The organism is Pseudomonas sp. FW305-3-2-15-C-LB1 (assembly GCF_058787615.1).
Window position 1 is genome coordinate 1 of record NZ_JBYSZX010000005.1, and the last position, 111,726, is coordinate 111,726.

Annotated in this window: 112 protein-coding genes, 1 tRNA gene and 5 pseudogenes (1 of these 118 only partly in view); 39 read left to right on the plus strand and 79 right to left on the minus strand. The window is 57.7% G+C overall.

Annotated elements, in window-relative coordinates; genetic code table 11:
* Positions 1 to 2,559 (plus strand): autotransporter outer membrane beta-barrel domain-containing protein (locus AC3WP7_RS11550; RefSeq protein WP_146015332.1); only part of this gene is annotated, 2,559 nt, incomplete at its 5' end.
* A gap of 485 nt (positions 2,560 to 3,044) precedes the next feature.
* Complete coding sequence (locus tag AC3WP7_RS11555) at positions 3,045 to 3,500, plus strand: PAAR domain-containing protein (protein ID WP_256579988.1); 456 nt, start codon at positions 3,045 to 3,047, stop codon at positions 3,498 to 3,500.
* 443 nt (positions 3,501 to 3,943) lie between these two features.
* Here AC3WP7_RS11555 and AC3WP7_RS11560 read toward each other — a convergent pair.
* The 6 genes and pseudogenes from AC3WP7_RS11560 to AC3WP7_RS11585 form a co-directional block, all read right to left on the minus strand.
* Positions 3,944 to 4,269: pseudogene (locus tag AC3WP7_RS11560) on the minus strand (IS66 family transposase); the annotation flags it as partial.
* Between the two features lie 212 nt (positions 4,270 to 4,481).
* On the minus strand, positions 4,482 to 6,152 hold the full coding sequence (locus tag AC3WP7_RS11565) for a two-partner secretion domain-containing protein (RefSeq protein ID WP_158243796.1): 1,671 nt from the start codon (positions 6,150 to 6,152) through the stop codon (positions 4,482 to 4,484).
* A 357-nt stretch (positions 6,153 to 6,509) separates the two neighbouring features.
* Positions 6,510 to 8,981, minus strand: coding sequence for a fimbria/pilus outer membrane usher protein (locus tag AC3WP7_RS11570; RefSeq protein WP_102593243.1), 2,472 nt, complete (start codon positions 8,979 to 8,981; stop codon positions 6,510 to 6,512).
* Between the two features lie 69 nt (positions 8,982 to 9,050).
* The gene (locus AC3WP7_RS11575; RefSeq protein WP_102593242.1) at positions 9,051 to 9,713 is read right to left on the minus strand and encodes a fimbrial biogenesis chaperone; all 663 of its coding nucleotides are present in this window, start codon (positions 9,711 to 9,713) and stop codon (positions 9,051 to 9,053) included.
* Between the two features lie 164 nt (positions 9,714 to 9,877).
* Positions 9,878 to 10,480 carry a hypothetical protein gene (locus tag AC3WP7_RS11580; protein ID WP_102593241.1) on the minus strand — a complete coding sequence of 201 codons (603 nt, stop codon included), beginning with the start codon at positions 10,478 to 10,480 and terminating at the stop codon, positions 9,878 to 9,880.
* A gap of 142 nt (positions 10,481 to 10,622) precedes the next feature.
* Positions 10,623 to 11,237: a hypothetical protein gene (locus AC3WP7_RS11585; RefSeq protein WP_102593240.1), complete on the minus strand. Its 615-nt coding sequence runs from the start codon at positions 11,235 to 11,237 to the stop codon at positions 10,623 to 10,625.
* Between the two features lie 726 nt (positions 11,238 to 11,963).
* Here AC3WP7_RS11585 and AC3WP7_RS11590 point away from each other — a divergent pair.
* The 7 genes and pseudogenes from AC3WP7_RS11590 to AC3WP7_RS11620 all read left to right on the plus strand — a co-directional run bounded on the left by AC3WP7_RS11590 (position 11,964) and on the right by AC3WP7_RS11620 (position 19,766).
* Positions 11,964 to 12,793: pseudogene (locus tag AC3WP7_RS11590) on the plus strand (IS5 family transposase).
* A gap of 656 nt (positions 12,794 to 13,449) precedes the next feature.
* Positions 13,450 to 14,646 carry an EAL domain-containing protein gene (locus tag AC3WP7_RS11595; RefSeq protein WP_146012687.1) on the plus strand — a complete coding sequence of 399 codons (1,197 nt, stop codon included), beginning with the start codon at positions 13,450 to 13,452 and terminating at the stop codon, positions 14,644 to 14,646.
* A 52-nt stretch (positions 14,647 to 14,698) separates the two neighbouring features.
* On the plus strand, positions 14,699 to 15,553 hold the full coding sequence (locus tag AC3WP7_RS11600) for a winged helix-turn-helix domain-containing protein (RefSeq protein WP_102591904.1): 855 nt from the start codon (positions 14,699 to 14,701) through the stop codon (positions 15,551 to 15,553).
* Positions 15,550 to 16,032, plus strand: a complete 483-nt coding sequence (locus AC3WP7_RS11605; RefSeq protein ID WP_146012688.1) for a hypothetical protein — start codon at positions 15,550 to 15,552, stop codon at positions 16,030 to 16,032. The genes AC3WP7_RS11600 and AC3WP7_RS11605 overlap by 4 nt, the downstream gene beginning before the upstream one ends.
* A 177-nt stretch (positions 16,033 to 16,209) precedes the next feature.
* Entirely contained in the window at positions 16,210 to 17,592 is a 1,383-nt protein-coding gene (locus tag AC3WP7_RS11610) for a two-partner secretion domain-containing protein (RefSeq protein WP_102591906.1), read from the plus strand.
* A 63-nt stretch (positions 17,593 to 17,655) separates the two neighbouring features.
* Positions 17,656 to 17,886, plus strand: a complete 231-nt coding sequence (locus tag AC3WP7_RS11615; protein WP_146012689.1) for a hypothetical protein — start codon at positions 17,656 to 17,658, stop codon at positions 17,884 to 17,886.
* Between the two features lie 149 nt (positions 17,887 to 18,035).
* On the plus strand, positions 18,036 to 19,766 hold the full coding sequence (locus AC3WP7_RS11620) for a ShlB/FhaC/HecB family hemolysin secretion/activation protein (RefSeq protein WP_158243784.1): 1,731 nt from the start codon (positions 18,036 to 18,038) through the stop codon (positions 19,764 to 19,766).
* 12 nt (positions 19,767 to 19,778) lie between these two features.
* On the opposite strand, the gene blaPFM is transcribed toward AC3WP7_RS11620, so the two are convergent.
* The 3 genes from blaPFM to AC3WP7_RS11635 all read right to left on the minus strand — a co-directional run bounded on the left by blaPFM (position 19,779) and on the right by AC3WP7_RS11635 (position 22,780).
* Positions 19,779 to 20,540, minus strand: a complete 762-nt coding sequence (gene blaPFM / locus AC3WP7_RS11625; protein ID WP_102591908.1) for a PFM family subclass B2 metallo-beta-lactamase — start codon at positions 20,538 to 20,540, stop codon at positions 19,779 to 19,781.
* A gap of 1,359 nt (positions 20,541 to 21,899) precedes the next feature.
* Complete coding sequence (locus AC3WP7_RS11630) at positions 21,900 to 22,220, minus strand: FimD/PapC C-terminal domain-containing protein (RefSeq protein WP_146012690.1); 321 nt, start codon at positions 22,218 to 22,220, stop codon at positions 21,900 to 21,902.
* 8 nt (positions 22,221 to 22,228) lie between these two features.
* Positions 22,229 to 22,780 carry a fimbria/pilus outer membrane usher protein gene (locus tag AC3WP7_RS11635; RefSeq protein WP_102591911.1) on the minus strand — a complete coding sequence of 184 codons (552 nt, stop codon included), beginning with the start codon at positions 22,778 to 22,780 and terminating at the stop codon, positions 22,229 to 22,231.
* A 479-nt stretch (positions 22,781 to 23,259) separates the two neighbouring features.
* Between AC3WP7_RS11635 and AC3WP7_RS11640 the strand changes: the two genes are divergently transcribed.
* The 12 genes and pseudogenes from AC3WP7_RS11640 (at position 23,260) to AC3WP7_RS11695 (ending at position 34,977) form a co-directional block, all read left to right on the plus strand.
* Positions 23,260 to 23,889: a response regulator transcription factor gene (locus AC3WP7_RS11640; protein WP_158243785.1), complete on the plus strand. Its 630-nt coding sequence runs from the start codon at positions 23,260 to 23,262 to the stop codon at positions 23,887 to 23,889.
* 221 nt (positions 23,890 to 24,110) lie between these two features.
* Positions 24,111 to 25,268 (plus strand): KamA family radical SAM protein, encoded by a 1,158-nt coding sequence (locus AC3WP7_RS11645; RefSeq protein ID WP_102591913.1) that lies wholly within the window; start codon positions 24,111 to 24,113, stop codon positions 25,266 to 25,268.
* A 30-nt stretch (positions 25,269 to 25,298) separates the two neighbouring features.
* Complete coding sequence (locus AC3WP7_RS11650; RefSeq protein WP_102591914.1) at positions 25,299 to 26,666, plus strand: ATP-grasp domain-containing protein; 1,368 nt, start codon at positions 25,299 to 25,301, stop codon at positions 26,664 to 26,666.
* A 4-nt stretch (positions 26,667 to 26,670) separates the two neighbouring features.
* Positions 26,671 to 27,396, plus strand: coding sequence for a 2OG-Fe dioxygenase family protein (locus AC3WP7_RS11655; protein ID WP_102591915.1), 726 nt, complete (start codon positions 26,671 to 26,673; stop codon positions 27,394 to 27,396).
* Positions 27,393 to 28,598, plus strand: coding sequence for an MFS transporter (locus tag AC3WP7_RS11660; protein ID WP_102591916.1), 1,206 nt, complete (start codon positions 27,393 to 27,395; stop codon positions 28,596 to 28,598). The genes AC3WP7_RS11655 and AC3WP7_RS11660 overlap by 4 nt, the downstream gene beginning before the upstream one ends.
* A 340-nt stretch (positions 28,599 to 28,938) precedes the next feature.
* Positions 28,939 to 29,193 carry a hypothetical protein gene (locus AC3WP7_RS11665; RefSeq protein ID WP_492561378.1) on the plus strand — a complete coding sequence of 85 codons (255 nt, stop codon included), beginning with the start codon at positions 28,939 to 28,941 and terminating at the stop codon, positions 29,191 to 29,193.
* Between the two features lie 1,104 nt (positions 29,194 to 30,297).
* Positions 30,298 to 30,882, plus strand: a complete 585-nt coding sequence (locus AC3WP7_RS11670) for a type VI secretion IcmF C-terminal domain-containing protein (protein ID WP_102591918.1) — start codon at positions 30,298 to 30,300, stop codon at positions 30,880 to 30,882.
* Positions 30,883 to 30,902: 20 nt separating this feature from the next.
* On the plus strand, positions 30,903 to 32,186 hold the full coding sequence (locus tag AC3WP7_RS11675) for an OmpP1/FadL family transporter (RefSeq protein WP_102591919.1): 1,284 nt from the start codon (positions 30,903 to 30,905) through the stop codon (positions 32,184 to 32,186).
* Between the two features lie 144 nt (positions 32,187 to 32,330).
* The gene (locus tag AC3WP7_RS11680) at positions 32,331 to 32,942 is read left to right on the plus strand and encodes a thiol:disulfide interchange protein DsbA/DsbL (RefSeq protein ID WP_102591920.1); all 612 of its coding nucleotides are present in this window, start codon (positions 32,331 to 32,333) and stop codon (positions 32,940 to 32,942) included.
* Between the two features lie 961 nt (positions 32,943 to 33,903).
* Complete coding sequence (locus AC3WP7_RS11685) at positions 33,904 to 34,290, plus strand: hypothetical protein (RefSeq protein WP_207240284.1); 387 nt, start codon at positions 33,904 to 33,906, stop codon at positions 34,288 to 34,290.
* Positions 34,211 to 34,665 (plus strand): annotated as a pseudogene (locus AC3WP7_RS11690) (hypothetical protein); the annotation flags it as partial. The gene AC3WP7_RS11685 and the pseudogene AC3WP7_RS11690, both read left to right, overlap by 80 nt.
* Before the next feature lie 168 nt (positions 34,666 to 34,833).
* Positions 34,834 to 34,977 (plus strand): hypothetical protein, encoded by a 144-nt coding sequence (locus AC3WP7_RS11695; RefSeq protein WP_207240286.1) that lies wholly within the window; start codon positions 34,834 to 34,836, stop codon positions 34,975 to 34,977.
* Positions 34,978 to 35,032: 55 nt separating this feature from the next.
* On the opposite strand, the pseudogene AC3WP7_RS11700 reads toward AC3WP7_RS11695, so the two are convergent.
* The 3 genes and pseudogenes from AC3WP7_RS11700 to mobH all read right to left on the minus strand — a co-directional run.
* Positions 35,033 to 35,932: pseudogene (locus tag AC3WP7_RS11700) on the minus strand (IS3 family transposase); the annotation flags it as partial.
* A pseudogene (locus tag AC3WP7_RS11705) lies at positions 35,933 to 37,282 on the minus strand (IS110 family RNA-guided transposase).
* Positions 37,283 to 37,420: 138 nt separating this feature from the next.
* Positions 37,421 to 39,022: a MobH family relaxase gene (gene mobH, locus AC3WP7_RS11710; RefSeq protein ID WP_102591921.1), complete on the minus strand. Its 1,602-nt coding sequence runs from the start codon at positions 39,020 to 39,022 to the stop codon at positions 37,421 to 37,423.
* A gap of 220 nt (positions 39,023 to 39,242) precedes the next feature.
* On the opposite strand from mobH, the gene AC3WP7_RS11715 reads away from it, so the two are divergent.
* Complete coding sequence (locus tag AC3WP7_RS11715; protein WP_102591922.1) at positions 39,243 to 39,605, plus strand: DUF3742 family protein; 363 nt, start codon at positions 39,243 to 39,245, stop codon at positions 39,603 to 39,605.
* Between the two features lie 6 nt (positions 39,606 to 39,611).
* Here the strand turns inward: AC3WP7_RS11715 and AC3WP7_RS11720 are convergent, their stop codons facing one another.
* Genes AC3WP7_RS11720 through AC3WP7_RS11735 form a run of 4 tightly spaced genes read right to left on the minus strand, consistent with a single transcriptional unit; the run spans position 39,612 to position 43,748 of the window.
* Positions 39,612 to 41,117 carry a conjugal transfer protein TraG N-terminal domain-containing protein gene (locus AC3WP7_RS11720; protein WP_102591923.1) on the minus strand — a complete coding sequence of 502 codons (1,506 nt, stop codon included), beginning with the start codon at positions 41,115 to 41,117 and terminating at the stop codon, positions 39,612 to 39,614.
* Positions 41,114 to 41,455, minus strand: a complete 342-nt coding sequence (locus AC3WP7_RS11725; protein WP_102591924.1) for a hypothetical protein — start codon at positions 41,453 to 41,455, stop codon at positions 41,114 to 41,116. Before AC3WP7_RS11725 ends, AC3WP7_RS11720 begins: the two co-directional genes overlap by 4 nt.
* Before the next feature lies 1 nt (position 41,456).
* Complete coding sequence (locus tag AC3WP7_RS11730) at positions 41,457 to 42,812, minus strand: integrating conjugative element protein (RefSeq protein WP_102591925.1); 1,356 nt, start codon at positions 42,810 to 42,812, stop codon at positions 41,457 to 41,459.
* A gap of 3 nt (positions 42,813 to 42,815) precedes the next feature.
* Complete coding sequence (locus AC3WP7_RS11735; protein ID WP_102591926.1) at positions 42,816 to 43,748, minus strand: TIGR03756 family integrating conjugative element protein; 933 nt, start codon at positions 43,746 to 43,748, stop codon at positions 42,816 to 42,818.
* 206 nt (positions 43,749 to 43,954) lie between these two features.
* Between AC3WP7_RS11735 and AC3WP7_RS11740 the strand changes: the two genes are divergently transcribed.
* Positions 43,955 to 44,449 carry a DUF2165 family protein gene (locus AC3WP7_RS11740; RefSeq protein ID WP_102591927.1) on the plus strand — a complete coding sequence of 165 codons (495 nt, stop codon included), beginning with the start codon at positions 43,955 to 43,957 and terminating at the stop codon, positions 44,447 to 44,449.
* Positions 44,450 to 44,513: 64 nt separating this feature from the next.
* Here AC3WP7_RS11740 and AC3WP7_RS11745 read toward each other — a convergent pair whose 3' ends face one another.
* The 15 genes from AC3WP7_RS11745 to AC3WP7_RS11815 all read right to left on the minus strand — a co-directional run bounded on the left by AC3WP7_RS11745 (position 44,514) and on the right by AC3WP7_RS11815 (position 57,435).
* Positions 44,514 to 44,813: a hypothetical protein gene (locus tag AC3WP7_RS11745; protein WP_102591928.1), complete on the minus strand. Its 300-nt coding sequence runs from the start codon at positions 44,811 to 44,813 to the stop codon at positions 44,514 to 44,516.
* A gap of 245 nt (positions 44,814 to 45,058) precedes the next feature.
* On the minus strand, positions 45,059 to 45,298 hold the full coding sequence (locus tag AC3WP7_RS11750; protein WP_102591929.1) for a type II toxin-antitoxin system TacA family antitoxin: 240 nt from the start codon (positions 45,296 to 45,298) through the stop codon (positions 45,059 to 45,061).
* A 593-nt stretch (positions 45,299 to 45,891) separates the two neighbouring features.
* A complete protein-coding gene (locus AC3WP7_RS11755) occupies positions 45,892 to 46,137 on the minus strand; it encodes a DUF6124 family protein (RefSeq protein WP_102591931.1) in 246 nt (81 codons plus the stop codon).
* Positions 46,138 to 47,054: 917 nt separating this feature from the next.
* Positions 47,055 to 49,064: an AAA family ATPase gene (locus AC3WP7_RS11760; RefSeq protein WP_102591932.1), complete on the minus strand. Its 2,010-nt coding sequence runs from the start codon at positions 49,062 to 49,064 to the stop codon at positions 47,055 to 47,057.
* Positions 49,065 to 49,326: 262 nt separating this feature from the next.
* On the minus strand, positions 49,327 to 49,629 hold the full coding sequence (locus tag AC3WP7_RS11765) for a type II toxin-antitoxin system RelE/ParE family toxin (RefSeq protein WP_102591933.1): 303 nt from the start codon (positions 49,627 to 49,629) through the stop codon (positions 49,327 to 49,329).
* The gene (locus tag AC3WP7_RS11770; protein ID WP_102592019.1) at positions 49,626 to 49,937 is read right to left on the minus strand and encodes a type II toxin-antitoxin system RelB/DinJ family antitoxin; all 312 of its coding nucleotides are present in this window, start codon (positions 49,935 to 49,937) and stop codon (positions 49,626 to 49,628) included. The genes AC3WP7_RS11765 and AC3WP7_RS11770 overlap by 4 nt, the downstream gene beginning before the upstream one ends.
* A gap of 65 nt (positions 49,938 to 50,002) precedes the next feature.
* Positions 50,003 to 52,822, minus strand: a complete 2,820-nt coding sequence (locus AC3WP7_RS11775) for a conjugative transfer ATPase (protein WP_102591934.1) — start codon at positions 52,820 to 52,822, stop codon at positions 50,003 to 50,005.
* On the minus strand, positions 52,822 to 53,238 hold the full coding sequence (locus AC3WP7_RS11780) for a TIGR03751 family conjugal transfer lipoprotein (RefSeq protein WP_102591935.1): 417 nt from the start codon (positions 53,236 to 53,238) through the stop codon (positions 52,822 to 52,824). Before AC3WP7_RS11780 ends, AC3WP7_RS11775 begins: the two co-directional genes overlap by 1 nt.
* The gene (locus AC3WP7_RS11785; protein ID WP_102591936.1) at positions 53,219 to 54,598 is read right to left on the minus strand and encodes a TIGR03752 family integrating conjugative element protein; all 1,380 of its coding nucleotides are present in this window, start codon (positions 54,596 to 54,598) and stop codon (positions 53,219 to 53,221) included. Before AC3WP7_RS11785 ends, AC3WP7_RS11780 begins: the two co-directional genes overlap by 20 nt.
* The gene (locus tag AC3WP7_RS11790) at positions 54,588 to 55,427 is read right to left on the minus strand and encodes a TIGR03749 family integrating conjugative element protein (RefSeq protein WP_102591937.1); all 840 of its coding nucleotides are present in this window, start codon (positions 55,425 to 55,427) and stop codon (positions 54,588 to 54,590) included. The genes AC3WP7_RS11785 and AC3WP7_RS11790 overlap by 11 nt, the downstream gene beginning before the upstream one ends.
* A complete protein-coding gene (locus AC3WP7_RS11795; RefSeq protein ID WP_102591938.1) occupies positions 55,424 to 56,083 on the minus strand; it encodes a PFL_4703 family integrating conjugative element protein in 660 nt (219 codons plus the stop codon). The genes AC3WP7_RS11790 and AC3WP7_RS11795 overlap by 4 nt, the downstream gene beginning before the upstream one ends.
* On the minus strand, positions 56,080 to 56,472 hold the full coding sequence (locus AC3WP7_RS11800; protein ID WP_102591939.1) for a TIGR03750 family conjugal transfer protein: 393 nt from the start codon (positions 56,470 to 56,472) through the stop codon (positions 56,080 to 56,082). The genes AC3WP7_RS11795 and AC3WP7_RS11800 overlap by 4 nt, the downstream gene beginning before the upstream one ends.
* Before the next feature lie 9 nt (positions 56,473 to 56,481).
* Positions 56,482 to 56,814 (minus strand): TIGR03745 family integrating conjugative element membrane protein, encoded by a 333-nt coding sequence (locus AC3WP7_RS11805; RefSeq protein ID WP_102630100.1) that lies wholly within the window; start codon positions 56,812 to 56,814, stop codon positions 56,482 to 56,484.
* A 50-nt stretch (positions 56,815 to 56,864) separates the two neighbouring features.
* Positions 56,865 to 57,104, minus strand: coding sequence for a TIGR03758 family integrating conjugative element protein (locus tag AC3WP7_RS11810; protein WP_102591940.1), 240 nt, complete (start codon positions 57,102 to 57,104; stop codon positions 56,865 to 56,867).
* Complete coding sequence (locus AC3WP7_RS11815; protein WP_102591941.1) at positions 57,088 to 57,435, minus strand: integrative conjugative element protein, RAQPRD family; 348 nt, start codon at positions 57,433 to 57,435, stop codon at positions 57,088 to 57,090. The genes AC3WP7_RS11810 and AC3WP7_RS11815 overlap by 17 nt, the downstream gene beginning before the upstream one ends.
* Before the next feature lie 694 nt (positions 57,436 to 58,129).
* Between AC3WP7_RS11815 and AC3WP7_RS11820 the strand changes: the two genes are divergently transcribed.
* Together AC3WP7_RS11820 and AC3WP7_RS11825 are read left to right on the plus strand one after the other, a co-directional pair.
* Positions 58,130 to 59,635: a hypothetical protein gene (locus tag AC3WP7_RS11820; RefSeq protein ID WP_102591943.1), complete on the plus strand. Its 1,506-nt coding sequence runs from the start codon at positions 58,130 to 58,132 to the stop codon at positions 59,633 to 59,635.
* 141 nt (positions 59,636 to 59,776) lie between these two features.
* Positions 59,777 to 60,229 (plus strand): GIY-YIG nuclease family protein, encoded by a 453-nt coding sequence (locus AC3WP7_RS11825; protein WP_371917393.1) that lies wholly within the window; start codon positions 59,777 to 59,779, stop codon positions 60,227 to 60,229.
* Here AC3WP7_RS11825 and AC3WP7_RS11830 read toward each other — a convergent pair.
* The 12 genes from AC3WP7_RS11830 to AC3WP7_RS11885 form a co-directional block, all read right to left on the minus strand.
* The gene (locus AC3WP7_RS11830) at positions 60,213 to 60,956 is read right to left on the minus strand and encodes a TIGR03747 family integrating conjugative element membrane protein (RefSeq protein WP_102591945.1); all 744 of its coding nucleotides are present in this window, start codon (positions 60,954 to 60,956) and stop codon (positions 60,213 to 60,215) included. The genes AC3WP7_RS11825 and AC3WP7_RS11830 overlap by 17 nt on opposite strands.
* Positions 60,949 to 63,012 (minus strand): type IV conjugative transfer system coupling protein TraD, encoded by a 2,064-nt coding sequence (gene traD, locus AC3WP7_RS11835; RefSeq protein WP_102591946.1) that lies wholly within the window; start codon positions 63,010 to 63,012, stop codon positions 60,949 to 60,951. Before traD ends, AC3WP7_RS11830 begins: the two co-directional genes overlap by 8 nt.
* A 1-nt stretch (position 63,013) precedes the next feature.
* On the minus strand, positions 63,014 to 63,433 hold the full coding sequence (locus tag AC3WP7_RS11840; protein ID WP_102591947.1) for an integrating conjugative element protein: 420 nt from the start codon (positions 63,431 to 63,433) through the stop codon (positions 63,014 to 63,016).
* Positions 63,430 to 63,993 carry a transglycosylase SLT domain-containing protein gene (locus tag AC3WP7_RS11845; RefSeq protein WP_102591948.1) on the minus strand — a complete coding sequence of 188 codons (564 nt, stop codon included), beginning with the start codon at positions 63,991 to 63,993 and terminating at the stop codon, positions 63,430 to 63,432. The genes AC3WP7_RS11840 and AC3WP7_RS11845 overlap by 4 nt, the downstream gene beginning before the upstream one ends.
* Positions 63,978 to 64,724 carry a TIGR03759 family integrating conjugative element protein gene (locus AC3WP7_RS11850; RefSeq protein WP_256579929.1) on the minus strand — a complete coding sequence of 249 codons (747 nt, stop codon included), beginning with the start codon at positions 64,722 to 64,724 and terminating at the stop codon, positions 63,978 to 63,980. Before AC3WP7_RS11850 ends, AC3WP7_RS11845 begins: the two co-directional genes overlap by 16 nt.
* A 3-nt stretch (positions 64,725 to 64,727) precedes the next feature.
* Positions 64,728 to 65,363, minus strand: coding sequence for a hypothetical protein (locus AC3WP7_RS11855; protein WP_102591949.1), 636 nt, complete (start codon positions 65,361 to 65,363; stop codon positions 64,728 to 64,730).
* A complete protein-coding gene (gene pilL2, locus AC3WP7_RS11860) occupies positions 65,360 to 65,851 on the minus strand; it encodes a PFGI-1 class ICE element type IV pilus protein PilL2 (protein WP_102591950.1) in 492 nt (163 codons plus the stop codon). Before pilL2 ends, AC3WP7_RS11855 begins: the two co-directional genes overlap by 4 nt.
* A gap of 119 nt (positions 65,852 to 65,970) precedes the next feature.
* Positions 65,971 to 66,615 (minus strand): DUF6904 family protein, encoded by a 645-nt coding sequence (locus tag AC3WP7_RS11865; RefSeq protein ID WP_102592022.1) that lies wholly within the window; start codon positions 66,613 to 66,615, stop codon positions 65,971 to 65,973.
* Between the two features lie 72 nt (positions 66,616 to 66,687).
* A complete protein-coding gene (locus tag AC3WP7_RS11870) occupies positions 66,688 to 66,981 on the minus strand; it encodes a hypothetical protein (protein ID WP_172963363.1) in 294 nt (97 codons plus the stop codon).
* 75 nt (positions 66,982 to 67,056) lie between these two features.
* Positions 67,057 to 67,530: an STY4534 family ICE replication protein gene (locus tag AC3WP7_RS11875; protein ID WP_102591952.1), complete on the minus strand. Its 474-nt coding sequence runs from the start codon at positions 67,528 to 67,530 to the stop codon at positions 67,057 to 67,059.
* Between the two features lie 287 nt (positions 67,531 to 67,817).
* A complete protein-coding gene (locus tag AC3WP7_RS11880; protein WP_102591953.1) occupies positions 67,818 to 68,537 on the minus strand; it encodes a DUF5983 family protein in 720 nt (239 codons plus the stop codon).
* A gap of 76 nt (positions 68,538 to 68,613) precedes the next feature.
* Entirely contained in the window at positions 68,614 to 69,006 is a 393-nt protein-coding gene (locus AC3WP7_RS11885; RefSeq protein WP_102591954.1) for a hypothetical protein, read from the minus strand.
* 480 nt (positions 69,007 to 69,486) lie between these two features.
* Here AC3WP7_RS11885 and AC3WP7_RS11890 point away from each other — a divergent pair, with 480 nt between their 5' ends.
* The 5 genes from AC3WP7_RS11890 to AC3WP7_RS11910 all read left to right on the plus strand — a co-directional run bounded on the left by AC3WP7_RS11890 (position 69,487) and on the right by AC3WP7_RS11910 (position 76,397).
* On the plus strand, positions 69,487 to 70,269 hold the full coding sequence (locus AC3WP7_RS11890) for a HamA C-terminal domain-containing protein (RefSeq protein ID WP_102591956.1): 783 nt from the start codon (positions 69,487 to 69,489) through the stop codon (positions 70,267 to 70,269).
* A complete protein-coding gene (locus AC3WP7_RS11895; RefSeq protein WP_207240288.1) occupies positions 70,256 to 73,162 on the plus strand; it encodes a DEAD/DEAH box helicase in 2,907 nt (968 codons plus the stop codon). Before AC3WP7_RS11890 ends, AC3WP7_RS11895 begins: the two co-directional genes overlap by 14 nt.
* A gap of 132 nt (positions 73,163 to 73,294) precedes the next feature.
* Positions 73,295 to 73,771, plus strand: a complete 477-nt coding sequence (locus AC3WP7_RS11900) for a hypothetical protein (protein ID WP_207240289.1) — start codon at positions 73,295 to 73,297, stop codon at positions 73,769 to 73,771.
* Between the two features lie 564 nt (positions 73,772 to 74,335).
* On the plus strand, positions 74,336 to 75,088 hold the full coding sequence (locus AC3WP7_RS11905) for a hypothetical protein (protein ID WP_102591957.1): 753 nt from the start codon (positions 74,336 to 74,338) through the stop codon (positions 75,086 to 75,088).
* Between the two features lie 85 nt (positions 75,089 to 75,173).
* On the plus strand, positions 75,174 to 76,397 hold the full coding sequence (locus AC3WP7_RS11910) for a DUF1173 family protein (RefSeq protein ID WP_102591958.1): 1,224 nt from the start codon (positions 75,174 to 75,176) through the stop codon (positions 76,395 to 76,397).
* A 316-nt stretch (positions 76,398 to 76,713) separates the two neighbouring features.
* On the opposite strand, the gene AC3WP7_RS11915 is transcribed toward AC3WP7_RS11910, so the two are convergent.
* The 12 genes from AC3WP7_RS11915 to AC3WP7_RS11970 all read right to left on the minus strand — a co-directional run bounded on the left by AC3WP7_RS11915 (position 76,714) and on the right by AC3WP7_RS11970 (position 85,776).
* The gene (locus AC3WP7_RS11915) at positions 76,714 to 77,115 is read right to left on the minus strand and encodes a single-stranded DNA-binding protein (RefSeq protein WP_102591959.1); all 402 of its coding nucleotides are present in this window, start codon (positions 77,113 to 77,115) and stop codon (positions 76,714 to 76,716) included.
* A complete protein-coding gene (locus tag AC3WP7_RS11920; protein WP_102591960.1) occupies positions 77,112 to 77,588 on the minus strand; it encodes a DUF3158 family protein in 477 nt (158 codons plus the stop codon). The genes AC3WP7_RS11915 and AC3WP7_RS11920 overlap by 4 nt, the downstream gene beginning before the upstream one ends.
* Positions 77,576 to 78,334: a PFL_4669 family integrating conjugative element protein gene (locus tag AC3WP7_RS11925; RefSeq protein WP_102591961.1), complete on the minus strand. Its 759-nt coding sequence runs from the start codon at positions 78,332 to 78,334 to the stop codon at positions 77,576 to 77,578. Before AC3WP7_RS11925 ends, AC3WP7_RS11920 begins: the two co-directional genes overlap by 13 nt.
* Before the next feature lie 155 nt (positions 78,335 to 78,489).
* Complete coding sequence (locus AC3WP7_RS11930; protein WP_102591962.1) at positions 78,490 to 79,626, minus strand: STY4528 family pathogenicity island replication protein; 1,137 nt, start codon at positions 79,624 to 79,626, stop codon at positions 78,490 to 78,492.
* 3 nt (positions 79,627 to 79,629) lie between these two features.
* Positions 79,630 to 80,190 carry a DUF2857 domain-containing protein gene (locus tag AC3WP7_RS11935; RefSeq protein WP_102591963.1) on the minus strand — a complete coding sequence of 187 codons (561 nt, stop codon included), beginning with the start codon at positions 80,188 to 80,190 and terminating at the stop codon, positions 79,630 to 79,632.
* A complete protein-coding gene (locus AC3WP7_RS11940; RefSeq protein WP_492574131.1) occupies positions 80,187 to 81,512 on the minus strand; it encodes a ParB family protein in 1,326 nt (441 codons plus the stop codon). Before AC3WP7_RS11940 ends, AC3WP7_RS11935 begins: the two co-directional genes overlap by 4 nt.
* Positions 81,499 to 81,702: a hypothetical protein gene (locus AC3WP7_RS11945; RefSeq protein ID WP_102591965.1), complete on the minus strand. Its 204-nt coding sequence runs from the start codon at positions 81,700 to 81,702 to the stop codon at positions 81,499 to 81,501. Before AC3WP7_RS11945 ends, AC3WP7_RS11940 begins: the two co-directional genes overlap by 14 nt.
* Complete coding sequence (locus AC3WP7_RS11950; RefSeq protein WP_102591966.1) at positions 81,692 to 82,543, minus strand: ParA family protein; 852 nt, start codon at positions 82,541 to 82,543, stop codon at positions 81,692 to 81,694. The genes AC3WP7_RS11945 and AC3WP7_RS11950 overlap by 11 nt, the downstream gene beginning before the upstream one ends.
* A 12-nt stretch (positions 82,544 to 82,555) precedes the next feature.
* Positions 82,556 to 82,774, minus strand: a complete 219-nt coding sequence (locus AC3WP7_RS11955; protein WP_102591967.1) for an AlpA family transcriptional regulator — start codon at positions 82,772 to 82,774, stop codon at positions 82,556 to 82,558.
* A gap of 113 nt (positions 82,775 to 82,887) precedes the next feature.
* Complete coding sequence (locus tag AC3WP7_RS11960) at positions 82,888 to 83,622, minus strand: hypothetical protein (protein ID WP_102591968.1); 735 nt, start codon at positions 83,620 to 83,622, stop codon at positions 82,888 to 82,890.
* Between the two features lie 609 nt (positions 83,623 to 84,231).
* Positions 84,232 to 85,527 (minus strand): tyrosine-type recombinase/integrase, encoded by a 1,296-nt coding sequence (locus tag AC3WP7_RS11965; RefSeq protein WP_102591969.1) that lies wholly within the window; start codon positions 85,525 to 85,527, stop codon positions 84,232 to 84,234.
* 162 nt (positions 85,528 to 85,689) lie between these two features.
* A tRNA-Leu gene (locus tag AC3WP7_RS11970) sits at positions 85,690 to 85,776 on the minus strand.
* A gap of 271 nt (positions 85,777 to 86,047) precedes the next feature.
* On the opposite strand from AC3WP7_RS11970, the gene AC3WP7_RS11975 reads away from it, so the two are divergent.
* Positions 86,048 to 86,233: a DUF2188 domain-containing protein gene (locus tag AC3WP7_RS11975; protein WP_093513270.1), complete on the plus strand. Its 186-nt coding sequence runs from the start codon at positions 86,048 to 86,050 to the stop codon at positions 86,231 to 86,233.
* Between the two features lie 20 nt (positions 86,234 to 86,253).
* Here the strand turns inward: AC3WP7_RS11975 and AC3WP7_RS11980 are convergent, their stop codons facing one another.
* Complete coding sequence (locus AC3WP7_RS11980; protein ID WP_093121046.1) at positions 86,254 to 86,781, minus strand: DinB family protein; 528 nt, start codon at positions 86,779 to 86,781, stop codon at positions 86,254 to 86,256.
* A gap of 125 nt (positions 86,782 to 86,906) precedes the next feature.
* On the opposite strand from AC3WP7_RS11980, the gene AC3WP7_RS11985 reads away from it, so the two are divergent.
* Complete coding sequence (locus AC3WP7_RS11985) at positions 86,907 to 87,596, plus strand: tellurite resistance TerB family protein (RefSeq protein WP_093121045.1); 690 nt, start codon at positions 86,907 to 86,909, stop codon at positions 87,594 to 87,596.
* Here AC3WP7_RS11985 and AC3WP7_RS11990 read toward each other — a convergent pair.
* The 10 genes from AC3WP7_RS11990 to AC3WP7_RS12035 form a co-directional block, all read right to left on the minus strand.
* Positions 87,593 to 88,414 carry a PA4824 family protein gene (locus AC3WP7_RS11990; RefSeq protein WP_093530574.1) on the minus strand — a complete coding sequence of 274 codons (822 nt, stop codon included), beginning with the start codon at positions 88,412 to 88,414 and terminating at the stop codon, positions 87,593 to 87,595. The genes AC3WP7_RS11985 and AC3WP7_RS11990 overlap by 4 nt on opposite strands.
* Before the next feature lie 18 nt (positions 88,415 to 88,432).
* Positions 88,433 to 88,780 (minus strand): DUF2493 domain-containing protein, encoded by a 348-nt coding sequence (locus AC3WP7_RS11995; protein WP_025999705.1) that lies wholly within the window; start codon positions 88,778 to 88,780, stop codon positions 88,433 to 88,435.
* A 65-nt stretch (positions 88,781 to 88,845) separates the two neighbouring features.
* Positions 88,846 to 91,560, minus strand: a complete 2,715-nt coding sequence (mgtA, locus tag AC3WP7_RS12000; RefSeq protein ID WP_102591970.1) for a magnesium-translocating P-type ATPase — start codon at positions 91,558 to 91,560, stop codon at positions 88,846 to 88,848.
* A gap of 237 nt (positions 91,561 to 91,797) precedes the next feature.
* The gene (locus AC3WP7_RS12005; protein ID WP_071488216.1) at positions 91,798 to 92,091 is read right to left on the minus strand and encodes a hypothetical protein; all 294 of its coding nucleotides are present in this window, start codon (positions 92,089 to 92,091) and stop codon (positions 91,798 to 91,800) included.
* 515 nt (positions 92,092 to 92,606) lie between these two features.
* The gene (locus AC3WP7_RS12010) at positions 92,607 to 93,218 is read right to left on the minus strand and encodes a LysE family transporter (RefSeq protein ID WP_093121043.1); all 612 of its coding nucleotides are present in this window, start codon (positions 93,216 to 93,218) and stop codon (positions 92,607 to 92,609) included.
* A 75-nt stretch (positions 93,219 to 93,293) separates the two neighbouring features.
* A complete protein-coding gene (locus AC3WP7_RS12015; RefSeq protein WP_102591971.1) occupies positions 93,294 to 94,085 on the minus strand; it encodes an AraC family transcriptional regulator in 792 nt (263 codons plus the stop codon).
* Between the two features lie 49 nt (positions 94,086 to 94,134).
* The gene (gene arsH / locus AC3WP7_RS12020; RefSeq protein ID WP_093121041.1) at positions 94,135 to 94,821 is read right to left on the minus strand and encodes an arsenical resistance protein ArsH; all 687 of its coding nucleotides are present in this window, start codon (positions 94,819 to 94,821) and stop codon (positions 94,135 to 94,137) included.
* Between the two features lie 11 nt (positions 94,822 to 94,832).
* Entirely contained in the window at positions 94,833 to 95,303 is a 471-nt protein-coding gene (locus tag AC3WP7_RS12025) for an arsenate reductase ArsC (RefSeq protein ID WP_071488222.1), read from the minus strand.
* 13 nt (positions 95,304 to 95,316) lie between these two features.
* Positions 95,317 to 96,600: an arsenic transporter gene (locus tag AC3WP7_RS12030; protein WP_092243745.1), complete on the minus strand. Its 1,284-nt coding sequence runs from the start codon at positions 96,598 to 96,600 to the stop codon at positions 95,317 to 95,319.
* Positions 96,601 to 96,619: 19 nt separating this feature from the next.
* Entirely contained in the window at positions 96,620 to 96,976 is a 357-nt protein-coding gene (locus tag AC3WP7_RS12035) for a metalloregulator ArsR/SmtB family transcription factor (RefSeq protein WP_071488224.1), read from the minus strand.
* A 177-nt stretch (positions 96,977 to 97,153) separates the two neighbouring features.
* Between AC3WP7_RS12035 and AC3WP7_RS12040 the strand changes: the two genes are divergently transcribed.
* The 4 genes from AC3WP7_RS12040 to AC3WP7_RS12055 all read left to right on the plus strand — a co-directional run bounded on the left by AC3WP7_RS12040 (position 97,154) and on the right by AC3WP7_RS12055 (position 98,974).
* Positions 97,154 to 97,369, plus strand: coding sequence for a hypothetical protein (locus AC3WP7_RS12040; RefSeq protein WP_025856028.1), 216 nt, complete (start codon positions 97,154 to 97,156; stop codon positions 97,367 to 97,369).
* A 71-nt stretch (positions 97,370 to 97,440) separates the two neighbouring features.
* Entirely contained in the window at positions 97,441 to 98,136 is a 696-nt protein-coding gene (locus AC3WP7_RS12045) for an AzlC family ABC transporter permease (protein WP_071488225.1), read from the plus strand.
* The gene (locus tag AC3WP7_RS12050) at positions 98,133 to 98,444 is read left to right on the plus strand and encodes an AzlD domain-containing protein (protein WP_071488226.1); all 312 of its coding nucleotides are present in this window, start codon (positions 98,133 to 98,135) and stop codon (positions 98,442 to 98,444) included. Before AC3WP7_RS12045 ends, AC3WP7_RS12050 begins: the two co-directional genes overlap by 4 nt.
* Positions 98,445 to 98,620: 176 nt before the next feature.
* A complete protein-coding gene (locus tag AC3WP7_RS12055; RefSeq protein WP_058427861.1) occupies positions 98,621 to 98,974 on the plus strand; it encodes a hypothetical protein in 354 nt (117 codons plus the stop codon).
* Positions 98,975 to 99,118: 144 nt separating this feature from the next.
* On the opposite strand, the gene AC3WP7_RS12060 is transcribed toward AC3WP7_RS12055, so the two are convergent.
* From AC3WP7_RS12060 to AC3WP7_RS12095, 8 genes are all read right to left on the minus strand, one after another.
* Complete coding sequence (locus AC3WP7_RS12060; protein WP_092243742.1) at positions 99,119 to 99,823, minus strand: YoaK family protein; 705 nt, start codon at positions 99,821 to 99,823, stop codon at positions 99,119 to 99,121.
* Positions 99,824 to 99,892: 69 nt separating this feature from the next.
* Positions 99,893 to 101,515: an ABC-F family ATP-binding cassette domain-containing protein gene (locus AC3WP7_RS12065; RefSeq protein WP_102591972.1), complete on the minus strand. Its 1,623-nt coding sequence runs from the start codon at positions 101,513 to 101,515 to the stop codon at positions 99,893 to 99,895.
* 124 nt (positions 101,516 to 101,639) lie between these two features.
* A complete protein-coding gene (locus AC3WP7_RS12070) occupies positions 101,640 to 102,677 on the minus strand; it encodes a DNA topoisomerase IB (RefSeq protein WP_102591973.1) in 1,038 nt (345 codons plus the stop codon).
* 78 nt (positions 102,678 to 102,755) lie between these two features.
* Positions 102,756 to 103,835: a molybdenum ABC transporter ATP-binding protein gene (gene modC / locus AC3WP7_RS12075; RefSeq protein WP_093121257.1), complete on the minus strand. Its 1,080-nt coding sequence runs from the start codon at positions 103,833 to 103,835 to the stop codon at positions 102,756 to 102,758.
* Between the two features lie 5 nt (positions 103,836 to 103,840).
* Positions 103,841 to 104,521 (minus strand): molybdate ABC transporter permease subunit, encoded by a 681-nt coding sequence (gene modB, locus AC3WP7_RS12080; RefSeq protein ID WP_093121035.1) that lies wholly within the window; start codon positions 104,519 to 104,521, stop codon positions 103,841 to 103,843.
* Complete coding sequence (gene modA, locus AC3WP7_RS12085; RefSeq protein ID WP_102591974.1) at positions 104,522 to 105,280, minus strand: molybdate ABC transporter substrate-binding protein; 759 nt, start codon at positions 105,278 to 105,280, stop codon at positions 104,522 to 104,524. It lies immediately after the preceding gene.
* 119 nt (positions 105,281 to 105,399) lie between these two features.
* Positions 105,400 to 106,458 (minus strand): NAD(P)H-dependent flavin oxidoreductase, encoded by a 1,059-nt coding sequence (locus tag AC3WP7_RS12090; RefSeq protein WP_102591975.1) that lies wholly within the window; start codon positions 106,456 to 106,458, stop codon positions 105,400 to 105,402.
* Positions 106,459 to 106,567: 109 nt separating this feature from the next.
* Positions 106,568 to 107,446 (minus strand): alpha/beta fold hydrolase, encoded by an 879-nt coding sequence (locus AC3WP7_RS12095; protein WP_093513263.1) that lies wholly within the window; start codon positions 107,444 to 107,446, stop codon positions 106,568 to 106,570.
* A 174-nt stretch (positions 107,447 to 107,620) separates the two neighbouring features.
* On the opposite strand from AC3WP7_RS12095, the gene AC3WP7_RS12100 reads away from it, so the two are divergent.
* Entirely contained in the window at positions 107,621 to 108,214 is a 594-nt protein-coding gene (locus AC3WP7_RS12100; protein ID WP_102591976.1) for a CGNR zinc finger domain-containing protein, read from the plus strand.
* 56 nt (positions 108,215 to 108,270) lie between these two features.
* Here the strand turns inward: AC3WP7_RS12100 and ada are convergent, their stop codons facing one another.
* The 4 genes from ada to AC3WP7_RS12120 all read right to left on the minus strand — a co-directional run bounded on the left by ada (position 108,271) and on the right by AC3WP7_RS12120 (position 110,579).
* Entirely contained in the window at positions 108,271 to 109,323 is a 1,053-nt protein-coding gene (gene ada / locus AC3WP7_RS12105; protein WP_092243718.1) for a bifunctional DNA-binding transcriptional regulator/O6-methylguanine-DNA methyltransferase Ada, read from the minus strand.
* Between the two features lie 75 nt (positions 109,324 to 109,398).
* Entirely contained in the window at positions 109,399 to 110,064 is a 666-nt protein-coding gene (gene alkB / locus AC3WP7_RS12110; RefSeq protein ID WP_102591977.1) for a DNA oxidative demethylase AlkB, read from the minus strand.
* Between the two features lie 4 nt (positions 110,065 to 110,068).
* Positions 110,069 to 110,236: a hypothetical protein gene (locus AC3WP7_RS12115; RefSeq protein ID WP_012724160.1), complete on the minus strand. Its 168-nt coding sequence runs from the start codon at positions 110,234 to 110,236 to the stop codon at positions 110,069 to 110,071.
* Between the two features lie 40 nt (positions 110,237 to 110,276).
* Positions 110,277 to 110,579: a DUF1883 domain-containing protein gene (locus tag AC3WP7_RS12120; RefSeq protein ID WP_003191319.1), complete on the minus strand. Its 303-nt coding sequence runs from the start codon at positions 110,577 to 110,579 to the stop codon at positions 110,277 to 110,279.
* Between the two features lie 212 nt (positions 110,580 to 110,791).
* Between AC3WP7_RS12120 and AC3WP7_RS12125 the strand changes: the two genes are divergently transcribed.
* Complete coding sequence (locus AC3WP7_RS12125) at positions 110,792 to 111,145, plus strand: hypothetical protein (protein WP_071488238.1); 354 nt, start codon at positions 110,792 to 110,794, stop codon at positions 111,143 to 111,145.
* 115 nt (positions 111,146 to 111,260) lie between these two features.
* Positions 111,261 to 111,491: a hypothetical protein gene (locus AC3WP7_RS12130; protein WP_071488239.1), complete on the plus strand. Its 231-nt coding sequence runs from the start codon at positions 111,261 to 111,263 to the stop codon at positions 111,489 to 111,491.
* A gap of 9 nt (positions 111,492 to 111,500) precedes the next feature.
* Here the strand turns inward: AC3WP7_RS12130 and AC3WP7_RS12135 are convergent, their stop codons facing one another.
* Positions 111,501 to 111,726 carry the 3' portion of a hypothetical protein gene (locus AC3WP7_RS12135; protein ID WP_071488240.1) on the minus strand. 56 nt of this gene lie beyond the right edge of the window, so 226 of the gene's 282 nt are visible here — the last part of the coding sequence; its start codon lies beyond the right edge, outside the window; the stop codon is at positions 111,501 to 111,503.

Genomic DNA, 111,726 nt, shown 5'->3' on the forward strand with positions numbered 1-111,726 from the left:
AGCGGGGAAGGTGGATTGACCCAAAACGGCCTGGGCGTATTAACCCTCACCGCCGCGAACAGCCACACCGGGCACACGACTATCGGAGCGGGCTCGACGATTGCCGTGAATACCGGCGGCGCGCTGGGTGCCGGTCAGGTGGATATCGCCAATGGTGGCTTGCTGACGTTCAACAGCGACATGGCGGTCATGCAATCGGGTGTTATTAGCGGTCAGGGTGGGGTGGCCCAACACGGTTCGGGCGTGCTGACCCTTGCAGCCTTGAACACCTATACGGGTGGAACGTTCATCGGCCAAGGGTCGACAATTGCCGCGAGCTCCGTTGAGGCGCTGGGTACGGGAGGTATTACCAATAATGGGACCTTTATTATTACGAACGCGCTCAACAACGCTGCACCCGTGCTGGACCAAGGGATGGCAGGAACGGGTAACACAATACTGGGCGACTCCCTTGGCACGATGATACTGGCAGGTGATAACAGTGCCTTTTCTGGCTTGTTAACTGTTGGCACTGGTACGACGATTGGTGTGCAAACAGACCTCGGCACTGGCAACCTGCTTTTGCTGGGCGATGTGAGTTTTGATAATGGAAAAGATGCCGTCGTGTCGGGAACGATCTCTGGTACGGGTTCAGTAGCGGTGAATAGTCCCCAAGCGCTGACGTTTTCAGGTATTAATAAATATACCGGGATCACCGACATCGGTAAGGGCGGCACGTTACTTTTGAGTGGGGCAGGCAGTATTGCCACTAGTAGTACTGTACAACTGGCGGAGGGTGCACTTCTGGTTATCAAAGATACGACAAGTGGTACTTCCGTGAATAACCTTGTTGGCCAGAGCGGTAGTCAAATTCTGTTAGGGGATAAAACACTTACGGTCAACAGCGACTACGACACGACCTTTAATGGCAACCTGACAGGAAGCGGTGGTTTGACTACAGCTGGCCCAGGAACACTGACCCTTACTGGGCAAACGCAGCAGACCGGCTCAATCGCGATCACAGCAGGCGCGCTTGCACTGGATGGCAGCTTGGGTGGCGCACAACTGAGCAGCGATATTATTGGTACCTTCGGTGCGGGGCTGCTATTGCAAAATGGGGCTACGTTGACTGGCACCTTCAACGGAGCTTCGTCTCTCTACGCCGGTCTATCGAACAAATCCCCTTTTGGATCGGCCGACATCAGTATTAACAATAGCCGGTGGACTATCACCGGCGACTCAACGGTCAACAATCTTACATTGGCAGGAGGCAGCATTAATTTTTCCAGCGTCGGACCCAATAGTGCTGCTCAGTACAGCACACTTACGGCGACCAATATTTTCAGCCAAGACAGCATGATCTCTATGCACGGCGGCAGTACAGGCAGCGATAAAATTGTGATCGATGGTGGTAGTGTGACCGGGCAAGCAGTCATTGATTACACCCTGTCTTCGGCATTGACGGGGCCGAGTATTACGCTGGTCGAGACACTTAACGGAGCCACGACGGCAAGCGATGCTTTTTCGTTGGCTAAGCCTGTATATTTTGGTGCAAGCGAATACGTCTTAAATCAAAGTTTGGCGGCCAACGATTATTCATGGTCACTCAACAAAATAAACTCATATCGTCCTGAAGTCGTGATCGACAGCACCTTGACCAGTACCGCGACTGGTTATATCGACGCACTGATCGGTGGTATCAACAACGCCTTGTCTTCAAAGCGCATCGGGTTGTTACAAGAAGAAAAACTTGGAGGTGAAAGTTCGTTTTGGGTGACCGGTGTGGCAAACAACGATCACGAAAACTCAAGCCGGTATTCAAAGGCTTACAATAACTACAAGGCCACTGTGTTTGGTGCCGATACGGTTGTGGAATTTGGCGCAGGCTACTCAGCAGCGCTGGGGGCTTTTGCCGCAGTGGGTAAGGGGCAGAGCAACTACTCAAGACGGTATGACCAAGTGAAAGTCGGCTCATCGGCGGCTGACACCTACACCGTCGGGCTCTATGCGTTGGGGAATTTTGGCAATGGCTTTTACATTGATCCGGTCTTGCAGCGCTCGTGGTTAAAATCGCTGAAGACCAGCTATTCCAGTGGCGGTGGTACCGAAACGAGAGCGTCGTCATGGGGCTTGAGCGTTGAAGGGGGCAAACACATCGACCTTGGCAACCGCCTGACGATCACGCCACATGTTAATGTTGACTATCAGCAGCTGCACATGGACGGTGTGCAGTCGCACTATGCGGATATCAACTTTGATCGCACGAAGAATCTTGACGTTGGCGCAGGTATTAATATTAGTAAAAATATTCCGCTTGACGCTGGGCTAAGCCTATCCGTGTATGCAGCCCCGAGTATCAGACAGAGGCTGAAAAGTATGGGTAATACCAACTACACCTGGCTGGATGGAGCGTCGGATTATTCGACTCACAATAATACTAAAGGCACATCTGTCCCATTGACGTTGGGTGCCATTGGACATCTGACAAAAGATGTCACCACCAGTGTGGTGCTGGATTATGAGTCGTCGGGAAAATCTACTGCAGTCTCCGGAACGATCAATTTTGTTTATTCGTTCTGATTGTCGCTGGTCGGAGGACTAGGTTCTGTACATACGCTTGGTGATATTGTTCTGCCTTTACTTGGAACGATCAAATAGCCGAGGCGATGCTGGTTTAGGCTGGCGTTTCATGTTGCGCAGAAAAATCGCTGGCTGTACCTGATACCCGTCGCAGTAACGACGGGACGGCGTTATAGCCTTTTTCAGCAAGCAACCATCAGCAACATTTACGGGGAGGGGCGTAAACCGGGTGTATACGCCTCATGGAGAAATTGTTCGGCGATAAAAGAAACCTCAGCGACACGTGGTTGGCGTTGTACAGCATGAAGATCTTGGTGGTCAGGCTGCCCCGACTGCGCTCGCGCGCGTAATTTTGCGGTTCTTCGGTTCCCCTTAAAGCACCTATCGCCCCTGGCTTGCTCGTGCTGGGGTGGAGTCAATCATCCAGGTCGTCAGATCGATTATTCCTTGATAAATCGTCGACCAGGGAGGCGGAGCGCTTGTGGATGCTGCGCCAGTACCAAAAGCAACCCGTTGAGCACCAGCCGATCAACTGTTCGCCGGTGCTCACTACGGGCTGGCTCGTAGAAAATATTCGCAACCAAATCCAAGGCTGCTTCGGGGCGCTTGTACCGTTTGGCGGTCATGGGCGCCTGCGTTGGGCAACTAATTGGAACGTTTTTACGCAGGGACATGGCATGAGAAGCATCATCCGCATCGGCGACAAAACTACCGGCGGCGGCACGGTTCTATCGGGTTCCATGGCCATGATTTTCGGAGGTATTAGTGTGGCTCGCAAGGGGGATCCCGTGAGTTGCCCGATTCGTGGTTATGGCCCAACGGTGATCGCCGAGGGGCACCCGGTTTTTTGTGACCAAGGGGTTCCGATTGCCTTTCAGGGGCATTCCTGTGCTTGTGGCTGCCTTTTGATTTTGTCACTGCTTGATATGAGCGCGAGTTAAGCGCGTCGGTCAGATTGGATAAAGTCCCAGCTATATGTCCCGAGTTGTTCGGCCTAGGGTATGACATTAGCTATGTGTCTTGGCACTGCGGTTTTTTGCTGCTGGCCGTGGGTGGCTGTCCTTGAGGGGAGGAGGGGGCGATGGCGTGTTGGTGTATTGCGTCAGCAGCAAGTTGCTGGTGGTCGGAGTATGGCACTTAAAGAGGATTTGACCCGCAAGTACAGACATGGCCGACGCGTTCAACAGGTGTTGAAAGTCAGTCTGCACTCGGCCCTACGAGAAGCGGGGGGCGTGACAGTAAGACAACTCAATACCCTCCGTTGGGGTCTGAGTGCTCAAGACTCAATCGGTGAAGTGTGATGAAATACCGTTGTGCCACAACCGTATGGCCGACGATAAACGCCACCTCCCCAAAGGCGAGTTAGCGTTTTACTGTGGCATCGCGAGAAGTTCCATGGCAGCAAGGCCTCGAAATCTTCTACGCTCGAGGCTTGTGGCACGCGCTCAAGTGCGTGGCGCAGCCACGCATAGGGCTCTTGGGCGTTGGCTTTGGCCGTCTCGACCGGGCTGTAAAGTTGAACGCTGGCCGTCGCGCCTTTGGACGTGTCGCTGAACAGCCAATTCTTGGCCCGATAACGAAGGGCCGGATGGCCCGCTCGGCCGCATTGTTGTCGATCGGCAAGTAACCGGCTTCGGTGTAGCGCACCAACTTCATCCAGTTGCTAGCCAGGTAGCTGATGGCTTTGCCCAGTGCATTTTGCACTGTGACTCCTCGAATACTTATGGATTATAGGGTGGCCCTAGCGCCACGTTAGTGTTTGGACGAGCAAACATTACAGTTTCACCAGCTCACGCGCTATTGAACCAGCCCGGCAGATAAGTGGGGCCTGACGGGCTGGCAGTATAGCGGCGGTATAGCCTAGTATGAGTGGAAGAGACTCAAATAGGAAGTTTGAGATCACTGACACTGTATATTGACACTTACAGTGTATTGACCAGTGTATTGACTGGAGTTACCTCGACGTCATTGCTGTGGAATGTAGTCCCCGGCGTACCAAGTACGTTGCTCTGTGTGCTAAGTTTCCCGGAAAACCTAATGCCGGTATTTTCGCTCGAATTGGAATTATGAGAATGGCCCTCAAAGCGGGTATGAGGAGAAGTGAATGTGTTGTCACCACTGAACACGATACCGGCTTGGTCGCCACCGCCCGTAACGGTGATTGCGTTTTGTGCCGTTAGCGTATTGTTACCGTCAAAGGATACGCCCATACCGTGGCCTCCGTAAGTGATTGTGGCATCTCCGTTAATTAGAATATCATTGGCGTTGAAAGTGTTTTTACCTTCGGCAAGAACGCCATAACTTCCCTTTCCGTTGGCCTCAATAGTATTTGCATTCAATGAGCTGTTGTTGATTTGCACACCGGCTTTGAAATAATGATTGCTGGCGTCTTGTTGGCCGTCAAGAAGGATGTTGCCTTTGCTTGAATCATTTGATGAGGCACTTAACGTGGAGTCCTGGATGTTCACCGCACCGAAAAGGCTATTGTTGGCAAATTTTTGACCTCCCCCTTTGCCGCGTAAATGAATGTCGCCGTTATTTGTCGAAAGCGAGCTGTTGCCGAAAACATAAAGCGTATGCTCACTGGAAAGGTTGATGTTGCCGCTATCGCTTTTGATTGCTGAATTTCCAACGGACAGTGAATTCTTCGCGTCGACATTAACAGCGTTAGCTGCTGACACAGCTGCGTTGGCAAACGCTGTGAAACCGCTGCTGCTGATATTGATATCGCCGTCGGTGTCGGTTTTCCCGCTGATAATCAAGTCGGCACCCGCAATATTGACTGAACCTTTCAGGTCACCGATCGAGGTCGCCTGAATGGTGCCAATTGATCGTACATTTCCTTGCTGGGCATGAAGGGTTACTGCGCCGCCAGATAACACCCCAGCTTTTTCATTATTGACAATTTTACCCTTGGCTGTACCGTCGACCGTAACACTCAAAAATGGGTTTTGGGTAGGCAGGGTCAGCGTGAATGCATCGGCAGACACCAACTGGATGGTACCGCCCGGCACAGTGATCGTCCCTTCGTTTTGGATAGTGCCTGCGCCTGCGAGTACCACATAACCGCCCGAGCCTGCGGTAAGGGTGCCCGAGTTGCTGATAGTGCCTTTACCGTCGGCGGTAAAGGTGTATTGGCCGTTCATAAAGTCGTTTTTTTCGAGTGTGCTAGTGCTGGTGACTAACGAACCTACGTTAACATTCGCACCGTTACCAAACAGAACCCCATTAGGGTTGACGAGGAACAACGTACCGTTCGAAGTGAGGTTGCCGTTAATTTTGCTGGAAGGGCCCGAAATTTGGTTCAACGTTGCGCCGCCGGTAGGTACCTGAAAGTTAACGGAGTTACCGTTGGCAATATCAAACGATCCCCAGCCGATCACCGCATTGGGCGTGCTTTGAGTAATGTTCATTGCATGGTTGGACGCGTTGATAGTTGCCTGGCCTAACATTACTGTACCACCGGTAGGTAAATCTTGAGCGACCGCAATCGATGGCATTGACGCTTGAAGAATGGCGGCACTCAATATACACACACTGGATAGTGCATTTTTTTTATTTTTTTTGTGCAGGTGCATGAGCATAGACGACATAGAAGTTGAATCCATATTAATAAATATTTGGATAAAGAAATAGAAATCGTCCTTGGTTGTAAATATTTCTTATCAGCTTGGTGAGATGGGGAACGTTCAACTCCCCATAACGCAACCGAGTTTAGACGGTACGTCTTAAACGCAGCAAATGAATAACTCCACAATCATTGTTATTTATAGGGGAGGGCTGTCGCCCTGCGCAGCGGCGTGGCGTTGATGTGAATAGCTCGACTCACGCATTGTGAATTTTTGGTGAATATTTATGCCTGCTTTAGAACGGGGGGGGGGCTGATGGTGACAACGTCGGTGAGTCGTTGGTACGTGTTTTGGGACAGTCCGGTGCTGCCCCAAGAATATTTAAATGCAGGAAGCATTCATGATCTGAACGTCAACGTCTTTTTCTCGTGCGGGTATGTTTGTTTTGACTTCGCATTGCTGATCATGCCCTTCACCCCAGCGTACGGTAAAATTCAAATCACCTTTTTTCAAACCGTCCATATAAAGTGTTTGACCATCATCGACCATGTATTGGGTACGTACGTCATCAATGTAGGCCACCGCAGCATAGGGTATTTTCCGTTGATCGCGGGTTGACAGGTTAAACAGTACTTGCGCGCCGCTGATGGCATTGATGTTTTTGTAAATAATCGCGCCTCTGGTCGGAACGGCGGTAATTTTGGTACTGGGGAAGTCCACATCCGCAGGCATTTTGTCTGTATCCACAGTGACAGTGTTTTTGTTATAGGGTGACAAACCGTTGATCACGGCATAGCCTTTGCCATTGGTTCGTGCCGTGTTGCTGTTGGTGAACGCAATGTTTTCAACATCTTTGACCGACACTAGCATTGCGCTTTCCGAGACACGATCTGCCAGGACAAAACCATGATGACTGACAATCATGCCGCCGGTTGCGCCATAACGTATTGAGTCACCGTAAGTAGATTGGCCGATTGCGGCGCGGACGTCACCATATCGACCGAAGTAGTCTGCTCCGGCTTCTGTTGAGCGGTAGGAGCCATCATCATAATGTGTGCTGCTGAGATACAGGTTGCTGGTCCGATCGGTGGATTGATGGCTCAGAGTGAGTGTGCTCGAATCATTAAGACGCGAAGCAGACAAACGTGTGCGTTCAAACAGCGGCATCGACAAGCTAACGAGCCATGACTCATCTGTACTTTTAACACGCTTGGCGCTTTGGGCGAGGTTATGAGTGTAAGTCATCGAATAGCTCAATTTTCCAATGCTGCTACCAAAGCTCAGGCTGCTGGTGTGGTGCTGTGTGGTCTTGTTTCCGAGGCCCGTCCAATGATGCTCAACTGACTGATGCACGCTAAAAGTGCCTAGGCGTCCCGGCAAACGATGAAAAACTTGCGCCTGGAGCCGATCTTTTAATCGATGGGATTCAAACGTGTAATAGCCCGAATGGGTGTGCTGGTTCAGCGAACGATAGTCTTTGGACATCCGCTGTTCATAGGTAAGATTGATTGAGGTGTTCAACACGTCCAGATTGTTGTTATAGCCGACCCGCGCTTGTTGACCGCTGTGCGTTGATCTAGGGCTTACCGACCTGGATGAGGTCGTCTCCATCCAGGCTTCTCCCCAGGGGCCAAGGGTAACCGCCTGGCCAAATAGAATAGCGTGATAGTCCTGCAAGTACTGGGTGCCGGCATAGGCACTCAAGCCATTGAACACACCATATTGCAAAGAGAGCTGCATCATGGGCTCATCGTTACTGTCCAGGTAACCGGCTGCCAGACCATATCGCCAATGCCCTGCACTTATCACTCTGGATGAGCGGGTGTTCAGCACGATAAATTCCTGAGAACTACCGTCTTGTTCATGCACGGTGATCACAAAGTTTGAGCTTGAGACACTGTCGACGCCTTTGAGCTCAAAAACACCGGCGTTAACGTAGGTCTCATAGATGACTTGACCTTGCTGCGCGACGGTGACACGCGCGTTGGTTTTTGCCAATCCGCTAAGGACCGGCGTATAACTTTTGTACTGGGGAGGCAGTAGGCTTGTGTCGGTGGACAGTTCTGCACCATAGAGGCGGTGACCTTCAAACACGGTCGAACTCGTATTAATTTGTCCCAACGACAAACGGCTGGCCAGTGCGGGAAGGTTGGTGTAAGCATAGGTATAGGCTGATTGCGATTTCCATTCACCATTAGCGCTTCTGAGGTACGACGTGTTACGCAGGCGCCAATCGCCGATATTGAGCCCGGAGTTTAACGACATAAAATAGTTGGAGCTCAGCGTTGATCCTTGACCCGCGGAAGTTCCGAGGCGTCGATTGTGTGATGCGTCGAAACGGTAATTGGTGTAGATCGCATTGATACCTGGGTCTGCATTTTGCATGTTCTTGTCAAAGGCTGAAAACATGAATCCCTTGGGAATCAGCATCTGCAGCGTCAATGTGTCGTAAATGTAGTTGGCTTGCACCTCGGTATTACTGTCGGTAATCCAACAGCCTTCTGGCGTGAAGGCCAGCTCGGTGGTCTTAAGGTTGACGCCCCAGGACTTGAAATTTTTGGGTGTTAAGCAAGGCGATACAATGCCTGCGTGGTCGACAAATTCGATCTCCTCGCTGCTCTCGGGAGTACCGTTTAACGTAATCTCAATTTGATGCGTGCCAGGGAGTTGTTGCGCCTGTAGAGCGTACAACAACTCGTTGTTGTATTCGTCAGAGCCTGAGAGAAGATTGAGGTTATAAGTAATTTTTTTATTGGGGGCCGGTGGCGCTGCCGACGTCGGTAACGACGTCATGAAAGTTAATACAGCGCAAAGCGGAAGAAACGGGCTGTGAGCTGGTTTGAGAGTACGCATGGAGGGTCATTAACTTTAAAGTAAAAGACAATAGTTGGCGGAAGTCAATAGCGTATCGGCGCTGATGGGTTATTTTACGTGCGTCTCGATGGGCTCGCTATTTTTTCCCTTGTCATTGATATAAGACCACTTGATGATTGCGCTTTTTTGATGAGGCTTCATGTCAAGCACTTTGGTACTTTTGGGATTCAAGTGATCAATATTGACCGGTTTGTCATTGATGCTCAGTTTGGCGATGACAATGTGAAAAGGTGTAGGGTTGTCGACTTCAATGTTATTATTTTTTATTGACCATTTCAGTTGTTGTACGGCGTCCTCAAGCAGCAGTTGTTTCATGGCTGCGGGGCGCAGCAATAACTTGTATCGGGCTATGATCGGGGTGATAACGGACATGCCTGTACGGTCCTCTTCGGGGGGCAGGGCCATGACATTCAAATAATAGAGAGCTTCCCGGTCAGCTATAATTTTGCTTTTCAGGTTTAAAATTTTAACCAGCCGCTCCGATTCGGCTTTCATAATAAAAACACTCGGTGTAACAACGACACCGGGAACACTTCCCTCTTTGTGATCGTCTACCCATACTTTAATCAGCATTTGGCTGGTGTCATTGTTAATGACCCGCTGCCTGAACGCACCATTGTCCTCATGATAAATCACGCGGGTTTCGGGAACGCCGGCCGCTAATGCCGACGCACTGAATAGCGATAAAAATAAGAGATGTAACCGTTTCACAAAGTCTCCAAATTATGGGCGTAGTTGCCTATAAGAGTTTTCCGGAAGCAGGGGGGCGTACTGAACCCTCTTTACCGAGATGGTTAATTGCTAGGTAAAGAGGGCGTTGGGTGATGCACTGAAGGTCTTATTGAATTTTTGCCGTGCGCAATGGCCGGGTTGATTTATTTAAGGGTGATGGTAACTGGCACGCTAAGTTTATAATTGCCAGCTACAAAATTGGTCAAGTTGTCTTTGATTTTTTGAAACTCCATGGTGTGATGTAGCGTCGCGAACAAACTAACGTGGTCGTCTTGCGCTAAGCTTATATCAGCACCGGCAGACGCTAGAATATGCTTGCTTTTATCATTCGAATCCACTGCACTGGCAACATTGGCGTTAGCCAGTAGTTGCACGCCGAACGATGCCTTTGTCAGACTGATTTCGTAAGAATCTATTTCAGCCGGATTATAGAACGGTGCAATTGTTTCGTCAGAGATTGAGGGTGTCGTGAATGTACCTGGACTCGAAAGGTTAACGACAGTTTTGGCTGGGCAATTAGCCAATACTAGTTCCGCGTGAGCTTTTGCAGGTCGTATTTGGTCTGGGCTAGCGTTCGCGACCTTTCCGTCAATGGTGCCAAAGTCAAATTTTATATTACCCTGCGGCACACACATCGGTTGTTGTGCGATGTTGAAACTGGTTTCGGCGGTCAGTAAGTTGGCAAATGCATAGGAAGAAAAAAATGTTAGTAGGGCCGTGGCGGTGAGCAGTGATTGTTTTTTCATGATGCGATAAGCTCTTGTTTGAAAGCACAGCGTGTGCTTAAGTTTAATTGAACGGTGTGTTGATTTGTGCGCCAAGCAACAAGACTTTTTAGTCTGCTTTCTATTTGCTTGAGCAAACAATAATTAGCGTGACGGATGCGTGTTAAATCAAGGTAATGACAAGTGGCGTTTCAATGGTGTAATCGCCAGCAGGAACCTGTGTTATGGGCTGATCGAGGTCGTAGTGTTCACTCGACGTAAGTAGCGCAGATAAAAGGAAACTATTTTCAGTTTCAATCTCAAATCGTGCGCCATCCACAGAAAGAATCGGTTGATCAGAATCATTGTTTACGAAGTAAGCTACGCCGATTAAATTGCGGCCCTTCTCAGGGCCCGTAGTCGCTGTTGCGAGAAGCACAGTTTCAGGCAGCGCATAAGGTCCTGGCCGTACTAGATTTGTCGCGCTTGCCTGCTTTATGTGAATTTTTTGGCCCACAGGGCAATTCGCGATGTTTATTTGGAGTTCCTGCATATCCGTGTTATATATCAGATTTTCAACATCAGCAGTTCCGTACTTAAAACTGGCAGTCGACTGCGGTACGCAGATCGGTGCAGCATCAATGGTAAAGCTGTTTTCTACGTTAAAGTTATTTTTTTCAGCAAAAGCGCAGCACATGGAAAGGGCCAAAGCGCTTGCGGTTGTAAGCTTAATGAAATTTTTCATTGAGTAGGTTCTCTTCTTCAGTGCATGACGCGAAGCATGACGCGAAATATCCATTTCCTAATAACTCCGTGTAATGAGGTGAAGCCTAACAATGTTTCGGATTTTAAGTTGTTAAATATGCGTCAGTGAATATTTTTTTAGAGAAGTGATGTGGTTTTTATGTTTCAGGGGGGGGAGCGTTGTTTTGTGTCTAAGCCGAGTGTTTGAGGGGGGGGGGAGGGTGGTATTTGATGTGCTTGATGCTCATGAATAACCTACTCACAAACCCGATCAGTGAGGTTTTTCACCTCATGATCGCGCTCAGCTAAATGAAATATATGTTCACCATCGGCGTTCCGAATTGCCGTTCACACTGAGCATTTCGACGCGGCCGGCACGTAGCAATATCGATAACTTATCCGCATTTACTCTCGGGTTTATGCACTGCAGGACTTGGGCTCAATCTGGGTAATCACGCGCTGTGGCGTAGGTGTGAATTATGTGATGGCCGGTATTTTTTTTCGTAACGGTTTAACTTCTGAGTGACTCAGGGGAGCGAAAATTATCGAGCGCTAAGTTTGCAGAAAGGGAGGGGGAATTGATCTTCTTGAGAGGGCACAGCCACTGTTGATGATGGTGTTAATGTTCGATACGCGTGATGAAATGCCCTGGCAGGCGGCTCGGTACGAAGAATCGAGTGATAAAGCCCTAGGCTCTCTACGAAATCAGCCGAAACCAATTTGAATTCCACCACCGTTGAAATTCATTAAAATCCGCGACCATCAAAGGCAGGAGCTCACGATGGCCAAACGGTATGAACTCCCCGACGCAGCCTGGAATTTGGTTGCAGATATATTCTATGGGCCACGCCGTAGCCGGCGCCTACGAACAGATGATCGCTCGATGCTCAACGGCATCCTTTGGGTACTCTGTTCTGGTGCTGCCTGGCGTGACATGCCGGAGTGCTTCGGCCCCTGATCAACGGTGTATCAGCGCTTTCTTGATTGGCGCAATCGCGGATCGTTTGAGCAAGTGCTCAAGCGGCTTCACATCAAGCTCAACGAGCATGGGTTAACCGATCTGGAGACCTGGATGATTGACTCCACCGCAGTACGAGCAACCCGGGCCTTTTCTAGTGCTGGGAAAAAACGGGGCCTGAAGAACCGCAAGACCACGCACTCGGGCGCAGTCGGGGCGGCCTGACCACCAAGATTCACATGCTGTGCGATGCAAATGGCGTCCCGCTGAAGTTTCTATTATCGGGCGGATAGACCAGCGATATCGCTTACGCACAGCGCTTGCTGGATGAGGCGTACATACCCAGCTTGCGCGGTCGCCCGCGCAAGCGCTGCCGATGGTTGCTGGCGGATAAAGGCTATGGCGCCGAAGCGTTGCGTCGGTACTTCGACCGGTATCGGATGCAACCGATGATTCCTCTGCGCAGTATGAAACGTAAACCTAAGCCGCGATTGCGGCGACTATTTGACCGTCCCAAGTACCGCCAGCGTAACATCATCGAACGTATGTTTGGCTGGCTGAAGGAGAACCGCCGCATCGTGACGCGCTTCGATAAACTCGCGAAAAGTTACGCGGCGATGGTTTCGCTGGCCTGTGCTATGCGGTGTTTATAACATTACTTTTCGTACAGAACCTAGCGCAAACAGCATGGATTGCAACGCTGCGTGGTCATGCGGCGAGGTGGTCGCGTTTGCGAATGTTGTGGACGTCACCCAGGTCCACAAATGGGTTCTGGGTGAGGAAAACGCGATGCACGTCAGGTCCATAGTATTAAGTGTATGGGTTTAAAAGTTGAAATGGCTGTGCAAGCGCCATTTAATATTGAATCTGTTATGAAGACTGTTCGTCTAAGCGATAGGTTAGTGTTGCAGGAAGCATTCAATGCTGTTGCAGATGGAGCAGTATCTTAAAGCGCCTGCCGCCGCCGAGGATTACGCATGTACAGCGATCAGTGCTTCAGTGCTACCGTCGCCTGTGAGCAAATGCTTCTCTGCTTGCGGCTGGCGTCCAAATTTTAAAATTTACCGAGAAGGGCGGGGCGCAGGGTGTTCCCTGATTGCGCCAGGATCGCCGTCCGCATTGGTGAATTGTTATGAATTCACCATTCGTCACCCTAGCCTCGACTCTATCTGTTTTATTATCCGGGTTCAAACAGGACGGTAGTAAGGCATTGATGAATGCGACTTTACTCGTTTCATTGAGCCGTGTGTGAGTGTGATCAGGCTTGGCTCAGCCGTTCAAGATACGACTTTACCTAGCAGGTTTATACGTGAAAGCAATCAAGCGCATTTTCAAGCGTGGGCGTTCTGTTGAGTATTCATCGGTACACTACCGGCTCTCAGAGCGGCCTCAAGTCGCAGTGGGCCAAGCTGCGCTCTGGTTGATCGCGGCATTGCTGGTGGCTTGGGCGGCGCTGTATACGGCAGAGCATTTGGCACACCTGTACGTAGACGAGCGGATGCGTGGGATTGTCGACTTAGGTAACGGCAATTTTTCCGGCTTTGAGCCCAGAATACTGAACGAGTTGAAAATTTTAGGCAACTATGAGGCTGTCGGTGAAGAGTGGCCTACGTTATTGGCTAAAACCTACGCGTTTGTAGAGTATTGTATTTTGTTGTTTGTGTTGGCGGCTGGGCTGTTTTCCATGGTCGGACTCTATAAAGGCTTGCGCTCTGTCTATGACTATTATTTTTCGATGCCGGCACGGTTTCGCAGAGCGTTGGACAGCAATCAAATGAGCCTACACTATCAACCGATAGTGGATATGAAAACCGGCCTGTGGGTCGGCGCTGAGGCGCTGTTGCGCTGGAAACATAAAGGTCAAGCCGTAAGCCCTGCCGTGTTTATTCCTTTGATCGAACAATCCGCCATCATGCCGTTGACGACCCGTTGGGTTTGCCAGCGTGTGATTGAAGATTACTCACGTTTGTTTTGGGCCTGTGACAGTTTTTACATCAGTATTAACTTATCTGCTCAAGATGTATCTGACTCTACGTTTGCCGAGTTTATTCAGGCGCTGCTTAGTCAATATCGAATTCCGGCATCACGTATTGTGTTTGAAGTGACCGAAGGGGTCATGCTCAATAAGCGCGACGCCATCCTGCATTTGGATCAACTGCGCGCTCAAGGCCATAAGATCGCTTTGGATGATTTTGGCACGGGCTATTCCAATTTGTCTTATTTGGATTGCCTGCCCTTGGACATGCTCAAGATTGACCGTTCCTTTGTCACTAAAAAAGATCAAGGTCCGGCGAATACAATTTTGGCTCATTTGTTGGACATGGCCAGACACTTGAAACTTAATGTGATTGTGGAAGGGATTGAAACACCCGAGCAAGTGGAACGCCTGCTCACCCTGGGGGCGCTGACTGCCCAAGGTTGGTTTTATGCAAAGGAATTGACTGCAGAAAACTTAGTGCATGGGTATTTTTCATTAGTTCATCCGGATATGAACCGAGTGATCTAAAGAAATAGGTAAGTGCGGCAGCGTCATAGTCATTCTCGCAAGGAAAGAGAGCATGCAGTCATCGATTGGCCCGACGTCGAGCGATAAGGGTATTCAAGCAGAAGCTAAGAAAATGGTAATACTTTGTGCATTAGGGAAGCGTCAAGTTGTCTTTTGGCCTTCGCATAATACCTTGGTTATTCACGAATATAACAACCGGCGTAAAGTTGAACTGGGGTACAGTTCCAGCCGAATTCTGGAGATTTTGATTGATAGGGCAGACGGGATTGTCAGTCGCGATGAAATTTTCGCCTTTGCTTGGCCCGACCGCATTGTTGGGCAAAACAGCCTGAATCAGGCTATTTCAACGATTCGGGAGTTACTGGCTGATGAAGAGCATCGCGCAATCATCCAGACCATTCCCCGAAGAGGTTACCAATTCAATTCCGAGTTTTTGGCTGCGCCAGGGCAGGTTAGTGAAAAAGACGAAATGCCCTCGGCACCATTGGCCAGCGTATTGAGTCGAGAGTTGCCGAAGGTTCAACTCTCATGGTTGGCAAGTCGGCTCGGCACAGAGAAGGTGCTGATGGGGGTCGCGTTGATATTAGCCACCATTTTCCTTTGGCGGATTGATTGGGGTCTTTGGCTGCAGCCCGACTTCGTCAAAGAAACAGAGACGCAAGGTTTATTGACCGTGTGGTACACGGGGGCGAACACGCCAGAAATCGAGAACCTGCAAGGGAGCATGGCGCCGGTGCTAGCGCGCATGGAGAGCTTGTTGGAAGCACCCGGCACGGTAATCTTTAATACGATGCACAGCTTTTACGAAATTCTTTGTATCAGTGGCAGCACGGTAGAGTTTATTTCAGTGCACAAATCGAAGTTAGCCACCTTGACCGATGAGCAATTAGACAGGTGCCTGAAGTGAGTAAGCGCTGTGCTGGATTATTGATGTGCGTTGGGCTGCTCGTGGCCCTGCATTTTGTGTATTCATCCGTTTCGCGTAACGAGGTGCTTAAGGGCGCTTATTTTACCACGGGCTCTATGATTACGAGTAACGGTGAAGCTCTTGACGTGCTGATCAGGCTTCAGTCTCACGACAATCAAATTCATGATTTTGAACAAATCAATAGCGACAGGCAGAAGTTTTCATTTACGATGGTCAATAATTTTTTTGGCAGTGCGCGTTTTTTGACTAGTGTTACTGGTGGGAATGAACTGCTTAGAAGTCTGTCGGTACGTGATCGGGATGTTGCTTTTAATTACGCTTATTTGTCAAGTTACGCGTCACAACTGACGTTTTATAAGTTGGATTTTAACCCGAAAGCTTCATGCTTCTATATCAAAGAGCTGGAGAGAATGTTGTGCTTGGGTGCTGACCGCGGTCGAGACCTTCCGTCGCCCTGAGAATGCGTGTAAACCATGGTGTTGACTAGTTATGACGGTCTTGATTTTCATTTGTTTGTGGGCCAAAGGTGGCGTCAAGCTTCTTCAACGACGCAAGTAAGGAAGCAGTGCACAACTACCAACTACCGTTGTGTTTGGACAGAGATGGTTTGCTCCCCTTAATGAGGTTTTCCCTATATGTCTCACACTTCTCATTCAATGTTCTCGAAGATGCAGTCGCGTCGCATGCTTCCCGCCACGATCAGTTTATTGGCGGCTGCGATCTTTCAAACCACGGTGCCTTCCGTCGCGATGGCGCAGGGGTTGCCGACCGCCGGTGTGGTGACCCAAGGGCAAGCCAGCATTAATACCGCTGACGGCTCGATGCACATTAACCAGATCACACACAACGCGGTAATCGGTTGGGGATCGTTTGATATTGCCAGTGGCAACTCGGTGAGTTTTCACGTACCTGGCGGCGGTGCAACACTGAACCAGATTGCCGGCCCAGCGAGTCAGATTCACGGCAACCTGAGCTCCAACGGTGCGCTGTTTTTGGTCAACCCTAATGGTGTGTTGTTTGGTCAAGGTGCACAGGTGAACGTCGGTTCCCTGGTCAGCAGCGCCAGTCACCTGGATCAATATGACTTCATAAATGGCAATTATAACTATAACTTTACGGCGGCCGGTGCCGGGACCATCAGCAACGCAGTCACGATCAATGCTGGTTCCGGTGGTTATGTGGTGTTGGCAGGGGCTGGGGATATTCAAAACAACGGCACTATCAATGTGCCGGGCGGCTCGATCCAGATGGTGTCGGCCGATACCTTTACTCTAACGTTGCCCACGGCTAACTCTTTACTGGATCTCACAGTAGACGCCACAGCAACCAGTACCAAAGTGAGCAGTGGCGGTTTTGGCACCTTGACCGCCAACGTAATCACTCTCAATGCTGCCCAAGGCGTCGTCAGCACTTACGGTACTGCCAAGGCAACCTCTATCGGTGATCTCAAAGGCTCGATCAAGATGTCTGGTACGCGATTGTTCGTCAACGATCACGTTGAATCAGACGGTACTATCAGGCTGAGCAGCCAGGGCACCACGCGTATTGAAGGCAACCTTCTCGCGGGCCAAAACATTGAGGTAAAAGCCAACGACTCAATTACTGCCGCCAATTCGTACATTGAATCTAAAAATGGCGCAGTTGAATTGTCCACTGAGCGCAAAATTTTCATGATTGCTAGCAATGTGGTGGGCAATGACATCAGCATGAGTGCTAAAGGCGGTGGTGCAAGCCGGGACGAAGGTACTGTGAATATTTTAAATTTGACGTTGATAGCGTCTTCAACGAGTCAAGATCACGGCAAACTTCAGATCAACGGTTATTTTGATTTCAACGGACCCGCCCACCCCTTTGAAGACAGCAAGAAAGGTGTTGCGATCAAGGGCAGCACTTTGAAGGGTCATGAAACTGCGATCACGGGATCAGGTTCAGACGGCGTTCACATGGCGGGGGGTAATACTCTCGTCGCTAACGATATCAGCGTTGTGGGCATTGCTCCTGCCGGAGCGCTTACCTAGGACTATAGGTCCGGTGACGGTGTAAAGCTCACTGGCATCAATACATTTACAGCACTTAATAAAATGAGCATCCGCGGTAACGGTGACCGCTACGTTGTGATGCTGTCCGGTACGGGTATCTTTAAAGCGGCCAATTTCAGTGTGAAAGGTGACAGTGTTTTACATGCTCCTGAAGTCAATTTCGGCATAAATTTTAATGGCATCAACTTTAATGGCAGCCTCGACCCGCAACACCCCGGTAACTATGAATTCATCAGCAATGGTGAATCTGTTGCCATACCTCGTTATCTCTGAGAGATAGCATAAAGTAGCCATTGGGATAAGCACCTCGCTCTATGGGGGCACGGTGTCTATTAGCGTGCTCCGCAGTGAAATTTTACGCTGCGGAGCAGCGTCCAACCCGCTTCGTTCTACCCCCGCCCAACGTTGGCTCAGGTATTTTAATGACCCGCTCATATTCTTCTGGAGGCTCGCCGGTTGCGGCCCCTCTTTTCATTGCGCTTGTTGCCGCCGGTTTGGATGTTTCGGCACAGGCTAATCCCGTGGCCCCCCCGTCTGCGGGGGCGCTCGGTAATCAACTCAATCAAGAGCTCCCACAGCGCTTGCCCTCCAGACCCATCGACATCCCCTTACAAGACAATGCCACGCAACCTCCGGTTGACACGCAGGACGCGAACCTGACGGTCAGGCTTGAGCGCGTACGCTTTGACGGAGCTCAGGTACTGAGTGACGCCCAGTTGCAGCGTGCCGTGCTGCCGTGGCTTGGGCGCGATCTCACCCTGGCTGAACTGCGTACCATGATGGCCGCGGTTGAACAGCTGTACCAGTTGCATGGCTACCTGGCGGTCAGTGTGGTATTGCCTGTTCAGACCATGCTGGATGGTGAACTGAGGTTACTCGTGACGGTGGGCCGATACCAACAACCTGTGGTCAACACCGCAGGTGAGCGTGAGCAAGCGTTTCTCAATGCACTGGTGGTGCGTGCCACCTGCAAGCAGGCATGCGATGGGCAAACCTTGATTGAAACCGCGCAGGTTGACCGTGCGTTGTACCTTGTTAACGACTTGCCAGGTGTCAGTGCGCGGGGGACTTTGAAGGCCGGGCACCTCCCGGCAACCAGCGCATTTGGGGTTAACGTTGCGCCCATCAAACGGGTGGGGGGGTACCTTGATTTGAACAATTTTGGCAATGCCTACACCGGGCGCGAAGTGCTCAACGCCGGCGTGCAACTCACCTCGGCCTTGCTGGTCGGGGACCAGTTAACACTGGATGGGGTAAGCAGCCTGGAAGCCTTGCAGCATGCCACCGGTTTGCAACAGGTCAGTGCGAATTACAGCCTGCCGATTGGCACGTTGGGCACCCGCTTCGGCGGCGGCTTCAGCCACTTTGAATATCGGCTCAACCAGCAGTTTGAACCGCTCGATGCACATGGCCAGGCCGATACGGCGAATGCCTGGGTCAGCCACCCCCTGTGGTTGTCACACAAAGGCCGGGTAGATGTGCGACTGACCCATGAACAGTCTCGTTATGTGGACGAACAATTACGTTACGCCCGTGCGCGTGATGTGGATACCACCACTTTGGATGTGTCCGGCACGCTGTACGGCAACCGCAAAATCGCCGGGTGGCGGCTCTCCACTACGATGGGGGCGCTAACCTACCACGACCCACTGGATCAGATGTTCGACAGCGCCACGCGTAAAAGCGCGGGGCACTTTACCCGCCAGCGCCTGGATGCCTTTGGCTTGATGGGATTGGACTATAACTGGGCAGTGTATGGCGCGTTGAGAACTCAAGTGAGCAACCGAAACCTGGACAGTGCGCAAGGCTTTGTAATGGGGGGGGCGAATGGCGTACGTGCGTTTAATAGTAACGCCGCCTCTGTCGACGAGGGTTGGCAGGCCAGCCTTGAAATGCGTTACCAGCGCCCAGCACTGGGCCTGCAATGGACAGCTGCCGGATTTTATGATGCCGCGCAAGGGCGCGTCAACCGCAATGCCTGGGGGGCGGGCAGCGATGCCCAGCTTCGATTGTCGGGAGCCGGTGTATACCTGGCGGGCGCGCAGGATCAGCAATACAGTGTACGGCTGACCTATGCGCAGCGGTTGCGCGATAACCTTGATGCGGATGTAGGCTCAGACCAATTGTGGCTGAGCCTTACCCGGTTTTTCTAAACGACTCAGGTGTTAATGCTTGTCGTGCTCAAGCAGGTTCAGGTATTGGTCAATCAACTCAACGCCCTGTATCGGTGAATTATGCCCGGCGATAATCGCGTCAACGGGCAGTTCACCGCTGTCGATCAGGCCTTGCAACTTCTTCAACGTTTTCGGGTACTCGGTACGGTTGGCGAACGTCATGTTACCCAGCTTTTCCTTGAGGATGCAGTTGCCATACAAGACACGCTCCTCTGGAAAGTACACAAAAATCCCATCTTCGGTATGGGCTGCACCTAAATACATCGCGCGAACATTACCGTTTTGTAACGTAAAGTCGCCGGGGTGTACCTTGTCCGGCAGGCTTTGTTCCAACACCGGGAAGTGCTCCATCCCTTGGCGGGTGAAGTCGACAATACTGCGCCACTGGCTTTTTTCCAGGTCATAGGTCATCTGCGTGGAGACGATACTCGCGCCGCGCTTTTTCCAGTACGCGTTACCGCCCGCGCGGTCGGTGTGGTAGTTGGTGTTGATTACGTCCTTGATGGGCAGGGGGCTGACTCTCCTGATTTCCTGCTCCAGCTTCTCGGCGGTTGCTGGGGTCCAGGTTGCGCCGATAATCGTGATGTTTTGCGCACCGATGTAGACCATTGAATTTTCTTGCACATACTCTTTGTCTTCAACGATGTAGAGCGGGCCTTTGAAGTGGGTGAGAGTCAGGTTCGTGTCGTTAGCGATTACCTGACAGGTGACGCAGGCCATGCTAAGGGCTGAGAGAATACTGCTAAGCTTCATAAGGGTCCTAGGAACGTGTGGATGTTAAATAGGTAGTTGATTTATTGTGTAATGTAACTGGAGTTAAATGGCAGCAAGGGGGCAGTAATAGCTGAAGCGCCACCTATAAAATCGGCCCATTTGATACTTTGCCAATTTTTACAGCCGGAGTGTCTGCAGCCGGAGTATCTTAAGCTAAAGTCTTTCAACAATAATTTCATGTGAAAACCCTCTTCCATCGCTGCGACAAACGTGTTATGCCCGTCGCCGGAAACGTATAATTGGTTTTTAATATAAGTGACGCTCACCTGGGGAATGACGTCTTCCGGAGTGAACAGCTTTTTCCTCATCAATGAGGATTTTTTGGCGCTTTCTTGGCAAGGCAGAATTAATGAGTAATGCTGTCCTACTATATTAGTGGGGTGAGATTTACAACGGAATATTCAGTTGTTTCTTTTGGCAGTCCCGACAAGCCGTTTGAACATGGATACGGGTATTGACGGCATATGCGTTACGTCTATGACGCCCATCACAACACCTGCTGTGTGTGATGCGACCAACGGGCGCTGGCACTCGTGCGTTGTACTCATTCCAAAACTCATTGCAGTACTGCAATGAAAGCACTTGTTGTTAATTACAAAATTTTTACAGTAAGAGCATGATGCTGCCATCGCTGATTTCTCTCGTGATTAATGTGCTGTTCAAAAAGGTGGTCACAGTAGCTTCTTCATGCGTTGCACAATCCAGGGCTGCTATGAAGCGACATTGCGTTGCGGTAACTGCCGCCCATTTATGGATTGACCATGCGCACTTCAAACTGCCCCGGACCCTCCCATTCTTCATCAGCGCTCACGCGCGTTCCCGCACGATCGATCCTGGCTTCGATCTCAACCTGTACATTCGAGTATTCACCGGTGGCGGGGGCGTCCCTACATAGGGGGACAGTTCCTGCCCAGACTGAACAAACAGTTCTGATACAGTGGCTTGAAGAGCATCGAGGGGGCGTAAGCGAACCGATTTGCTATCCAGTTGCGCATCAATAACCTTCACAATGAATACACTCTTGTCGGCAAAGCGATAGCCTTGTTCATGACTTCTTTGCCCTTTGAAAACTAAGGCCATAAGGTTATCGGTGCCGCAGGTTGCGGACAGGTTAAGTGTTCTTTTGCCCAGGCTCAGCAAGGCTGACCCTCTTACCGCAACAGGCTGACCTCGGTTGAGTCTGCCAGGTCGAGCGTCGATTAGCTGAGCTTAAGCTGGCATTGCTGTTCTGCCTGCGCGGGATTGCTGATAGGGCCTAAGCCCAGCAGAGTAATGAATGCCAATACATTCAGCCTTGGGTGCATATAGAGGTACGAGAGTGATTTCAAGGCGTTCATCTCAAATAGCCACATAGGTCGCGTCGAGGGTTTCGATGATTTTCGACAGGTCGGCATGCTTGGGTCGGGAATAATGGATCTGACAGGTTTCTTCGTTGGGAAACTTGACGTTTAATTGGGTGCCGGGCTCCAACGTCGGAAAATAAACTTTGCCATTACCAATGCTAGTCGTGACGTATTGCTGGTGTTCGCTGAATACCGCGAGACCTTTGGCCAGCGGCACGTCCTTAGGGTCTTTAACCACGAGCATCGAGCGTCGAGTGGTGCTGACGTTGAACGCGACTCGATTGACTGAACCGCGGCTGGGCTTGAGTTTTTTCACGCCGTTACCTATATCGACGTTACGGGGCAGCGACGCGTCGCTGACGGACAGTTGGCTGTCGCGATGGGGCGTAAGACTCGACGCAATGGTTGGCCAAACATATCGGTCCAGTCCGGCCCGCGCGGCGTCATGATTTTTATGCCTAACAGATCACCCACCGAGACCACGCCGAACGTGTCATCGACCGGGTAAGGCGACAGCGTAACGCCGTTGCCGTGAGTGACCACCGCACCACTGAGGCGTCCGTTGTAGCTGGTGTTGCCCTGACTAGAGCGGTTGTACCCTACGTTGAGCCGTGCGTAGCGTGGCAGTAGGCTGGCCGACGCCGCGACGTTTGTGAGACGGTTCACATCGTCATGATCCGCACGCACCTGGTAGCTGGCGCTGTCATTGATCTTGTCACTCAGGGTTGTACCCACACGGGTACCCTGTTTATCGGTATTGGCGTAGCTCCTTACGCGCTCACCAAAAGGCATCGTACGCTTACAACCGTCGTCACTGGCAAATGCTGACAAACTCATAGAAAGGGCGAGGATCGAGATAAAAAAAGCATGTTTCACGTGTGCTGCTCCGGCGTGTCAAAAGTTGGCGAAGGCCCAGAAAGCCTTAAACTTGTGTAACGAAAGCCAACCCATTGCCAATCCGTTTACGTTAAATCTGCTTCTTAAAATGCATCAAGTTAGTGCAGTTGCACCTACCGTTATTCCCTGCGGTAGAAGTGACGCCGCAAATCATAGCGAGCAGGGAAACATAACCGGAGTGAATAGGTGTGAATTCACGATTCGTGATTATTGTTTGTTTGAGTTGCGCGCGACCCCCATCACCTTGCAAGTCACGCCGAACGGCGCGTTGCGGGCTGCTTGGACGTGGAGTGGGGGGGGTAGCGCGCAGGGCGAAAGCTGAGTGAGTGTTGGGGTGTGAATTTTTATAAAGCGCACCGGGTGATAAGTTTTTAGTTAGAAGAAAGTGTTCGTGTGTGTAGGCTGTTCAAATAATAAATTTCCTAATGTCCTATGCAATTCGAAACGTTGAGGTGAGGATGTATAAAGTCGTCGTTATTGATGGGCAAGCACTCGTGCGCACGGCCATTAAGGTGGTCTTGCGTCGGAATGATTTTGCCTGGGTGGGCGAGGCGGATAACGGCGCTGATGGCCTTGATCTTGTACGCCAGCACAGCCCTGATTTGGTGATCTTGGATATCCACCTCTCCAGGGTCAATGGGTTGGAACTTATGGAAAAGATCTACAGCTTTAATAACAGCATTGGGATTCTGGTGTTGACGTCCTGTTCTGCGCGTCATTATTACAGCCGATGTCGTGCGGCGCGGGCTTCTGCATTCCTTTCAAAAACATGCACTGTTGAAGAGTTGGAAAGGACCGTCAACTTGCTAACCAAGGGGCGCGCAGGTGTTCCTGGCGACACTGCTCGCGCTCCCGCACTCAGTGACAGCCTCGCCAGTGAGACGTTGCTGATCAGCTCGCTGTCAAATCGTGAGTTGATGACGTTTGAACTGTTGGTACGCGGCATGAGCAATAAGGAAATAGCGTGCTATTTGCAGCTTAGTAACAAGACCATCAGTACCTACAAAACGCGGCTGCTGGAAAAGCTCAATGTGTTTTCACTGGTTCATCTATTTGAGCTTGCCAAGCGCAATGGTTTGGTTGACTAGGTTGCGTACGAAGCGCGCCATAGTTCTTCTGTGGGCGCCAGACGCGACCTGCGAGGCGGCGCGTAACGCTGCGCATGAAGAATGTGTTTTATAAATTTTGAGTCGCAATAGTGCGCCGCTCGTTTTAATTTTCCCTTTCGTCTGGGGCTGCATAAGCAGATGCCAAGGCCTTAGCCTGCCTATCTTTTGCGAACAAACGTCACATACAGAGGTTTAGAGAAGTGTCGATTTTTGATCAAGTAATAACGCATCGCTCGATTCAGTGGACTGATTGGCGGTGGCAGCAGAAGAATGCTGTGCGTGATGAACCTGCTCTTCGCAATGCCTGTGGCGGTTGGAGTGCAGAGGTGACCGCTCATATTGAACACAACTTGCAAGATCGCAAGATGCAAATCACACCGTACTATATTGATCTGATCCTGCGCTCTCTCGATGAAGGTGAGGTGACGGAACATCCGCTGTGGCGGCAGATGGTGCCTTACTGGAGTGATAATGTGCCGGGGGATTACGACGGCACTTCGGAAAATTGGGAGTTGCATCATGAGATGAAAACCCCTATCTGTCAGCACAAGTACGACAACCGCGTGATCTTGCGGATGACCAATACTTGTAATGCGTACTGCCAGTTTTGCTTTGAAGCCCTGCGTACCTTGCAGGTCGCTACCGAGAAGGCCAATGCTACTAGCAACTCATTCCTGGACTCGGTGGAGTACGTACGCAACAACCCGGCCATTGAAGAGGTTATCCTCAGCGGTGGCGATCCGCTCATGCTGGCAGACCGCCGATTGGAGGAGAATCTGGCGGCGTTGCGCTCGATCAGTGACGACCTGCTGATCCGTATTCACTCACGTGCCTTGAGCTTCAATCCGTTTCGCATCACCGACGCGCTGATCGCGATGCTGGAGAGGTACAAGGTCAACGCTTTTGGTGTGCACGTCTGTCACCCACTTGAACTCAGTGACGATTTTGCTTTAGCGGTTAAGCGTATCCAAAGCGTGGTGCCGATTGTCTTCTCCAATATGCCATTGTTGCGAGGTGTCAATGATGATGAAGCCACGCTGCATAAACTGTTCATCGATCTTTATCGCCTGGGTGTAAAACCGTATTACTTGTACCACTTCATGCCTTTTTCACCCGGCGCAGCAGAATATAAAGCGTCGATCAGTCAAGCCATTGCGATTATGGACCGTCTCAAACGACGCGTCTCCAACATCGCGATGCCGGAATATGTTCTGCCGCACGCACAAGGCAAGTTCACCGTGCCACTGATGGACGTCGAAAAGCCTGAAGACTTGCCGCGTTTTGAGGATCGCGATGGGCAGCGCTATTACTGTTTTCGTAACTGGGAAAATCAATGGTGCAGTTGGCATGACGCCTGAGCAAACTTACGGACTGAGGCAGGACACGTTATGACCCAAGACGCTATTCTATTTATTGATATCGACGACAGCGTATCTACCTGTTATCGCTACCGTGAACCGCATTTTTCCGTTGCTCGCGCGCAGGGTATGGCGTGTTTGACGGCTGCGGTGTTGGGGCGTCATCACCTGCAACGACTACGTGATGACAGTGATGAAGTCTTCTTGCTCGATACGCTCAGTGAAGCGGCCATTCTTGGTTTGGTCGGCAATCTTGATGCTCGATACACTGTGCGCGCAATTTTTTGCCAGGCAGGCCATCCATCTGCTCAAGGTGAAGTGGGGTGTATTGTAGCGCGCGCCTGTAAGCAGCTCGGCCTGGTCTACAGCTGCCCCGATGGCATTGCTGTCTGTAACAACAAGTTTTTGATGCGTCGAGTGCTGAAAAAACATGGCCTACGTACCGTGCCGTTCGCGCTCTGTAACACCGAGCAGGACCTCAAGCTGGGGGCTGATCGGGTCGGTTATCCGCTCATCGCCAAACCGGCATTTGGCGGTGCTTCCGCATTTATCAAGAAATGTTTGGATTGGGCAGAACTGCGCAGCCATTACGCGCATTTTCTGAGCGATCACGGCGCAGCGGCTTTCGGCGACTTCTATGGCTGCGCGCACACCTTGCCCGAGGAGGAAGGGCAGCGGTATGAGTATATTCCAGGGCGCAGCATTCTTTTGGAAGGCTATATTCCCGGCATCGAAGGCAGCGTGGAATGTGTGGTTGTGAACAAGCGGATTCATCCGCTTTTAATCAACGAAAAACTGCTGCTCACGGAGCGAAGCGGCACCGTTCTCGAAAACTTACTGATTTCCCCGCCTGCGTCCTTTACGCCGGCGCAATGCGAGCAGATCCGTCAGTACGCCGTGGATTGCCTGCGTGCGACTGGCCTGACCAACGCCGTGGTGCATTTCGAGTTTCGAATGACAAAAGATGGCCCTGTGGCTATTGAAATTAACCCGCGCTTGGGCGGCCTCTATGTCAACGCGGCGTTCCGTGACCTAGCAGCCATCGATCCTTACCAGTTGTATCTCTCTGTGTTGCTGGGCGAGCAGGGGATAGATAGGCAGCTGGACGTAGCAGCACAAAAGGTTGCCGATGCAAGGCAAAGCTACGCGATGTTGGCGATCTATCCGGAGCACAGCGGTCACTTCAAGGGGGTTGAGGGTGTGGACTACTTGGATGTCAACGAGCGGGTACTGGAGTATGCGCAGCAGGATGCCGGCTGCTATATCGACGCGGATATCGAAGAGCACTACTTGCTCAAGTGCTGGGCCAAGGTCGACGATGCCAAGCACGCCCATGCCCTGCATGATGCAATTAGGCAAAACTTGCGCGTCATCATTGACATCCCGGATGCAGGATAGCGCTATGAACATCTCACAGATTTCGGCGGACCTGCGCGTGCACCAATACTGCCATTGTCGGGACTTTCGCCGGTTAATTTCGATTGAGCCCGGTGAAGAGCAGAGCTTTCGCGCGTACTGGTCAAATCTGGTGCGTGATGAGGCGTTCAAGGCGTACACCCATCGTGAGCGCCGGATCCTGCGTTACCGTTTGCTGCCTTCGGGCCAACTGCAGATTGACAGAAATGCTGCTTTCAAATCATCGGTCACCTATCCCGTCAACTATCGCCAGGGCGTGAATAACTTGAGCTACTGTGAGGATGGCTTTATCGAGCATCCGCTTCTGCAAAAGCTACTCGCTACAGACCTTGCGGTGATCGGACCGCACCTGGGCGAGCAGTCCTATACGATTGACATCCACCAATTTCGGGTCAGGGCGGATGCGCAATCCAGCAGCCCGACCACCTCGGGCATTCATCAGGATGGATTAGACTGGGTATTTATGCACTTCATTGGTGAGCGCAACACAGTGCCGGTGGTCTCTGAGGTCTTTGCCACTGAGGCGCAGAACAGTCAGGTGTTGGCGCTGGCAATGGAGCAATTTCTTGAAACCATCGTGATCAATGACCGTGGGCTTTATCATCGGGCCAGTGATGTGCGGCCGCGGGCCGATTCGGAGCCAGCCTGGCGCGATGTGTTGCTGGTAAGCCTTCGCAGCGTACTCACTGATAAAGAGGCGCTGCCTTCATGAGCAACGATCCGCAGTTGACCCCGTCGACCCGAAACTCGCGCCTGATCATCTTTGCCAGGGGCATTTCGGATTTTGGTTCGTTTCTCAACATGGTGGCACTGTCCACCTACGTCTATTGGCTTAGCGAAAGCGTGGTGTTTGTCAGTATCTTCCTGGCCTGCCGTGTCACTGGCGGGATTGTTGGTAGTCTGTTCGGCATTCCGTTTTTCCGACGTTTTGCCGGGCGTGGCACGTTGGCCGGACTGGACTTGAGCAGGGCGCTGTTGTTGATGCCGCTGCTGGTACTGATACCGGCGCATCAGCTCATCCTTCTTCCGTTCATCGCCTTTGGGATCGGCTTATGCAACTCGCTGTTTGCCATTGGCCTGAACAGTCAGATGCCCACTTGGGTAGCGCTTGAGCAACGAGTCAGCACCAATGCGTGGATCACCTCTGCCGCGGCCACGGGGGCGGTCTTCGGTAGCTTGCTATCCGGTTTGCTGATCGCGGCGGGGGGATTTGAAGCAGTGTTTGCCGTCAACATCGTCACTTATGTCGTGGCCGCTAGCCTGATCCAGCCGCTACGCGCGTTGTATTCAGCGGCCGTTGCCACGCATCGGGCGCTCTCTGCTGAGTGGCACGAACTGAGGAAAGGGCTATGTGGCGCGCCAGTGCTGGCCGCTATGTTGTTGATCAGCATGCTTGATACTCTGGGTAGTGCGGCTCATAACGTCGGCTGGCCCGTACTGTCTCAGTACATTTCGCCTGACACCGCCAAAACGGTCATGGGCTATCTGCTGGCGGTTTGGGCCTGTGGCAAGTTTATTGGCGCGCGACTGGCCAGTACGATTTTAAAAGGCCGCGGCACCCACAGCATGGAGCGGCTATTCATTGTGGGTGTGGCGCTCATGTCCAGCGGTTTTATCCTGACCTTTCAGCAAACCGAGTTGTGGGTAGCGTTGGTGTTGGTGGTGTGGGCCGGCCTGGGCGATGGGTTGTCCGAGGTGGCCTTGGTGTCCCGCGCGCAAAGTGAGCCCGATAGTTTGCGCCTGCCGCTGTTCAGTTTATTGACGCTGATTCAGATGGCCGGTTTCGGCGTGGGGATGCTGGTAGCCGGGCCATTTTATTTGGTTTGGACGCCGGCTCAGGTGATCGTGTTATTCCATTCGTTGCCTTTGACCGCGTTGGTGGTCATGGCGATATGGATGAAAAGACGGGCATAGTTTTGCGGGCAGGGTAGGTTCGGTAGGGAATTGTGGCATCAGGGCGATTTTGGCTGTGTTCATTCGCCGCCAGGATCGCTAATAGTCTGATTTTGGATGGTTTTCTAGTTGGAATTTAGCTCAATCACAGCTATTCACTTACTGTTGTGCTGGCTGTTTATGAAGATTGGCGGAATAAACGTAAACGCTAGTGCGTTCTTTGCATTGCTGACAATTAAGATTTGTGGCCATACGGACGGTGTGCTACTTACGTGAGCGGCAAAGAAGGCAGCTGTACAATGAAGGTCTAGTCTAGACGGTAAAGGGGTTGCTCACGCGAAATACTGAAATCGTGGGTTACATGCAACAACCTCGTGATAAATTCTTTGACTGCGCGGTTAAAGTCGCAAATATATTACGCGCTAATAACATCCGGCATCGCGTAGTAGGTATGTTGATCTGGAGTTCTCTTTCCCGCTCGACCGATACGCACTTTGTCGTGTCGGTCTACGACTTGGATGACTCACTTAACCGTGTTAATCGCGATGAGCCTTTTATTATTGATACGACCTCCGAGCAGTTTTTAAACTGTGGGGCCGCTTTTCAAATGCTTTGATGAGTGGCGTAGCCAGTTGATAGACGGTACGGCATTGGGGCTAAAGCAGGTTAAACTGAAAGAATATGACAGTTTTTGTCATGCGCGGAACGAGCTGCATACGTTTTACGGTTACCCAAGCGAATTTGATGGCGGCTGCCTGGCCGCACCCAGTTGGTATATAAAGTCTCGGAACGATACAGCATTGGCAGACGCTTTTGAAAATCCCTTTTTACAAAAAACAACGGTACCGCTCTCTCCTTTAGAGGGGGCGAATAGCGTTATTCGAAATATATTGGCCCGTCGAATTACCATTGGTTAGTTTCCATTTAATGTAAGCACTCTTTAATCGTGTGCTGAAGAACCTCTGGATCTTTATCAACGTGATTATGTGCGGCACTGGGAATATTTCATCTTGGACTTGAAGGTGGCGGGTCTCAATGAGCCTGAGCAGTTGCCGGGGCGCCTGTAGCGTTTGTCACAGGAGGAGGGGGCGTTAAGTCGGTTGTTACAACTGATCGACCGCGAAACCCGTTTAAGCCTCAGTGCTGACAAGAAAGGCATGATGGCACGTTTGCGCTCACGGCACGCCTGGGCGTCGGGGACGTTGCCAAGGGGCCATCGGAGTCGAGTGCGGTAACGCAGCACTTCGCGCCGTTTCATCGGTTGACCAAATCTGTCGAGGGGCGTCCCGGTTTCTTGGATCAACTGCGTGGAGCGCTGGCATACGCCGAGGTGCATCTGTCTGCCCGTGAAACGGCGACAGCCTCTGGCCTGTCGGCACCCGACGTCAATGCGCTTGAGCGCCTGAATACACTGACGAACATCTTGCCGCTGCTGATAAGACCGCTGTTGAGTGACATCGTTAAAGTGGGTAAAAGGTTGGGTACGTGAACATCAGTCCGTGACGCTTGCAAAGAAATGGGCAAAAGACTTAGGGCCTTACTGTCAGCGTGTGGTGGAAAAACGCTACCCTTTTGATCGCGATGCGAGCACCGATGTGCCACTGTAGGCGTTTAACCAGTTATTTTCTCCTGACGGGTTAGTGCAGACATTTGCGCGTCTTTATCCTCGTCGGCCCCGAAGACGAAAGCCTCTTGCTACGCCCCGTTAACAGAGCACTCGATGGCGACGAGATTTATCCCTCGATTCTGCTACCATTCGACCGTGCGGAGCGTATTGGCAAGGTTTTTTCCGGCAGGCGCCGCTGAGGCCCGGATTGATTTGGAGCTAAGCCCGGTGACCATGGACGAAGAAATCGCCTCCTTCAGTCTGGTGGTGGATTACCGTGAGCTGAGCCCTATTTTACCGAGCTTGTTTACTTGGCCGTCCCAAGTGCTGGGCACACGACTTAAGTCGATGGTCACGCTGTTGGACGGGCGCACCGTACAGCAATCGCAGGAAGGCGCGTGGGCGTGGTTTCGTTTACTCGACCAAGGGCGGCTGAGTGCCGGGCCCTCTGCCGACACGCAGTGGCTGACGCTTTCATTCGACGGCTACAGGGTCGTCCTGCAGGTACGTAATGTGGGCTTGAGCAGCCCTTCAGTGACGCTAATGTGCGAGCGTCTCGTTGTCCCTATTCGCAGCAACGTAATTGAGCATCGCCCACAGATCAGTGATCTGCGGACAGGATTAATCTGCGCAGATTTATTTCCTACAAGTTGCCCTACAACCCCCACGATTAAATATTGTTACTTTCCTCTGCGGTGATCACCACGGAGCTCTAATTGATGAAAAAAGTAATGTTGGAAAAAACACTTGGCCTCGCTGTTACCCTGGCCTCTTCCCAAGTGTTTGCGAGCGGCTTTGCGCTTAACGAACAAAGCATCAGTGGTATGGGGACTGGTTTTGCAGGGCGATCGTCCTCGGCAGAAGACGCCAGTACCGTTTATGGTAACCCCGCCGGTATGGTTCGTCTGGAAAGCAAGCAAATAACCGGTGGTGTGGCTGTCATTGATGCTTCAACTAACATCACTCAAGCCAGCGGCAGCTCAAGTGGTACTAACAAGGGCAATATGGTTCCGCTTACCGGTGTGCCATTTGCTTTCTATTCCCAAAAGCTCAACGAGCAATGGGCGGCGGGCTTTGGATTCTACGCACCGTTTGGCATGGTCGCCGATTATGAAAAAGGCTTCCAGGGCAAAGCCTTCGGCAGCAAGAGTGAGGTAAAAGTCATCACGCTCCAGCCAACTATTAGCTATGCATTCAACGATAAGCTGTCTATCGGCTTTGGCCCGACCATTAACCGAGCTGCCGGCACGCTAGAGTCGGATATCAACCTTCCGGTCGCGGGCCTGGATTCCAACAATATCAAAATCAAGGGTGAAAACACGGCGTTTGGTTTCAACGCAGGCATTCTGCTTCAAGCTACCGACAGCACGCGGGCGGGCCTGACTTACCATTCGAAAGTGAAGTACAAACTTGAGGGGCACACTGAAGTCGCTAAAGGTGGCAACGTTCCTGCCGGAGCTCTGGCCAGTGCTCGATACGACGCGTCGCTCAAGATTGACACGCCTGAGTCCTGGGACTTTTCGGTGACGCAAGCTGTGAATGCTGATTGGAAGCTCTATGCCGGGGCCACCTGGACGCGCTGGAGTCGCCTGAAAGATATTACTGTGAACAACAATGGGGTGACTACTGCCAACGGTAATTCTGCTCCGACGTTGTTCGGAACCATTAAGGAAGAGCAAAATTGGCACGATACTTGGGCCTATGCCGTGGGGACTTCCTACCGTTTGAACAAGCGGTTGGTGTTGCGGACCGGTTTGACCCTTGACCAATCGCCGACCAACAACACTGATCGCTCGCCACGGATTCCTACAGGGGACCGGACCATCTTCAGTCTCGGTGCTGGTTACGATGTGATGCCGAACATGACTGTCGACGTGGCTTATGCCTACCTCAAGGAAGAGTCGGTCAAGGTTAACCGCACCAACGCGCTGGGCCAGTACTACAAGGCCAAGTACGAAAACAGCGCCAATGGTTTCGGCTTGGGCATTACTTACCGCTTCTGATTCGTCGCCGTCTGAAAGCCCCGTTCGCTTTTAAGAGCGCGGGGCATTTTGGTTTATGGTTATTTAAGTGGGTGCCACAGGCGCTGTTGAACCGCCGAGCACATGATGAACATTGATTTTTTGCTCCCTGCGTAGCGAGGTTTTATGCGCCATTATTTTTTAACGATTGCTATGTTATTTTGCCATTTCGCCCTCCCTCTGGCGCAGGCAGCTGAGCCCTATGTCGAGTTGCCTCGTAGCGCTTGGTTAGCGCCTGGCGAAAAAGTAGAGGTGGCAGTACTATTTTCGTACGGTTGCCGGTTCTGTCGTGAACTTGAGCCCCGGCTTAATTCATGGGTCGAGCAACTCCCCAGTGATGTGCACTTTGCCCGTATACCGGCGATGGCCGGAGGGATCTGGAATACCTACGGACAGTTGTATTTGACGCTGGAAACCCTGCAGGTCAAACCCGCGGTGCATGCTGCGGTGTTTGAGGCGATTGGCAATCGCCAGGCATTGGCCACACCTCACGAAATGGCATTGTTCCTGGCAGGGCATGGGGTTGATAAGACGATATTCCTTGATACCTACCAGTCATTTGCGGTTCAGGCGAAGGTCAAGGAAGCCATCCGCAAGACTTCGGCCTTTGAAGTGTCGAGTGTTCCTGTATTGGTGGTAAATGGCAAATACCGTTTCGACCAAAGCGCGGGCGGAGCACAAGGCATGTTGACGCTGGCGGAGGAGCTGATAGCCAGGGAGCGGGCACTTCTTAAGTGAAGCGTGAAATCACAACCGTTAAATAGCCCGGCGATTGTTGGGCTGGTTTGATATCTGCTCAGCTTTTTCCGTGGTATCACTACCCAATATCGATCTTGATCAGTTCTCTGATTCGCTGCTCCAGCGCCCTGATAGCGTCGGGTGTTCTGCTTGCAACCACGCGTCCACTGCAAAGATTTCTTCAAAATTGCCGCCAATAGACGTACTGGGGCTATATGGGTGTTGACGCTGAGCACGCCAGGCAGCTGGCGTGCGGTTTCGGTGCCCAGGGTGCCTTTTAAAAAGCCACTGACCCGTGGGTAGACCGCAGACCTGGCATAATACCCAGAGGTCTTGGGCGGCTCGGGGAAGTTAAAGGGTTTGCCCAGCAACTGTTGGACGTACACCGCTGCAAAGTCCACCCCGCGCAAAGCCAGCAGGCTTTCTCGTAAGCGTATTCCACCGACGCGCGGGTTAACTTCGATGATGCTGGTCCGGCCTTTGGAGTCGTAACGTAATTCAACGTCACAGAAGCAGTTTTTCAAACCCAGAGTGTTCAATACAACAGGTTCGGTAGTTTATTGATCGGCCCGATCAGTCAGCAATCTCTACTGTTATCAGCCTTCGAAAGGTCGGAGGTTGCGACGTGTACGTATTGACTACGGCGTTGATGCCTGCACGTTAAACGAGTACTTGGGGGCGTCACCCTGGTTAACGACGCGGCGCTATGAATTGGGTACTTACAGTCGCCGGGGCGATGGGTTCGACGTCACAGTGCAAAGTGGGGAAAGAACACTTCGCTATGGCATCCAGATGCAAACGTCGCCTGCCAGCTTCAGCTCACTTGCCGTATGGGAGATTGAAAACGCCTGCTGCGTTGGGTCCGTGACCTTTGACTTCGCTAAGGTAGATCGGCAACTTCTGTTCACTCACTGGCAAAATGGCTGTGCAGAGTGCTCAGCATCCTGCACTCGGTTTCGTCATGGCTGAAGACGATCACAGCAATAGCTGGACCAGAATTTGGCAAGAACACGATGTGACTATTGAGGCGCATGGTCATCCGGTTGAACTAGGCATCAGGTATGCTGTGTTTCAATTGTTACAGCAGGGGCTCGGGGCACCGAAGCTTAAATCTGGCTTGATATGGCCAGCCAGGGGGCTTTCCAGCACTTATCACTCAGGGGCTACGTTTTTCGACACTGAGTTGCATAAATTCGAGTTCTGGTTGTGGAATGCGCCGGACGTGGCGCGGGCGTTGATCGACTTTCGCCACCGCACGTTGCAGGGGGGCGTGGGATTTTGCCCGAGCCACGGACTTTGCGGGTGCACAGTTTCCGGAAGCGTCCAACGATCTTGGGCTGGAGAATGAGCCTCGCTATGTCTTTTCATACCGGGGTGGCGAGGTCGTACGGGAATGGTGCGTCGATGAGGTGCTGCAAATCTCCGCAGACGTGGCCTATGCCGTGGCGCGATATTGGGCAGCAACCGATGATCAGGCCTATATGGAGGCGGCAGGGTGCGCGCTTATCTCGGACTGCGCCCGATTTGCCGTGTCAGCGTTCAAGTGGTCCGATCACAAAGCGCCTATGTCATTGGGCCTGTGATGAGGCCTGACGAGTATCACTACCATGTCAATAACCGCTTTTTCACTAATTACCTGCTTCGGTGGTGCATTACCTATGCACTCTCTTGGACCGATCGGGGTTTTCTACCCGCCGTTCATGACGATGAACTAAACCAGTAGCGTAACGTAAGTGGGCAGGTGTAAGTTGCCATGGATGATCGTGGATGGGATCTCGATTCCTGAAGAGTTTGAGGGGGACGCCGATCTTCCCGAGGCTGAGCCACGAACCTGCAAGGGCGGGGCCCGCGGTTCGCGGATGAGCTCGAACGAGTCGCGGCGCAACAGCTAATGAACTTTGATTTCAACGTGGTGAAGCAGGCGGATGTCATTCTTCTGATGTCGATGTTTGCGGACGGTTTCTCTGATGAGGTGAAGCGTGCAGCCTTCAACTTCTACGCGCCTCGGACCGTTCACAAGTCCTCACTCAGTTAGGGGCCTCACGCACGCGTTGCCGCCGATATCGACGCCCTGAATCGCCCCGGATTCTCTAGACACCTTGCAAGCACATCACGTGACGTTTTTCAAACTCTACCGACGTCAGCTGATTGTTGAAACCTGCGTTGTAAAACATTTCGATGTAATCGAACACATCACTACGAGCATCTTCCCGTGTGATGTAGATTTTCCGCTTGATCCGTTCCCGTTTCAGAAGCTGAAAAAAGCTCTCGGCCACGGCATTGTCATTACAGTTGCCACGACGACTCATGCTCGCGACTAAGTTGTTCGCCTTCAAAAAGCTGCGCCAATCGGAGCTACTGTATTGGCTGCCCTGATCGCTGTGAACTATCACTTCCTGCTTCGGTTTTCGCCGCCAAACCGCCATCAATAATGCATCAATGGCCAAATCACTGGTCATCTGCGACTTTATTGAACAGCCAACGACCTGCCGAGACAACAGATCCAGTACCACCGCCAAATACAGCCAGCCTTCTTCGTAGGTGCGAATGTAGGTGATGTCGCTGACCCAAACCTTGTTGGGCTCCACGATATCGAACTGGCGCTTCAGCAAATTGGGTGAGGCGACCGCTGGCTTACCGCCGTGCTTTCCAGGGCGGCGTCGATAACCTGTTTGAGACCGTAGCCCTTCAAGACGCAACAGCCTTGCCACACGATGGCGCCCGCAAACTTCACCGACCTCGCACAGATCGTCATGGATTTTGCGATAGCAATAAACGCCGCCACTTTCCAGCCTTGAATTCTTGATCAAACCCAGCAGTCGCTGGTCGTCTTTGGCGCGTGCAGATTGCGGCTCAGACAACCAGGCGTAGTAGCCACTGGGATGGACTTTCAGCGTGAGGCAAAGCCGTCGAATGGAATAGTCGCCGGCGCGCTGCTTGATAAAGGCGTACTTCAGCCGCACTCCTTGGCAAAGTACGCGGCGGCCTTCCTAAGAAACACCCTCCAGTGGTTGCAGCGTAAAACCAAACTCAGCCGCGCGTCGGTGTAGGCCTTTGACTACTCGCTCGCGATATTTTTGCTCATATTGATCTGCTCCAGGGTCTTGATAATTCATGCCGAAACGCATGGCGTTGTAGAACAGGATCGCGATCTTTCGAGCGGTAGCCTTGACCGCCTTGGCTTTGCCGATTCGCGCCGCGAGCCGCCGATAAAACGCCCCTAACGCGGTATTGGTTCTGCCGACCGTCACTGCGGCTAAGCGCAGATGGGCGGTCACTCGATTTTTGGTCTTGCGGGTATGGGCTGAAAGTATCTTGCCGCCACTGATGCGACGGCCGGGTGCAAGGGTGAGCCAGGAAGTGAAATGGTGACAAGTCCGCCATCGACTCAGATCCGTACCACACTCGGCGACCAGCCGAAGAGCCAGGTAGGGGCCAATGCCGTGGATCTGGGTCAGATCAACACCGACCAGTTGATAGAGCAAGGTACGTACATCGAAATTGAGCGCGTTGGGTTGCCCAGTGTTATGCCGTGGTTTTGGCAGCGGCTCAGCGGGCAATGTCCTTTCCTGCGAGAGCTTAATCAACGTTTGTGCAATCTGCTGGTCGCAAACCAGTAGCTGCGCTTGATAAGCGTCATACATGGACAACGCCTGCGTCAAAACGAAAACGTGCTCGGGCTGGTAGTTGCCGGCCAGCGATACCTCAATCACATCAACACCTGCCTTGCAGCGCTTGTCACTCAGCGCCGCTAACGAGGAGGGGGTTACGCTCGCCTGCGACGATGGCGCGAATTATCCGCATCCCCGACGAGCCGATGATATGGGCCACGACGTGATGCAATTGCAGGTTCATGTGCGTGAGAGCTTTTTGCATTTGCTGAATATGCGCCGCGGCATAATCGAGACGACGCTCCCGCAGCCGCAAATAGCTGCGCAAAGCCGAAATCTCACGATCAGGGTGAAAGCTGGCTCGAAGCAGCCCACATGCATGGAGTCGTTGAATCCACTGAGCATCATTACATCGGTTTTGCGTCCTGGCACCGCACGGGCATCACGCGCATTGGCGAGTACGACCTGAATGCCGTGCGCTTCCAGTATTTTGTAAACCGGAATCCAGTAAGCGCCTGTTGATTCCATGGCGACCGTCGTTATCCCAAGACTTACCAGCCAGTAGGCCATGCGCTCGAGATCGGCAGTGAAGGCCTGGAAAGTTTGAACGGATTATTTGGCCAGGTCTGCAGAAACGGCCACCACATGAAAGCGTGAGTCAATATCAATGCCGGCTGCGTAATCATGAATAACCGGTAACCCACGCTGCTTAAGATCATGCTTTTCTATGAGCACCTGGCTGCTGGCATGTGGCTGAATAGATCAGCCGGACACGCCAGCCAATGTGAAAGTGAGGCGGCAATCGGTCAATTCAGAACGCGCCAACGCGTGTCTACGGATTCTTCTGGGAGTTGTGTGGGTAGGTTCCTACACGGACTCGTCCGTTATGAGTTGCAGATAGGGGTTATTCAATTTCAACTCTTCCGGTAGCTCCCAGGTGTTGGCCAGCAGGTAGCCATACAGCCGGCTGGATTTACGCGGTCCATGGACAATGCAGGTCCAGATGTTCAAGTCGTTGGGTTGTTTGCGGTGTTTATTCATCCGCTCAAAGCTTTTTTGCACGAGCTCCCAATCCTCAAGCTGTCCTTGTTTCGCTGATTGAGCAAGATCAGTGTGTTCCTGGGCATAGCGCTGGAACAGGCCTGGGGTGACCAGGAACAATGTGTTGTCGACTGTGTGAACCAATGCTTTGGCTTCATTGATGCGCAGTGTGCGGTTCTGGATATGTTGCTGAAGCCAATCCATAAACCGCTGCCCGAGGGCCGTGCTGTCATGTTCTTTTTCAGCACGTGGTATTTCTTCCGTGGCTTCTCCTGCTACCACTTCATTTTCAACAACTACGGTCCCGGCGAAGGGCTTTGGTCTGTTCTCGGATTGCCAGATCAATGACGGTGCGAGTTTGAGCAGGGTGAAGCTCTGTGCCCAGCCGCTGTCACTCTGCACTGTGGCACGCCAGATGGCTTTGCCTTCGGCGTTTTCGAGTACCAGGCCGTACTCCTGAAGAATATTGAACAGAGTGGTATTGCGCTCGGGGATGCCGCTGATGCCGTGGGACAGCAGATGGGCACGCAGTTTGTCCGAAGCGGTCTTGCTGACCAGCCACAAGGCATTGTCGGTGAGCCAGCCGTCCGAGGCTTCAGGCTGGTTGAGTTTGAGCACCTCGCGCGCCAGGTAGCGTAAGCCGTCGAGTAGCTTGCGCTGGAGTGCGTGGCTGGGCGCCGCAAGTGCTAGCGAGGGATCCCCACCGAGGGTGCGGGCAACAGAGGCCTGGTCGGCGCGGACCACGATTTCTCCTAGTATGCCGGCCTGCTCATGTTGACCTGCCAGTGCGTGAAGCAACGCCGCCCAAAGCTCTGGGTACTCGCAAAGCCAGTCCATTGGCTCGCGTCCGAGCACTTGGGCTGCCAGTACGCCGGTGCTGACGCCATGCAAGCGATATTGCCGGTGGGGTTTGTGGCGAAAGCGATAGGGGTGTCGCAGTGTGCCGTGCCATGGGCGCCAGCGCTGTCCGGATTGATCTTCAACATCTACGTCAGTTACAAGTTTGCCGATATCGTGCAGCAGAGCGGCGTAGGCGATGCCGGCGGTCCAGGCTTCGGCTTGTTGGGTCTGAATCTCCGGTGAACTTCCTGGTGGCAGCAAGTGGGATTGGCGCAACTTCAATGCGCAGATCACGATTTCCAGACCATGGTCCAGTAGACCGCCTGGGTAGGCGTGGTGATGGCTCTCGGAGGCAGGGAGTAATTGCACCAGCTCGGCGTAACGTTCCAGTGGCGTTTGGTAGAGCAGGGTGAATTGCGCAGGCGAGACGGCGGTGCGCTGCCAGATCTGTTCTATCAGCGCCTGGCGATGAGGGATAGCCAACAGCTCCGTTGCCGACTGCGGACGAAGCCAGCCGACAGGGGCTTGGTTGCTGTCAGGAGTGGGAGCTTCAGCTATCCCTTTGCGAGGGCGCAACCACTGGAACATGGCGTCCTCCGAAGTGTGCGCGGCGGGAGTGCCCTTTGCCTTTTCTGGGTAAGGCCTTTGCCATTGATGAACCCTTCCGTTGTGTCCTTTGCGTCAGCCATTTCTTGCCATTTTTGCTGACGGGCGGCACGCAAATCCGGGGAAAGTTGTGATAACTAATGCCACATGTCCTTCCTCGAACTGGAGTGCTGATAAGCCCATCGTTGTTGAGGTGAATGCCATGAGCGGTCATCCTAAAAACACTAAGGCCGAGCGTGTTGGACGCTGGCTTGGGCGAGCCTATCGAGGCCTGATGCAGCAGGAGCAGCGGTTGCGTCTGTGGCTTGTTGGGCTCGGGGTTCCTGCAAAAGGCGCCAGAATCGTTGCCTGGTGTCTGCGCCTGAGCGCGTTGACTCTGCTGCTGAGTTTTTCCATTCTGCTCGCGATGATTTGCATTGGCTTGTGGCTAATCGGGCGGGGTGTTGCTCGAAGTGATCTGACATATCGACCACCAGATGTTGAGTGGCGGAACGGGCCATCTGGCTACGGCATGTATACCGATGACGGATATCGGATAGATCCCCATGTTCATGAGGATTTATGAGTAGGTTCACTTCATATTTTTCAGGACCAGATCTGCCCCACCTTTACCTGCCGCTCGTGCGTCGTTAGTTCCACTGGTGAAGCCTTGAAGGATGTTGCCGGCGCTGACGCCTGTCCATGACAGTGCGACTACCCAGAACATGGGCAGGACAATGAACATCGTCGCCATGACGAAATTCAGCAACATATCCCCAAACGAGTTGTTCAACCCAAACAGCACATTGAAGTTGCTGTGTGGCGCACCACTGCCATAGAGCGCATCCAGGATCGTACTGTCGATCCAACGCGCCAGCTGGAACCAGAAGTCCACGAAGAACAGCGCGAATTGCACGCAGCTGGCAGTGACCAGAGTCTTCAGATCATAGGTGCCGATCACCAGCGTCAACGGAAGGCAGATTACTAAGGCCATCTTCAACATCGACAACACCATTGGCAGTGCCTGGCGCACCACATCCATCGCTGGGAAGAACCCCAGCGAGCCGACAGTCAGGCCCAGATCCGCGGTGGCGCGGGTAACGATATTGGGGATGCTCTTTTCCACCTGGCCACCATAGTCGTTGTAGACCTGCCCCTGGTTCATCACCTGCTGCCTTGGCGCAGCCACGGCGCGGATAACAGCGTCATCCACCTGCACGCGTGACATGAAACCAGCCCAGCGCGCCAGCCGGGTCAACACGTCGGGGTCCACCTGCTGCAGCAAACGCACACGCAACCCTCGGTCTCCATCCCCCCACCATTGCTGGCAACCGGGATATCCGCCGCCACCGGGCACCTGGGCCAATCCGGCGTCACGGGTGGCATCGTAGGGCCAGGCACTGCGTGGAGTGCTTGAGCGATAGCGATCATAGAAGCCGGGGCTGTTGAGGAAGAAGCGTGAGCCAATCCAGCCCACATCGTTCATCTGTTCCTCGTTCAACCCTGGGCGATCCATGAACAGCCGCGCTCGGGCGCGGGCATAGCAATCACGGGTGAAGTCGGCAACTTCCTGGGCCAGTAGCGGGTCGTCGATGCGGGTACTGTCGATGGCCATACGCATCTGCCGCAGGTCCACGCCACAAGGAATCGACGCGACGGCGGCACCGGTCACGGCTTTGGACAGCGCGTGCATAAAGAACCACCACACGGGTACTTCGGCACTCTGGTTGTTGAGCGTGGTAAAGGCGCTGTCCCAGCCGGTTTCCGTCGGCGCGACGACACGCACCTGGCACTGTCGCGAGCGGCTTTCGTCGAACTGCAGCGTGCTCAGGTCCACCGGTACAAAGGGGATGCCGGCGAACATGATCACCAAGATCGCTACCCACACCCGGTTCTCGATGCGCATTGCCGACAGCACGCCCTTGTTACCTTCGTCGGCGCCTTCGGCCCGGGCGCGTAGCCACTCCTGGAGGATGATCGCCAGAAAGGGTAGGGCGAATACGCCGCTGGCGACCAGCACCTGCCACAGGCCGTTGTTGACGATCCAGCCCACCAGGGTCAGGTAGTACTCCAGATAGTCGGTGGTGGTCAGGGTCATGATGCCCCCGGCCCGGTGAGGGCATTGCTGACTTCCAGCAGCACCAGTGCCGCGATGCCTGCGCATTCGGCACGGCGCAGGCGCGCGGCCGCGTCGGGTTCGCGCTGCAGAAGCCGAGTACGCATCCAGCGCCAGCCGTAGAGGATTGCGGCATACAGACACAGGCGACAGATCAACAGACCGGTGCTGTGATCCTGCAACCAGGTACTCCAGGCCGAGGCATCGCCGAGCAGGCCGATGGCGATCAGGTTGACCAGCAGCCCGGCGAGGATCAAGCCCAGCGCCCATGTCGCATAGCGGGCGCTGGTGGATAGGTACTTGATCCAGACTCGGCGCATCTCAGCGACCTCCCTCGACGGGCCGTTCGATCTGCTCGATGCGGTTGCGCTCCGGATCCCCCTGATACACCCCGCGCGAACCCTCAACTCGCAGCTGATTACGCCGCAGGATCTCGCTCGCGGCATTGGCGGCCAGGGTGCGGCGCAGTTCCAGTTCGGTCTTCAGGTTCTGGATTTCCAGGGTCAACATGTCGCTCTCTTGGGCCACCGCTTGCTGTGCTAATTCATTGGCCGCCACATTCGGCTCCTGGCGCCCGGTCAGCAGCGTGCGCTGCAGCAGCAGGGCTTTCTCCAACACGCTCGACAGCGCCACCTCGGAGGCCAGGCGCCTGCCCAGCAGATCCTGATCGGGCTCCTCGCGCAGCGCCTCGACCAGACCACGGGTGACCGGCAGCGCATTGCTGCCGGCGGCTTCCAGATTGGCCGAGGTAGTCGGCAGGCGCTTGCTGACCAAGTCCAGCAGGGCCTTGAGTTTGGCGTCGTATTCCTCCTGGATCAGCGGTGTCAGCCCGATGCCCGGCGTGCTGTCGGTCTTGCTGCAGCCGTCGCAGGTGCGTTGAACTTGTTCGCCCAACACGCGGTTGGCCCAGTCGGCGGCTGCCTGGGGCGACGGCCAGCTCTGACAGCTCAGGCGGTCACCACAGCTGGCACGTGGAATCGGTGAGGTATCGGTGACGTTGCGGCCGTTAAGCAGGTTGTAGCCTGCGCGGGTCACGTCGCCGACCACCTTGATTGGCGTCTGCCCGCTGCCGCCGGCTTGGCCACCACCGACCCAGGGCACCCCACGGTTACCGCGCTTGGCCTCAGTCTCCTCAATCGCAGCGACCGCATCGGTTTTGCTGGCGCTTTCCTTCAACGCCATACCTTCCGCCAACTGCTCCCAACCCGACTGGTTGCCGGCGATATCGGCCATGCGGTTAGCCATGGCGCGGCAGGTCGTCTTGGAACGGTCGAAGTCCAGTCGCGCTTGCAGTATGCCGTTGGTGAGGAGGTTGTACAGGCCGGGATTGGCGCGCTGGATGATCAAGGCCGGCAAGGAAGCAACGGCACTGGTAGCGTTCTGGATCACGCTGCTCATGATCGACTGGAAGCCGTTGGTGATGCCGTTCAACTGGTTCTGCAAGGTGGTTTGCAGGTTCATGTCGCCGCAGATCATGTTGCTGCTCCAGCCCACGCCGACGCCGAGGCTGCGCATATTTGCCCCCGGTCCCATCGGCACGGCGCGGCCGCCGCCGATGCTGTAGAGCACGTCGTCGCCGATCACACTGCCGCTGGCGCCGAAGTTGGGGTCGTCGGCGTAGGCCGGGAAGCACAGTAGCCCGAACACCAGCAGGGCGGCGGGATAGTGGGTCTTCATCGCTCAACTCCCTGTGTCGGTACTGCCGAGAAAGGTCTGGCCCTGGCGCTTGCAGCAGCTGTATGGGCGCCACAGCCCCCAGGCATAGGCACCGTCCTCGGCCTGCGGCAATGCGCCGGCAGTTGGAAACACCGCGCAACTCCTCGACAGGTCCGGTTGCAGCCGTTGCCATTTACCGCTGTCGGCATCGTTTTCGCGTAACGCGCCAGCCGGCCAATAGCCCGGTTGGGACTTGGCCAGCAGCGACTGATAGAGGTGCGGTTGCCCGCTGCGGGTGACGACATCGCCGGCACGCTGGGCGATCACGGCCGCAGCCTCGTAGTCATCCGCCTGCTGCAGAAAGCCGCCGCGCGGATACACGCTGCCCCATAGATCCCCGCTGACCCCAACCTCACGTTCACCGGGTGTCAGGGCTTCTGAATAGAACATCTCAGGCACGTTGTAGCGCCAGGCGAGGAAGTCGAAGCTGCTCAGCAGGTACGGCATATACGCGGTACCCGCGCCGGTGCAGCTGTAGCCGAATTGGCTTGCGAAACGATTGAATACCAGCGTGCCGGGATGGCCGATCACGTCTGCGTTCTTGAACTTGAGCAGCGCGTTTTCGTTGGCCTGGTTGGTCGTGCTGTCACCGCCACCTTGAGACGAGGCATTGGTAGGGCTCATCAGCGCAACCTCGTGCCATGGGTTGGCGCCGGTGTCGGCGTAGCTCGATACCACAGCATCCGGCACGTAGTGGCGCACCTTCACCGAAGTCTTGACCTTGCAGCCGAAGGGCGTGCAGCGCAGCCAGTAGCACACGCCGACAACACGGTAGGCCAGGCAGTCGGGGGACAGGCTGGAACTGACCAGCGTTGCGCTGTCGATAGCGGTGGCGCTACTGGTCGCGAGGAGGAGCGCCAGGCTTGCAGCGGCTGGTAAGCGGTGTGGGCGGTACATGGGGCAGCTACCCGCAGGGGAATTCGATGGGTAGTTGAGCGCGGGATGCTGGCGATGGCGCGTGGATAAGAGGCGCCGTGTATGCCCCCATTTCGATCTGCAATTGATTCAGTCGATTCCTACATCACAAGTAGACCTGTCGCGAAGTTTGCGCACAGGTGCAGGTGTAGCGTACTGGGCGTTTCAGACCTTTTCAGGGAAGCAGCATGGTCATTCGTTACGCAAAAATCGTCCTGGTTGGGATGTTGACGGCGTTCGCGGCACTGGCGGCGTTCAACAACCTCACCGACTACAACTCCAATTTCTACTTCGTCCAGCATGTGCTGAGCATGGACACCACTTTTTCCGGCAACGCTGCCATGAACCGTGCGGTCAATGCGCCGTGGCTATGGCACGGTGCCTACTGGGTGATCATTGCAGGTGAGGCGCTGACTGCCGTCTTGCTGACCGGTGGTGCGCTGGTGCTGTGGCGGGCTCGGCAGAGTAGTGGTGAGCAGTTCAACCGTGCCAAGGCCTGTTCTGTCGCGGGCCTCACCATGGGGCTGGTGGTGTGGTTCTTTGGCTTCATGGTGGTCGGCGGCGAGTGGTTTCTGATGTGGCAATCGCAGGAGTGGAACGGCCAGAACGCGGCGTTCAAGTTCTATGCGGCCATTCTTGGTGTGCTGGTGTTTCTCAACCAGCCGGATGCTGACAACGACTGATCGCTTCGCGGTCGTGCCCACCCGGGTAGCCGGTGCGAGCAATGCCCGCACCGGATTAGCGGACTTACTTCGTGCAGGTCAGTCGCGTGTACGTTGGTGGATCAAGCAGGATGCCTGGGGTCATGAATGTCGAGCAGTTGAACACGCGCCCCTTGGCAGTGGTTGCTTGGAACGTCAGTTCGGCTCCGCCCAGGAAGTCTTCCTTCCCCTTGGTCACCGGACCCATGGTCAGCTCATCGGTGGATGCCAAGCCAATCGCCTCGGCTGTAACCTTGTGCATCTGCAGTACATTGGGGTTGGTTGAGCAGCCTGCCAACAGACTGGTCAGTGCAATCAATAGGACGGCGGTTGAGGTCTTGGTCATGGGTGTGACTCCTTGCAGGTCTTGGCGGCAGGGAGTTGTGCTACGTGCCGCCTGTTGGAATCGTCGAGGGGACAGGGATTTGCCCTACGGCGGCGGAGTCTATGGGCGCAAAAATCCCGCCACAATTGGCTGATAGAAATCGAGACGGAAGCCACGACCCGCTCTCCAAGCGCCGAAAGAAATCGGCTACAAATTGGCTGCTCGCACTGATTGGTGGGCACCCATCGGCAGCAACGTGCGAAGCCTCAGTTATTCCATGGAGCTGGGCGACTCAGCAGGTCTTCCACCCCGGGGTTGCCCTGCAGGTCACGCTCTAATGGGGAAGCTGGGTCCATCAGGGCCTGCTTGGCGATCCGACAGGCACTGTCGAGAATGAAGTTGGCCAGGGACGTATGGGTCAGCTCGGCGGCTCGGCGTAGGGTCGCGAGTTGTTGGGGAGGTATGTGCAAAATCACCTGAGAACTACTCGGTGTGGTGTTGGCCATCAGCAGGGTCTCCTTTGCTATGCCGAGCTCATTCGCCGGATACAGGCGCCGTCTCAGTCATAGGTTGAGCACATCTCGTCGCTGAAGTCGTTGCGTTTTGAGGGACGCCCAGCAGGGCTATGCGTACATGCTCACGCAAGCGGGCGTCCGTATCCACTGTAGGGCTGTACGAGCGCGGCGCCCCCTCGTAGGCGAGGCGCACTAGGATCAGCTTCAGTGCGGAGTCGATGGTCAAGTTCAGTTCTTCCAGGGTCAACTGAGCTTGATTGAGGACATCACAGCTAACGTAGAAGCTGATGCAGCGAGGGCCGGCGTGCATGGCATCTTGTCCATAGGGGGGGCAAGGGACGATGCTACTTTTCCATTGTGCGACCCGGCTGTGCATCGGAGAAAACCCAACCCGAGAGTCAGTGAAATCTGAAGGTGGCTGATCGACATAGCGGGTAGGTGCTAGCTTGCTGCGTGGTTGGGTCAGAGGCGCCCATTCAATATTTCGATGGGTTCTGAAAATCGTGTAGGAAGTTGCCTTGATCGCCTGGAAGTCAACAATGAAGGCCGCTGCGAGGGAGTCGCAGCGGCTATTGGCAGATGCGTCATGCCGTTGGATATTGCTGCTCAAGCATCTGATCGACCAGCATCTGAGCCATCTCCACGAGCTGCAGTATGCCCAGTGCCTTGTCGCGCTGCGCACCGACCAGTTCGAAGGCGCCCTGATAGCCCATGCTGACCGCCGAGGCCAGAAGCTCGCTGGCATTGGTCAAGGTTTCCTCTGGGTTAAGCCCGGGCCGAACATTGAAAATGCTGGACGGTGGACCGTTCGTAGGGAGGTCGTTGTTCATGACAGAACCTCCATCGGCACAGATCCTCGAAGCTGCTGTGCAAGCTGGCTACGGGATGCTTTCGGGATTTTTACGATGCTTGCCGGGCGGTGCCCTGGCGTAAAAGGGGGATAGGCCATTCTCCTTATCTCCAACGTGTCGTTAAGGAACCGACACCCGCCGTTCTGACGCGGTATGGGTGGCGGACCGCACGAGGGTCAGAAACCGGTACACGAAGGAAAACCGGCCAGGCCGAAGCCTGCCTCGCGCGGCCCGCCATAGGCATGTGGCAGTCAGATGCGCGCATTGACTGCACAGCTATGGCGCTAACCGCGCCTCCATGTACTTTCAGGTTCTGACGCCCGGTCACAACAAGGCTGTGACCCGTAATATCGTATTCGAAGGGATTTGGAAGTCAAAGCGGTAGCGGATACGGAGCGACGCGAGTTCAATCTAAAAGGTTGATGATAGCTGTTTCGCTGAAGGGCAAGCGTGTAAAACACTTCTGTCGCAATGCTTCACTGAGCCAATGGGGCTTCTTAATGTTGGCATTAGAAGAGCAGGATTTAACTTGTTGAAGTGGTTGAAAGGGATCTGGCCGGAATTATCGTTTCGGGGGGGGGGCTTCGATCTTTTGGAGTGTTGGCGAAATTTGCTGCGGGAAATGCATTCTCCGCCCGCGGTTACGCAAGATATAAGGCTTGAGTGGTTTTCTCAAAAAATAATGCTTTAATCTCAGTTGCGTACGTTTCTGTTGTGATAATTGTGGCCGGCTTTTATCATGGGGTTAAAGGCGATTTATATGGTTGCATGTAAGTATGGTGGCATGGTGAGGGTGATTGGGCGCTGGCAATGACATCTGCGTAGTTACTTATTTTTTTGCCAGAGAGGGAGTTCGGCTCACGAAAAGTGCGTGAGCCGTTCGTTTTGCGTGATTTCTATTTCAGTGCTGAGTTAATTGCGTGGATTAAATTCGTGCAGCCATCAATCTCGGCTTTAGTTAAGTCGGACGCAGAGTGGTCGCGTGACCATCTCAAAAAAGCTTTAGCAAGCTTGTATTTCGAGAATTCTTTGCCGATGTGCTTTTGGAATATTTCGATGATGGGCTTGTTGGGGGTGGTATTTATTGCAGAGATGATGTCCCAGTCTAATTCGGACTTGGCAACTGTTACTAGGGTATCTCTGAGTAAATCTTCAATCTCGGCTTTATCGATTTTTGGTGTCGTGTAGTCCGAGGTGCGAAGAATTCTTTTATTGCCGAGGCGATGTACCAATACTTCTTGCTGAGCCGCTTGGTCGCCCGCGTTGTCAGAATCCAGAAGTGCAGCAACCTTGAGGCTGTGGGAGGTGAGGATTGTTGCAAAATATACCACTTTGCTAGCGGTGTTGGCGGGAACCAATGAGATCTTATCATTCAGTATAGCGTTTCCCTCTTCCTTAAGTAGGCTTGAAATAGCCTCGACGTACCAATAATCGGTAAGTCCTTCGAGAATTAGATTGCGCTGATTAGCAAATAGGCTTTGGGCTAAGTCGTATCCAAGGGCCTCCTGGAGCGGGAGAAGCGCGGCGGGGTCACTAGATGACACTGTCGTATGTACTTTGGTGCCAATCTTCCTATCTGTGAGCTCTACTACCCTGACTAAGTCAAGCTCTTCCGGCCCCACTAAGAATGGCGAGTGGGTCGAATATATGGTTTGATTTTCATCCGCGAGCATTGAGATGGTCTTTCTGAACTCTCTTTGCTTCAGCGCGTGCAGGCTCACTCCTGGTTCATCCAACAGAAGGATGGTGTTTTTATGCTTTCCTTTCGCCTCGGCAAAGAAAACGATAAAGAACGAAACTAGCCATTGGAAACCTTCAGATCGCTGATCAAGCTCCACTTCGACACCAATGTTGTCCTCAACGACAACTTTAAGGTATTGGCCGTCTGCAGTCAGCTTTAATTTGCTAGCTTCTGCCTTGTTTTCATCTGGATTCCATACTTTGATGATTTGTTGGGTAAGTTCAACACTCGCAGCATTAAGCTGATAGCTACGCTTATCTAGTTTTTCCCTATAATTCTCAATGTTGCTTGTCGTATGGCTTGGGTCGGACGCCCTGCCAAGATCAGATAGCTCCTGTGCGGTGAATCCGAGAAGCTTAAGGAGGCAGTTATTGCCGTAATCATAAGCATCATCATCCAAAATATTGGACTCCAGACGCTTGGCTAAACTATCCAGATGAATTATTGGCTTGACTCGAAAATAATTGCTATATAGAACAAAAGTTGGTTTGTTTTTATCAAGGTAAGCCAAAAAGTTCCTGATTTCGACGGCTTGATCTAAAGTTTCACCTATCTTTTCCCAACGCTCATTCTCTTTTATATCATCCTCGTCAATAAAAGGAAGTTTTTCTTCGAGCCACTGCTTGAGGGCTGTTGCATCTGTGGTGAGCGACCTATTTGCAAGCCAGACTCTCGTGATCTTGTTGAGGGTCTCAGTGTGAGCTTTCACTGATCCTTCGGCGGCATCTCTGTCAAGGTGGGCGGCAAGTCTTATTAGGTCGTTTCTTATTTCCGCATAAGTTGGAATTTTAATTCCATTTAAATGATGCGTCGCTGAGTTATCTAGGTATCGAGTAAAAGTATATGTAATAGGTGTCGATTTTTCTTGGCTGGGGGCATGCTCAAGGTCAGGTGCGTCGAGGGTGAACGTGGCGGTAACCACCGGTACATTCCCGGGTTCGACTTCCCCTCGGCTAATTTGAGTGTAAAGAGATCTTGGGTAGTCTCGTAGGGCGTTGAATTTGGCTGTGTCGCTCGGTGCGTTTATTTGCTGAACTGCTTGAAGAATTGCTGTTTTACCAGCTTCGTTTGGACCGACCAATATGGTCTTTAGATGCTCGACCTCAAACTCTCCAGTGTCTAGGATGCTCCGATAGTTTTGAACCCGTAACTTGTTTAAGCGCATGGTCAGTCCCTTTGAGCTGTGGTCGTTTAGGCACGATAGCCCATTGCTATTCCAAGGAGAAGAGGTCGCCAGTTGGACGGGTTTGTGTTGATCGAGACGCGTACCTTTGCTTTGCCTATAAACAGCCTGCGGGTGAACGTCCTTTCCTATCCGGAGCAAGCCTTGTTGCAAGTCGGAACATGGTGAGGGTATGTTTTGGTCGAAAATGGTGATTTAGTGCCGCGTAAGGGGCATTTCTAGGCTGAGCCTGTAGACGCTATGATCACCGCTCCCCAAGCGACGGCAGATCCTCCGGCCAGCTCTGCGCCTCATGCAGTACGCGCAAGATCCGAACACGATCATCCCGTATGAGATAAGCCGCGATATAGGGCGTGCGATCAATCACCAGCTCTCGTGTGCCCTCGCAACGCCCAATGCGCCCACTCTCAGGGAGCAGTACCAAGCGTTGGGTCTGTTCCGCGATCCGGTTGTCTATCTGAATGGCCGCGCGCGGGTTGTCCTGTTCGATGAAGTCGAAGATCGCATCGCGATCCTTCAGGGCCCATGGCGACCACTCCAGCTTCACCCCTCACCACCTTCCGACAGCTTGCGCTGGGCCTTGGCGCGGCGTTTGGCAAAGTGGGCTTCGACATCTTCGGCGGGAATCGCCGGGCGCGGGTCGCCCAGGGCTTCCTGCACCTTGGCGCGGAACCACGCATCATAGGTGGCGGGGTCGCTGGCAAACCCAAAGGGCAGGGCGCCTTCATTGGCGACGCGGGTGAGGAGGATGCGCACGGCATCGGACACCGTTAGCCCCAGGTTGTGCAGGACGGCCGTGGCGCGGTCTTTCACGTCCGGGTCGATACGGGTCTGGATCAGGGCATTACTGGCCATGGTGGGGGCACCTGAGAGGGTCTTGGGGTGAATGTAATTCAATTGAATGACAAATTCCATGCCCGTCACCCCATTTCCGGCAGGTCAATGATCAGCGGCTCAATGCCCCGGCGCCGATCCAGCTCCGCGGCCATCTCGAACGCCGCCTCCAGTTCCGTGATGCCCTGGGCCTGCATCAGTTGGTGGCGCTGGTGCTTCTCCTCCGGCTCGGTCATCGCCATGGCCAGGTAAAGACTCGACGGCACCGCACGGAACAGCACCTCCATCGACTTGGACAGAATCACGCCCTCGCTGAACTTGCCGGCCTCTTTGCGCGCCGAGCGCATCAGGGCTTTCTGCGCCGGAGTGAGTGCGCGGAAGCGGGCGATCTTCTCCACCTCGTCCGGCGGCATCGACAGACAGATCCACCACTCGATCATGTTCAGCATCGGCTCGGCAGCCTTGGGTAGGTCGTCCAGGTTTTGCGTGGCCAGCCAGAACCAGGCGCCGAGCTTGCGCCACATCTTGGTGATCTTGACGACATAGGGCGCCAGCAGCGGGTTCTTGGTGATGATGTGGCCCTCATCGGTGACATTGATGATCGGCCGGCCAAGCATCTGGTCGCGTTCGGCGAGGTTGTTCACCGCGTTGATCAGCGAGATGTAGGCGATCGACAGTTGCGCGTTGTAACCCTCGCGGGCGTAGGTGGCCAGGTCGACCAGGGTGATGTCGGCCTCGGGCCATGGCGTGCCGTCGCGGTTGAACAGCTCGCCGTCGCTGCCCTGGCAGAACAGGTCCATGGCGTCGGCCATTTCCAGCAGGCGAATGCGCCGTGATTCGGGCAGGGCCAGGTCCTGCCCTGCAGTGCGCAGGGCATTGCGCACGTCTTCGGTCAGTACCGTGCGCTGTTGCTGGGCGCAGAGGCGGGCAGCGTCGAGGATGCTCTGGCGGATCAGGCTGCGGTCGGCGCGGGTCAGGCGCTGTTCTTCCTTGTCCTCGCCGCCGGTGATCATCAGCCGGGCGGTAATCTCCAGTTCGCCCAGCACATCGCGTTGGTCTTCCTGCAGGTCTTCGTCGTCGAGGGCTTCGGCGTCCAGGGTTGTGACCCGGCCAGGGCTGTCCACCAATCGGCGGGCGTCGGCGAACGGTGCCAGGCTGACGCCCGCGCCAGGGGCGAGCTTGAGCCGGTGCACACTCAGCCCCATGCACTGGGCGAACTCGGCGAACAGGCCAAAGCTGTTGCCGGCTTCGACGATAAACAGCCGTGGGCGGTAGACCGCGACGACCTGGTTAAGCAGGTTGTTCAGGGTGGCGGACTTGCCCGAACCGGTGGGGCCGAACAGGAACAGGTGGGCGTTCATCTGCCGGTCGAGGCGGTTCAACGGGTCGAAGGTGATCAGCCCGCCACCGCGGTTGAACAGGGTGATGCCGGGATGCCCGGTGCCCTCGCTGCGACCCCAAACTGGGGCGAGATTAGCCGCGTGCTGGGCGAACATCAGTTGGCTATACCAGTGGCGCTTGTCCAGCTCCGGGTCGAAAACGCAGGGTAGCCAGCGTAGGTAGCTGTTGAGTGGTGCCACTTCGTCCTCTTCACGCACCGGCTGCAGGCCGGCGTTGAGCAGAGCATTGGCCAATTGCAGGCCGCGCGCGTCTAGCTCTTGTAGGTCACGCCCGCGCAGGTAGAACGCCAATGCACCGCGATAGAGCTTGTGCGAGCGGCCAATCAACTGGCGCGCCTGCTCGACATCCTCACGGGTTTGCTGCGAGTCCAAGGTATCGCCGACGGATTTGTGACTGAGGTGATTGAGCTGCGCTTCCAGCCGATCCTGTGGGGTGATGATCAGGGTCTGGCAGAGCGTTGTGCTTTCCGGCAACTGGTCGAACACCGCATTGAGTGCATCGCCGCCCTTACTGCTTTCGCCGGTCAGATGACCAATGCCCGGTGGGCTGCGCAGACGGTCGAGGACAATCACTCGGTGCGGTTGGCCGTCCAGCCACCACACGCCGTGCTCGGTGTCCGAGCGTGGCTGGCGGAAGAACAGGCGTTGGGCGAAGTCGGTGCCACTGGCCAGTTCCAATTCCTGGGCATCCGGGGCAGGGGGCAGGTCGGTGAGTTGATAGAAATGCTGCTGTGCGGCCGGATCATGGCCTAGCCAGTCGGGCGCCGGGTTGAACCAGCGCAACAGCCAGCGGTGAATAGCGGCGGCGTCCATCCGCTGTGCGTGGATCCCGGCGTTGGCCAGGCCACCGACCAGACGTTCGCACACGGCCGTGAGCGCCGCTTCCGGGGAGCGTTCGTAGCGCAACCGTGCATGCTGGGTACGCCGATAGACCACCAGCCGGGTACGGCGGCGTTGGCCGCGCCAGGGCAGATGGCTGACCGTACTGTCCTCGAACAAGCCGCCGGGCTTGCTCACCGCCAGCAAGTGGTGCGCCATCGAACGCAGGTAGAACGCGGTAAAGGCACTGCCTTGGGCGCGGGGGTGAACGTAGTCGTGCAGCCCGCGTAAATAACCCTCCCAATCACAATCATCTTGGGCGTAGAGCTGCACCACCCAGGGCTGCTGGTCCAGCTCATCGAAGCTGTCCTGCAGCGCATTCTCCAGGGCATCGCGCACCTCGCGCAGCCACTCAGCTTCACGCCCCTCGGTGCCGACCGCGCTCAACTCGAAAAAGGCCGCGACCGATTGGCCGTCCTCCAGCAACAGGCTCTGCGAGCCAGGCAGGTATTCGACCCAGGGCAGTAGATCGATAAAGGAGGGCGGGGCGGCATACAGGCGCTGCTCATCGGCGCGGGTGGCTGATGATTGCTGCGAGCGGTGCCCCGGAGCGGGGATGCCCTGGCCCCGCAGTCGCGCGATGTACCGTTGCCAGGCATCACCCGGCTGGCGGCGGATCCGCTTCATCAGTAGTCCTCGACCCGTTCGCCCGGCAGGGCATATTGCACGCGCTGGTACAGCGGAAATACCGTGCTGTAGCCGGGCACCGGTACCGGGTCGCTGCCGGCTAGATGCGGGAAGATGTACATCACCAGATCGGGGTTGGGCAGCCGCTGGAATTGCCGATAGATTTCGCTCTGCGCGGTGCGGGTGTAGGGCGCCTGATCCAGCACAGGAAGCGGTGCTTGCAGGGGCCGTCGCAACGTCTGCCGGGCATCCAGCAGCACACGGGTTAACGGGCCGCCGCTGCCCGCCGTCTGCTGGTTCCAGATATCCAGGATGGTCGCATCGCCATGGGGCAGCAGCTTCTCCGGATTGGTTGCACAGCCCGTCAACAGTAGCAGCGCAGCCAGGCCGCTCAGGCTAGTCCAGTTCAACGACATGGCCGTTGTCTCCTCGGTTGTGGTCGACCCGGCGCCCGCTCGGGTTGTAGTCGACATTGATCGCCCGTTCGATATGCACCGCGACCTTGGCGCCCGGTTGCACATACACCGCGGCAAAGGCCTGGCCATAGAGTTTGTTGACCCACTGCGCCATCTCCTGCACGCCGCCGGCCAAAATCCGCCCCAGCGCCTCGTTGGTGGTGATGCCCACAGTGCCCAGCGGATTGCCGGGACTCATGTAGGTCATGCTGTTGTTGCCCTGGATCAGCGATGCGGCCCCAGCGCCGGCGGCGGTGATCAGTGCCTGTGAGCCGAGGTACTGCTGGGCATTGCTGCGTCGCTCGCCGGTGACGCAGGGCACGCCGTAGGGATCGCTGATCCAGCCCAGGCCCTGTCGGTTGTCGCCGCTGTTCTGCTCGTCATCGGTTTCCTTGCTGCCTTTCGAGGGAACCGTACGCACCGTGCCGTCGCGGAACACAAAGGTCAGCGAGCGGATCTGCCCGCGCACGCACGACAGCGTCCAATCCCCCGAGGCGGTGCCGCTGACCACCGCTCCGGCCACGTCCGGAAGATCGATGCCATTGGCGGTCAGGTTATCCGGGCCGATCAGCACCTTGAACGGGTAGGGGTCGTTGACCGTGCCGTCCACCGGCACCCGGCCAATCAGGGCGGTCATTGCCACCGAACCCATCAGGGTGGCGTTGGCCGGCACCGTATAGACCGGCTGCAACACCGGCTTGCCTTGCAAGGCCTTGCCGGCAGCATTGAGTTGGGCAGCGGTATCTTCCAGCGGCTTTTGCGCCGCGCCGAACGACGATGGAAAGCTCAGCGGTTTGCGCGGTTTGGCACTGGGGTCGCGGCCGTCCTGCGGCTCGATCCAGATCAACCGGTCGCGCAGCAGGTCCTGGCCGTCGCCATCCTCCAATCCCAGGCCCAGCGGTAGGTCCGGGCTGCCCAATGAATCCAGACGCTGTTGCAGGTCTTGCAGCAACTGGCTGGTCTGGCGCTGGGATTCGCTGACCTGTTCACGCCCGTCCTCAAGCGCGCTTTGCACACGCTGCTCAATCGCGCCTTCGCGCTGGCGCAACCGCTCGTTCTCGGCCTTCTCCTGTTGATTGGCTTTCAGCGCACCCTGCAGTTCGCCGCGCAGTTGCTTGACCTGAGCGACCAACGTGGCGACGGTGTCGCGCGGGGTGTCGCCCTCAATACCCAGCGCCTGCATTTCATCCGGGCTGAGCGGATCGACCGTATTGCCCTCGCCGCCAACGTCGCGGGAGGGCGCGGCAAGCTTGACCCCCACATACAGCAGCAACACTAGCAGCGGCAGCATCAGCCACTTGAGCAGGCCATTACTCTTCATCACTGCTGCTCCGCGGCAGGTTCAGGGCCGCATCGACCGGGCTGATGGCCGGTAGCAGCGCACCGGCCAGGCCACGGCCGCGGGTGACCAGGTACAGCACCGTGGTGTCGGTGGCGTCACCTTTGGGGCCGAGGTCGGGATGCTGGAACGTCGCGCTGACGAAATCCCCTTGCAACCGACGCGGATCCAGCTCGATCCAGCGCAACGAGCGGTTGCGCAGGCGTATCGCGGTGACCCACAGATCCTCCAGGCGCCAGGCCGCCAGTGCCCGGTATGACAGCGTGAGTTCCGGCAGCAGGCTGTCCAGATTCAGATCACTACGCAGCGGCACGGCCCCCAAGCCAGGCACGGCTTCGACAGAGCGCAGCGGGGTATACAGGCTTTGCGCGGCGTAACGTGTCAGGGCCACCGGCAAGGGCGTCGGTGGAGCGGGGCGGGGTGCTGGCGCTTCTACCGTATCGCGTGGCGCCGGGCGCTCGGCCTCGACGATCTTCACCGTCTCCAGCGCGGGCTGCCCGGCCTTGGCCGGCTCGGCGGCGATGTCCAGCAGGATCAGCGTGCCGTCGTCGGCATCCTGCAATTGCAGGCGACTGGGGGCGATGGATTCGCTGGCCAACAGGTACAACGCGCCGCCGGCACTCTGTACCCGCAGCTTGCCTTGCAGTGAGGCGGGCAGGCCGACCCTGACATTGCGGTCGATAAACACCACGCGCTCCTGACCGACCTGCAGCGGCACGGCCAAGGGCAGGCGCTCCCAGCGCAGGATCTCCACCGCGCTCGCCAATGGGATGGGCAACAGCAGCACGGCGCTCAACAGGTATCGCTTCATGAGGACGGTTCCTCGTTGGTGTCATCCGGATTACGACCAATCCGTTGCGGCGCCTGGCTGTAGCAGTCCAACGCTAGGCCGAAGGGGTTACGCTCCGGGTCGATGTCGCGCCGCGCCACCTTCAGCGAGTAGCGCACCAGGGCGCGCTTGACCTGCTCGGCGCCGTAATACTCGTCGGCGGTCAGGTCCAGGGTGACGATCCAGTCGTCATCGGACACCACCTTGACCCGCGCCATCGGGTTGTCGCCGTAACCTCGGCCGGGAATTTCGTAGACTCCGCGCACCCGCTGGCGCAACTCGCCGCTGTCCCGCCGCCGCGTGGACTCATCAAGCAAAAACGCCCGGCAGGCTGGAGTCAGGTAGTTCGACAGGGCGCGGATATTGCGCGGGTAGTCGTCCTCACCATTGTTCGGCCAACGGTTGAGCTGCTGGAAGATGTAGAACGCAAAGGCATACACCGTCGACGGCGGCACCTCCCACCACTTGCGCACGCTGCCCGAGCGTAGATCCGGCGGGATATGCACGGTCATGTCCCGTGGCGCGCTCCACCAGCCGATGGCCAGTAGCAGCGATATCAGCAAGAGCGCCGCGCCACCCAGGCGCAAGGTGCGGACATGCGCCTGCAGGTGGCTGACCTCATTCTTGAACCGGCTCACGACCGGCTCCGGCGGATGCCCCAGGCACCCGAACGCAGGATCAAGCCCGCGCCGCCCAGGTAGCGAGCAAGGCTAGGAAAGCGTTGGCACAGCGTCCACTGCAACTGCCGGTACAGCCACGCATCCGGCCGCCCGCGCTTCTGACGACGCAGCAACCCGCCGCCGAAAAACACCCCGCCAGCCACAGCAATCAGCACCAGCGTAGGTGCGACCGCCAGGCTGTGGCTCAACCAGGCCAACGGCAGGCCGATCAACAAACCCAGCACCGCACTGAGCCCGGTACAGGCCCATAGCTCATCGGCAGTCAGCCCGCGCACCACCACCGGCTGACGGTTCAGCCGGTGGGGCAGAAAGGTCAAGGTCTGATCTTGGCGTACCGTACTGTCCATGCCGTCCTCCTACAGGATCCCAGTGGCCTTGGTCAGCAACCAGATCCCGACCACCAGCAGCAACGCACCCACCGCCAAGGTCAGCCCGAACTGGCCCCAGGTCTTGCGCCCGGCGTGGATCTCCGAATAAGTGGTGTAGGCGTGGTAGCAGACCCCGATGAACATCGAGGCGATCACCAGCAGTGCCACCAACATCACGATGTCGTAGCCGTAGTTCTGCAGCGTCTTCAGGATCCCATCACCGGTGCCGCGCGACGGATCTTCCAAGGACGGCAACGCGCCCTGCGCCCGTGCCGGCGACAACACCGCCGCCAGCGCAGACAACCAGGCGCCGCACATCATGGCGAGCACGGCAGGAAAGGCTTGATCGGAACGTTTCATCACGGACTCGCTCAAGACAGCAGGAAATAGGTCAGCACCACGTACATCGCCGCAAACCGCACCGCTACGCCCAGCAACTGCCGCTGGGTCAGCTTGTGCTCGGCCCAGCCGACATACGCCGTGCGCAATGCCCACACGCCCCAGACCAGCAACACGGCGAACACCACCCCCACCAACAGCGTGGCACTGGCTCCCGGCGTGAAGCCGCCATGGGCCAGGAAGGCGGCGCTTTGATCAGAACTCAGGCTCATCGGCCACCTCCGTCTCCCGGCGGTAGTCGCCCTGCAAGGGCAAGGGATCGCGGGGTTGTGCGCGTTGTGGGCTCAGGTGGTCGCGGATGCCTTGGCGCATGCGCCGTAAATCGTCGCGCAAACGGGCGTAGTCGAAGTGGTAGCGTGAGGTGTCGTCGCGGGGGAGGCGGGCGCTGTCTTCGGTCAGGCGTTCGATCACGTCGAGTTGGCGGAGTAGGGCGGCCAGTCGAGCAGGCTCCGAACCAGTCTCGGAGGAGAAACAAAGTGCTGGGAGCAGCAGCAAGCAAAGCGCGGTTCGCTGTTCCGGCCAATGACGACGGTGGTTCGGCATCTATGTCGACTCCTGAAGCGAGGAGTAGATGCTGCTTTGCTGATGGGAGTAGTGCCGCGAGAAATGGGAGATGCCAGCAGACCGCTAAGTCATGGGGGCAGCGACGGTAGTGGCTATGTGGATTAGCAAAAAGTACGAGTGTGACTGACGTTGTGTGGGTACTCATCTGGGCCCGTGCTCGTGGGGTCGCGGGCAAGGCGCGACTTCTTGGTCCATCAGGCTCAGGGCGCCAGGCCGCCGACTGAGATCGAAAGGATCACCAGAGAAGATGGTTGGGGCGATGGCCAAGAAGTGAGGGTCTACTTCTGTCTGAGCAGAGGGGAGGCGTCAAAGGCATGCGAGGAAAGATACGTAGGCATGTCTTATCAACAGTATTCCAAAGGCTGGAAGCTGATTGCAGCCACTGGGGTCACGATTCCCTAGTTTTGTCTGGCACCTAGCTATGCGTTGCCCAGCATTGGGGGGCAGCGAGTCACGGCCCGATTGGGTAATGATGAGGTTCCATGGCTTGATGTCGAGGGCTATTCCAACCGGGCGCGACGCGGGGTATATTGGCTGCGGCTGCCGTCGCCTGCCGCACGCGCCCTTCGGGGTACGACGAAGACGGAGTACATCGCAGAACCCATCTTGAGACCATTGTTTCCATGGGCGAGCCGCAACGCGTGCACCGGATACAGCGCCCGGGAGAACAACAATGGATATTTCGCAGCTTAAGCTGCTGGCTGGTCGTGTTCGCGACCTGCTCCAGCAATCGTCTTGCTTGGTGGGCCATAGCCAGGCACTAGATCTGATTGCAGCATTGCCAGGTTTACGGGACTGGCCTGAGGTAGTCGCCTTTCCGGAGCGCGTTGCTGTTTGCGAAGTGAATACAACTTCATCCTCGCGACTTGCCTACCGCATCAAGAAAAAGTTCTCGCTAGAAGTTGGTTCCAAGCAGTTGCTGGAGTTGCTTGCCAACGCTCGGGGTGGAGCTTCTGCACCAAGAAGCTTGTTGCAGGTATGGCCAAGCGGTCCAATGTCCGGAGTCTATGTCACGACTTCACAGCTGGCGATCAATGCACTGCTCCAGAGCTATGAAGACGCCACCGATGGAGGGTTGGTCTACGCCGAGCAGGCTGCCAGTGAGTGGGAGGGCAGTATCGATCTCGGTGAGTACGGCTTGTGGTCCTCGGGGATAGATCGTTTGCCAAGTGGCACGTTGCTTGTGGTCGGTCCTGTCCGGTTGGATCAGTCAGCATGGAACGATTCCGCTGGACGGCTGGAGATGGCGTGTTTGCACGCACTCAACTCTGAGCATCGCGTGGCTGTGTTGATTGACACGCCGACTCCTGATCGTCTCTGTGAAGATGTCGATCTCATGGTCAGGTCGGCTAGAGGTGCTGAGTCTGATATTTGCAGCGTATTGCGGGGCGTTGTAAGTGAAGACGGTGAACTACAGGCACGTGAGCCATTTGTAAGAGGCTATCCTAAGCCAGTAGTGATTCAGGCGCCGGCCGATATGGATGCAATTCCCAAGTTGGCCTTGGAGCCACTACGCCGTGAGCTCTCTACGTGCAAAAGTGGAATGGTGCTGTTCGCTGCATCGAAGATCACCGAGCACACAGCTTATGAACAGCTTTCTGCGGCGTTGGCGCTGACGGAGCAAGTTGGTCCAGCGGCCCGTATTATGTTGCGGCACCGTGGTACGCCAGCGAAAGACTGGATGGTGCCGGATCCGATCAAGCAGCTTCCGTTCCTGCCGTCTATTGAAAGTGCGTATGCGCAGGGCTACCGACGGATGTTGATCGACTCGCATTACCTGGATGGGGATGCTTGGCTCGGCTATGAGGATGTCTTGTTCATCGGTGCAACATATGGGCACGATGTATCAGATGTAGCCAGACAACTGCTTGTTAGGGGGAGCTCTCATGATACCGAAGCCTTCCAGAAGATAGTTGCTGTTCTGGGGCTGCTTCAGATAGAGGGTGAGAACGGACCAGCTGTTGCAAGTGACCTGTTCCTTCGCGGCGGCGAGGAGATTGGAGCCCCAGCGGATTGGGACGAGCTCGATGGTTTACTCAGGTCTCGGCGAGTAATTTGTTGGGAAGACGAGCTGTCTTCTCTATTGAATTCCGGTGAGGTAACCATGGGTGGGGTTGAGGCGGCTCGGTCGCGAAGTTCACATATGACTGAGTTCCTTGCTCGCATTGAAAGCACATAGGCACTGATGTAGTAGGCCATGCGTAATCTGGCCCTGTTGAAACCGACGGGGCCAGCTTTACTGCAGGCACTGGCTCACGACGCATATCCAGTATAGGGCATCACTTTTATGGGAATTTCGTTCCTTGAGTACGCCGCAGCAATGGTCGGTTGCTATTCTGCGCTGCCGCTCTGCGAACGTGAAATCCTTCACGCATGGGAGGCAGAGCATGTTGATGGAAGTGGGGAGTACGGCACATCCGATTGGCCAGGCTGGCAGAAGTACATAGGCGCTCTTGCACCATATTCGCCAAAAACCAATGATCCATTTGGATACGTGTATCTAGTGCAGTCCGCCACCGGCTACTGCAAAATTGGATCATCACGATCAGTGCCGAGAAGGATGCGGCAACTTCAGTGCGCTAACCCTGAGCCTCTGATTCTTCTTCATCAGTTTCCCTCTGCGAGCGCGCAGAGAGACGAGTTTGCTCTTCACGCAAAGTTCGCCGATAAGCGGGTTCGAAATGAATGGTTCTGCCTAACTGAAGCAGACGTTGCAGTTGTTTGTGCGTTGGGAATACAAGGCGATCGGGACACGTCTACAAGTGCTTCTTGAAGCTTCCTGCCGTCAAGCCGACCACGAACAACAGCACCCCTGCCGCGGGTAGTAGAACCACTGCCGGATGCGTGCTAACCGGCAATGTCAGGTATGTCACCCATGGCAGCACCGCCAACGGCAAAATCGTGGCCCGTGCTCGGTGATACAGAAAACCCGACTCTCGCCCCGCACTGAAGCGTCGTAGGTCACGCCTTACCAGCCCATCGACCAGCCCGGTCAACGCCGCCAATGCGAACAGAGGCAAGCTCAGCACCAACACCAGCAGCCGCAGCAGAAACGTCGCCGTGGTGTAGAACGCCGCCATCACGTAGCTCTCCACATACACCACCGCCTGAGCCAGAGTGGCATTGAACCCTGTGGCGGTATCAGTTGCTTTCGCCTGTTCGTTCATCCTCGTCAACCAATCGAGCAGCCCACTGTCCAGCAGCAGGTTCTGGTGTAGCCAAGCCACCAGCCGATAGGCACTACGCCCCGGCTCCTGCACCACCACGCTACGGGTGAACTGGGTCGAGAGCTGTTGCAGTTCAAAGCTCATCATGCCCTGCGCATGCCGCCAGCCTTGCTCTGGCCAGAACAGATGCATGCCCACCAGTTCGATCACCAGGCATAGCAGCAGCGACCCCAGCAGCACGCCGAGAAAGCGCAAAGGCAGGGTGATCAATGCCGCGACGAATCCCTGCTGCCGCGCCTGCTGTTGCTGGGCAACGTTGGCCGGATCACGCATTGCGGCGTTCTTCACCCTGCCAGGCAGCCTCATCATCGGTGTACTGCCGGCGCATCTGTTCGGCTAGTGCCCGCAGGTTGTCGGGTAGACCGTCCTCGGCTTGGCGGACCGGCAGCGGTATACGCAACTTCCACAATGTGCCGCCCTCCAGCAGGGCAAACGCCTGGCCTTTGGGCAGGGCAACGATATGCGCGGGCTCCAGCAGCGGCACGCTGGTGGTGGTGATACGGTCCATGCTGCTGGATGTGAAGGCAGTGCGCCCATGCGGGTCGGAACTGTCGGTCGCGCTGCTCATGGGCGAGATGCTGGCGATATCGACATTGGGCAATTGCTTGGTCAGCAGTTCGGCGGTGGCGGTTTCGCGCACGCGCAGCATGATCAGGTTGTTGAAGTTGCCCACCACTTGCCCGGCCTTGGCGCGGTTGCCGAGGCGGGCTTCGATGTCGCTGAGGGTCTGGGTGTACGCGGTGACTTGTACGCCGGCGCCGCCGCCTTTGTTGACCATGGGGATGAACTCGTCGCCCATCAGTTCGCTGAACTCGTCGGCGTGGACGTTGATTGGAGCCATCGGGCGGTTTGCGGTGCCGGGCAGGCCGTCGTTCAATCCGAACTTGTAGAGGTGGCCGGCGACCGACACCAGGTCGGCGAACATCGAGTTGCCGACGGCCGCAGCCACTTCGGCATCGGACAGGGCATCCAGGCCGATGTAGACCACTGCGCGTTGGCGGACCACCTGCATCCAATCGAAGATCGGCCGGGGATCGTTGAGGTCGGCGTAGTCCGGGGCCAGCAGTTGGGCGATGCGGCCGCTGGTCAATTTCTCCAGCAGCGGCAGCAGCGAGGCCACAATCTTGTCGAAGAACGTACGCTCGTAACGTACGGCGCTGCGCAGGCCTTCGAGCACTGGATCGAACAGCGGCACTTGGGTCAGGTATTGCTCAATCGCCACCACCCGGCGGTCGCGGCCGAGCATGTGGCGCGGGGTGTTGCGTTCGTTGATACCGCCTTCGATCTGCACGATGGCCTCCCAGGCTTTGGGCGCTTTGCGGGCGAACAGGTGCTGGGCGTATTCGATGAACAGGGTGTCGATGTTCACCACATGGCGTTGAATCAGCAGGTAGTCCGGACGGTGCCCGAGTTCGACCAGGGCGCGGGCGATGATGTTGACGAAGCGCCAGGCGAACTCGCGAAATGCGGCGCTGTTGCCTTCATTGGAAAGCTGGCCGGCGATGCGGCTGGCCACTTCGGTGATGCGGCCGAAGCGGCCCACGGCGTTGTAGCGGGCCGAGCTGTCGGGCCAGCCTAGGTGGAAGACATACAGGGTATCCAGCCGGCCGCAGCGGCGGCATTCCTGGTAGACGCGCTTGAACAGGTCGGCATCGCCCTTGGGGTCGAACACGATGCAGATTTCGCCACGGCGAATGTCCTGGGCGATCAACAGTTCGGCCAGGCGGGTCTTGCCAACGCGGGTGGTGCCGAGCACCAGGGTGTGGCCGACGCGCTCACGCAGGGGCAGGGTGACATCCACTTCATGCGGTTCGACGCCATGCAGGCGCGGCAGGCCGCCCACGGCGGGCAGAGGGCGCACGGGGTTCAGCGGGTGGTCCCAGGCAGTAAGCCGCGTCAGATGCGGTAAGGGGCGGGGCGCAAACTCCAGGCGTTGTTCCAGGTGTCGCGCGTAGCGCAACCGCCAGGGCGCCTCAACATAGTGGCGGAACTCCGGACGGTAGGTTTGCAGGAGGCGGTGGGTGTGATGCGGCTCCCAGCGGAAGCCGCGGCCGAGAAACAGGCGTTCCTGGCTGACCGGGATGCGGTCGTCGCGTAGGGCGTAGCGGGGCAGGCGGCGGATGTTGCGGCGGTAGCGCAGGATCACCCAAGCCTGCCGCAGGCGGATCGTGCCGAAAGCGGTAAACACCACGGCGGCCCCGAGGCCCAGGTTTGGGTTCAGTGCCAGCGCCCAGGGAGCGGCCAGGCACAGTACGGCGCTGCTGGCACAGACCGCGACGGTGTACAGCTCCACCGCGGGGCGTAGCAGCACTTCGACGGTCTGGGCCATGTCATTGCTCGATTGCCGTGGCGGTGATCAGCACCGGGTAGCGGTTCAGGCCCAGCCGTAGAGCCAGGTCATCGCCGGGGACTGGGGTCAGGCTCAGGCCTGGGGCACGGTCACGTAGGGCTTGCAGCGCCGCCGCTGATTCGACATTGACCACCAGCCCGGCGGCGCCAAGGCGTTGCAGGTTCGGCAGACGTTGTTGCAGCCAGGCGTGGGAGCGCGGGTCATCGCCGATCAGGAACAGTGCGGTGATGCCGGGGAGGCTGTTCGTTCGTGGCTCCACCGGGCCGGGGCGCAGAGAGGGTGAGCGGATAGGTAGGAGCGCCGCTTCGTCGTAGGCTATCGCTGGTGGGTCGTCGGGCTCTTCGAGTGCCGTTGCGATGCTGGGGAGACTGAGCAGGCCGGCCAATAGCAAACACTTCATGGTTGATTCCTCTGTACAGGCTCGGCAACACGAGCCAGATGCCGGCCGACACTTTGCCGGTAGCGCACGGCTGGCGCGCCACCGGCCGGGCGGTGGTAGCGTTCGGCAGCCATCAACCAGCTTTGCGCGGGATCGTACTGTTCGCGCAGGATGGTCGCGGCCAGTCGCAGGTTGCGGTAGGGCTCCAGCAGTTCGCAGGGCTGGCGCACGCGGTGGCGTTGATGGCCGACGTTGAGCTGTCCCAGGCCTACATCGATCCGCGTCGCTGGAGTGACAAGCAGGGTGCGACGCAAGTCGGCGCAGGCCTCGTGGCGGGTGGCGTAGCGGCGAGATTGCCCGGCGACGTTCAGCGTCCATGGCCAGGGCACGATGCGCCCACGCAGATTGCGACCGCTCTCCTGTAAGGCCACGGCGTACAGCAGGTTTGGCGGCACCTGGGCTTGCGCCGCGGCCAACTGGTAGGCCGGCGGCGGCAGCTCCCGCGCTGCCAGTACGTTGGGATTGAGCAGCGCCGGAACCAGCACCAGTGCCGCGCAGTGGCCGGTCACTGACGTTGCCATTGCCCATTCACCTCGCGCACCAGCGCCGGCAGGTTTCCGGCCACACCCAAGTTGCTCCAGCGGCCCGCATCGTGATTCAGGGTGACCCGGCGCTCACGCACGGCGCGCGGATCCAGCGCGACACGTTGGGCCCAGCGCCGCAGCCGGGCATCGTCGCTGTCGCTGCCGACCATATACAGGTCGAACTCGCTGCCGGTCGCCTGCAACTTCCTGACCTGCAGGTTGCAGGCCACGCAGTTGTCCTCGATGAACAATGCCAGGCGCCCGTTGCCAGGTTGAGGGATGGGGCTGCTGTTGTGGGCGTCGAGCAGGGTGACGGGCAGCAGGTTCGGATACAGGCGCTTCCAGGCCTGGTCGTAGGCGCGTTGATAAGCCAACTCCTTGTTCACTCGGGTTGATTCGGCGCGCACCTGCAATTCGGCGAAACGGCGGCGCTCGTCGTCACTGCGCGCCTCGATGCCGAGAGCGGTCAGCGGGTCCAAATTGGGCGAATACACACCCAACGGCCCTTGCTGCAGTTGACGGTAGCGTGCCCAGTCTTCGGCTTGCAGGCCCCAGTCCTGGGCCAATTGCTCGTCGCTGCGGAATTCGCGGCTGTCACGTTGTTGGCTGAGTCGTGTATCGCTGGTGGCCTCACCGCCGGCCAATGCCGAGGCCAGCCCGATCAGCAAGGCTGCCAGGACAGCGACAGCCAGTGCAGGTTTGGCACGGGAGAGCATATGCGTGGTCATGGCCTACTCCTGCGGCAGCGGCAGGCGCCGCGTCTCTTGGTCGACCCGGAACACCGCGCTGTGGGGCTCCAGGGCGTTCAGTTGCCAACGTCCTTCGGCATCGCCGAGCCGTAGCAGGCGGACGGCGGCCAACCCGGCCGTGCCGTTGGGTTGGATGGCCAGGAAACGCTCGCCGCCGCGCGACTCTACGCCGAGCAGTTGGAAGGCTGGCGTTGTGGGCGTCGGACGCGGCTTGGCAGTACGAGGGCGAGCTTTGTTTGCAACGGGCTTGGTGGCGCTGACCTGTTGCACTAGGGCATCAAGGCGGTTTTGCACAGCAGCCAGGTCGGTGCCGCTGGCGAAGTCTCGTTGACGCTGATTGAGACTGTCCCACTGTTGCTGCCACTGATCGCGCTGCTGCTGGAAATCGCTGTCTGTGACTACCGCCGGCGAAACCTCCACCGAGGCGCGGAACGCTTCCAGCTCAAGCATGCGGGTTTGCAGTTCGGCGATCTGGGCATCCGGCGCGACTTGTCGGTACTGCGCATCTTGGCGGGTCAGGGACAGGGCCAGCGCGATCAGGGCGAGGCTGAGCAGCGTCAGCCATGCCACAACAAACAGGCGAGTCAGGCTTGGATTGGTGAGGGGTGTTTGCATCATGACTGAGCCTCCCCAGCGAGTGGGACGGCGATAAAGCAGACCTGCCGTGCGCGCTCATCCACTGACAGACGCCAGACGGTGCCGGCCAGCAATTGCAGGGTCTGGTTCAGTGGTAGTGGCCCGAGCTGCAGGTGAGCAGCGGGCAAGGGCAGGGCCCACAAGGACGCCGGCGTCGGGTCGCCTTCGCACAGTTGGTAGCCCGAGTGACGCAGTACATAGCGCATGGCATCGCCGACGGTTGTGGCGGCGGTGGCGGGGATACGCAGGTCGATGATCTGATGTTGTAAATCTTCTTGGCCTCGGTCTGGGCGCAGTTCAACCAAGGTATAGCGGCTTTGCCTGAGTGTAGAGATCGGCGCCGCAGGGGGCGCCGTTATCGAAACGGCGGTACAAGCAGGTTTGAAAGACGGCACTGTAACGCAGCCACCCAGTAGGGGCATGCTTAGAAAAAGTGCATTGCGGCACTGGCGAATACTCGACGAAAACATCAAATAGCCCTCTCACGGAGAGAGCTATCTAGCCTCGCTTAGGGCGAGAGGGCAGCCGGTAAAACGTTGCCGCGGGTAGCCGTATACATTGCCAGTTCGGTGATGCTGATGGTCCTGCGTCACCAGTTTGGATCTGGCCATTCAGCTTGTTCCCACATGCGCAACTCCTCTGGTGACAGCACTGGACTCTCCCCGCGCGCGACCTCAGCTAGATGGTTATCCTCAAACCGGCGATCAAAGCTCGCGAGCAATGCCGCGATGCGGTACTTACCCTCGCTTTTGGTCCAAGAACAGAAGATCCCTCCACGACTGTCCAGCTTGTCGAGAACATCAGGTGAGGCTGGGTCAATTTGCTGCCAATGGTCGATGACAACCCGGCTATGGGGGCCGAAGTCCTCGATGAGGGCTTCTTCAATCACGGCTTCAAGTGCGTAGGTAATGGCTTGATGTTTAGCACTGTGATCGAGATAGGCCAGGGAGACGCGCATCATGCGCTGCTGCAACAGCAGTACCGGCCATAGGAGTTTGGTGCCGTATCGTGTGCCTACTTCTTCGAAGTGCTCGGGGGCGGGAATGATCTCGCGCTGCTGCTCATAGGCTTTGCGCACCTCATAGGCCAAGCCAAGAAACGGGCCATCATCAACACGTATGAGCGGTGATCGGTCGTTTATCTCGTGGACGACTTCATGCAGCCACCGCAGCGATGTGTAGTCACCAATAAGAAGTAAGCCGGCATGGTTATTGAGCAGCCTGTAAGAAAGCATGGCGTCAGTTCTCTCCATTTTTTCCCAAGGTTAAAGACAAACGGCCTTCCAAGGAAGGCCGTTGTCTGATGCTCAATATTCCTCAGGAAGCAGCATCGTCGTCACCGACCGATCCCACTCGGTGATGATCCACAACGTCAGCTCGGGCGTGACGTGGTAGACCGAGAGCAGACGATTGTCATGCTCTAGTGCGGACTGATTTTCCTCCCAGTCTTCGGGGTCGATATCACCCCAGTCACCGCTGAGGTGGCGTTTCAGATAAGGGGCAGGATGGAAGGTGCCGTTCTCGACCAGAGCGTGAACCCCGGCCGTAACGTAGATATTTCCCGGTGCAAAGCAAGGGGCAACAGAGCGTGCGGATTCCATGATGGACTCCTCCATGGCGTGCGCCGAAGCCACGGCATGCCGTGACCCGGTCGCAAAGATGAAAGGAACAAGGTTTTAGACGGGCTGAGCAATCGCCGATGTATCCGATGCTTGTGCGGCCACGGCATCGTCGGACTCAGCCTTGGGGCGGGCCTGATAGACCAGCTTCCCATCGACCTTGACCCAACTGACGAACAACAGCCTTGCCTTCAGGCTGACGCCGGTTTCCCCGGACTTTTCACCCCGGCTGTAGCGGAACAGATCGGTCCACAAATCGCCGAGCCGAAAGCCCATCAGCACCTTGCGGCCTTGATCGACGGCGCTGGCGTAGCGGTTGACCAGTTGCTGGGCCTCGGCGCCGCAGACGGTGACATCGAAGTAGCGGTACTCCGGCGCCTCGGTCGGGCCGTTGAGCGCGGCGATGGTGCAGGCCAGAAACGGCTTGCCGCGCTTGGGGCGGATCTCGCGGATACGGTTGAGGTAACCCAGGCCCTGGGTGTGCAGATCGAAGTAGGTCGCCTCGCCGGCGACGGCAGATGAGTGGGACATGACAGTCTCCTGGTTCGGAACAGACGTGAACGTGGAGACGCCCCGTCGGGACGTGGCCCCACGGGTCGGATGCCAGTGCAGGACTGGCGGGTGGATCAGCGCATTGGCGCCGTGGCCTTGAAGATCGGGGCCACCTGGGCATGTTGCCGAGCGGGTCGGCGGAACATGGGCTCAGCCTGACGCAGTGGCGTGCCGAGTGCGTATCTCAATGCGGCGCGCAGCACCTCCGTGTTGCAAGGCTGGTCGGAAAAAGCGAAGCCCCGATATCGGGGCTTCTGGTTGAGGGTTTATGGTTGATGATCATAGGTCGGCAAGCCGTCCAAGTCGTCGGCATCAGGGTCGAAAATGAGCAGGCGCACATCGGCCTGTGCGGCCAGGTGCAGTACCTCGACCAGCTCCAGCGGCAGTCCAGCGTCCAACTGCTGTTGGCGTAACTGATCGGCGGTGCATACGTCGATTTGATGCAAATTGCTATCGGTCCAGGGCGTGGCAATCAGCTTGAAGCCGAGCGCGTTACTGTCCGGCAGCTCGAACGCCTCCAGCAGCAGCCCCGTCGGGATTGACGATGAAGCCAGTCGCTCCCAGGCGACCTGAGGCAAATGCGCGCTGCTGATCTCCCAGCACCGGCTGTAATGGCCGGTTTCGAACGCGATCTGCCGGACCCGCTCCTGGGCCAGCGCCTCGGAGTACAGGTCGCCGACCAGGATCGGCGGTGACTGATCATGGGAAAAGACCCCATAGATCACCTGTACGACAATGCCCGGATGAGGGTAGCTGTCCTCATGAGCGGCCAGTGAGCCACTGGAATTGACGATCAACGCATGCTGGTCATTGAACAGGCACGGCTGGCGCTCAAGCTCCGCGTCACCCAGGTGCTGCTGGGACGGATGCGGCGGCAGATAGCAAAGCGGCGCTTTCGCGTCGTACAGCACAGCCAGCAGACGCTGGATGTGCAGGTCATTGAACCCGCGGGCAAACGGATTGGACGGCTGATTATGAATAGGCATGGGTGATCTCCTATGTTTATGAAGGAGGGACACCGCCCGACGGGAGGTGTCCCGTCGGGTGCCATCATGCGGTGGGTTACCAGCCGCTGTAGTGGATGATCAATGTGGCAAGGAGCATGCGTCGCTGCGTGTCCAGCAGACCGAAGTCGGCCAGGCCGCGGACGCCGACCCGCTGCAACAGGCGTCCCCCGGTCTCATCGTTGTAGAAGCTGACGAGCGCGGCAAGGAACACCTGCTCGCCGTGGCTCATGACGCCGATGGCGGACTCGATCAGCGGGACATCGGGACACAGGTCCCACTTGCTGTGGGCCATGTTGATGTCGCTTCGGCACTCGATACCGAAGTAACGCGGCCCGGCGAGCAGGACGGCTTTCTTCCAGGCCTGGAAGAACTGCTCTGGTGCCAGGGCTTGCTGTTGATGGGCGTTGATCAGGTCCGAGAGTGCGGACTCTGGGAGCTTTGGGTGCATGGTGAGGAACCTCCAATCAGTGACGGCCTGGGTGGGCCGCCGGAAGGGATGGGTGCCTGTGGGGTGTGCGGACAGGCGGTGGGATCAACGCGGCGGGTGCTGCGTCGTAGCCTTGAAGATCGGGGCTACCAGGGCGATTGCCGGTTGAGTCGGCAGTGCAGGGGGGAGCTTGTGGAAGTGTTGCGGGCTTGTGCAGTAACAATTCAATGCTGCAGGTAGCCGGATTGTTTTCGGGCCTGTGAGTGCCTTTCCATCCGATGATCGATCAGGACGAAACGCCATGATCGGGGAGGGGGGGCATCTGGCCTTTGTATGCTGTCAATATGGCATCGTAGCGACTAACATCACGGCTACGTGCGACAAAGCGTGGATATCCAAGATTATCGGAAGCGACACTAGCTGTGCATACTTAGTAATTGTAGTTATCACGGTGCACGTACTTACGCACATGGATCTGGGCTGATTGATCGAGGGACCGCCGTGAAACTGTATGAGAGATGGTGCAAGTCCACCAAAGAAAGAGACAAGCGCAAGCATTACTGGACCTATATCGAAAAGGATGGCGGCCGCGACGAGGTCTGCGATGATCTCGTCGAGACTATCCGATCGCACTATGATCGACTCGAGCGTATAGCCGAGGATGTAAGTCGCCTTGGATACGTGGTCGCTAGTGAAATTCTTCGAGCCGAGATGCCACAGACAACAAAGGGACGCTCGGGCGACCTTGGAGAGATTCTCGCGACTGAACTGGTCGAGGAGGAGGTGGGCCTGCGTGTTCCCGTACGCCGTCTTCGTTACAAAGACGGCCGTAACATGGCCATGCGCGGCGACGATTTTATTGGCGCTGGCTATGACGCCAAAGGCGAAAAGCTCTGGCTCCTGAAGGGCGAAGCCAAGAGCAATAAGGTGCTCAGCAAGGCAACGGTTTCCAGTGCCCGTAAAGTACTAAACCGTGACAACGGTCGCTGCACCCCTGACTCGTTACTGTTCATCGCCAACCGCCTTCTTGAAAGCAATGACCCCGATGACAATGACCTGGGGCGCAGCCTCCGGGATGAGGTGGGCGTGAAGTCGCTACACATCGATCGCATCGACCACATGCTCTTTACTGTGTCAGGCAATGGGCCTCATGCCTCGCTAAAGGAGGACTTGGACGCTGCAGGGACTAATCAGGACCAGTACGTCGTGAACATCCATATCGAAGATCACCAAGAATTCATCGCGACCATGTACCTGGAGGCGGAAGACCTTGGAAACGATTGATGAATTGACCGTATTTCTGACGAGCGCGACCGACGACGGCATCCTTGGTCGTCTTCTCTATCGTGGTGCAGCCTGGTCGCTGATGCGTGAACAGGGCGTGCTGCCTCCAAATGCACCGCCACTAGGTCCGACCATCGAGACCGATCTCGCCGAACACGGATTCGCTCTACTTCGGGGTGCGATGGCTCTATGTGGCAAGAATGGATCCTCTGAGTTGACGGACAAAGCCTTCGAGCGTGCAGCCAATGCCTTTGAAGCTTTGATCCGCAACGGTGATCCGGATGCACCTGATCGTGGTTTCCGTCGCACAATTGCTGCATCGGCCTACCATCTCGCTGGCTTTTCAGCTGTGGCATATTCTCTCTTCAACGAAACGGCAGAGGACCTCAACACTTCACCGGGTGAAACAGCCATCCGACACCTGATCCTACGGGATCTCGATCAACTGCGTAGATTCGTTCGCGACTGGCTCGGCGATCAGTCACACAGCGATGAGCAGATTGCAGACGCATTGCGCGCTGCTGAGCTCGATATTGATGAAGTCCTTTCGACAATACTGAATACGACAATTTGCCGGGCGCTGGCATTCTTCGATTTTGCGCTCGAGACGGGCGAAAGCGAACCGATCGAAAGTGCACTAGCCCTTTTAACCACTGCCGCTAGCTTGGCCGACAATGCCGAGAACGTTCCCCTTTGGTGGATTTCTAATCTCTGCCGTCACCTGATTGATGATCTGTGGCAGCACTCGCTGCATCAGGTCCTGCCGACTGAGCCGCCCGTGGGCGGCGAGGATAGATATCCTGACCTACGACGGCTGTTCATCTCCTCGCTTTACGCCCGGAAGACCTCAGAGGTAGAACTATGGCCATCGCAGCGCGAAGCAGCACAACGCTCCACAGACATCACAGATGATCTCGTCGTTGCTCTGCCGACCAGTGCGGGTAAAACCCGCGTTGCCGAGATTGCTGCGCTTATGACCCTGTCTTCAGCGCAGAGGGTGCTAATCGTAACCCCGCTGCGTGCATTGTCTGCACAGACTGAGCGTTCTTTCAGGAAGACGTTCGCGCCATTGGGATTCAGCGTCTCTTCCCTCTATGGTGCCAGCGGCCTGTCGACGGGTGACGAGGACGCTTTACGGACACGCGAGATCATCATCGCGACGCCTGAGAAGCTCGATTTCGCGCTGCGGAGCGATCCATCCTTAATAGAAGATGTAGGCTTAATCGTTCTTGACGAGGGTCATATGATTGGCCCGAGCGAGCGAGAAATCCGCTACGAGACACTGGTGCAGCGTTTGCTGCGGCGGGCCGATGCCGGTAACCGTCGCATCGTGTGCCTTTCCGCAATTCTGCCAAGTGGCGATGAACTGGACGACCTTACGGCGTGGGTCCGCTCCGACGAAGAAGGCGAGCCGGTGCGCTCAGACTGGCGTCCTACCCGCCAGCGGTTTGGCGCTCTCACATGGCGTGGCAAAGATGCGCTTTTGCGGCTTGATCTTGACGCCAACGGTCCCTTTATCGACAAGTTTGTTGCGGAAAAACCAGCACTTGGAAGGGAGAAGAATTCTTACCCACGAAAGAATTCGCACCTTGCATTGTTCGCAGCGTGGGAGTTCGCAAGTCAGGGAAAACGAACTCTAATCTTTTCCACCCAGGCAAACTGGGTCGAAAGTTACGGCAAGCAGGTAGTGGATCTCTGCAGGCGTGGGTATCTTGACTCGCTGCTAGATAACGAGGCGTCGATCGCTCGTGCGCTTGAGGTCGGCAAGGAATGGTTAGGCGAAGATCACCCTGCTGTGGCCAGCTTGAAAGTTGGCGTCGCGGTCCACCATGGTCGCTTGCCAAGCCCATTCCTACGTGAACTGGAGCTCCTTCTGTCTGAGGGGGTGTTGAAGGTTATTGTCGCATCGCCGACGCTCTCGCAGGGGCTCAACCTTAATGCAGCCGTTCTTTTAGTGCCCGCGCTCTATCGGGCGGGCGAGAAGATAAAAGGGGAAGAGTTCGCCAACGTCGCTGGCCGTGCGGGGAGGGCCTTTGTAGATGTTGAGGGGCTGATCGTCCATGTCATGTTTGATCAGATCAACTGGCGAGTACGTGAATGGCGCACCCTCGTCGCCTCCGCGAAGGCTCGGACCCTGAAGAGCGGCCTTATCCAAATCGTCGCCGAGATCCTCTCGCGGCTATCACGCAATGGAACTCTGAATCGCGGTGATGCCTGGGAGTATCTCGCAAATGCCCGCGAGGCGTGGATGTCGCCTGATGAAGAAGCCAAAGTGGCCGAGCGATTGGCCTCAGCCGTGGAGTACGAGCTTGATGGAGATGAGGATGCTAAGGGCGACCCAGAGAACGCGGAAGACGAAGAGCAAACCATTGATGAGGAGCCACTATCTCAGCTCGTCGAACGGCTTGATGCGACCGTTTTCGGCTTGATAGAGGCACTGGATGCTGATCGAGGCGATCTTCCCATGCTCTTGGACGAGGCTTTAAGAGGGTCGCTCTGGGCTCGCCAGATCGACCGAGAAGGAAAGGACGTTGCTCCCCTGCATAAGAAAGTGTTCGAGGTGCGCGCCGACCTTATCTGGAAGAACACCACTGCGGCGGCACGGCGTGGGCATTTTGCCATGGGTGTCGGGCTTGAAGCAGGACTTGCCATTGACTCCATGGCCGACGAGCTGGCCATACTTCTCGACCGGGCAGATGAAGCGGCGCTCAGTGGGGACGTTGACGAACTTGTCGACTCGCTCAGCGGTCTCAGCGAACGCTTGCTATTTATGCGCCCTTTCATACCCGATAAGGCGAACGCTTTACCAGCGAATTGGAAATCTATTCTTCGCAGTTGGGTTTCTGGCGAGGAGGTCTCCAAGATCGGATCGCAGAACATGCGCGCGGTCTAAGAAGCCTTCACCTATCGCTTGGTTTGGGCGCTAGAGGCTGTCCGCACCCGTCGCATGTCTTTAGGTTGGATGCCAGAAATGGTAGCGGGAGGCGCAGCTGCGACAGTCGAAACGGGCGTTCCGCAGTTCATGATGTCGATGCTGATCCGTGCGGGACTGCCATCACGACGCGCAGCAATGGCTGCGATTGAGCAAGCCATGCCGGTCTTTGTCACTCCGGCGGAGATGCGGGCTTGGCTTGAGTCAGACGAAATCACAGCGTACACCGATGCTAATGACTGGCCGACACTTGAAACTGCGGCACTCTGGGCGCGATTTCGCACAGAGGCTCTGAGTGGCGGAATTCAGAAATGGTCAGTAGTGCGCCACAAGCGCCTACTGGACATTGAGGCGGCTCCCCAGGCTGGCCTCTATCGGATTGTCACCGATGAGGGTGATGGACGAACCTGGCTCACAACCCCGGACTACCAGTCGGTAGCGGCCTTTAAAAAAGCAGCAATCGACCCCAAGCCAAGCCTCTTCTTCGGCCGACTACCAGGTGATACCAGGCTTGTGGAAGCTCTACGCGTGGGCCGTGGAAAACTCCGCTGGCCTGTCGCAGATGCTTGAAAATGGCGGGATGGTCCGTTGACGTGCTAAGGGCAGTTGGTGAACCTCATGAGCTTTCTGGTTCAATTACGCGAGTGAGCACTCTGATTAGTGATCGCCGCTGTTGACCTAGGATTCAATCAATGCAACACCCTGAAGGTTGCTTGCGGGACGAATACATCGGATTGCCTTGGCAAGCTCTTTGGGGGTTCCGTATCTAGCGCCCCCTCGGGGAGAGGGCATTTACGATCTCAGGGAGTGGTGGGTTCATTGTGAAGTACCTCCAGTCAGTGATGGCCTGGATGGGCTGCTGGAGTAGATACCTGCGGGACTAGCGGACAGGCGCTGGGATCAACGCGGCGGGTGCCGGGTCGTAGCCTTGAAGATCGGGGCTACCAGGGCGAGTGCCTAACGAGTCGGCAGTGCTTGGGTAGCTTGGGAGTAACCGCCTCGGTGCAGTAGCGGAAAGCTGATTCGACAGCCTTCCCGTTTGCTACTGCCATGGGTGCCGATGTCTTAACTTGCGAGATTTGGGTATGCGAAAGTAGGCCTTGTCTGCCTTCAACGCTCAACAAGGAGCTACTTATGGATATTCAGGTTTGGCAAGCCATCGTTGTGCCGCTGGCGATTGCCTTTTTGACGCTGGTAGTCACGTGGTCGAACAACTCCGCAAGCCTGTCCCATCAACGAACTCAGCGGTTGCGCGAGTTGGTGCTCACTGGGGCTTGGAACAAGGTGCATCCCATGGTGCTGGTGTTGGATGTCCGTGAAGCCTTTGGCATGCGGATCAACTTGGACGCGCGAGCGTTGCGTCTTGCGCTTTCATACCAGGATTCCGCTTTTTGGGTATTGAGGGACTATCTGGCGGCCCGCGAGTTCGTACGTGTCTCCGAGGATGGAAGTCGGTTTCAAAGAACTGCGCGCGCTAACGATGATCGGAACTATCGTTTCTGGCCGGCTATCGCTGCTGTGTCCGGCCTAGTCCTGTACACGGGACTCGTCCTGCTCTACGCGCACCTTGCCAAGCACGAGACTGTGAGCGCATGGCTGATACTGCCGATTTCGTTCATGTGCTTCTTCGTGGCTTTCAAAGTGTCCATTGGGCTGAGCACCGCCAATCGACTGTTTAAGCTTGGCCCAGTCGTTGCTGGCGGTAGTAATCCGGTTCAAGCCCATGCGGCGGAAGTAGTGCCATCTAATGCTTTGCGTCCGGCTGATCAGATAGCTGACAGTGCAGCGGTGTCTTCACCAGCGATTGAGGTGACCGATGGTGCATCCTGTCGACCGCCAAATGGAGATGCAAATACGCCCTTGCATTGCGTTGCCACCTGCCCCTAGGGTTCCATATCCCAATAGCCAGCGCGTCAGCCATTGATCAATGGTGAGTGAGGCGACTACTGAATCGAGCCAGCATGGAGACGGAATGACGAAAATCTACTCTCTCAAGGTTGCCAACACCGGCAGGGTCTTCGACAGCAGCAGCCAGCAAGGCGATGCTTGGATCAGCGCACTCAATCGCGCCCACCGTGTGACTCACTTCGTCTGTCTTTGCACGCAGACGGGCGAAGGACGGCTTTCAGTCAAGTTCCGCAAAAAGTACCACCTACATCGCTATGCGGGCTCTGGTCCGAATCATCGTCGGAACTGCCGCTTCTACTCGTCCGATGCCTCCAGCTCGGGGTTGCAAGGCTACAGCGTCAACGCGGTCACAGAGCTTGAGGACGGAGGGCTGAGGGTCCGGTTGGACCTTCCATTGCGTCAGCCTCGCAAAACCGATGCTGAGACCAAACCCGCTTCGCCACGCGTTGCCGGCGCGGGCGTGAAACGTGATGCGATGTCATTGCTGGGGCTCTTGCATCTGCTCTGGAGCGAAAGCGGTCTGATCAAGTGGTACCCAGCCATGGATGGAAAGCGTAACGACCGGCTTGTCGCTCGCTTGATGGCCGAGCAAGCAGAAAGGATCAACGCGGCACGAATGACGTTGAACGATGTGCTGTTGGTACCAGCCGCCGATGGCTCCGAAGAGAAGGATAAGAACCTTCAGGTCGTGGCGGATGCCCGGAAACACGGACGCAACGTGGTGGCCATCGCTCCACTGGCAAGGTACAGCCCCGATCGTGATGCTGTGCTTAAGCGACTGCCCCTGCGTAGCGCCGCCGGTATGCCAATGATGTACCTGGGCGATATCGCGAGGGCGGCGTTGAACGAGAGCTTCGCAGCCGAGCTGAATGCCTGGCAGGCGGGCGCCCAGATATATGCGATTTTGCATCTGAGCATGCGTGCTGGAACCAAGCCATATGCGGATGTGAACAAGATCGGGCTGATGCGTGTGAGCGAACGCCTGATTCCGCTGGATTCCGGCCATGAGGCAACGGTTGAAAAGCTGCTCTATGACAACAAACGAAGTTTCTACAAGCCACTTCGTTTTGATGCCGGATTAGAGGCTGTGTTCCCAGACTTTTGGTTGCTCGATATGGACCGTGACTATCCGATGGAGGTGTTTGGTATGAACACGCCGGAGTACTTGACGCGGAAGGCGGTCAAGGTCGAACACTACAACACCAGCTATCCTTCTGGCTGGTGGCAATGGGATGCCTACGCCACTACGACTGTTCCACCACTACCGATGTTGGTTGAGCCTGCTTAGGCAGGTACGCCTTCGCGCGAATCCAGTTCCAGCATCAGGTCGTCCCGGCGGTGGCTGACATTGGCATTGGATGGAGAAAGGGAGCGTCAAGGCGCCAGTAGGGAAGGAGGAAAGCACCCTTGAGGCTCAATCTTGCGCAAGGAACGGAGTGGCGGGCGCAGTAGGCGGTCATGAGGTGGTCCATCGCCTACCCGCCACTCCGTGACGATGCCGGCACACCGTCGCTTGGCATCCTAAAAATCCCTGCACATCGTTTCAATGCCGATGCGACGAATGACGAGGGAAGCGGACATACAACAGCATGTTGGCAGTTGAGTCACACTGGGTCGGCTGGCACATCGATGGCCGGCTCGGTATGCGCCAACAACATCACCCGCGCCAACCGATACGGCAGGATCGCCACCCTTCGCGCCTCGATCTTGAAGGTGACGCGTGGGTTCTCCTCACGGTCCTCCCACTCTTCGCGCACGGTGCGGCCATCGACTAGCACGCGCATGCCTTTCTGGTACAGCGCCTGCCACTGTTCGGCATCTTGGTGCCACAGCTCCACCGGCGCCCAGTAGCCGCCGCGGTCCTCATAGCCGTCTTTGGTCGGCACTGGGTTGTCGAAGTAGACGTTGAGCCGCAGCAGGCGCCGGGGTTCGATGTTGTCGCGGGGGAATTCGCGAAACTCCGGGGCGGAGCCGATGTTGCCTTCGCCGATGAAATAGGTGCTCATGGAACCTCCGGGGCAAGGATGGGTAGGCGCTGCTGGACGGTGTGCTCGGCATGGACCAGTTTGTCGACGGCGCTACGGGCCAGCTGTGCCAGGTTGTGGGCCAGGCTGATCTGGGCGTTGAGCAGCACGCGTTGGCGTTCCAGTTGATACAGCTGGGGCACGACTAGCTCGGGCGTGTTCGGCGCCAGGAGCAAGGCTTGCCACTGCGCTACGCCCATGGCTGTGCGGTCGACCCTGCGCCAGCGCAGGAAGCAGGTGCCGGCGGCCGTGGCCTGGCGATTGAGTTGCACAGGCATGAGGTGCAGTGGCGGGGTACGGGCATCAGCCAGCACGGCACACAGATCCTGCTGGATCAGTTGATCGCGCAGTGCGCAGCAGGCCTCGGCCAGTACCACCAACTCCCCCTTACCCTTGAAAAGGCCTTTTAGGGAGGCGAGCTGTTCCAGCGCCTCGGCGAGGGTCAGTGCGGGCATGGCTGGGCCTCCTCGTCATCACTGGCGGCTTCGTCTGCAAACGTGGGCTCTGGCCCAGTACCGTTGGTCTTGGTTGGCCCAGGGCGCCGGATCGTCGGGGCGTGACGGGCACGCTGCAGGCCCTCCAGCACTGGCTGTGGCAGTTCACCCAACTGCTCGCGCGCGTGTGCGGCCCTGGCGTTGTTGGCTTGGAAATCGCTGCGGCAGACGCCGCTGGAGCGGTAGGGCTGGACCAGGCCGAACAGGCTGCGCAGTTGGTGTGCACCTTCCTCCAGCCAGCGATCCAGGGTGGGTGGGTCGATCAGGGCGGTGTGTTGGGCCAGCAGGGCGCGCCGGGCCAGTTCGTCGAAGTCGGCCAGCAGGTACAGCCCAAGGAACCCCAGCGGAGCGTTGACCGTGACGGGCAGTTGCACGGGCTCCAGGTTGAGGTTGTCGCCCAGCCGGAGGGCTGCCGGGGCTTGGGTCAGGGCGTCGCTCAACTGGGCGCGCAGGTCGAGCAGGGCGGCACGGGTGCTGTCGAGTTTGGCTTCCACTTGCAGCAGCCAGGCATCGGCATATGGGTCGTCCAGCGCGGCGTCGCGGTGGATGCGGTTGAGCATGGCAACAAACGCGCTCAGGCCGAAGATGCCGTGCAGCTCGGCGGCAGGCAGGCGGCCTTGCCACAGGCGAATGGCATGGTGGGTGTGCAGGGTCAGCTGCATATCGCTGCGCAGGCGACCGAGCGGGGCGTGGTCGGTGAGGGCCATGGGCAAAGGGCTCGAAGGCAAGTCGAGGACTTAGCGTGGCCGGTTCGCTACCCGGTGTCTGTGGGCAATGCACACGCGCGGTGTTCCGGATTGCCGCGCTGATTATGTCAGTGACATAAGTCGTTGGCAGACATCGCTGGAACAGGGCACGGGCGCTAGCGGATGCCGAGCAGCTCGCGCAGGTTGGCCAGGTGGTGGCGCGCATTGTCCAACCGCGCCTGTTGCTGTTCGGGCGATAGCGGTGCCGGTGCGGGTGGTGGTGAGGCCGGTTTGGCTTTGGTCGCCCAGGGATGGAAGTCACCCCGCAGAGCCTTTTGCAGGATGCCGAACAGGTAGGCCGCTGGGCGTTGCACGCCACCGGCCGCGCAGCGCACCTGCCATTCGTCCAGCACCGCCTGGCGTAATTCCGGCTCCACGCGTTGCAAGGTGGCCAGTGCGGCACTCTGTTCTTCCGGGCGCAGTTGGGCAAAGCCGGGCGGCAGCGTGGCCGGTTTCGTTTCCCGCGCGCGCGGTATACAAAAGCTTTTACTGATACTAAATACAGTACTAGGCGCCTGCTTCGGATTCCGAAGGCAGGCGGAACTCGGGGCTTTCAGACCTGCTTCGGAATCCGAAGCAGGTGAGGTGATTTCGGATTCCGAAGTAGGGTTGCCTTCGGAATCCGAAGTACGTGCCGCGGTGAGCTGTGAGATCAGGGAGGGCGGTGGTGGCTGGATGTCGGTGGCGCTTTCCAGCCAATCAGCCAACCGTTGCAGGTGCTCCGGCAGAGGGCGGGTGGACAACAGTGGATCTTCGGCGAGTGCCTGCAGCGCGTCATAGGCCACCCATTGCACCGCCTTGCTGGCGTGGGTCAGCGACTGGCTGAGCAGCTCCAAGTACTCGGCGTCCAGGCGCAGCGCCTCGAAGGGTGATAGCGGCGCTTCGTGCAGCACGTAGAGATTGCCCTGCCATTGGCCGTGACTTCCCGGCCGACGCCGGCGCGCGAGGCTGAGCCAGCGGCACAGGCGCAGCACGGTCAGCGCCCGTGCGACGGTTTCGCAGGAGGCTTGGCTGGCGCAGGGGGAGGTGGTGAGGAAGGGGCGCAGGCGCTCGTAGGTGGGCAGGGCGGTGACCCCGTCGCCATTGAGCAGCAGGCGGATCACCTGCCAGGCATTGCGCTCCAGCGGTGACAAGCGGCGGTCCAGCAGCAGGGCGCGTGGCACGCAGTCATGCAGCTGGCCGCTGTAAACAAAGTCGTCGCGGGGCAGCGGCCGGACCGGTGTGGTGGCGGGCGGCTCGGGACGGCGCGCCATGGTTCAGACCAGTTTCTGTTCGACCCAACCCTGGATCGTGGCCCACACCACCGACAGCGGCAGGGCCATGTCTTCGGCCACTTCCAGCGCCAGTTGCAGCATCGCCGCGTCATCGGCCAAGTCGAGCTGGCGTTGATCGCGCAAGGGTTTCCAGCGCCGCCACAGTTCGGTGTCCTGGGCCTCGTCGAGGGTGGGATGGCGGCCGCGGCGCTTGGGCAAGCCGAGTACCTCGCGCCGGGTCGCCACTTCCTGGTGGGGCAGGCCGTGGTAGCGGCTCATCATCTCGGTGCTGGCGCCAGCACGCAGCAGGCGGTCGATGGTGGCGACTTCCTCGTTGACGACGATGGCCTGGGTCAGGATGCGCTGCACCACCGCCGGGTTGACCGTGACTTTGCACCAGCAGACCTGGGCGTTGATCAAGACGCTGAGCAGCTCCGGGCGCTTGAGTGCGGCCAGTTGCTGCTCGGTAAAGCCCATTGCCAGGCAGCGGCGTAGTTGGCCGTTGCGAAGGTCTTGCAGTGCCTGGGCGATCACCGCCTGGTTTAGTGGTTGCCGCGTCTTCATCTCGGCTCACCGGCATGGGGCAGTTGGCGTGCGAGCTTGATCAGGCGAAACAGTTGAGCCAGCGCCGCATCGTCCAGCCAAGGGGCGTGGGATGGGGTGCCGCATAGCAGGGCGCCGATGTGGGCTGGCGTGGCATTGGCCGGGTCAGTCAACGCCTGCCAGAACCCGAGCAGGGCCTGGCCTTGCGCGGCCAGGGTGCCGGGATCCTCACAGTGGCAGGCGAAACCCAGCCCCTCGGTCTGCGCCAGTACCTCAATCGTTGGCGCGCAGCTTTCGGTGATCGCCTGTGCCAGCTCAGCAATGCGCTTTCGCAACGGTTCGCCATTCGGTGCTGCGGCATTCGTCGGCGCTGGGGTAAAGGTCGCGGCCGTCGGCAGCTTGCCTGGTTCAGGGTGCGGCAGCGGTACTTCGGGCTCCAGCAACTGGCTGAGCAGGTCGCGATGCAGTTCTGTTTCGCCCAGGTCCAGCGCCAGTTCTTCGTAGCCCAGCTCAAGATGCTGGGCCAGATCACCGATCAGCTCATCGCGTGCCCGCTCCACCGAGAACTGCCCCTGACCGCTGTCGCAGCGCGCCAGGCTGTGTTCAAAGGCTGGCGCGAACTCGGCCTCGGCGTCGGGAGCATGTTGCTGCCAGGTGTGCTGCGCGGCCTTGCGCAACGCCAACAGCTTGCGGATCTGCGGCCGCCCCAGCCCGGCATACAGCGCCTCGGGAATGGCCGGCAGCAGGTACTGCAGGGTGTCGCCCATGCGGCTGATCGCCGGCTGGTCCACCGGGTAGCCGTCCTCAGTCAGGCGTTCGGCGAGCTCGCGCTGGTTCAGCGCATGCCCGCATTCTTCCTCATACAGCTGCCGCGCCTGATCCACCGCCTGGCTGCGCTCGATAAAACTGAGGCTGCCGCGCAACTCGTTTTCGGCCAGGTGCCCGGTCAGGGCCAGGATCTCGCCGCGCGCGGTCCAGGGGCGGAACAGGCACAGGAAGCTGTGGAAACGTTCCTCGCCGGTTTCCGCCCACAGCTCATTGAGGATCGCCAGACGGGTGTTGCCGCCGTTGCGGATGATGAAGTGCTCTTCGTCCGGGCGGCGAGTGATGTTCGGTGGCTGGTCCAGCCCGCGCTGGCGGATCGAGGCCTTGATCGCCTGGTACTGCGGGTTCGGTGCTCGGCGCGGGTCGAAATGGTACGGGCGCAGTTGCTCCAGGCTCACCTGCATCGGGGTGTCCACCACGGGATCGCTGGCTGCCTGCGTAGACGGCACGCTGCGCGTAAATGGCGTGGCCAGCAGTTGGGCGGCCAGGTCCGGGGCGGCCGGCTTAGCCATGGTCATTACTGTCGGTTGGTTTGGCCCGCCGCACTACCGGGCGCCTGTCGTTGGCGCGGGCGCCGGTGTGGATCGGGGTGAAGCCAGGCTTGCGCAGGGTCAGGTGCAGGTCGGGGCTGATCTCCACCCGCCAGCCTTCACGCAGGGCCATCAGGATCAACCGACGCAGGCGGCGCGGTAGGCGATTACTGTCCATGCTGACGACCTCCACGCCCAGTGACCGTGGCGAAGCGCGCCACCCAGGCCGGGAACAACTCGCCGGCCAGGGCACGCATGGTTTCCAGTGCAGCAGGGGCCACGCGCCCGGACGGCTTGCGGTACTCGACCCGATGCACCGGCCATTGCTGGGTAGCGGCCCGCGGGTAGGCATCGATCGCCGGCACGGCGGTGTGCAGCACCTGGACACCGCCGGTGTGACTGAACACCTGGCGCAGGGCCTGTTGGATCTGCCGCGCATCGGCCGACACCGGATGCACGCGGTTGATCAGCAGGTACAGCGGCGGCGGCTGGATGCCCAGGTGGCGGTAGGGCGCGATATCGTCCAGTAATCGCAGGGTGCCGCGGCGCAGTTCGCGGGCGGCGAGGATTTCCGGGGTGACGGGTGACAGTGCCAGGTCAGCGGCTAGCACCGCCATCTCCAGCAGCACAGTGCGTGCGCCCTGGGTGTCGATCAGCAGCAGGTCGTAGTGGGCCTGAAAAATCGGCAGCAGATTGCGTAGCCGCAAGCGGCCATCGGGTGCGTGCAGCAGCAAGGTACCGAGCTGGCCCAACTCGTCATTGGATACGATCAGATCCAGGCCGGGGATGCTGGTGCGCGACACCAATCGGTCCAGGTCGCGCTCGTTGCAGGCCAGCAACTCGTAAGTACCGGCCGGGGCGTGGTAGGTCAGTGCAAAGTAGCTGGACAGGGTCGGTTGCACATCCAGATCCAGCAGCAATACACGCAGACCGGCGTCGGCGGCAAAGCCGCCGAGGTTGGCCGCAGTGGTGGTTTTGCCGACGCCGCCTTTGGAGGACGCTATGGCCACAATACGCATGGTCGTCTCCCATCAGTAGCGTTCGGCGCGGCGTTCGGCGATCCATTGCTCAACCTCAAGCGAATCCCAGCCCACCGCACGGATGCCCAGTGGAAAACTCTTGGGGAAACGCCCGGCGCGCATCAGCGCGTACAGGTGGGCGCGCTTGAGGCCAGTCTTGTGTTCGACATCGACCCGGCGTAGCACACGGTGCTCGGCGTGCAGGGGTTCTGTGGAGATGTTGTCAATCATGATGATCACTCCCGAAGGCTTGTTAGGGGTGATCGGTATTCAATAGCCCGCGTCAGCCTGCGGCTACCGCAACTGCGGGGGACTCGGCCGCAGTTGCGGTTCCGGTGAGTTGCTCAAGCGCCCAGGCTGCGGCGAGCCGCGGCGAAATGCTTCTGCATCGTGCGCTCGGTGATGCCGACACGCCCGCCGTGGTAGGAAATGATCGCCTGGATGATCGACGAGTCACTGTCGAACTGGCTGTAGCGTTGCCCGCCGGGGGAGCTGCCGCGCAGCACCGTCAGCAGGCCACCGATGATGTTCAAAAGGGCAGAGCGGCCACGGTCACTGAGTTCTTCGCCGGGAGGGGCCAGGTGTCGCAACTTAGCCAGGTCGCGCTCCAGCAGGGCTTTCTGCTCTTTCAACTGTGCCCCGTTCTTGGCGCACATTTCGAGCTGCACTTTCAGCTCCGTGTGGTTGGCCGACATCTCCTGCATCGCCGTCCACGTCAGGCCACGACGTTCGGCAGGCCCGTACAAAAATCTCGGCTTGTCTGCCGGATAGTGGAGTTGCATCCAGGCCTTCAGGTGCGGCTCGCAGATGCTCAGTTCAGGGGACTCCAGCAGGCTTTTGTCCTGACAGATGATGCCGTGCTTGCCGAAGGGGAGGTCGCCGTTGTACAGCGCACAGTAGATGCGCTCGCTGTTCAAATGCAGGTTTGGCCAGCGTGGAAAGTCGTCCTTGGTCGGGCGTAGACGGTCGCCGAGTTGTGCCAGGATTGAGGTTTCGAAGCGGTGCAGGTCACTCCAGCGGATCGCTGCTTCAATCGGGTGGTAGTAGGCTTTCATCAATGAGGTAGTAAGTTCGCGCATGATCGATACCTTGCATGAATAGTGAAGTCATCAATGGGTTCCTTGGTTAGGCGGCTGTTGTAGTGATGGGAGTGCGGGGCCATTCCCGTAGCCGTCGTGGCTATCATCCAACGAAATGGAGGTCTTGGGTGGGCAGAATTCAGGCCAATGTGGAGAGTGTTGTCACGTTGTGGTGCACACGCTTTAGGCAACATGGGGCACCTGGGCATCGCGCCTGATCAGGTGACATCAGCCGTTACATTTTTCCGTGCATAGTACCCTGAGCTTGTTCGTCGAGATTCGACCTGGACGCGCCGAGAAGGAATGACGGTCGCAAAGCCTTGCCATCTGACATCTTCACTTCTTGGCTTGCAACCAATCCGCGAGCTGCTTACGACGCGCTCTGGCATCGTCTCGATCAACTGGCTTCGCGCATCCAGGGGAGCGTTCGAGCGAATGAGCCATTACGGCAACGTGACTCAGGTATTCAGCGAAATAGCACTGAGTCATGTAGTTGCTCGGCGTTCCTTTGGCAAGGCTATATATACAAAATGCAAAGCGGTCTGCTTTCGTAATATTTGGCAATTGTTGCACCACAGATTTGATGATCATCCAGAAGCCCGAGTTTATTTAAATAGCGGCCGATTCATGGGGCTGATTGGCGAAATCATGCGGGGTTATACCCTCATCCCGATTTGCCGCTAAAAAATCACTCCACCAGTTCATGATCAGCCTCCGTTCATCGATGAACTCGGCTTTATGGATGTAAGCCGCTCGGACACTGTTCCTTTCTCTGTGACTCATTTGCCGCTCAATCGCAGTGACGGACCACAGCCCAGACTCCACCAACGCGCTGCAAGCCATTGTGCGGAATCCATGCCCGCAAATGTCGGACTGGGTGTCGTAACCCATTGTTCGAAGCGCTTTGTTGACGGTATTTTCTGATAAGGGTTTACGGGGGTTGGCATCGCCAGCGAACACTAGGTCGTACCCACCTGTAATGGCTTGGATTCGTTTGAGTAGTGCAATCGCCTGGGGGGATAAGGGTACTAAATGGATGTCGCCCTCCATTTTTGTACCCCGAGTTGAAAAGCTAACGCCTTCGAGGGCTGGCCTTGTGTCCGGGATTTCCCACACAGCGCCCTTAAGATCGAACTCGTTCCAGCGGGCAAAGCGCAGTTCGCTGGAGCGAACGAAGAGATGCAACGAGAGCATGACGGCCAGACGAGTGAGTGTGCGGCCTTTGTAGCTGTCAATGCGCTCCAATAGCTCGGGTAACCGTGACAGAGGCAGGGCAGGGCGATGAGTCACGCGTTTCGGTTTGATAGAACCTTCGAGATCGTACGCGGGGTTAACGCTAATCAGGCGACTACGCTTGGCTTCCCGCATGATATTCAGCAGGTAGTTTTTTACCCTCATCGCAACGTCAATTGATCCTTTCTGCTTGATTGCTTCTAAAGGCTGCAGGAGATCGTGGGTGTCCAGCTCAACGACAGACCGCGCCCCGATATGTGGAAAGACGTAGGTCTGAAGGCGGCGTAGAACATTTTTTGAATGGCCTGGGGTCCACCTGGGCGACATGTCTCGATGCCAATCCAGTGCGACATCTTCAAAGGTTCGGCCTTTCACCTCAGCTTCTTTTTTGACGCTGCGCTTATTTTCAATTGGGTCGATGCCTTGCGTCAGCAAGCGTTTGGACTCCAAGCGTTTGGCTCGCGCATCTACCAAGCTGAAAACAGGATAATTGCCGAAAGACGTGAGCCCTTGCTTGCCATTGGGTTTGGTGTATCGAAAACGCCATCCCTTTCGGCCGTTAGGCTGGATTAGCAGAAAAAGACCATCACCATCGAACAGACCGTATGGGCGATCTTTGGGCTTGGCCGTACGGCAAGCAGTATCATTGAGGGGAGCAGTGGTACGTGGCATAAGTATACAACCCATTATCGAACTGGCTTGTATCTCTAAAGCTATACCTAAAAAGCCTGGAACTCGAAAGAACCCGACGGAATGCCATAAACGAAAAAAACCGCCAAACGGCGGGTTTTAAAGGGTTCCATGGACGTTACTGGCTATCCATGGAGCAAGAGATGGTGCCCGAACCCGGAATCGAACCGGGACGCCCTTACGAGCGGGGGATTTTAAGTCCCATGCGTCTACCAGTTTCGCCATTCGGGCGGTAGCGCGGTGTAGCAGGGTTGGGAATATATAGATCCAGACGCTTGGATGCAAGGTCGCAGAGGGGCTTTATTGCATTCGTGGGTGGGCGAAAAAGCTTGCCAGATCAGTGATCTAGAAAGGTTTTCGGCAGCGGTCCGGAGGATGTCGTCGGCCCGCGCTGTTGACCCTGGCATCAAAAGCCGACACGACATGCGGTCGTCCATTGCGGTGTTCGGGGTGTAAGGTAAAGCCTGCAACGCTGGCAACATCTCAGGTAGACGAGGTGATTATGAGCACTCCAATGCTGAACAAGCTGCACATCAATGGATACGACGTGGTACGGGTAAACTATGGACCCTGGCGGGTGTGCACGCCCCAGGACCGGTTGGCGTCGTTCAATTCCCGTGAGCAGGCACTGGCGTATGCTGCCACGCTGCCCGGGTATCGTGCCCGCACCAGGCCGATGGCCAGGTAGATCGATGCTTGCTGCCGAACTCAGTCGATCAGCGCCAGTAAATCCGTAGTGCCCACATCCAGCCCCGCCTGGGACAGCAGCGTGGTGGCCTGGCCCCGGTGATGCGTCTGGTGGTTGAAGAAATGCACCAGCAGGCTGAAGAAGGGTTTGTCGGCTGTCACCCCGCGCATGTTGCTGTAGTGCAGGCGCTGATTCAGGTCGGGCTCGCGCACGGTGTGGGCCCAGTCGATGATCAGTTGGTCCAGCCAGGCGCGGTGGATGGCCAGTTCGCGGATATCGGCAAATGCCAACTGCCTCAGGTCGACTGGTGCGGCAATCGCCTCCAGCGGCGCCAGCGCCGTGTAGCCGGCTGGATGCCCGGCAAACCGCTTGAGCCACACGGTGTCGCCCAGCGCTACATGGTTGAGCGTGCCGAGGATCGAGCCGAAAAACGCCTGGCGATCCATCAATAACTCGGCGTCCGATAGCGTACTGGCCGCGTCGTAGAGCTTGCGGTTCATCCACTGGTTGTAGTTCGCCATCAATGCGATATGTTCAATCCGGTTCACGTGGGTGTTCTCTCGAAGACGCGGTGACGGGATGATAAGCCGTGCCCGCCCGGCGGTCATGGTGTTCCGGCAAGGCCGGGCTATGGTTGTCAGACGCCAACACTGTGCCCTGGGAGGGTAGCACCATGAACACCAGCGACTTACTGGAACAACTCTTGCGCGCCGGGCAAGGTGGCAGTGCTTCCACTGGCGGCCTCGGCGGGCTGCTGGGCGGTTTACTGAAAGGCTCCAGCACCGGCAACGCTTCCACCGGTGGCGGCCTGGGTGATCTATTGGGCGGCCTTGGCGGCATGCTGGGCGGTACCACGGGCGCTCGTCCTGCCCAAGGGCGTTCCGGGGGAATGAATTACGCGGCGCTCGCGTCCCTGGGCATGGCCGCATTCCAGGCCTATCAGGCCTGGCAACGCCAGCAGGCCAACGCGCCACAGCAAGCCTTCCAGACGGTGGACCAGCTCGACGGTCCCGCCGCCGAAGCCCACAGCCACGCGGTACTGCGTGCCTTGATCGCGGCGGCCAAGGCAGACGGGCGCATCGATGAGCAAGAGCAGCAGTTGATTTCCAATGAACTGGGCCGGCATACCGACGACCCGCAACTGCAACAATGGCTCGACGCTGAGGTGGCCAAGCCGCTGGATGCGGCGGATTTCGCCGAGTTTGCCAGCGACCCGGCGGTGGCAGCCGAGGTGTACCTGGCCAGTGTGATGCTGGTGGACGATCAGCAGGACGCCGAACGCAATTACCTGGACGACCTGGCAGGGCAGTTGCAAATCGACCCGCAATTGCAACTGCACCTGGAACAACAGGCCAAGGCCTAGAAGCGCAGTGTGGCGCCGGTAGTCAGCCATTGCGCCCGATCCCCGATCAGGCTGCGACCGACCACCAGGTCCACGTCGACGAATTCGCCCAAATGCAGCCGGGGCCCGGCCTGCCAGGCCTGGTCACCGCCTTCCTGGCCGTAGCGCTCGGCGATCAGCGTCAACAACGGTGCCACCTGATACTCGAAACCGGTGCCCCAGGTCAGGCGGTGTTGCTGGTCACCATCGTTGTAGGCATGGGACCAGCCGGCATTCAGGTTCAGCCGCAGGGGCGTCAGCGGTTGCCAGGTCAACGGGATATTGAAGTCTGCGCCATCAAACCCGTGTTGACGACCCAGGGCCAAATGCACGCCGGTGGACAGGGCCAGCTCCAGGCCCAGATCCTCCCGCGACCATACCTGGGCCTTGAGCTGCGGGTTCACCTGGGTTTCGCCCTTGTCTGTGCTGGTTGCACGCGACAGGGCAGCACCCCATTGCACCGACGGCAGCGCGGCGAAGGTACAGGCCGGTGACAGCGTTTCTGTATGCGTACTGCCGTCGTGGCGGTCAGCGGTGTACCAGGCGTCGACGTTGCATTCGCCCGGCGCGTTGATCGCGCCATCGTCGACCACATAGGAACCGCCGGCTGCGTTGGCTTTTGACAGCAAGGCAATCGTCAACAGGATGCCCAGTGTCAGGCCGATAAAGATCAAATTGCGCTGCAATGCGCGGCGTTTGGCCGGTGGCAGCAGCAGTAACGTGTGGCGTGCGCCGCGGTAGTGACGCGCACGGTATTTGGCAAACCCGTCCTGGCGGGCTGGGGTGTGTTTTTTGTGCATGATGCACCTCACATGAATTCAGCTTTCTACGGTCAGTACCGAAATGCCGCTGGCCTTGGCCTGGCACACCAGCTCGCTGGTGTCGTCCCCGCCGGGCAGGGCGATGACCACATCGGGGCGGCTGTCGGTCAGCATGAAATGGTTGCGCTGGCGTTCCGCCTGTTTGCCGTGGCGTTGCCAGTTGGGCGGGTAGCGCACCACGTCGATGCCCAGTTCCCGCGCCCATTCCTCGACGTCACTGCCGAGGAATTGGTTGCCGCCGTGGATCAATACCTGCACCGGACGCAGGCGGTGGTAAGCGTCCAGCACCTGGCGGGACATTTTGGTGTCGGCGTAATGACGACCTGCACAGATCAAGACGCGCATAGGGTGTTTCCTTGTAGTGCACGGTGGCGGCCGGGCGACCGCCACCGTTTAAACGGCGGGGAAGATCAGTACCACTGCTTGAAGCGGCGGATGTAGATCGTCTTCATCAGTTGGGCCACGCAGCAGTAGCTGAGCAGGGTGCCCACCAGCCATGGGAAGTAGGCCATCGGCAACGGTTGCAGGCCCACCAGGGCGCCCAGCGGCGAGAACGGCACGTAGATCCCCAGTACGATCACCACGCAGGTCATCATCAACACCGGCCACGCGGCGGTGCTCTGGAAGAAAGGGATCTTGCGGGTGCGCAACATGTGCACCACCAGGGTTTGCGAGAGCAGGCCCTCGATGAACCAGCCGGACTGGAACAGGGTCTGCATCTCGACGCTGTTGGCGGCGAACACGTACCACATCAGCGCAAAGGTGGTGATGTCGAAGATCGACGAAGTCGGCCCGATCCAGATCATGAAGCGGCCGATGTTTTTCGCATCCCACTTGCGCGGCTTGGCCAGGTATTCCTTGTCCATCTTGTCCCACGGCAGCGCCAGCTGGGAGATGTCGTACATCAGGTTCTGCAGCAGCAGGTGGATCGACAGCATCGGCAGGAACGGAATGAATGCACTGGCGACCAGCACCGAGAACACGTTGCCGAAGTTGGAGCTGGCGGTCATGTTCAGGTACTTCATGATATTGCCGAAGGTTTCGCGGCCCTTGAGCACACCTTCTTCCAGCACCATCAGGCTCTTTTCCAGCAGGATGATATCGGCTGATTCCTTGGCGATATCGGTGGCGGTGTCGACCGAGATCCCCACGTCGGCATCACGCAGCGCCGGTGCATCGTTGATCCCGTCACCGAGGAAGCCTACGGTGTGGCCGTTGGCTTGCAGCGCCTTGAGCACCCGGGATTTCTGCAGCGGTGTCAGCTTGGCAAACACGGTACGTTCTTCCACGCGGCGCAGCAGCGTCGCGTCGTCCATCGCTTCGATTTCGGTGCCCAGCAACGGCTGGCCTGGATCGAGGCCGACCTGGCGGCAGATCTTGCTGGTGACCACGGCGTTATCGCCGGTGAGCACTTTGATCGCCACGCCAATCTGTTGCAGCGCGGCAATCGCAGGGCCGGCGGTTTCCTTCGGTGGATCAAGGAAGGTCAGGAAGCCCTGGATCACCAGGTTGCGCTCATCGGCCGTGGTGTACTGCTGACGCGCCAGGGATTTAGGGATGTGACGGGTCGCCACTACCAGCACGCGGAAACCGTCCTCGTTGTAGTCGTTGGCGATCGCCAGCAGCTCCTCGCGGCGACGATCATCCAGTGGCACCGCAGCGCCGGCTTCCATCACATGCGTGGAAATGGTCAGCATCTCTTCCACGGCGCCTTTGCACACCAGCAGTTGATCGTCGGCGGCATCCTTGACCACGATCGACAGGCGACGGCGGACGAAGTCGAACGGCAACTCATCGACTTTGCTGTAGGCAAACGGCACCTGGAACTTCGGATTACGTTCCGAGAACTCCACCACCGCCTGGTCCATCAGGTTTTTCATGCCGCTCTGGTGATGGCTGTTGAGCCAGGCCAGGGACAGCACGGCGTCGTCACGTTGGCCGAAGGCGTTGACGTGGTGTTCGAGAATGATCTTGTCCTGGGTCAGGGTGCCGGTCTTGTCGGTGCACAGCACATCCATCGAACCGAAGTTCTGGATCGCGTTGAGGCGCTTGACCACCACTTTGCGCTTGGCCATGGCCGTGGCGCCCTTGGCCAGGTTGGCGCTGACGATCATCGGCAGCATTTCCGGGGTGAGGCCTACGGCAACTGCCAGGGCAAACAGGAACGCATCCCCCCAATCACCCTTGGAGAAACCATTGAGCAGGAACACGATCGGCACCATCACCAGCATGAAGCGGATCAGCAACCAACTGACGCTGTTCACGCCGCGGTCGAACGCGGTTTGCACCCGCGAGCCGACAATCGCCTTGGCCAGGGAGCCAAAGTAGGTGCGTGCCCCGGTGGCCACGACGACAGCTTGTGCCCGACCGCTGACCACGTTGGTGCCCATGAAGCAGATGTTGGGCAGGTCCAGCAGGTTGCCCTGGTCGGCGGCCATGGCGCTGGCGGATTTCTGTGTGACCTCGCCGAGGGTGTCGTACTTTTCCACCGGCAAGGCTTCGCCGGTCAGCACCGCCTGGCTGATGAACAGGTCACGGGACTCGATCAGGCGGATATCGGCCGGGATCATGTCGCCGGCCGACAGCTGCACGATATCGCCGGCCACCAGCTCGCGCATCGGCACTTCACGCAGGGTCGGTTGCGAGCCCACTTGCTCACGGCGCAGCACGGTGGCCGTGGTGCGGACCATGGCCTTGAGGGCTTCGGCGGATTTGGCCGAGCGATGTTCCTGCCAGAAACGCAGCAGGCTGCTGAGCAATACCATGGTCATGATGATGATGACTTTGGTCGGGTCGGCGTCTTCGCCTTCCTGCATCGGCAGCCAGCAGTCAGTGAAGAAGCTGATGCCGCCCAGGGTCAGCAGCACATAGATGAATGGGTTGTTCAGTGCCTGCAGGAACTGCACGATGGCGTGAGGCGGCTTGTCATGGGCGACTTCGTTGTAGCCTTCGCGTTGCAGGCGCGCCTGGGCGTCCAGCTCGGTGAGGCCGTCCTTGGTGGCGCGGACGTTGGCCAAGGTGGCCGACAATCCGTTCTGGGCTTCGCGGGCGGCACGCATCGACAGTCTGGTGTCGGTGTGGCTGCTGCTCTTTTTGTTCAATGGGGCGTTTTTTACGGCGCTCATGGTGTGTGCTCCTGTCGCCAATTTTTCGACAAAACATACCCGTTACCGGCCTGATGACAGGCGAGCGAAAGCATGCCGAGTCGCTAACTTCGCGATCGGTTTAAATAAGGTGTTCACATAACTTCTACAGTGCCCGCTAACAGCGCGTTAATTAATTAGCGCGCAGCGGGCTACTACTGGACGTGTTCATAAAAGAACTCCAGAACAATAATCAGGAAGTTGCTGTTTCCAGCCAAGTCAGGCGGCGCGAGCGCTCACATACAGACCGAGCATCAAGCTGGCCTTTGCCAGGCTGGAAACCTTGGGTCTCTGTGGGTCTTGAGGGTCGGCGTGATCCCAGTGCTGGACCAGTTGGCCGCTGTCAGGGCAGATACGCCAATGCGCCAGCGGGTAGGCCGGGCGCACTTGGGGGGAGGGTGCAGCAAAGGTTGAGCGGGTAGGCGAAAAACCCACAGGCTCACGGCACAGCTTGGCACGCAGGGCTGCCGCTAGTGTGCGTACATCGGGCAAAGCAAGGGTTAGCAAGGTCATAACACACCTCGGGACCGGACAAGCGACCGGCGAGGCAGTTACGGTGGAGCATCAAGCTCTAGCGCAGCTTACCGGACCGGGGAGGCGAGTCCTGTCATGTTCTGGGTTTGGCGCCCGATGCCCGCCAAGGCGGTGCTCGGACAGCGACTAGATACTGTGTCCATTGGCTTCTTTTGTGAGGTTTAAAAAAGGCCCCAGTTGCAGGCACGGGCAATCTACTCAGGGCGATGCAGGATGTCAACGCTTAATGTATTAATTCATTACAAGTTCAGAGTCTGTTCAGATAGAAGGGCTGTTTAAGTTCTGCTTCGGCTGTATCGTTACTTGCACTTCTTCAGCGTTGTGAGCGGGAAGTAGTTATTTTTGAAGGTGGAGATGAACGGGCTTGTCTATATCCCGTGGCGCACGAACACCACGACCTGCCCGCCGGCCATCCGCACCTGCTGCACCATCACGCCGGCGTGCATGGGCATGCCTATGTGATCGATGACCTGCACCGCCGCTGGCCGGCCTGATCAGAGGCCTTGCCAGGCCAGCAGCGCCAGGTAGATCAGCACCAGCCCACAGGCGGCATAACTGATGCGCTGCCAAGTGGGCGAGGCGTTCTGCCGCAACAGGTTCACCAGAGCGGCAATCAGAAAGCATGACAAGATCGACGCGAGCATGAACCCGGCAAAGAACATCAGCGTCTGCCCGTGGCTGGGCGTGGTGCCGACGATCCCCGACAGCGCACTGCCCAGTGCGCCCCAGTAGACGATGTTCTTCGGGTTGGCCAGGGAAATTGCAGCGCCTACCGCCAGGGCATTTTGCCGGGTGCTGGCCGGCGCGCTGTCCGGTTGTGGCAGGTGCCAGGCATCGATCAGGCTGCGTGCGCCCAGCCAGGCCAGGTACAACGCACACACCACCGTCAACGGCACACGCACCGTGTCATGCTGGATCAGCAGGGCGATCCCGGTCAGGCCGATCACTGCCCACACGGCATCGCCCACCAGTGAGCCGAACTGCACCAGCAGGGCAGGTGTAAAGCCATGCAGCAAGCCACGGCGCAGGGTCTCCGCGAGCACGGCGCCGGGGGAGAGGCAAAACACAAAACCGAATATCAGTGCATAAAAAAAGATCGTCAGCATGCCCGCATTTCCTTCAAGTGAGGTGGGGCAGTGTGAGGGTGTGCAGGTGCGGTGTCTTGGACCAGATTGCGCTGTTCAGCGCTTCACGGTGCTTTGATAGTGGCCAGGAGTGATGCCGTAGGCCGCCCGGAAATGCCGGTTCAGGTGACTCTGGTCGGCGAAGCCCAGGTCGTGGGCCGCCTCGCCGGCGGGAACCCCATTGCGCAACAGGCCTTTGGCGCGACGGGTACGCAACTGCATGGCCCACTCCCTGGGCGTCAGCCCGGTTTCTTTCTGGAAGGCACGCAGCAGGTGGAATTTGGACAACCCCAGTTCGCCGCCCAGGTGGTCCAGGGTCAGGGGTTGATGCAGGTGTTCGGCGAGTAATGCCTGGGCGCGGCTGATGAGGGGTTTGCCGGGGCTGGCGGTGCCGGGCAGACGTACGCCGCTGATGTTCACGACCTCTGCCAACAGCAGCACCAAGGCATCTTCATTCACGTCGCGAACCAGCGTGTCACCGTTTAGCGCACCCTTGATTGCGGCGGCCAGTCGCAGGGCAAGCTCGGGCTGAACACATAAGGCACGGTCAAATTCCAGATGCACCAGCCCCAGGTCCGCCGCCAATTGATCCGCCGTGGCGTACAGGCTCACAAAGTGCCAGGGCGCACCATCGGCCGCACCGCCGCCTTGAATCTGACCGGGGTTGTACAGGGTGATGGAGCCTGGGCCGGCGTGGAACTCGCGACGATCCAGCCAGACCTTTTCCTCGCCTGCCAGGTTCACGCCGATCACACATTCATCATGGCTGTGGCGGGCAAAAGTCAGGCCGGTGCAGGTAGTGCTGCTGACTTCATAGTTGCCCAGCCAGGCGTGTTGCACGGCGCTCATCGATTTCACTCAGTCGGGGACAGGCACGAGCATACGCTGGCAGGGGTGGTCAAATCGACCGTTGATTGACCCGGCGCGACAGTTCATCGGCGCTTTCCTTGCGTTCCGAGTAACGGTCCACCAGGTCGGGACGGTCGCGCAGCAGCAGGGTGAAGCGCACCAGTTCTTCCATTACATCGACGACCCGATCATAAAGCGCCGAGGGCTTCATGCGGTCCTGTTCATCGAACTCCATGAAGGCCTTGGGTACCGAGGACTGGTTGGGGATGGTGAACATGCGCATCCAGCGCCCCAGCACCCGCAGCTGGTTGACGGTGTTGAAGGACTGGGAGCCGCCGGACACTTGCATCACCGCCAGGGTCTTGCCCTGAGTCGGGCGGACCGCGCCCAGGGTCAAGGGCACCCAGTCCAGTTGCGCCTTGAACACCGCCGACATCGAGCCATGCCGCTCGGGCGAGCACCACACCTGGCCTTCGGACCACTGCATCAGTTCCAGCAGTTCCTGCACCTTGGGGTGGTCGCTGGGCGCGTCATCCGGCAATGGCAGGCCGCTGGGGTTGAAGATGCGGGTATGCGCGCCGAAGTGCTGCAACAGCCGTGCGGCTTCTTCCACCAGCAGGCGGCTGAACGAGCGTTCGCGGGTCGAGCCGTAGAGCAGCAGGATGCGCGGCGGCTGGTCCGGGCTGGCCGGTTTTGAGTCGATCAGGGACAGGTCCAGATTGGGCAGCGTCGTCATAGGGCCTCCGATTACAACTGCGCAATGCGCGCGAGTTCCGCCTTGAGGTCGGCAGGGCTGAGTTCGCCGAAGGGCAGGACGAAGAACGCCCTGCAGCGTGTGGCGATGGTCTTCAGTGTGGCGTCGAATGCCGCTTGCACACTGGCGTCGTCACCCTGGACGTCCGACGGGTCTTCCAACCCCCAGTGCGCCTTCACGGCCGGCCCGAAGTACACCGGGCAGGCTTCGCCGGCGGCCTTGTCGCACACCGTAATCACCACATCCGGCGGGCTGCCTTCAAAGGCATCGTTGCCCTTGCTGTACAACCCTTCGGTACTGATCCCGGCCGCCTGCAACGTGCTCAAGCTACGTGGCAGCACCTGGCCCTTGGGAAAACTGCCGGAGCTGATCGCTTCGAAGCCTTCCGGCGCCAGGTGGTTGAACATGGCTTCGGACAAGATGCTGCGGCAGCTGTTGGCGGTACACATGAACAGGACTTTCATCGGGGTATCTCCGTTAGAAACTCAGGCGCAAGGCGAGGGCGGCGAGGGTGATCAACAGCACCGGCAGGGTCAGCACGATGCCGACCTTGAAGTAGTAGCCCCAGGTGATGCTGATGCCTTTGCGCGCCAGGATGTGCAGCCACAGCAAGGTGGCCAGGCTGCCGATAGGGGTGATCTTCGGGCCGAGGTCGCTGCCGATCACGTTGGCGTAGATCATCGCGTCCTTGACCACACCCACGGCATGGCTGGACTCGATGGACAGCGCGCCGATCAACACCGTCGGCAGATTGTTCATCGCCGACGACAGCAGCGCCGTCAGCACACCGGTGCCCATGGCCGCGCCCCACACGCCGTAAGTGGCAAACGTGTCGAGCCAGGTGGCCAGGTAGGTGGTCAGGCCGGCGTTACGCAGACCGTAGACCACCAGGTACATGCCCAGGGAAAAGATCACGATCTGCCACGGTGCTTCCTTCAGCACTTTGCGCGTGGAAATCTTGTGCCCCTTGGCGGCGATCACCAGCAACAGCAGGGCACAGGCGGCGGAAATCGCACTGATCGGAATGCCCAGCGGTTCCAGGGCGAAGCACCCCACCAGCAGGATGCCCAGCACCCACCAGCCGGCGCGGAAGGTCGCGCGGTCGTGGATGGCGCTGGCGGGGTCGTCCAGGTCGGCCGGGTCGTAGGTTTGTGGAATATCGCGGCGGAAGAACCACAGCAATACCGCCAGGGTGGCCGCGACGCTGACGAAGTTCACCGGCACCATCACGGCGGCGTATTCGTTGAAACCGATCTTGAAGTAGTCGGCCGAAACGATGTTCACCAGGTTCGACACCACCAGCGGCAGGCTGGCCGTGTCGGCGATGAATCCCGCGCCCATGACGAAAGCCAGGGTTGCCGCCGGGGAAAAGCGCAGGGCCAGCAGCATCGACATCACGATGGGCGTCAGGATCAGCGCTGCGCCGTCATTGGCAAACAACGCCGACACCAGCGCGCCGAGCAGCACCATGTAGGCAAACAAACGCCGTCCGCGTCCACGTCCCCAGCGCGCCACATGCAAGGCGGTCCAGGCAAAAAAACCGGCCTCATCCAGCAGCAGGCTGATGATGATCAGCGCGACAAAAGTGCCGGTGGCATTCCAGATGATGTGCCATACCACTGGAATGTCGGCCAGGCTGATCACGCCGAAGGCCAGGGCCAGGATCGCGCCCAGGGTTGCGCTCCAGCCGACGCCCAGGCCTTTGGGCTGCCAGATGACCAGAACAATGGTGAAGATAAAAATTGCGATGGCGACAAGCATGGATAAACGCTCCGGTGGCTCAGCAGCAGGTGCTGGCCCGTTGTGGTCGGTCGCCCATTGCATCCAGACGCAGTGCGTCGCTGTGCAACCAGGGCTGGTTGGCTTGCAAAGTGGTGTGCAGCACGGCAGTGACCCAGTCGGGTAATGCCGGATTGATGCGGTAATAGATCCATTGACCCTGACGACGATCCAGCAGCAAGCCGCAACTGCGCAGTTGCGCCAGGTGACGGGAGATTTTTGGCTGGCTGTCGTCCAAGGCATGGATCAGTTCGCACACGCAAAGTTCGCCTTCGCGCAGGATCAATAACGTCAGCCGTGCCCGGGTGGCATCGGCCAGGCATTTGAACAGGGTGGGCGGGGAGATGAGGTCCGACATGGTCAAGGCCTTCGTATATATGGTTATCCGAATATACGTATTCCCATATGTATTGGTCAAATCCTGTTTCAATTGACTTGGATCATATGTCTCGAAAATCACCACAAGTGTCTGAAATTAAAATGAAACACGAATGTCCTAAAGTGCCTGCCCATTGCTGATGAAGGAAGACCCCGCGTGACCCGTGCCACTCGCAACCTGCGCAAGACCCTGGATTCCGTCGCGGAAAATAACGAAACCGCGGCGTTCGACCTGATGCGCGCCGTCGAAAAGCTCGGCGATGAAGTGCTGCGCCAGCGCCTGCTCAATACTATTCACCGACTCAACCAGGATGCTCACGAACTGCGCGAAGCGCGTGATTCGGTGGAACAAGTGTCGGTCCGGCTCGCCTGAGCAAGATCGTTCAAGACAACTCCATTGTTGCGCTGGCATGCTTGTCGACTGTCTGTCGATGAGCCGTTTCCATGCCTACTGCCTTACCTCATTACGCCTTCGCTCGCGGCGCCATTGCCGTCATTCCCTTGTCCCTGGCCTGCGCGCCCTGGGGACTGTTGGCCGGTTCCATGGCCATCGATGCACAATTCAGCCCGTTGGAAGCCCAGGGCCTTTCTGCCATCGTATTCGCCGGTGCTGCGCAACTGGTTGCCATCGGCATGGTCAAGAGCGGCGCCAGTCTGATTTCCATCGTGCTGACCACCTTGCTGCTGACCTCCCAGCATTTGCTGTATGGCATGCACTTGCGGCCGGTCCTTTCTCCCCTCAAGACCCGCTGGCGCATGAGCCTGGGCTTTCTGCTGACCGACGAATTCTTTGCGCTGGTCAGTCACTATGACCGCGAGACCTTCAATCGCTGGTATGCCTTGGGTGTCGGCCTGACGTTCTATATCGCCTGGAACCTGTTCACCCTGGCCGGCATCGTGCTTGGTAAAAGCATTCCCGGCCTCGACCAACTGGGCCTGGAATTTTCCATCGCCGCCACCTTCATCGCCTTGATTACGCCGGTGGTGCGTGACGTTCCCACGGTGGTCTGTGTGGCGGTGTCATTGCTGTTCTCGGTGTGGCTGAGCTTCCTGCATTGGGAATCGGCGGTGGTGGTGTCCGGCCTGCTGGGCATGAGCGCAGGGTATGCCTGCAAGCGACTGGGAGTAGGGCAGCAATGATCTACATCATGATTGTGGCCATGGGCCTGGTGGTGTTTCTCAACCGTTACCTGTTTATCGAGCCACGCCTGCCGGTGCGCCTCAACCGTGGCGCGCGGGAGTTTCTGGGATTCGCGGTGCCGGGGATGCTCACGGCGATTTGCGGGCCGATCATTTTCCTGGCTGACCACCAGCTCAACCTGAGCCCGGCCAACCCTTACCTGCTGGCGGGTATCAGCGCCGTGGCATTGATGTTCTGGACGCGCAATGTGTTGATGACGGTGCTGCTGAGCATGGCGTTGTTCTATCTGTTCCGCTGGCTGCTCTGAGTACAACCGGGGCGAAAAAAAGCCCGCGGGAGAGCGGGCGGAAGGAAGACTTCTAAAAATGAGCGTGACCACTATAGGTCGCACCTTGCCCCTTTACAGTGAAACAAAGTTCATGCGGCCGTCAGTCCGGCCTGTGGCAATGGTACAGTCGCGTTTTTTTCCAACGGAGCAATGGCATGCACAAGGTGGTAATTGGCGCACTGGTACTGGCGGCCCTGGCCGGTTGCGCGGGTTCGAAGATGAAAGAGGCGCGCGCAGGCACGCCTTACAAGACCCTGGCTTCGGACAAGGCCACCCTGGTCGTTGCCGAATGCGTGCAGTTCGGCTGGCAGGACGAAAGTGTGTTCGGCGTTGACGCCGGCGGCTTCAAGGAGCCAATCGGCGCGGGTGGCTTCACGGTGTACACCACCGCTGGCGATTACTTTGTCGATGTGCAGAGCGCGGGCAGCGGTTCCACCATCAAGTACTACGCCATCGAAGACAACATGCCGGCCAAGCGTCGTTTGGCCGCATTGGCGACCTGCCTGTAATCCCTTGCCTTAGTCGATTTAGGAAATGCCTGGCACGACAGCCGCGAGGCATTCGCTTATGATTCACCGGCTCGCCCGACATGATGGCTCTTTACCAGTACACGGACGTCGAGGCCTAAACGTCGGGCGAGCTCCTTTTAACCTTCAGCGGGGCATGAAGCCCAGGTGCCAGCGCCGAGGGATCTTCAGCGATACCAGCCCCAGCAGCCCCGCCAATACACCGCTGATGATCAGCGCCTTGAGCCCCAACTGCTGCTCCAGCAGCGCACCGATCACCGCCCCCACAAACATCCCGGCCCAAGGGATCAACTGTACGCGCCAGCCATTGCGGCGCTCGCCGAGCAGCCAGCGCCCCAGCCCACGGCCAAAGCGTGACAGTGCGCCGGTGACGTAAGTCAGTCCCACCGGCAGCCCGTTGACCTCTTCCACCGCAGCATTGAGCATGCCCATCGCGATGATCGCCGCCAGTAGCGCGGGCAAGGTATCGGCGAAGGGCAGGAGTGCACCGCCGCACAGCAAGGCGGCAATACACAGCAGCAAGGGCAGGGCATGGCGACGGCTGAGTCGGCCGACCACCACGCCCAGCGCGTTACCCACCACAAAAGTTGCCACCAGCAACAGCAGCCGCCCGGTCAGGCCCAGGTCACCCGCGCTTATCGCCACCGCCAGGCGCGTAGTGTTCCCGCTCATGAACGAAACAAAGTCACCGCTGGCCATGAAGCCGATGGCATCGGTCATGCCCGCCAGCACCGACAGGCTGGCCACCAGCATCAGTCCGACGCGGCCACGCCAACGCTGTCGATGGGCCAGTGCGGCATTGACGTAGGGCTTTCGTGGCGAAGGCAACATAGGGCCGGGTTCCTCGGTGAGATTATCCGGCCACTACCGTAGGACGCTTTAAGCGCGCATGCAATGACCTCAGGCAGGCGTCAGGGTCCAACCCGCAGGATGCCAATCCAGAAAGTGCGTCGGCCTGATCGCCTGCACAAACGCCGCGTCATGGGACACCACCAGCATTGCCCCGGCAAAACCTTGCATGGCTTGCTCAAACGCCATCACCGATTCCAGGTCCAAATGGTTGGTCGGCTCGTCCAGCAACAGCAATTGCGCCGGCACTGCGCGCCACAAGGCAACCGCCATCGCAGCCTTCAAGCGTTCGCCGCCGCTGAGTTGCCCGGCGGGTTGGGTCACACGCAGGGCATCCAGTTGCAGCAGGGCCAGGCGCGTGCGCAATTCGCCTTCCGCCAGCGGGGTGTCCAGCAGGTTCAGTTGTTCGACGATGGAACGGTGGTCGTCGAGCAGCGCGAGGTGCTGATCGATATAGGCGCTGGGCACGTGCACGTGGCATTCGCCGCTTTCCGCACGCCATTCTCCCGCCAGCACTTTGAGCAGCGTGGACTTGCCGCAACCGTTGGGTCCATGCACCGCCACCCGCACCGGGCCGGTGAGGTGCACGTTGAGGCAGGTCGACGGCAGCCAGGGTAATTGCGCGTTGATCAACGACAGCACCTGTCGGCCGTTGGGTACCGCTGACGCAGGCAATGCCACCAGCGTCGGCGTTTCATCCTCGACCCGTGCATAGGCTTGGCGCACCTGGGCATCCAGCTCCTGTTTGTGTTGCTCATGGGCGCTGCGCACGGTGCTGACGATCTGCGAGGCAGCGCCTTTCCAGCGCGCTTTGGTGAAGCGATCGACGTTGGCCGTTTCCGCATGCTTGCGTGAGCGGGCGGTATGGCGTTGCAGGTTGTCGTGGCCTTTTTGCAGGCGCCGCTTTTCGCGGCTGCGTTCCAGGCGGGCGTGTTCCAGTGCGGCGACGGCGGCGTGCTGTTCAGCGTCGCGCTGTTGTCGATAGGCGTCGTAGTTCCCGCCATATAGGTTTACGCCGAGCGGCGACAGTTCAATGATGCGCCCCATGGCGTTGAGTAATTGCCGGTCATGGCTGACCACCACCAGGCCGCCACGCCATTCGTCGAGGACACGCAGCAGCCAGGCGCGGCCATCGCTATCGAGGTGGTTGGTGGGCTCATCGAGCACCAGCAACTGTGGCGCGGCCAGCAGCGCGCCGATGATCGCAACCCTGGCTAACTGGCCGCCGCTGAGTTGACGGGCTGGGGTATCAACAGAAAGCCGCGACAACCCTGCGGCATTCAAGCTACTGCGCAAACGCTCGGCCAAGTCCCAACGATCATCGATCAACTCGAGGTCATCGATCTGTGGGGCGCCTCGGGCCATGCGCTCAAGGGCGGTCAATATCGCTGCGGTGCCGGTAAGATCGGCGACGGTATCGCCTGGCGCTACCACGACGTTCTGCGCTACATAGATCACGCTGCGCGGGCAATTCAACGAGCCGGAGGAGGGCGACAACAGCCCCGCGATCAATTTGGCGAGTACACTTTTTCCTCGACCATTGCGCCCCACGATACCGGTGGGGGTGTGATCGATGGACAGGTTGAGGTCATCCAGCAGCGTCTCGCCATTGGCGAACCGGAAGGATAAATGTTGCAGGGAAACAAGCACAGGCAGCCGGTTGACGTCAGTCATCAGCACCTCCAAAAAAATGTCGGACAGGCCAACAAGCGCGCCAGGCGGCTCGTTGCGGGTACATTTTGGAAGGCTTAGTGGTTCACGTCGGCGGTCGTCCTGCGCATCAGAAGGGAGGCAAAGCCTAACCCGTCTTGGCTTTTTTCGGCAAGTCTTGCGCCAGTTGCTCCAGGAACATCGCCAAGGCCACTTCTTCGGCCTTGAGCCCTTTGCGCAGTCTTGGTTTGGGCAATTTGGAGAGTTCGCCGAGGCTGAAATGCTCCAGCACGGCCGGGTGGATATAGCATTTGCGGCACACCGCCGGCGTGTTGCCCAGCTGCCTGGCGACGTCCTTGACCATCGCCACCACATGCCGCTTGGCATCCGACTCAGGCTGCCATTCCAGCTCGCGTAACACCGCCAGCGCCATGGCGGTGCCGGCCCAGGTGCGGTAGTCCTTGGCGGTGAAGTCGGCGCCGGTGAGACGGTGCAGGTAGTCATTGACGTCCTGGGAACTGACGGTGTGCCGTACACCGTCTTCGTCCAGGTACTGGAACAGGTTCTGCCCCGGCAGCTCCATGCAGCGTTTGACCACCGTGGCCAGGCGCCGGTCCTTGACGCTGATCTGGTGCTCTACGCCGCTCTTTCCACGAAACTGGAACTGGATCTCGCTGCCTTTGATATCCACATGACGGGTGCGCAGGGTGGTCAGCCCGTAGGACTTGTTGTCCCGCGCATACTGAGTATTGCCGACCCGGATCAGCGTCGCGTCCAGCAGCATGACGACCGTGGCCAGGACTTTTTCGCGGGTAAAGCCGGGTTCGGCGATTTGCGCTTCCAACTGTTTGCGCAGCTTCGGCAAGGCGTTGCCAAATTCCTGCAGGCGCGAGTATTTGTCGCTGTCGCGCACCTCACGCCAGCGCGCGTGATAGCGATACTGCTTGCGCCCGCGCGCGTCGCGGCCGGTCGCTTGCAGATGGCCTTGCGGGTCGGCGCAGATCCACACATCGGTGTAGGCCGGCGGTACGGCGAGGGCGTTGAGGCGCTTGATCTCATCCGCATCGCGGATACGCTCTCCCTTGGAATCGAAATACTGGAACTTGCCCCGCAGCGTCTTGCGACGGATGCCGGGCTGGGTGTCGTCAACGTAATGCAGGTCGCGGGGCAGCGCAGAGTCAGACATGGGGCGGGTTCCTTGGCAACACATCAGGCCGGTATGTCTGATTGACCGCAGCCGTATGCGGTCGTGCCAAAAGATTGCTCAAGCCAGCACGGCGACCGCCTTGATCTGCGCCCACAACGTCTGGCCGGGGTGCAGTTGCAACTGGTCGCGGGAGAATCGCGTGATGCGCGCCAACAGCGGCGAGCCTCCCGCGTCCAGGCGTACCAGCACGTGAGCGCTGTTGTCCGCGGCAATTTCCTGGGTGACGGTGACCGGCAGGCGATTGAGGATACTGCTGTGCTCCTCGGCTTGCAGACTGAGGCTCACGTCGCGCGCCTGCACCTTGATGCGCAGCGCCTTGCCCAGCGCCAGCGGTGCATGGGCCACGCGCATGTGCAGGGCGCTGGCGGGCAGTTGCAGCGTGAGCAATTGGTAGTGGTCGTCGTAGGCACTGACCGTACCATTGATGACCACACCGGCATCGTCACCCCGCGCCAGGGGCAGGTCGAGACGTGCCAGGGTTTCACCGATGGGGCCGCTGGCCAGGGCCTTGCCGTCGCTGAGCAGCACGATGTGATCGGCCAGGCGTGCCACTTCATCCTGGGCATGGCTGACGTACAGCACCGGGATATCCAGTTCATCGTGCAGGCGTTCGAGGTACGGCAGGATTTCCCCCTTGCGCTGACTGTCGAGGGCAGCCAGCGGCTCGTCCATCAGCAGCAGGCTCGGGCTGGTGAGCAAGGCGCGGGCGATACCGATGCGCTGGCGCTCGCCGCCGGAGAGGTGTTGGGGAAGGCGCTCGAGCAGATGACCGATGCCCAGCAACTCAGTAGCCTGGGCCATGTCCACACGACGCTGTTGACGGGCAATCCGCTTGAGGCCGAACTCCAGGTTGGCGCGCACCGACAGGTGCGGAAACAGGCTGGCCTCCTGAAACACGTAGCCCAGTGCACGTTTATGCGGCGGCACGAACAGCCCGTTACGGCTGTCTTGCCAGACGTCATCATTGATCTGGATGAAGCCGTCTTCGGCGCGTTCCAGCCCGGCGATGCAGCGCAGGCAGGTGGTCTTGCCGGAACCGGAATGCCCGAACAGCGCGGTCACGCCTCGGCCGGGCAGGTGCAGGTCCACATCGAGGGCAAAGCTCGAGTACTTGAGGTTCAGGCGTACATTGATCATCGACATCAGCTCCAGCCCATCCTGGTTTTACGGCTGGAGTAGAGCGCCAGCAACACAAGGAACGCGAACACCACCATGGAGCCGGCCAGCCAATGGGCCTGGGCGTATTCCATGGCTTCCACATGGTCGTAGATCTGCACGGAGACCACGCGGGTCTTGTCCGGGATATTGCCGCCGATCATCAGCACCACGCCGAATTCGCCGACGGTGTGCGCAAAGCCCAGGATCGAGGCGGTGATAAAGCCGGGGCGGGCCAGGGGCAGAATCACCGTGAAAAAAGTGTCCCACGGGTTGGCACGCAAAGTTGCGGCCACTTCCAGTGGGCGTGTGCCGATGGCGGAGAAGGCGTTTTGCAACGGCTGCACCACAAACGGCATGGAATAGATCACTGAGCCGATCACCAGCCCGGCGAAGCTGAAGGTGAGGGTGCCCAGGCCCAACCACTGAGTGAACTGGCCGAAATAGCCATTGGGCCCCATGGTCAACAACAGGTAGAAACCGATCACCGTCGGCGGCAACACCAAGGGCAAGGCGACGATCGCACCAATGGGGCCGCGCCACCAGGAACGGGTGCGCGACAGCCACAAGGCAATCGGAGTGCCGATGACCAGCAGGATCACGGTGGTCAGTGAGGCCAGTTTGAGGGTCAACCAGATAGCGGAGAAATCGGCACTCGATAACGGCATTTACTTGGCCAGCTCGTAACCAAAGGACTTGATGACGGCAGCGGCTTTAGGCCCCTTGAGGTATTCGACCAGTGCCTTGGCGGCGGCGCTGTCTTTGCCCTTGTTGAGGATCACTGCGTCCTGTTTGATCGGGTCGTGCATGGACGCCGGGACGATCCACGCCGAACCGCTGGTGACGTTGCCGTCTTTATAAATCTGCGACAACGCCACAAAGCCCAGCTCGGCGTTGCCGGTGGACACGAACTGATAAGCCTGGGTGATGTTCTGGCCTTCGACAATCTTGTCCTTGACCTTGTCGGTCAGACCTTCCTTGGCCAACACCTGAGTGGCAGCCAGGCCATAGGGTGCGGCTTTCGGGTTGGCAATCGACAGGTGCTTGAACTCGTTTTTCTTCAATACGTCGCCTTTGGCGTCGACGTAACCGTCCTTCGCCGACCATAGCGCCAGGGTGCCGATGGCGTAGGTGAAGCGCGAACCCTTGACGGTATCGCCTTCGCTTTCAAGCTTTTGCGGGGTGGTGTCGTCGGCGCTCAGGAATACTTCGAACGGCGCGCCATTCTTGATCTGGGTGTAGAACTGGCCGGTGGCACCGTAGGCCGCGACCAGTTTGTGCCCGGTATCTTTCTCGAAGTCGGTGGCGATCGCCTGGATCGGTGCAGTGAAGTTGGCGGCGACGGCCACCTGGACTTCATCGGCGTGGGCCGAACCGAATGCCAGGGCAACGGCCAGGATGGCCAGGCGTGAGGCATGACTCTTCATGAAACAGCTCCTTTGAGGGTGTACGGCTTGTTATAGGTAGAAGGCTTAACCGCTATGTATGGGAATATATAGCGGTTGGCCTTTGCCGGTACAGTGCAAAGTTGCCACACAGCCGAGTGCTAGTTGAGCTTGGCCAGCGCCTGCTCCGCCAATTCACGGGTCAGTTCAAAAGTCGTGGTGTCTTTGCCCAGGCGCAGTGCCTGGCCGGACCACAGGTTGCTGAAGCCCGCTTCATCCTTGGCCTTGAGCGGTATCAACGCGCCACCGGAAGTGGGGAACGCCGGTGCGGCCGGGTTGATCGCGCCCAACTCGCGCATTACCCGGTTGACGATGCCCCGTGCCGGGCGACCGGTGAACAGGTTGGTCAGCGCGGTTTCGCTGGCCTGGGCATGGCGCAAAGCATAGTGATGTGAAGCCGTGACGTTGGCTTCGGGAGTAAACAGGTACGCCGTGCCAATCTGCACCGCCGAGGCGCCGAGGGCGAACGCTGCGACAATCCCGCGCGCATCACCGATGCCGCCGGCGGCAATCACTGGCACGCTGACGGCGTCGACGACTTGCGGCAACAGGGCGAACAGGCCGATCTGGGTATTGAGGTCGTCGCTGAGGAACAATCCACGGTGCCCGCCGGCCTCACTGCCCATGGCGATGATTGCATCGCAGCCATGCTGTTCCAGCCAGATCGCTTCTTCCACGGTGGTGGCCGAAGACAGCACTTTGGCATCCGTGGCTTTCACCCGGTCCAGCAGGGACTTTTCCGGCAAACCGAAGTGAAAGCTGACCACCTCGGGGCGAAATTCTTCGACGACCTGGCACGCGGCGTCATTGAACGGTTCACGGTTGGAGACCGGGGTGGGCGCATCAAAGTCGGCGCCCAGTTCGCGGTAGTAGGGTTCCAGCAGTGCCTTCCAGCGGCGATCACGCTCGGGGTCTGGCGTGGGCGGTTGGTGGCAGAAGAAATTGACGTTGATCGGACGTGGGCTGGCCTGGCGGATGGCGGTCAGCGCTTCGCGCAGCTGCTCGATGCTCAGTGCTGCAGCCGGCAGCGAACCCAACGCACCGGCCTGATTGGCGGCGATAACCATGGCGGTGGTCGTGCCCACCGCCATGGGGGCCTGGATGATGGGCAACTGAATGCCCAGCAGGTCGAGAAGGCGGGTGTCTGGCCAGGTGCTCATGGGATGCGTCTCCAGCGTTAGTGAGGCTTTTCACTGTTTTAACAGGGCCCATGGCCCCCGGCCACTCTGTTTTATTCACTGGACGATCGCGGCGTTTCGTGGTGCGTCATCAATCAATGGCGTTGCCGAGTACGGCGTGAATCCGCTCGGCGATATGGGCGGCGTGGGTTTCCAGGGCGAAGTGACCGGTGTCGAGCAGTTCCACCACGGCGTTCGGGTTGTCGGTTTTATAGGCGTGGGCGCCTGGCGGGATAAAGAACGGGTCGTTCTGGCCCCAGATCACCAGGGTGGGCACGTGTGTGGCCTTGAAGAACGCCTGGAACGCCGGGTACAGCGTCAGGTTGTTGCGGTAGTCGAGGAACAGGTCCAGTTGGATCTCGTCATTGCCGGGGCGCTGCATGAGCAGTACATCGAGCATGTAGGATTCCGGGGCTACCCGCTCGGGCTGCTTTACGCCATGCAGGTATTGGTAGCGCGTGCCTTCCAGGCTGATCACTGCGTTGCGAATCACCTCGCGGTTGGCCTGGGACGGCTCGTTCCAATAGCTGCGAATCGGTGCCCAGGCATCCCCCAGGCCCTCCAGATAGGCGTTACCGTTCTGCGACACCAGTGCGCTGACCCGTTCCGGATGCGCCACCGCCAGCCGCAGGCCCACCGGCGCGCCATAGTCGAACACATACAGGGCGTAACGGCTCAACGCCAGCGCATCGACAAAATGCCCGACCGTGATTGCCAGGTTGTCGAAGCTGTAGTGGTAATCGCGCTCAGCCGGCACCTCGGTGAAGCCGAAGCCCGGCAGGTCCGGCGCAATGACCCGGAAGCGCGTGGCAAGCAAGGGGATCAGGTCGCGGTACATGTGCGACGAACTGGGAAAGCCGTGCAGCAGCAACATGACCGGTGCCGATGCAGCACCGGCCTCGCGGTAGAACATGCGCACGCCGTCGGCATCGACGTGGCGGTAGTGAACGACAGGGGTTGGAGTGGTCATGATGGAATGCCCTTTGTAACTAGATTGAGTTGATTTACGGGTTACCTTTTTAAAAAGCTGCGCTGATTAATGTAACCTGTCAAATCATTTATGAGGGTTAGAATTATTGTTTTTGTAACTATCCTGATGGCGTAATAGCGGTTACGATACGGGCGCTCACAAGAGGATTGCCCCATGACCCGTTCCCCATCCACTGCCGCCCCCTCGGAACCCTACGTCCTGGCCGATGATCCGGTGTTGGACATGCTCAATACCCTGGCGAACATCGACGGCGTGCCGTGGGATTTCTGGCAGGCCGATGCCGACGTGGCCGCCTGGTTGGTGCGCCTGCAATGGGTTGAACAACACGGTATTGCGCAGTTTGAACCAGGGGCCTTGCTCAGCGCCGCGCGGGAGTTGCGCGAAGTGATTCGTGAGTTGGTGGCTGCGCGCAAAGCGCGACAACCTGGCAATCCGGCTGCGCTCAACGGCTTTTTACGCAAGGCGGTGAGCCACCCGCAGTTGGTGTGGCCGGCGTCCGAGGCGCCAAAGCTTGAGCGCCAGCGCAAGCAGCAGACGGCGCAACAGTTCCTGGCCCCGATTGCCGAGGCGGCCGCCACGTTGCTGGTGGAAGGAGATTTCAATTTGATCCGGCGCTGCGAGCATCCGGAATGCATCTTGTGGTTTTATGACCGCACCAAGGCCCACAAGCGCCGCTGGTGCAGCATGGCGTTGTGTGGCAATAGGCATAAAGTCGCTGAATTTCGTAAACGCAAACTTAAGCTTTGAAGGAGATAGCCTTGCACACCTTCCAGGAGCAGCACGTCGCGACAGTCAGGGATCCGCTAGGTCTTAGACGACTGTTCTCTGGCCAGCAATTGCTGTTTGCGCTCCACCCCCCAGCGGTAGCCCGATAGCTCACCATTGCTACGCACTACGCGGTGGCAAGGGATGGCCACCGCCAGGCTGTTGGCGCCACACGCCTGGGCCACCGCACGGAACGACTTTGGTGCGCCGATGCGCTCGGCGATCTGCGCGTAGCTGGCGGTGCTGCCCGGTGGAATCTCACGCAAGGCTTGCCAGACCCGTTCCTGGAATGCGGTGCCGCGCAGGTCCAGTGGCAAGTCCAGGCCGAGCGCGGGCGCTTCGATAAACCCCACGACCTGCGCAATCAGTTGCTCGAAACCCGGGTCGGCGCCCACCAGTTCCGCGTTGGGAAATTGATCCTGTAGATCGCGCACCAGTTGGTCCGGGTCATCCCCCAGCAGAATGGCACAGACGCCGCGAGCGCTCTGCGCCACCAGGATCGCTCCCAGTGAGCACTGCCCGACGGCGAACAGTATCGCAGTGTTGGTGCCCCCGGCCTTGTAGTCGCCGGGCTTCATGCCAAGTAGTTGGTCGGCGGATTCATAAAAGCGGCTGTTGGAGTTGAAGCCCGCGTCATACAGTGCATCCGTCACTGAGTGCGCGCTCTTGAGACCGTCGCGCACCTTGCGCGAACGATGGGCGCTGGCATAGCCCTTGGGTGTCAGGCCAGTAACGGCTTTGAACACACGGTGAAAATGAAAGGGGCTGAGATTGGCGTGCAGTGCCAGCGTATTCAGGCTGGGTGGAGTGTCGGCCTGTTCGATATGACGACAGGCATCGGCCACCAGTTGTGCATGCTGCGCCGCGAGCTGGGTCTGGTCGCCGACCGCGCGTCTGCTGGCGCGATAGCCGGCGGCTTCGGCCTGCGCCGGGGTGTCGAAGAACTCGATGTTTTCCGGGCGCGGCAAGCGTGAAGCGCTACTGGCGCGGCAGTACACGCCGGTGGTCTTCACGCCATAGACGAACAGCGCATCGGCCTTGGGGTCACGGGCAAGTACGGCGGCCCAGCGCGGGTCTTGTTCGGTAGTCATGTTCGGCACTCTTGACGGATCCCGGCCAGATTAGCCGGGTCGCGAACGCCTGGCACTCTGAAGCTTGCGGTCAAATCAGCCGGCGGTGCGAAAGGTCAGGTTGATGCGTTGCGCACCCATCACCGGGTGCACGCCTTCCTTGATCGGCATCACGCCATGAAAGCGCAGGCGGTCCACGCCGCCCCAGACCACCACGTCGCCATGGAACAGCGAGACTTTGCGGGGCTTGTCGCTGCGCGCATGCCCACCAAACAGGAAAATCGCCGGCAGTCCGAGCGAGACAGACACCACGGGTTCGCTGTAACGACGCTCATTCTTGTCTTGATGCAGCGACATTTTTGCGCCGGGTACATAGCGGTTGATCAGGCAGGCGTCCGGGACAAAGTCAGGGAACCCGGCATCAGCGGCCGCCAGCACCGCCAATTCGCGCAGGGCGCACGGCATGGGCGGCCAGGGTTGCTGGCTACGTGGGTCCACGGATGAGTAACGGTAACCAGAGGTGTCGGTAGTCCAGCCCAGGTCGCCGCAACTGCTCAATGCCGCCGACATGGTAAAACCACCCGGTGTGACCATTTGCCGAAACGGTGATTGAGCCAGCACCTGCCGTAGTTCCGGTAGAAGGCGCTCAATCCAGGGCAGGGCGTAGCCTTTTAATACGCAGGACTGTTCGCCAATTTGCTCGCGCCCTGCGGGTTGCTGCAAGGCGTCTTCGGCGAACAGATCTTCGGTGGGGCCGGGCATTCGCCTACAGCGCCTTGCTCACATTGATGTCGGTGATTTCATCACTGGCATCGTGAATTTTCGCCAAGGCTTGCTTGGCTTCTTCGACGCTGTTGGTCTGCAGTTGAGCGAACTCAAAGCGGCGTTCGCCGTTGAGCTTGTACTTGATCACGTATTTGGTAGTAGCGGTCACGATCGTTTCCTGTGGGAGGGGCGGGTCAGCTCAGCTCAGCTCAGCTCAGCTTGGAGCTGGTGCGACGCACAATGCGGATCTTGTGAGACAGCGCGGGTTTGCGGGTCACGCTGATGGCACGGCGTGTGACCACGTCCAGGGTGATATTCCAGAACCCGGTGCTCGGTGCGGTGATCTTGGCGGGGAACTTGTCGAACGCGCCGCCGTGGTAGGTGTGTCGGCCGCCATTCTTGAAGCTGCGAAAGTTCGCATCGCTCATTAGCCGGATATTACAAGTCTGCGAGCATTCGATGACAACAATGTCTCCCTCGTTGAGGTGCTCGCGCTGGTGGATGAATTTCATGAGGGTGTCTCCAGAAGGGCTTTTTCTGAAAAATCAGAACGATACGTAGGTTAAGATGGAGTTTATCAGCCCCAGCGCGTTTATTATCGGCCCGTGTTCAACGACGTCGACAATTTAAAACAGTTATTTACCGAGTTTTCAGGGATAAATCCTACGTGGGCGGGAGAAAAATACCATCCCCGCTGTCGTAGGGTCTTTATCGGAGGTTTTGTATGAAGTGGAGTGTGTTGGTTCTGGCCCTGGCGATTGGTGGGTGTGCTTCGGTTGCAGATATCAAGCAGACCCCGCCGACCCTGGCGGTCATTTCCGGGAAGAAACCGCAGGAATATGCTGCCTGTGTAGTGCGCAAACTGTCCACCACGCGCCGCCCGCCGCAGATCGAGCCACATAAGGACGGTGTGCAGGTGATTGTGCCGCAGAAATTCTCGGCTGACCCGTCGGCGATTTTCGAGATCGAAGACCGCTCCAGTGGCAGCAGTATCAAGCTCTATGAGAGCATGTCCAATGTGCCGATCCGTCCCGGTGATGTGAAGAAGGCCGGCGAAGAGTGCATTTCCGGTTCATAAGCGCCGTTTCACCCACTGATCGGGCAGGGCATCCGTTAAACTCTCGCCCATTCAATGCAAAAATGCCGTGCAAACCCCCGGTTTGTGCGGCATTTGTTTTTTCGGGAAGTCTTTTATGAAGCGTGAACACGTCAGGGCTCGCCAGGCCGAAGGCCAGATATCGGCCACTCACATCATCCAGAACCCCGCTGACTTGGGGGAGTGGATTGTATTTTTCAAGAAAAGCGGTGGCCGCAGCTTTTTCCTGGTGGACGATCAGGATGAAGTCGAGTCGTTCTCGCGGCTGGATGACCTGGTGGAGACCATTCGTGGCCTGGGTATCAAGTTCGCCGACATCCAGTTGTAGGCGCTAAGCTTACTTGCACACGACTACGACACTGCGGCTTTTGAAGTTGCCAACGTCCTGGCCCAGGGTCTTTTCACTTTCCTTGAGCGAAGGCGTGCCTTCGGTGCCGACGATACGGTAGCCGGTGCCTGCGCAAGAAGCGTCGGCCTTTTCATAGCAGCTGGCCCAGGAATTGGCTTCGCCCGAGCAGTCGATGGTCAGGCCTTGCTCACCGTTTTTCAGGTAGACGTCAGAG

Bases quoted from the DNA above. Each gene is read 5' to 3' on its own strand.
- AC3WP7_RS11555 (WP_256579988.1), top strand. From the start codon at position 3,045: ATGCTGCGCCAGTACCAAAAGCAACCCGTTGAGCACCAGCCGATCAAC.
- AC3WP7_RS11565 (WP_158243796.1), bottom strand. From the start codon at position 6,152: ATGTCGTCTATGCTCATGCACCTGCACAAAAAAAATAAAAAAAATGCA.
- AC3WP7_RS11570 (WP_102593243.1), bottom strand. From the start codon at position 8,981: ATGCGTACTCTCAAACCAGCTCACAGCCCGTTTCTTCCGCTTTGCGCT.
- AC3WP7_RS11580 (WP_102593241.1), bottom strand. From the start codon at position 10,480: ATGAAAAAACAATCACTGCTCACCGCCACGGCCCTACTAACATTTTTT.
- AC3WP7_RS11585 (WP_102593240.1), bottom strand. From the start codon at position 11,237: ATGGATATTTCGCGTCATGCTTCGCGTCATGCACTGAAGAAGAGAACC.
- AC3WP7_RS11600 (WP_102591904.1), top strand. From the start codon at position 14,699: ATGCAGTCATCGATTGGCCCGACGTCGAGCGATAAGGGTATTCAAGCA.
- AC3WP7_RS11610 (WP_102591906.1), top strand. From the start codon at position 16,210: ATGTCTCACACTTCTCATTCAATGTTCTCGAAGATGCAGTCGCGTCGC.
- AC3WP7_RS11615 (WP_146012689.1), top strand. From the start codon at position 17,656: ATGAGCATCCGCGGTAACGGTGACCGCTACGTTGTGATGCTGTCCGGT.
- AC3WP7_RS11620 (WP_158243784.1), top strand. From the start codon at position 18,036: ATGACCCGCTCATATTCTTCTGGAGGCTCGCCGGTTGCGGCCCCTCTT.
- blaPFM (WP_102591908.1), bottom strand. From the start codon at position 20,540: ATGAAGCTTAGCAGTATTCTCTCAGCCCTTAGCATGGCCTGCGTCACC.
- AC3WP7_RS11640 (WP_158243785.1), top strand. From the start codon at position 23,260: ATGTATAAAGTCGTCGTTATTGATGGGCAAGCACTCGTGCGCACGGCC.
- AC3WP7_RS11650 (WP_102591914.1), top strand. From the start codon at position 25,299: ATGACCCAAGACGCTATTCTATTTATTGATATCGACGACAGCGTATCT.
- AC3WP7_RS11655 (WP_102591915.1), top strand. From the start codon at position 26,671: ATGAACATCTCACAGATTTCGGCGGACCTGCGCGTGCACCAATACTGC.
- AC3WP7_RS11660 (WP_102591916.1), top strand. From the start codon at position 27,393: ATGAGCAACGATCCGCAGTTGACCCCGTCGACCCGAAACTCGCGCCTG.
- AC3WP7_RS11665 (WP_492561378.1), top strand. From the start codon at position 28,939: ATGCAACAACCTCGTGATAAATTCTTTGACTGCGCGGTTAAAGTCGCA.
- AC3WP7_RS11670 (WP_102591918.1), top strand. From the start codon at position 30,298: ATGGCGACGAGATTTATCCCTCGATTCTGCTACCATTCGACCGTGCGG.
- AC3WP7_RS11675 (WP_102591919.1), top strand. From the start codon at position 30,903: ATGAAAAAAGTAATGTTGGAAAAAACACTTGGCCTCGCTGTTACCCTG.
- AC3WP7_RS11680 (WP_102591920.1), top strand. From the start codon at position 32,331: ATGCGCCATTATTTTTTAACGATTGCTATGTTATTTTGCCATTTCGCC.
- AC3WP7_RS11685 (WP_207240284.1), top strand. From the start codon at position 33,904: ATGGCTGAAGACGATCACAGCAATAGCTGGACCAGAATTTGGCAAGAA.
- AC3WP7_RS11695 (WP_207240286.1), top strand. From the start codon at position 34,834: ATGAACTTTGATTTCAACGTGGTGAAGCAGGCGGATGTCATTCTTCTG.
- mobH (WP_102591921.1), bottom strand. From the start codon at position 39,022: ATGTTCCAGTGGTTGCGCCCTCGCAAAGGGATAGCTGAAGCTCCCACT.
- AC3WP7_RS11715 (WP_102591922.1), top strand. From the start codon at position 39,243: ATGAGCGGTCATCCTAAAAACACTAAGGCCGAGCGTGTTGGACGCTGG.
- AC3WP7_RS11720 (WP_102591923.1), bottom strand. From the start codon at position 41,117: ATGACCCTGACCACCACCGACTATCTGGAGTACTACCTGACCCTGGTG.
- AC3WP7_RS11725 (WP_102591924.1), bottom strand. From the start codon at position 41,455: ATGCGCCGAGTCTGGATCAAGTACCTATCCACCAGCGCCCGCTATGCG.
- AC3WP7_RS11730 (WP_102591925.1), bottom strand. From the start codon at position 42,812: ATGAAGACCCACTATCCCGCCGCCCTGCTGGTGTTCGGGCTACTGTGC.
- AC3WP7_RS11735 (WP_102591926.1), bottom strand. From the start codon at position 43,748: ATGTACCGCCCACACCGCTTACCAGCCGCTGCAAGCCTGGCGCTCCTC.
- AC3WP7_RS11740 (WP_102591927.1), top strand. From the start codon at position 43,955: ATGGTCATTCGTTACGCAAAAATCGTCCTGGTTGGGATGTTGACGGCG.
- AC3WP7_RS11745 (WP_102591928.1), bottom strand. From the start codon at position 44,813: ATGACCAAGACCTCAACCGCCGTCCTATTGATTGCACTGACCAGTCTG.
- AC3WP7_RS11750 (WP_102591929.1), bottom strand. From the start codon at position 45,298: ATGGCCAACACCACACCGAGTAGTTCTCAGGTGATTTTGCACATACCT.
- AC3WP7_RS11755 (WP_102591931.1), bottom strand. From the start codon at position 46,137: ATGAACAACGACCTCCCTACGAACGGTCCACCGTCCAGCATTTTCAAT.
- AC3WP7_RS11760 (WP_102591932.1), bottom strand. From the start codon at position 49,064: ATGCGCTTAAACAAGTTACGGGTTCAAAACTATCGGAGCATCCTAGAC.
- AC3WP7_RS11770 (WP_102592019.1), bottom strand. From the start codon at position 49,937: ATGGCCAGTAATGCCCTGATCCAGACCCGTATCGACCCGGACGTGAAA.
- AC3WP7_RS11775 (WP_102591934.1), bottom strand. From the start codon at position 52,822: ATGAAGCGGATCCGCCGCCAGCCGGGTGATGCCTGGCAACGGTACATC.
- AC3WP7_RS11780 (WP_102591935.1), bottom strand. From the start codon at position 53,238: ATGTCGTTGAACTGGACTAGCCTGAGCGGCCTGGCTGCGCTGCTACTG.
- AC3WP7_RS11785 (WP_102591936.1), bottom strand. From the start codon at position 54,598: ATGAAGAGTAATGGCCTGCTCAAGTGGCTGATGCTGCCGCTGCTAGTG.
- AC3WP7_RS11790 (WP_102591937.1), bottom strand. From the start codon at position 55,427: ATGAAGCGATACCTGTTGAGCGCCGTGCTGCTGTTGCCCATCCCATTG.
- AC3WP7_RS11800 (WP_102591939.1), bottom strand. From the start codon at position 56,472: ATGGACAGTACGGTACGCCAAGATCAGACCTTGACCTTTCTGCCCCAC.
- AC3WP7_RS11805 (WP_102630100.1), bottom strand. From the start codon at position 56,814: ATGATGTGCGGCGCCTGGTTGTCTGCGCTGGCGGCGGTGTTGTCGCCG.
- AC3WP7_RS11810 (WP_102591940.1), bottom strand. From the start codon at position 57,104: ATGAGCCTGAGTTCTGATCAAAGCGCCGCCTTCCTGGCCCATGGCGGC.
- AC3WP7_RS11815 (WP_102591941.1), bottom strand. From the start codon at position 57,435: ATGCCGAACCACCGTCGTCATTGGCCGGAACAGCGAACCGCGCTTTGC.
- AC3WP7_RS11820 (WP_102591943.1), top strand. From the start codon at position 58,130: ATGGATATTTCGCAGCTTAAGCTGCTGGCTGGTCGTGTTCGCGACCTG.
- AC3WP7_RS11825 (WP_371917393.1), top strand. From the start codon at position 59,777: ATGGTCGGTTGCTATTCTGCGCTGCCGCTCTGCGAACGTGAAATCCTT.
- AC3WP7_RS11830 (WP_102591945.1), bottom strand. From the start codon at position 60,956: ATGCGTGATCCGGCCAACGTTGCCCAGCAACAGCAGGCGCGGCAGCAG.
- traD (WP_102591946.1), bottom strand. From the start codon at position 63,012: ATGGCCCAGACCGTCGAAGTGCTGCTACGCCCCGCGGTGGAGCTGTAC.
- AC3WP7_RS11840 (WP_102591947.1), bottom strand. From the start codon at position 63,433: ATGAAGTGTTTGCTATTGGCCGGCCTGCTCAGTCTCCCCAGCATCGCA.
- AC3WP7_RS11845 (WP_102591948.1), bottom strand. From the start codon at position 63,993: ATGGCAACGTCAGTGACCGGCCACTGCGCGGCACTGGTGCTGGTTCCG.
- AC3WP7_RS11850 (WP_256579929.1), bottom strand. From the start codon at position 64,724: ATGACCACGCATATGCTCTCCCGTGCCAAACCTGCACTGGCTGTCGCT.
- AC3WP7_RS11855 (WP_102591949.1), bottom strand. From the start codon at position 65,363: ATGATGCAAACACCCCTCACCAATCCAAGCCTGACTCGCCTGTTTGTT.
- pilL2 (WP_102591950.1), bottom strand. From the start codon at position 65,851: ATGTTTTCGTCGAGTATTCGCCAGTGCCGCAATGCACTTTTTCTAAGC.
- AC3WP7_RS11865 (WP_102592022.1), bottom strand. From the start codon at position 66,615: ATGCTTTCTTACAGGCTGCTCAATAACCATGCCGGCTTACTTCTTATT.
- AC3WP7_RS11870 (WP_172963363.1), bottom strand. From the start codon at position 66,981: ATGGAATCCGCACGCTCTGTTGCCCCTTGCTTTGCACCGGGAAATATC.
- AC3WP7_RS11875 (WP_102591952.1), bottom strand. From the start codon at position 67,530: ATGTCCCACTCATCTGCCGTCGCCGGCGAGGCGACCTACTTCGATCTG.
- AC3WP7_RS11880 (WP_102591953.1), bottom strand. From the start codon at position 68,537: ATGCCTATTCATAATCAGCCGTCCAATCCGTTTGCCCGCGGGTTCAAT.
- AC3WP7_RS11885 (WP_102591954.1), bottom strand. From the start codon at position 69,006: ATGCACCCAAAGCTCCCAGAGTCCGCACTCTCGGACCTGATCAACGCC.
- AC3WP7_RS11900 (WP_207240289.1), top strand. From the start codon at position 73,295: ATGTCGATGCTGATCCGTGCGGGACTGCCATCACGACGCGCAGCAATG.
- AC3WP7_RS11905 (WP_102591957.1), top strand. From the start codon at position 74,336: ATGGATATTCAGGTTTGGCAAGCCATCGTTGTGCCGCTGGCGATTGCC.
- AC3WP7_RS11910 (WP_102591958.1), top strand. From the start codon at position 75,174: ATGACGAAAATCTACTCTCTCAAGGTTGCCAACACCGGCAGGGTCTTC.
- AC3WP7_RS11915 (WP_102591959.1), bottom strand. From the start codon at position 77,115: ATGAGCACCTATTTCATCGGCGAAGGCAACATCGGCTCCGCCCCGGAG.
- AC3WP7_RS11920 (WP_102591960.1), bottom strand. From the start codon at position 77,588: ATGCCCGCACTGACCCTCGCCGAGGCGCTGGAACAGCTCGCCTCCCTA.
- AC3WP7_RS11925 (WP_102591961.1), bottom strand. From the start codon at position 78,334: ATGGCCCTCACCGACCACGCCCCGCTCGGTCGCCTGCGCAGCGATATG.
- AC3WP7_RS11930 (WP_102591962.1), bottom strand. From the start codon at position 79,626: ATGGCGCGCCGTCCCGAGCCGCCCGCCACCACACCGGTCCGGCCGCTG.
- AC3WP7_RS11935 (WP_102591963.1), bottom strand. From the start codon at position 80,190: ATGAAGACGCGGCAACCACTAAACCAGGCGGTGATCGCCCAGGCACTG.
- AC3WP7_RS11940 (WP_492574131.1), bottom strand. From the start codon at position 81,512: ATGACCATGGCTAAGCCGGCCGCCCCGGACCTGGCCGCCCAACTGCTG.
- AC3WP7_RS11945 (WP_102591965.1), bottom strand. From the start codon at position 81,702: ATGGACAGTAATCGCCTACCGCGCCGCCTGCGTCGGTTGATCCTGATG.
- AC3WP7_RS11950 (WP_102591966.1), bottom strand. From the start codon at position 82,543: ATGCGTATTGTGGCCATAGCGTCCTCCAAAGGCGGCGTCGGCAAAACC.
- AC3WP7_RS11955 (WP_102591967.1), bottom strand. From the start codon at position 82,774: ATGATTGACAACATCTCCACAGAACCCCTGCACGCCGAGCACCGTGTG.
- AC3WP7_RS11960 (WP_102591968.1), bottom strand. From the start codon at position 83,622: ATGCGCGAACTTACTACCTCATTGATGAAAGCCTACTACCACCCGATT.
- AC3WP7_RS11965 (WP_102591969.1), bottom strand. From the start codon at position 85,527: ATGCCACGTACCACTGCTCCCCTCAATGATACTGCTTGCCGTACGGCC.
- AC3WP7_RS11975 (WP_093513270.1), top strand. From the start codon at position 86,048: ATGAGCACTCCAATGCTGAACAAGCTGCACATCAATGGATACGACGTG.
- AC3WP7_RS11985 (WP_093121045.1), top strand. From the start codon at position 86,907: ATGAACACCAGCGACTTACTGGAACAACTCTTGCGCGCCGGGCAAGGT.
- AC3WP7_RS11990 (WP_093530574.1), bottom strand. From the start codon at position 88,414: ATGCACAAAAAACACACCCCAGCCCGCCAGGACGGGTTTGCCAAATAC.
- AC3WP7_RS11995 (WP_025999705.1), bottom strand. From the start codon at position 88,780: ATGCGCGTCTTGATCTGTGCAGGTCGTCATTACGCCGACACCAAAATG.
- mgtA (WP_102591970.1), bottom strand. From the start codon at position 91,560: ATGAGCGCCGTAAAAAACGCCCCATTGAACAAAAAGAGCAGCAGCCAC.
- AC3WP7_RS12005 (WP_071488216.1), bottom strand. From the start codon at position 92,091: ATGACCTTGCTAACCCTTGCTTTGCCCGATGTACGCACACTAGCGGCA.
- AC3WP7_RS12010 (WP_093121043.1), bottom strand. From the start codon at position 93,218: ATGCTGACGATCTTTTTTTATGCACTGATATTCGGTTTTGTGTTTTGC.
- AC3WP7_RS12015 (WP_102591971.1), bottom strand. From the start codon at position 94,085: ATGAGCGCCGTGCAACACGCCTGGCTGGGCAACTATGAAGTCAGCAGC.
- arsH (WP_093121041.1), bottom strand. From the start codon at position 94,821: ATGACGACGCTGCCCAATCTGGACCTGTCCCTGATCGACTCAAAACCG.
- AC3WP7_RS12025 (WP_071488222.1), bottom strand. From the start codon at position 95,303: ATGAAAGTCCTGTTCATGTGTACCGCCAACAGCTGCCGCAGCATCTTG.
- AC3WP7_RS12030 (WP_092243745.1), bottom strand. From the start codon at position 96,600: ATGCTTGTCGCCATCGCAATTTTTATCTTCACCATTGTTCTGGTCATC.
- AC3WP7_RS12035 (WP_071488224.1), bottom strand. From the start codon at position 96,976: ATGTCGGACCTCATCTCCCCGCCCACCCTGTTCAAATGCCTGGCCGAT.
- AC3WP7_RS12045 (WP_071488225.1), top strand. From the start codon at position 97,441: ATGCCTACTGCCTTACCTCATTACGCCTTCGCTCGCGGCGCCATTGCC.
- AC3WP7_RS12050 (WP_071488226.1), top strand. From the start codon at position 98,133: ATGATCTACATCATGATTGTGGCCATGGGCCTGGTGGTGTTTCTCAAC.
- AC3WP7_RS12055 (WP_058427861.1), top strand. From the start codon at position 98,621: ATGCACAAGGTGGTAATTGGCGCACTGGTACTGGCGGCCCTGGCCGGT.
- AC3WP7_RS12060 (WP_092243742.1), bottom strand. From the start codon at position 99,823: ATGTTGCCTTCGCCACGAAAGCCCTACGTCAATGCCGCACTGGCCCAT.
- AC3WP7_RS12065 (WP_102591972.1), bottom strand. From the start codon at position 101,515: ATGACTGACGTCAACCGGCTGCCTGTGCTTGTTTCCCTGCAACATTTA.
- AC3WP7_RS12070 (WP_102591973.1), bottom strand. From the start codon at position 102,677: ATGTCTGACTCTGCGCTGCCCCGCGACCTGCATTACGTTGACGACACC.
- modC (WP_093121257.1), bottom strand. From the start codon at position 103,835: ATGATCAATGTACGCCTGAACCTCAAGTACTCGAGCTTTGCCCTCGAT.
- modB (WP_093121035.1), bottom strand. From the start codon at position 104,521: ATGCCGTTATCGAGTGCCGATTTCTCCGCTATCTGGTTGACCCTCAAA.
- modA (WP_102591974.1), bottom strand. From the start codon at position 105,280: ATGAAGAGTCATGCCTCACGCCTGGCCATCCTGGCCGTTGCCCTGGCA.
- AC3WP7_RS12090 (WP_102591975.1), bottom strand. From the start codon at position 106,458: ATGAGCACCTGGCCAGACACCCGCCTTCTCGACCTGCTGGGCATTCAG.
- AC3WP7_RS12095 (WP_093513263.1), bottom strand. From the start codon at position 107,446: ATGACCACTCCAACCCCTGTCGTTCACTACCGCCACGTCGATGCCGAC.
- AC3WP7_RS12100 (WP_102591976.1), top strand. From the start codon at position 107,621: ATGACCCGTTCCCCATCCACTGCCGCCCCCTCGGAACCCTACGTCCTG.
- ada (WP_092243718.1), bottom strand. From the start codon at position 109,323: ATGACTACCGAACAAGACCCGCGCTGGGCCGCCGTACTTGCCCGTGAC.
- alkB (WP_102591977.1), bottom strand. From the start codon at position 110,064: ATGCCCGGCCCCACCGAAGATCTGTTCGCCGAAGACGCCTTGCAGCAA.
- AC3WP7_RS12120 (WP_003191319.1), bottom strand. From the start codon at position 110,579: ATGAAATTCATCCACCAGCGCGAGCACCTCAACGAGGGAGACATTGTT.
- AC3WP7_RS12125 (WP_071488238.1), top strand. From the start codon at position 110,792: ATGAAGTGGAGTGTGTTGGTTCTGGCCCTGGCGATTGGTGGGTGTGCT.
- AC3WP7_RS12130 (WP_071488239.1), top strand. From the start codon at position 111,261: ATGAAGCGTGAACACGTCAGGGCTCGCCAGGCCGAAGGCCAGATATCG.